This window comes from Caenibius sp. WL (assembly GCF_019803445.1).
Taxonomy (GTDB): Bacteria; Pseudomonadota; Alphaproteobacteria; order Sphingomonadales; family Sphingomonadaceae; genus Caenibius.
In genome coordinates, this window is record NZ_CP081844.1 from 3,041,744 (window position 1) to 3,154,852 (window position 113,109).

The 113,109-nt window shown below is 64.5% G+C and carries 109 protein-coding genes and 1 tRNA gene (2 of these 110 only partly in view); 44 read left to right on the forward strand and 66 right to left on the reverse strand.

The window, feature by feature from the left end:
• The 21 genes from K5X80_RS14630 to K5X80_RS14730 form a co-directional block, all read right to left on the reverse strand.
• Window positions 1-1,020, reverse strand: partial view of an AMP-binding protein gene (locus K5X80_RS14630; RefSeq protein WP_222558442.1) — the 5' portion only. Its footprint begins 522 nt before the window's first position; 1,020 of the gene's 1,542 nt are visible here — the first part of the coding sequence; its start codon is at window positions 1,018-1,020; its stop codon lies beyond the left edge, outside the window.
• A 2-nt stretch (window positions 1,021-1,022) separates the two neighbouring features.
• Window positions 1,023-2,225, reverse strand: coding sequence for an acetyl-CoA C-acyltransferase (locus K5X80_RS14635; RefSeq protein ID WP_222558443.1), 1,203 nt, complete (start codon window positions 2,223-2,225; stop codon window positions 1,023-1,025).
• A gap of 14 nt (window positions 2,226-2,239) precedes the next feature.
• Window positions 2,240-2,614, reverse strand: coding sequence for a nuclear transport factor 2 family protein (locus K5X80_RS14640; protein ID WP_222558444.1), 375 nt, complete (start codon window positions 2,612-2,614; stop codon window positions 2,240-2,242).
• A 160-nt stretch (window positions 2,615-2,774) separates the two neighbouring features.
• Entirely contained in the window at window positions 2,775-3,236 is a 462-nt protein-coding gene (locus K5X80_RS14645) for a MaoC family dehydratase (RefSeq protein ID WP_222558445.1), read from the reverse strand.
• A 3-nt stretch (window positions 3,237-3,239) separates the two neighbouring features.
• Complete coding sequence (locus K5X80_RS14650) at window positions 3,240-4,022, reverse strand: SDR family oxidoreductase (protein WP_222558446.1); 783 nt, start codon at window positions 4,020-4,022, stop codon at window positions 3,240-3,242.
• The gene (locus K5X80_RS14655; protein WP_222558447.1) at window positions 4,019-5,197 is read right to left on the reverse strand and encodes an acyl-CoA dehydrogenase family protein; all 1,179 of its coding nucleotides are present in this window, start codon (window positions 5,195-5,197) and stop codon (window positions 4,019-4,021) included. The genes K5X80_RS14650 and K5X80_RS14655 overlap by 4 nt, the downstream gene beginning before the upstream one ends.
• On the reverse strand, window positions 5,194-6,249 hold the full coding sequence (locus tag K5X80_RS14660; RefSeq protein ID WP_222558448.1) for an acyl-CoA dehydrogenase family protein: 1,056 nt from the start codon (window positions 6,247-6,249) through the stop codon (window positions 5,194-5,196). The genes K5X80_RS14655 and K5X80_RS14660 overlap by 4 nt, the downstream gene beginning before the upstream one ends.
• 3 nt (window positions 6,250-6,252) lie before the next feature.
• Window positions 6,253-7,158, reverse strand: coding sequence for an SDR family oxidoreductase (locus K5X80_RS14665; protein WP_222558449.1), 906 nt, complete (start codon window positions 7,156-7,158; stop codon window positions 6,253-6,255).
• A gap of 26 nt (window positions 7,159-7,184) precedes the next feature.
• On the reverse strand, window positions 7,185-7,625 hold the full coding sequence (locus K5X80_RS14670; RefSeq protein ID WP_222558450.1) for a nuclear transport factor 2 family protein: 441 nt from the start codon (window positions 7,623-7,625) through the stop codon (window positions 7,185-7,187).
• 104 nt (window positions 7,626-7,729) lie between these two features.
• Entirely contained in the window at window positions 7,730-8,881 is a 1,152-nt protein-coding gene (locus tag K5X80_RS14675; protein ID WP_222558451.1) for an acetyl-CoA C-acetyltransferase, read from the reverse strand.
• Entirely contained in the window at window positions 8,874-9,905 is a 1,032-nt protein-coding gene (locus tag K5X80_RS14680; protein WP_261390557.1) for an acyl-CoA dehydrogenase family protein, read from the reverse strand. Before K5X80_RS14680 ends, K5X80_RS14675 begins: the two co-directional genes overlap by 8 nt.
• A gap of 11 nt (window positions 9,906-9,916) precedes the next feature.
• A complete protein-coding gene (locus tag K5X80_RS14685) occupies window positions 9,917-11,074 on the reverse strand; it encodes an acyl-CoA dehydrogenase (RefSeq protein WP_222558452.1) in 1,158 nt (385 codons plus the stop codon).
• Complete coding sequence (locus K5X80_RS14690) at window positions 11,074-11,823, reverse strand: enoyl-CoA hydratase family protein (RefSeq protein WP_222558453.1); 750 nt, start codon at window positions 11,821-11,823, stop codon at window positions 11,074-11,076. Before K5X80_RS14690 ends, K5X80_RS14685 begins: the two co-directional genes overlap by 1 nt.
• A 10-nt stretch (window positions 11,824-11,833) precedes the next feature.
• Window positions 11,834-12,904 (reverse strand): NAD(P)H-dependent flavin oxidoreductase, encoded by a 1,071-nt coding sequence (locus K5X80_RS14695; RefSeq protein WP_222558454.1) that lies wholly within the window; start codon window positions 12,902-12,904, stop codon window positions 11,834-11,836.
• The gene (locus tag K5X80_RS14700; protein WP_261390558.1) at window positions 12,904-13,818 is read right to left on the reverse strand and encodes an enoyl-CoA hydratase; all 915 of its coding nucleotides are present in this window, start codon (window positions 13,816-13,818) and stop codon (window positions 12,904-12,906) included. Before K5X80_RS14700 ends, K5X80_RS14695 begins: the two co-directional genes overlap by 1 nt.
• 67 nt (window positions 13,819-13,885) lie before the next feature.
• The gene (locus K5X80_RS14705; protein ID WP_222558455.1) at window positions 13,886-15,067 is read right to left on the reverse strand and encodes a lipid-transfer protein; all 1,182 of its coding nucleotides are present in this window, start codon (window positions 15,065-15,067) and stop codon (window positions 13,886-13,888) included.
• A complete protein-coding gene (locus tag K5X80_RS14710) occupies window positions 15,064-15,495 on the reverse strand; it encodes a Zn-ribbon domain-containing OB-fold protein (protein WP_222558456.1) in 432 nt (143 codons plus the stop codon). The genes K5X80_RS14705 and K5X80_RS14710 overlap by 4 nt, the downstream gene beginning before the upstream one ends.
• Entirely contained in the window at window positions 15,492-16,283 is a 792-nt protein-coding gene (locus K5X80_RS14715; protein WP_222558457.1) for a CoA-transferase subunit beta, read from the reverse strand. Before K5X80_RS14715 ends, K5X80_RS14710 begins: the two co-directional genes overlap by 4 nt.
• A complete protein-coding gene (locus K5X80_RS14720; RefSeq protein WP_261390559.1) occupies window positions 16,283-17,161 on the reverse strand; it encodes a CoA transferase subunit A in 879 nt (292 codons plus the stop codon). Before K5X80_RS14720 ends, K5X80_RS14715 begins: the two co-directional genes overlap by 1 nt.
• A 43-nt stretch (window positions 17,162-17,204) precedes the next feature.
• Window positions 17,205-18,125, reverse strand: a complete 921-nt coding sequence (locus K5X80_RS14725) for a VOC family protein (RefSeq protein ID WP_222558458.1) — start codon at window positions 18,123-18,125, stop codon at window positions 17,205-17,207.
• A 4-nt stretch (window positions 18,126-18,129) separates the two neighbouring features.
• Window positions 18,130-18,939: an SDR family oxidoreductase gene (locus tag K5X80_RS14730; protein WP_222558459.1), complete on the reverse strand. Its 810-nt coding sequence runs from the start codon at window positions 18,937-18,939 to the stop codon at window positions 18,130-18,132.
• Between the two features lie 141 nt (window positions 18,940-19,080).
• Between K5X80_RS14730 and K5X80_RS14735 the strand changes: the two genes are divergently transcribed.
• The 8 genes from K5X80_RS14735 (at window position 19,081) to K5X80_RS14770 (ending at window position 26,418) form a co-directional block, all read left to right on the forward strand.
• Window positions 19,081-20,292: an acyl-CoA dehydrogenase family protein gene (locus K5X80_RS14735; RefSeq protein WP_222558460.1), complete on the forward strand. Its 1,212-nt coding sequence runs from the start codon at window positions 19,081-19,083 to the stop codon at window positions 20,290-20,292.
• 11 nt (window positions 20,293-20,303) lie between these two features.
• Complete coding sequence (locus tag K5X80_RS14740; protein ID WP_222558461.1) at window positions 20,304-21,119, forward strand: alpha/beta fold hydrolase; 816 nt, start codon at window positions 20,304-20,306, stop codon at window positions 21,117-21,119.
• Entirely contained in the window at window positions 21,116-21,919 is an 804-nt protein-coding gene (locus tag K5X80_RS14745) for a fumarylacetoacetate hydrolase family protein (RefSeq protein WP_222558462.1), read from the forward strand. Before K5X80_RS14740 ends, K5X80_RS14745 begins: the two co-directional genes overlap by 4 nt.
• Window positions 21,920-21,994: 75 nt before the next feature.
• Window positions 21,995-22,405 carry a nuclear transport factor 2 family protein gene (locus K5X80_RS14750; RefSeq protein WP_222558463.1) on the forward strand — a complete coding sequence of 137 codons (411 nt, stop codon included), beginning with the start codon at window positions 21,995-21,997 and terminating at the stop codon, window positions 22,403-22,405.
• A 66-nt stretch (window positions 22,406-22,471) separates the two neighbouring features.
• A complete protein-coding gene (locus K5X80_RS14755; protein WP_222558464.1) occupies window positions 22,472-23,929 on the forward strand; it encodes an FAD-dependent oxidoreductase in 1,458 nt (485 codons plus the stop codon).
• A 44-nt stretch (window positions 23,930-23,973) separates the two neighbouring features.
• Window positions 23,974-24,747, forward strand: coding sequence for an SDR family oxidoreductase (locus tag K5X80_RS14760; RefSeq protein ID WP_222558465.1), 774 nt, complete (start codon window positions 23,974-23,976; stop codon window positions 24,745-24,747).
• 12 nt (window positions 24,748-24,759) lie between these two features.
• Entirely contained in the window at window positions 24,760-25,287 is a 528-nt protein-coding gene (locus K5X80_RS14765) for an SRPBCC domain-containing protein (protein ID WP_222558466.1), read from the forward strand.
• Between the two features lie 162 nt (window positions 25,288-25,449).
• On the forward strand, window positions 25,450-26,418 hold the full coding sequence (locus K5X80_RS14770) for an aldo/keto reductase (RefSeq protein WP_222558467.1): 969 nt from the start codon (window positions 25,450-25,452) through the stop codon (window positions 26,416-26,418).
• Between the two features lie 265 nt (window positions 26,419-26,683).
• Here the strand turns inward: K5X80_RS14770 and K5X80_RS14775 are convergent, their stop codons facing one another.
• The gene (locus K5X80_RS14775; RefSeq protein ID WP_222558468.1) at window positions 26,684-27,154 is read right to left on the reverse strand and encodes a helix-turn-helix domain-containing protein; all 471 of its coding nucleotides are present in this window, start codon (window positions 27,152-27,154) and stop codon (window positions 26,684-26,686) included.
• Window positions 27,155-27,532: 378 nt separating this feature from the next.
• Complete coding sequence (locus tag K5X80_RS14780) at window positions 27,533-28,345, reverse strand: sugar phosphate isomerase/epimerase family protein (protein ID WP_222558469.1); 813 nt, start codon at window positions 28,343-28,345, stop codon at window positions 27,533-27,535.
• A 104-nt stretch (window positions 28,346-28,449) separates the two neighbouring features.
• On the opposite strand from K5X80_RS14780, the gene K5X80_RS14785 reads away from it, so the two are divergent.
• Together K5X80_RS14785 and K5X80_RS14790 are read left to right on the forward strand one after the other, a co-directional pair.
• On the forward strand, window positions 28,450-29,190 hold the full coding sequence (locus K5X80_RS14785; protein WP_261390560.1) for a gamma carbonic anhydrase family protein: 741 nt from the start codon (window positions 28,450-28,452) through the stop codon (window positions 29,188-29,190).
• A 186-nt stretch (window positions 29,191-29,376) separates the two neighbouring features.
• A complete protein-coding gene (locus tag K5X80_RS14790) occupies window positions 29,377-30,051 on the forward strand; it encodes a hypothetical protein (protein ID WP_222558470.1) in 675 nt (224 codons plus the stop codon).
• Between the two features lie 106 nt (window positions 30,052-30,157).
• On the opposite strand, the gene K5X80_RS14795 is transcribed toward K5X80_RS14790, so the two are convergent.
• Window positions 30,158-32,500 carry a TonB-dependent receptor gene (locus tag K5X80_RS14795; RefSeq protein WP_222558471.1) on the reverse strand — a complete coding sequence of 781 codons (2,343 nt, stop codon included), beginning with the start codon at window positions 32,498-32,500 and terminating at the stop codon, window positions 30,158-30,160.
• A 380-nt stretch (window positions 32,501-32,880) separates the two neighbouring features.
• Between K5X80_RS14795 and K5X80_RS14800 the strand changes: the two genes are divergently transcribed.
• A complete protein-coding gene (locus tag K5X80_RS14800) occupies window positions 32,881-33,696 on the forward strand; it encodes an acid phosphatase (protein WP_222558472.1) in 816 nt (271 codons plus the stop codon).
• 48 nt (window positions 33,697-33,744) lie between these two features.
• Here the strand turns inward: K5X80_RS14800 and K5X80_RS14805 are convergent, their stop codons facing one another.
• The 7 genes from K5X80_RS14805 to K5X80_RS14835 all read right to left on the reverse strand — a co-directional run bounded on the left by K5X80_RS14805 (window position 33,745) and on the right by K5X80_RS14835 (window position 41,794).
• The gene (locus tag K5X80_RS14805; protein ID WP_222558473.1) at window positions 33,745-34,713 is read right to left on the reverse strand and encodes an alpha/beta fold hydrolase; all 969 of its coding nucleotides are present in this window, start codon (window positions 34,711-34,713) and stop codon (window positions 33,745-33,747) included.
• A 103-nt stretch (window positions 34,714-34,816) separates the two neighbouring features.
• The gene (locus K5X80_RS14810; RefSeq protein ID WP_222558474.1) at window positions 34,817-35,278 is read right to left on the reverse strand and encodes a MaoC/PaaZ C-terminal domain-containing protein; all 462 of its coding nucleotides are present in this window, start codon (window positions 35,276-35,278) and stop codon (window positions 34,817-34,819) included.
• The gene (locus K5X80_RS14815) at window positions 35,275-35,778 is read right to left on the reverse strand and encodes an FAS1-like dehydratase domain-containing protein (RefSeq protein WP_222558475.1); all 504 of its coding nucleotides are present in this window, start codon (window positions 35,776-35,778) and stop codon (window positions 35,275-35,277) included. The genes K5X80_RS14810 and K5X80_RS14815 overlap by 4 nt, the downstream gene beginning before the upstream one ends.
• Window positions 35,779-35,803: 25 nt before the next feature.
• Entirely contained in the window at window positions 35,804-36,991 is a 1,188-nt protein-coding gene (locus K5X80_RS14820; protein ID WP_222558476.1) for an acyl-CoA dehydrogenase family protein, read from the reverse strand.
• A gap of 8 nt (window positions 36,992-36,999) precedes the next feature.
• Window positions 37,000-40,455: an indolepyruvate ferredoxin oxidoreductase family protein gene (locus K5X80_RS14825; protein ID WP_222558477.1), complete on the reverse strand. Its 3,456-nt coding sequence runs from the start codon at window positions 40,453-40,455 to the stop codon at window positions 37,000-37,002.
• Window positions 40,452-40,859: a VOC family protein gene (locus tag K5X80_RS14830; protein ID WP_222558478.1), complete on the reverse strand. Its 408-nt coding sequence runs from the start codon at window positions 40,857-40,859 to the stop codon at window positions 40,452-40,454. The genes K5X80_RS14825 and K5X80_RS14830 overlap by 4 nt, the downstream gene beginning before the upstream one ends.
• On the reverse strand, window positions 40,859-41,794 hold the full coding sequence (locus K5X80_RS14835; protein WP_222558479.1) for a VOC family protein: 936 nt from the start codon (window positions 41,792-41,794) through the stop codon (window positions 40,859-40,861). Before K5X80_RS14835 ends, K5X80_RS14830 begins: the two co-directional genes overlap by 1 nt.
• Window positions 41,795-41,967: 173 nt before the next feature.
• Between K5X80_RS14835 and K5X80_RS14840 the strand changes: the two genes are divergently transcribed.
• From K5X80_RS14840 to K5X80_RS14885, 10 genes are read left to right on the forward strand one after another with little or no spacing between them, the layout of a single operon-like run.
• Window positions 41,968-43,098: an acyl-CoA dehydrogenase family protein gene (locus K5X80_RS14840; RefSeq protein ID WP_222558480.1), complete on the forward strand. Its 1,131-nt coding sequence runs from the start codon at window positions 41,968-41,970 to the stop codon at window positions 43,096-43,098.
• Window positions 43,095-44,000 carry an SDR family NAD(P)-dependent oxidoreductase gene (locus K5X80_RS14845; protein WP_222558481.1) on the forward strand — a complete coding sequence of 302 codons (906 nt, stop codon included), beginning with the start codon at window positions 43,095-43,097 and terminating at the stop codon, window positions 43,998-44,000. Before K5X80_RS14840 ends, K5X80_RS14845 begins: the two co-directional genes overlap by 4 nt.
• Window positions 44,001-44,002: 2 nt before the next feature.
• The gene (locus tag K5X80_RS14850; protein WP_222558482.1) at window positions 44,003-45,394 is read left to right on the forward strand and encodes an OB-fold domain-containing protein; all 1,392 of its coding nucleotides are present in this window, start codon (window positions 44,003-44,005) and stop codon (window positions 45,392-45,394) included.
• Window positions 45,391-46,536, forward strand: a complete 1,146-nt coding sequence (locus K5X80_RS14855) for an acetyl-CoA acetyltransferase (protein ID WP_222558483.1) — start codon at window positions 45,391-45,393, stop codon at window positions 46,534-46,536. Before K5X80_RS14850 ends, K5X80_RS14855 begins: the two co-directional genes overlap by 4 nt.
• Window positions 46,533-47,339 carry an enoyl-CoA hydratase/isomerase family protein gene (locus K5X80_RS14860; protein WP_222558484.1) on the forward strand — a complete coding sequence of 269 codons (807 nt, stop codon included), beginning with the start codon at window positions 46,533-46,535 and terminating at the stop codon, window positions 47,337-47,339. Before K5X80_RS14855 ends, K5X80_RS14860 begins: the two co-directional genes overlap by 4 nt.
• Window positions 47,336-48,058 carry an enoyl-CoA hydratase/isomerase family protein gene (locus K5X80_RS14865; RefSeq protein WP_222558485.1) on the forward strand — a complete coding sequence of 241 codons (723 nt, stop codon included), beginning with the start codon at window positions 47,336-47,338 and terminating at the stop codon, window positions 48,056-48,058. The genes K5X80_RS14860 and K5X80_RS14865 overlap by 4 nt, the downstream gene beginning before the upstream one ends.
• Complete coding sequence (locus K5X80_RS14870; protein ID WP_222558486.1) at window positions 48,058-48,495, forward strand: hotdog family protein; 438 nt, start codon at window positions 48,058-48,060, stop codon at window positions 48,493-48,495. Before K5X80_RS14865 ends, K5X80_RS14870 begins: the two co-directional genes overlap by 1 nt.
• The gene (locus K5X80_RS14875) at window positions 48,492-49,646 is read left to right on the forward strand and encodes a thiolase C-terminal domain-containing protein (protein WP_222558487.1); all 1,155 of its coding nucleotides are present in this window, start codon (window positions 48,492-48,494) and stop codon (window positions 49,644-49,646) included. The genes K5X80_RS14870 and K5X80_RS14875 overlap by 4 nt, the downstream gene beginning before the upstream one ends.
• Window positions 49,643-50,071 (forward strand): Zn-ribbon domain-containing OB-fold protein, encoded by a 429-nt coding sequence (locus K5X80_RS14880; protein ID WP_222558488.1) that lies wholly within the window; start codon window positions 49,643-49,645, stop codon window positions 50,069-50,071. Before K5X80_RS14875 ends, K5X80_RS14880 begins: the two co-directional genes overlap by 4 nt.
• A 20-nt stretch (window positions 50,072-50,091) precedes the next feature.
• Window positions 50,092-51,282, forward strand: coding sequence for a cytochrome P450 (locus K5X80_RS14885; RefSeq protein WP_222558489.1), 1,191 nt, complete (start codon window positions 50,092-50,094; stop codon window positions 51,280-51,282).
• Here the strand turns inward: K5X80_RS14885 and K5X80_RS14890 are convergent.
• Window positions 51,263-51,883: a TetR/AcrR family transcriptional regulator gene (locus K5X80_RS14890; RefSeq protein ID WP_222558490.1), complete on the reverse strand. Its 621-nt coding sequence runs from the start codon at window positions 51,881-51,883 to the stop codon at window positions 51,263-51,265. The genes K5X80_RS14885 and K5X80_RS14890 overlap by 20 nt on opposite strands.
• A 273-nt stretch (window positions 51,884-52,156) precedes the next feature.
• Here K5X80_RS14890 and K5X80_RS14895 point away from each other — a divergent pair, with 273 nt between their 5' ends.
• Window positions 52,157-53,785 carry a choline dehydrogenase gene (locus K5X80_RS14895; protein ID WP_222558491.1) on the forward strand — a complete coding sequence of 543 codons (1,629 nt, stop codon included), beginning with the start codon at window positions 52,157-52,159 and terminating at the stop codon, window positions 53,783-53,785.
• 90 nt (window positions 53,786-53,875) lie between these two features.
• Here K5X80_RS14895 and K5X80_RS14900 read toward each other — a convergent pair whose 3' ends face one another.
• Complete coding sequence (locus K5X80_RS14900; protein ID WP_222558492.1) at window positions 53,876-55,567, reverse strand: FAD-dependent oxidoreductase; 1,692 nt, start codon at window positions 55,565-55,567, stop codon at window positions 53,876-53,878.
• Between the two features lie 5 nt (window positions 55,568-55,572).
• Complete coding sequence (locus K5X80_RS14905) at window positions 55,573-56,361, reverse strand: SDR family NAD(P)-dependent oxidoreductase (RefSeq protein WP_222558493.1); 789 nt, start codon at window positions 56,359-56,361, stop codon at window positions 55,573-55,575.
• A gap of 204 nt (window positions 56,362-56,565) precedes the next feature.
• On the opposite strand from K5X80_RS14905, the gene K5X80_RS14910 reads away from it, so the two are divergent.
• Genes K5X80_RS14910 through K5X80_RS14930 form a run of 5 tightly spaced genes read left to right on the forward strand, consistent with a single transcriptional unit; the run spans window position 56,566 to window position 60,186 of the window.
• Window positions 56,566-57,327 (forward strand): SDR family NAD(P)-dependent oxidoreductase, encoded by a 762-nt coding sequence (locus K5X80_RS14910; RefSeq protein WP_222558494.1) that lies wholly within the window; start codon window positions 56,566-56,568, stop codon window positions 57,325-57,327.
• 11 nt (window positions 57,328-57,338) lie between these two features.
• On the forward strand, window positions 57,339-58,049 hold the full coding sequence (locus K5X80_RS14915) for an EthD domain-containing protein (protein WP_222558495.1): 711 nt from the start codon (window positions 57,339-57,341) through the stop codon (window positions 58,047-58,049).
• 1 nt (window position 58,050) lies between these two features.
• Window positions 58,051-59,004: a helix-turn-helix transcriptional regulator gene (locus K5X80_RS14920; RefSeq protein ID WP_222558496.1), complete on the forward strand. Its 954-nt coding sequence runs from the start codon at window positions 58,051-58,053 to the stop codon at window positions 59,002-59,004.
• Window positions 58,997-59,869, forward strand: coding sequence for an SDR family NAD(P)-dependent oxidoreductase (locus tag K5X80_RS14925; protein WP_222558497.1), 873 nt, complete (start codon window positions 58,997-58,999; stop codon window positions 59,867-59,869). Before K5X80_RS14920 ends, K5X80_RS14925 begins: the two co-directional genes overlap by 8 nt.
• Window positions 59,870-59,901: 32 nt before the next feature.
• Window positions 59,902-60,186: a putative quinol monooxygenase gene (locus K5X80_RS14930; protein WP_222558498.1), complete on the forward strand. Its 285-nt coding sequence runs from the start codon at window positions 59,902-59,904 to the stop codon at window positions 60,184-60,186.
• 43 nt (window positions 60,187-60,229) lie between these two features.
• Here K5X80_RS14930 and K5X80_RS14935 read toward each other — a convergent pair whose 3' ends face one another.
• Entirely contained in the window at window positions 60,230-61,030 is an 801-nt protein-coding gene (locus K5X80_RS14935) for a sugar phosphate isomerase/epimerase family protein (RefSeq protein WP_222558499.1), read from the reverse strand.
• 308 nt (window positions 61,031-61,338) lie between these two features.
• On the opposite strand from K5X80_RS14935, the gene K5X80_RS14940 reads away from it, so the two are divergent.
• From K5X80_RS14940 to K5X80_RS14955, 4 genes are all read left to right on the forward strand, one after another.
• Window positions 61,339-63,081, forward strand: a complete 1,743-nt coding sequence (locus tag K5X80_RS14940) for an N-acyl-D-amino-acid deacylase family protein (protein WP_222558500.1) — start codon at window positions 61,339-61,341, stop codon at window positions 63,079-63,081.
• A gap of 6 nt (window positions 63,082-63,087) precedes the next feature.
• Window positions 63,088-63,960 (forward strand): Coq4 family protein, encoded by an 873-nt coding sequence (locus K5X80_RS14945; protein WP_222558501.1) that lies wholly within the window; start codon window positions 63,088-63,090, stop codon window positions 63,958-63,960.
• A gap of 250 nt (window positions 63,961-64,210) precedes the next feature.
• Window positions 64,211-64,678: an Lrp/AsnC family transcriptional regulator gene (locus K5X80_RS14950; RefSeq protein WP_222558502.1), complete on the forward strand. Its 468-nt coding sequence runs from the start codon at window positions 64,211-64,213 to the stop codon at window positions 64,676-64,678.
• An 8-nt stretch (window positions 64,679-64,686) separates the two neighbouring features.
• Window positions 64,687-65,175: an Lrp/AsnC family transcriptional regulator gene (locus K5X80_RS14955; RefSeq protein ID WP_222558503.1), complete on the forward strand. Its 489-nt coding sequence runs from the start codon at window positions 64,687-64,689 to the stop codon at window positions 65,173-65,175.
• Here the strand turns inward: K5X80_RS14955 and K5X80_RS14960 are convergent.
• Complete coding sequence (locus K5X80_RS14960; protein ID WP_222558504.1) at window positions 65,169-65,924, reverse strand: SDR family NAD(P)-dependent oxidoreductase; 756 nt, start codon at window positions 65,922-65,924, stop codon at window positions 65,169-65,171. The two genes, K5X80_RS14955 and K5X80_RS14960, sit on opposite strands and share 7 nt — an antisense overlap.
• An 83-nt stretch (window positions 65,925-66,007) precedes the next feature.
• Between K5X80_RS14960 and K5X80_RS14965 the strand changes: the two genes are divergently transcribed.
• The gene (locus tag K5X80_RS14965) at window positions 66,008-67,078 is read left to right on the forward strand and encodes an alkene reductase (protein ID WP_222558505.1); all 1,071 of its coding nucleotides are present in this window, start codon (window positions 66,008-66,010) and stop codon (window positions 67,076-67,078) included.
• A gap of 134 nt (window positions 67,079-67,212) precedes the next feature.
• On the opposite strand, the gene K5X80_RS14970 is transcribed toward K5X80_RS14965, so the two are convergent.
• The 4 genes from K5X80_RS14970 to K5X80_RS14985 form a co-directional block, all read right to left on the reverse strand.
• Window positions 67,213-68,301 carry a 3-ketosteroid-9-alpha-monooxygenase, oxygenase component gene (locus K5X80_RS14970; RefSeq protein ID WP_222558506.1) on the reverse strand — a complete coding sequence of 363 codons (1,089 nt, stop codon included), beginning with the start codon at window positions 68,299-68,301 and terminating at the stop codon, window positions 67,213-67,215.
• A 23-nt stretch (window positions 68,302-68,324) separates the two neighbouring features.
• Window positions 68,325-69,518: a flavin-dependent monooxygenase gene (locus K5X80_RS14975; protein ID WP_222558507.1), complete on the reverse strand. Its 1,194-nt coding sequence runs from the start codon at window positions 69,516-69,518 to the stop codon at window positions 68,325-68,327.
• Between the two features lie 20 nt (window positions 69,519-69,538).
• The gene (locus K5X80_RS14980) at window positions 69,539-70,465 is read right to left on the reverse strand and encodes a VOC family protein (protein ID WP_222558508.1); all 927 of its coding nucleotides are present in this window, start codon (window positions 70,463-70,465) and stop codon (window positions 69,539-69,541) included.
• 198 nt (window positions 70,466-70,663) lie between these two features.
• Entirely contained in the window at window positions 70,664-71,956 is a 1,293-nt protein-coding gene (locus K5X80_RS14985; protein ID WP_222558509.1) for a TetR/AcrR family transcriptional regulator, read from the reverse strand.
• Window positions 71,957-72,276: 320 nt separating this feature from the next.
• On the opposite strand from K5X80_RS14985, the gene K5X80_RS14990 reads away from it, so the two are divergent.
• On the forward strand, window positions 72,277-73,128 hold the full coding sequence (locus K5X80_RS14990) for a Coq4 family protein (protein WP_222558510.1): 852 nt from the start codon (window positions 72,277-72,279) through the stop codon (window positions 73,126-73,128).
• The gene (locus tag K5X80_RS14995) at window positions 73,128-74,879 is read left to right on the forward strand and encodes an N-acyl-D-amino-acid deacylase family protein (RefSeq protein ID WP_222558511.1); all 1,752 of its coding nucleotides are present in this window, start codon (window positions 73,128-73,130) and stop codon (window positions 74,877-74,879) included. The genes K5X80_RS14990 and K5X80_RS14995 overlap by 1 nt, the downstream gene beginning before the upstream one ends.
• A 57-nt stretch (window positions 74,880-74,936) precedes the next feature.
• Here the strand turns inward: K5X80_RS14995 and K5X80_RS15000 are convergent, their stop codons facing one another.
• A complete protein-coding gene (locus tag K5X80_RS15000) occupies window positions 74,937-75,455 on the reverse strand; it encodes a nuclear transport factor 2 family protein (RefSeq protein ID WP_222558512.1) in 519 nt (172 codons plus the stop codon).
• 135 nt (window positions 75,456-75,590) lie between these two features.
• Here K5X80_RS15000 and K5X80_RS15005 point away from each other — a divergent pair, with 135 nt between their 5' ends.
• Window positions 75,591-76,472 (forward strand): crotonase/enoyl-CoA hydratase family protein, encoded by an 882-nt coding sequence (locus K5X80_RS15005; protein ID WP_222558513.1) that lies wholly within the window; start codon window positions 75,591-75,593, stop codon window positions 76,470-76,472.
• Between the two features lie 34 nt (window positions 76,473-76,506).
• Here K5X80_RS15005 and K5X80_RS15010 read toward each other — a convergent pair whose 3' ends face one another.
• Both K5X80_RS15010 and queF read right to left on the reverse strand, forming a co-directional pair.
• Window positions 76,507-77,583, reverse strand: coding sequence for an AI-2E family transporter (locus K5X80_RS15010; RefSeq protein WP_222558514.1), 1,077 nt, complete (start codon window positions 77,581-77,583; stop codon window positions 76,507-76,509).
• A gap of 82 nt (window positions 77,584-77,665) precedes the next feature.
• Window positions 77,666-78,133: a preQ(1) synthase gene (gene queF / locus K5X80_RS15015; RefSeq protein ID WP_222558515.1), complete on the reverse strand. Its 468-nt coding sequence runs from the start codon at window positions 78,131-78,133 to the stop codon at window positions 77,666-77,668.
• Between the two features lie 109 nt (window positions 78,134-78,242).
• Here queF and K5X80_RS15020 point away from each other — a divergent pair, with 109 nt between their 5' ends.
• The 9 genes from K5X80_RS15020 (at window position 78,243) to K5X80_RS15060 (ending at window position 86,236) form a co-directional block, all read left to right on the forward strand.
• Window positions 78,243-79,550 carry a hypothetical protein gene (locus K5X80_RS15020; protein ID WP_222558516.1) on the forward strand — a complete coding sequence of 436 codons (1,308 nt, stop codon included), beginning with the start codon at window positions 78,243-78,245 and terminating at the stop codon, window positions 79,548-79,550.
• 118 nt (window positions 79,551-79,668) lie between these two features.
• Window positions 79,669-80,901: a cystathionine beta-lyase gene (metC, locus tag K5X80_RS15025; protein ID WP_222558517.1), complete on the forward strand. Its 1,233-nt coding sequence runs from the start codon at window positions 79,669-79,671 to the stop codon at window positions 80,899-80,901.
• The gene (locus K5X80_RS15030; RefSeq protein ID WP_222558518.1) at window positions 80,898-81,884 is read left to right on the forward strand and encodes a mechanosensitive ion channel family protein; all 987 of its coding nucleotides are present in this window, start codon (window positions 80,898-80,900) and stop codon (window positions 81,882-81,884) included. Before metC ends, K5X80_RS15030 begins: the two co-directional genes overlap by 4 nt.
• Before the next feature lie 90 nt (window positions 81,885-81,974).
• The gene (gene cobA, locus K5X80_RS15035; protein WP_222558519.1) at window positions 81,975-82,742 is read left to right on the forward strand and encodes a uroporphyrinogen-III C-methyltransferase; all 768 of its coding nucleotides are present in this window, start codon (window positions 81,975-81,977) and stop codon (window positions 82,740-82,742) included.
• A complete protein-coding gene (locus K5X80_RS15040) occupies window positions 82,739-83,038 on the forward strand; it encodes a DUF2849 domain-containing protein (RefSeq protein WP_222558520.1) in 300 nt (99 codons plus the stop codon). The genes cobA and K5X80_RS15040 overlap by 4 nt, the downstream gene beginning before the upstream one ends.
• Complete coding sequence (locus K5X80_RS15045; protein ID WP_222558521.1) at window positions 83,038-84,672, forward strand: nitrite/sulfite reductase; 1,635 nt, start codon at window positions 83,038-83,040, stop codon at window positions 84,670-84,672. Before K5X80_RS15040 ends, K5X80_RS15045 begins: the two co-directional genes overlap by 1 nt.
• Window positions 84,665-85,102: a DUF934 domain-containing protein gene (locus K5X80_RS15050; RefSeq protein WP_222558522.1), complete on the forward strand. Its 438-nt coding sequence runs from the start codon at window positions 84,665-84,667 to the stop codon at window positions 85,100-85,102. The genes K5X80_RS15045 and K5X80_RS15050 overlap by 8 nt, the downstream gene beginning before the upstream one ends.
• Window positions 85,095-85,898 (forward strand): phosphoadenylyl-sulfate reductase, encoded by an 804-nt coding sequence (locus tag K5X80_RS15055; RefSeq protein ID WP_222558523.1) that lies wholly within the window; start codon window positions 85,095-85,097, stop codon window positions 85,896-85,898. Before K5X80_RS15050 ends, K5X80_RS15055 begins: the two co-directional genes overlap by 8 nt.
• Window positions 85,899-85,990: 92 nt before the next feature.
• Window positions 85,991-86,236, forward strand: coding sequence for a twin-arginine translocase TatA/TatE family subunit (locus K5X80_RS15060; protein ID WP_222558524.1), 246 nt, complete (start codon window positions 85,991-85,993; stop codon window positions 86,234-86,236).
• A gap of 37 nt (window positions 86,237-86,273) precedes the next feature.
• On the opposite strand, the gene K5X80_RS15065 is transcribed toward K5X80_RS15060, so the two are convergent.
• From K5X80_RS15065 to K5X80_RS15175, 23 genes are all read right to left on the reverse strand, one after another.
• On the reverse strand, window positions 86,274-87,059 hold the full coding sequence (locus K5X80_RS15065; RefSeq protein WP_222558525.1) for a transglutaminase-like cysteine peptidase: 786 nt from the start codon (window positions 87,057-87,059) through the stop codon (window positions 86,274-86,276).
• A gap of 153 nt (window positions 87,060-87,212) precedes the next feature.
• Window positions 87,213-88,121 (reverse strand): NAD-dependent epimerase/dehydratase family protein, encoded by a 909-nt coding sequence (locus tag K5X80_RS15070; protein ID WP_222558526.1) that lies wholly within the window; start codon window positions 88,119-88,121, stop codon window positions 87,213-87,215.
• A complete protein-coding gene (gene proB / locus K5X80_RS15075) occupies window positions 88,118-89,248 on the reverse strand; it encodes a glutamate 5-kinase (RefSeq protein WP_222558527.1) in 1,131 nt (376 codons plus the stop codon). The genes K5X80_RS15070 and proB overlap by 4 nt, the downstream gene beginning before the upstream one ends.
• Before the next feature lie 59 nt (window positions 89,249-89,307).
• Window positions 89,308-90,366, reverse strand: coding sequence for a GTPase ObgE (gene obgE / locus K5X80_RS15080; protein WP_222558528.1), 1,059 nt, complete (start codon window positions 90,364-90,366; stop codon window positions 89,308-89,310).
• Between the two features lie 123 nt (window positions 90,367-90,489).
• Window positions 90,490-90,565: transfer RNA gene (locus K5X80_RS15085), tRNA-Ala, on the reverse strand.
• 131 nt (window positions 90,566-90,696) lie between these two features.
• On the reverse strand, window positions 90,697-91,263 hold the full coding sequence (locus K5X80_RS15090; RefSeq protein ID WP_222558529.1) for a hypothetical protein: 567 nt from the start codon (window positions 91,261-91,263) through the stop codon (window positions 90,697-90,699).
• Between the two features lie 318 nt (window positions 91,264-91,581).
• Window positions 91,582-92,331, reverse strand: coding sequence for a Bax inhibitor-1/YccA family protein (locus tag K5X80_RS15095; RefSeq protein ID WP_222558530.1), 750 nt, complete (start codon window positions 92,329-92,331; stop codon window positions 91,582-91,584).
• A gap of 135 nt (window positions 92,332-92,466) precedes the next feature.
• Window positions 92,467-93,291: a pyrroline-5-carboxylate reductase family protein gene (locus K5X80_RS15100; protein WP_222558531.1), complete on the reverse strand. Its 825-nt coding sequence runs from the start codon at window positions 93,289-93,291 to the stop codon at window positions 92,467-92,469.
• A 68-nt stretch (window positions 93,292-93,359) separates the two neighbouring features.
• The gene (locus tag K5X80_RS15105; RefSeq protein ID WP_222558532.1) at window positions 93,360-93,869 is read right to left on the reverse strand and encodes a type III secretion system chaperone family protein; all 510 of its coding nucleotides are present in this window, start codon (window positions 93,867-93,869) and stop codon (window positions 93,360-93,362) included.
• A gap of 139 nt (window positions 93,870-94,008) precedes the next feature.
• The gene (locus K5X80_RS15110) at window positions 94,009-96,135 is read right to left on the reverse strand and encodes a tetratricopeptide repeat protein (RefSeq protein ID WP_222558533.1); all 2,127 of its coding nucleotides are present in this window, start codon (window positions 96,133-96,135) and stop codon (window positions 94,009-94,011) included.
• A 188-nt stretch (window positions 96,136-96,323) separates the two neighbouring features.
• Entirely contained in the window at window positions 96,324-97,931 is a 1,608-nt protein-coding gene (ftsZ, locus tag K5X80_RS15115) for a cell division protein FtsZ (RefSeq protein ID WP_222558534.1), read from the reverse strand.
• A gap of 132 nt (window positions 97,932-98,063) precedes the next feature.
• Window positions 98,064-99,347: a cell division protein FtsA gene (gene ftsA, locus K5X80_RS15120; RefSeq protein WP_222558535.1), complete on the reverse strand. Its 1,284-nt coding sequence runs from the start codon at window positions 99,345-99,347 to the stop codon at window positions 98,064-98,066.
• A 2-nt stretch (window positions 99,348-99,349) separates the two neighbouring features.
• Window positions 99,350-100,261, reverse strand: a complete 912-nt coding sequence (locus tag K5X80_RS15125; protein WP_222558536.1) for a cell division protein FtsQ/DivIB — start codon at window positions 100,259-100,261, stop codon at window positions 99,350-99,352.
• 9 nt (window positions 100,262-100,270) lie between these two features.
• Window positions 100,271-101,305 (reverse strand): D-alanine--D-alanine ligase, encoded by a 1,035-nt coding sequence (locus K5X80_RS15130; RefSeq protein WP_283249183.1) that lies wholly within the window; start codon window positions 101,303-101,305, stop codon window positions 100,271-100,273.
• A complete protein-coding gene (murB, locus tag K5X80_RS15135) occupies window positions 101,275-102,174 on the reverse strand; it encodes a UDP-N-acetylmuramate dehydrogenase (RefSeq protein WP_502778664.1) in 900 nt (299 codons plus the stop codon). The genes K5X80_RS15130 and murB overlap by 31 nt, the downstream gene beginning before the upstream one ends.
• 38 nt (window positions 102,175-102,212) lie before the next feature.
• On the reverse strand, window positions 102,213-103,631 hold the full coding sequence (gene murC, locus K5X80_RS15140) for a UDP-N-acetylmuramate--L-alanine ligase (protein WP_222558538.1): 1,419 nt from the start codon (window positions 103,629-103,631) through the stop codon (window positions 102,213-102,215).
• A complete protein-coding gene (murG, locus tag K5X80_RS15145; RefSeq protein WP_222558539.1) occupies window positions 103,628-104,812 on the reverse strand; it encodes an undecaprenyldiphospho-muramoylpentapeptide beta-N-acetylglucosaminyltransferase in 1,185 nt (394 codons plus the stop codon). Before murG ends, murC begins: the two co-directional genes overlap by 4 nt.
• On the reverse strand, window positions 104,809-106,035 hold the full coding sequence (locus tag K5X80_RS15150) for an FtsW/RodA/SpoVE family cell cycle protein (protein WP_222558540.1): 1,227 nt from the start codon (window positions 106,033-106,035) through the stop codon (window positions 104,809-104,811). Before K5X80_RS15150 ends, murG begins: the two co-directional genes overlap by 4 nt.
• Window positions 106,032-107,393 carry a UDP-N-acetylmuramoyl-L-alanine--D-glutamate ligase gene (gene murD, locus K5X80_RS15155; protein WP_261390561.1) on the reverse strand — a complete coding sequence of 454 codons (1,362 nt, stop codon included), beginning with the start codon at window positions 107,391-107,393 and terminating at the stop codon, window positions 106,032-106,034. The genes K5X80_RS15150 and murD overlap by 4 nt, the downstream gene beginning before the upstream one ends.
• A complete protein-coding gene (gene mraY / locus K5X80_RS15160) occupies window positions 107,390-108,460 on the reverse strand; it encodes a phospho-N-acetylmuramoyl-pentapeptide-transferase (protein WP_222558542.1) in 1,071 nt (356 codons plus the stop codon). The genes murD and mraY overlap by 4 nt, the downstream gene beginning before the upstream one ends.
• Window positions 108,460-109,920, reverse strand: a complete 1,461-nt coding sequence (locus K5X80_RS15165; RefSeq protein ID WP_283249184.1) for a UDP-N-acetylmuramoyl-tripeptide--D-alanyl-D-alanine ligase — start codon at window positions 109,918-109,920, stop codon at window positions 108,460-108,462. The genes mraY and K5X80_RS15165 overlap by 1 nt, the downstream gene beginning before the upstream one ends.
• A complete protein-coding gene (locus K5X80_RS15170) occupies window positions 109,920-111,404 on the reverse strand; it encodes a UDP-N-acetylmuramoyl-L-alanyl-D-glutamate--2,6-diaminopimelate ligase (protein WP_222558544.1) in 1,485 nt (494 codons plus the stop codon). Before K5X80_RS15170 ends, K5X80_RS15165 begins: the two co-directional genes overlap by 1 nt.
• Window positions 111,401-113,109, reverse strand: partial view of a peptidoglycan D,D-transpeptidase FtsI family protein gene (locus tag K5X80_RS15175; RefSeq protein WP_222558545.1) — the 3' portion only. The gene runs 19 nt beyond the window's last position; the window shows 1,709 of its 1,728 coding nt (coding positions 20-1,728); its start codon lies off the right edge, out of view — the gene reads right to left on this strand; its stop codon occupies window positions 111,401-111,403. The genes K5X80_RS15170 and K5X80_RS15175 overlap by 4 nt, the downstream gene beginning before the upstream one ends.

A 113,109-nucleotide genomic window follows, 5' to 3' on the forward strand; every position in this document is an offset into this window, starting at 1 on the left:
GCAGCCCACCGTGTTGGCGATCAGTTCCGCCGGATCGCCCGGCATGCAACTGGTGATGACGGTGTATTCGCTCATCCCGTAAGCGGTGGTGAGGTCTTTCATGCCCAGTTCGTTACGGATGCGATCGATCAGCACCGCCGGAACCGAGGTGGAACCGCTGGTCCCCCCGCGCAGGGAAGAACTGTCGAACGGATGCTTTTCCCGCTCCGCCAGCAGCATCTGGAAAATCGTCGGCGGGCCGGGGAAGAAGGTGATCCGGTCCTGTTCGATATGGCGGATCACTTGGCTCACATCGAACTGCGCCATCGGATACATCACCGCGCCGGTGATGAGGCAGGCCACCCAGCCCACCTTGAAGCCGAAGCTGTGAAAGAACGGGTTGACGATCAGATACCGTTCGCCCCGCGAAAGGCCGGTGTTGGCCACCCACATCGCGATCTGCGGGATGACCCGGCCATAGGTCATCATCACCCCCTTGGGCAGCCCGGTGGTGCCGGAGGTGAAGATCATGTCGGACACGATATCGGGATGCAGCGCATCGAACGCCGCCGTCACGGCAGGATCGTCCGCCCCTTTCCCGCTGGCGACGAAGGCGGCAAAGCCGGTGTCGAGCAGGACGGTTTCGGCGAGATCGGGCAAATCCTCATCCGCCAGCAGCGCGCGATAATCCTGCCCGAGGAATTCTTCGACCGTGAACAGCAGGCGGGAACGGGTGCGGCGCAGGATATCGCCTGCCTCGTGCCCCTTGAACCGGGTGTTGAGCGGGATCAGTGTGGCCCCGCAGATCATCAGGCCGATAGCGGCCACCACCCATTCGCGGCTGTTGGGCGCCCAGATGGCGATGCGGTCCCCTTCACGGACCCCACGCAGCAAAAGGGCCGATGCCGCCGCGCGACATTGGCCCCATAGCTGGGTGAAACTCCAGGTTTCACCCTGTTCGACCAGCGCCGGGGCATCGCCCCAGCGCCGGGCAGCGAGCGCCGCCGCATGCGGAATGGTCTGCGGCAGCGCTTCCGCCATTGTCAGGCGACTTCGAACAGCCCCGCAGCGCCCATGCCGCCCGCGATGCACATCGAAGCAACGACATACTTCACGCCGCGGCGCTTGCCTTCGATCAGCGCGTGGCCGACAAGGCGGCTGCCGGTCATGCCGAACGGGTGGCCGATGGCGATACCGCCGCCGTTGACGTTCAGCTTTTCAGGATCGATGCCCAGCTTCTGCTGGCAGTACACGGCCTGCGAAGCGAAAGCTTCGTTGATTTCCCACAGGCCGATATCCTCGATCTTGAGACCGGCGCGTTCCAGCAGCTTCGGAATGGCGAAGACCGGGCCGATGCCCATTTCGTCCGCGCCGCAGCCGGCAACCTGGAACCCGCGATAGATGCCCAAAACCGGCAGGTTTTCCTTCTGCGCGGTGGCCAGATCCATCACGACCTGTGCCGAAGCGCCATCGGAAAGCTGGCTGGCGTTGCCTGCGGTGACGTTCTTGCCTTCCTGAATGACAAGGCCGTTCTTGAACACCGGCTTCAGTTCGGCCAGCTTTTCGTAAGTCGTGCCTGTACGGACGCCTTCGTCCTTGGTCAGCGTGACTTCTTCCTTGCCGGTTTCGTTGCCTTCCTTGTCGAACAGCGCCTTGGTGACGGTGATCGGCACGATCTCGTCATCGAACTTGCCTGCTTCCTGCGCGGCGGCGGCCCGCTGCTGGCTGAGCGCGGCAAAACGGTCCTGCGCTTCGCGGCTGATGTTGTAGCGATCGGCCACCACTTCGGCGGTTTCGATCATCACCATGTAGGCGTAGGGATCGTGTTCCTTCACGAATTCGGAGCGGTTGCGCCACTGCGGCGCATGCTTGTTGATCGTGAGCGAGACGTTTTCCGTGCCGCAGGCCAGCGCCACGTCGATTTCGTTGGCGATGATGCCGCGCGCCGCGAAAGCGATGGCGTTGAGGCCCGAGGAACACTTGCGGTCCATCGTGAAGCCGGCGGTCGTATCCGGCAGGACCGAACCATGCACGGCCAGGCGGCCGAGGTTGTAGCTCTGCGTGTTCCACTGGTTGGCACAGCCCATGTACACGTCATCGACGCGTGCCGGATCGATGCCCGCACGTTCGATCGCGGCGTTGACGACATGAGCAGCCATCAGCGGTGCCTCGGTGTCGTTGAACGCACCGCGATAGGCTTTGCCAACGGCGGTCCGGGCGGTGGATACGATAGCTGCTTCGCGCATATGCAATTCCCTGATTAAAAGCCGTGCATGTTGGTGGGGCCCCAATAGGCCCGCATTTCGATGACTTCGTTGGCATCGTTGAAGCGGAATGTGTCGATCACGTCGATCCGCTTGTCGCTACCTTCGTAATGGAGGTTAACCGAGAAGGGGAACACCGCATAGTCCTGCACCACGCGGACCGGCCCTTCCAGCTTGAGCTTCGCGCCGGTCTTCATCGATTCCGCATAGAACGCGCGGATCGCTTCACGGCCGACATGCTTGGGCGTGCCGATCGGATCTTCGACCGTGGCGTCTTCGGCATAGAGCGCGGCGACGCGGTCCGGGCTGCCGGCACCGAATGCGGCGACATATTCTTCCACTGCGGCGGCCATCTTGGCTGGATCGGGCATTGTCCTACTCCGTTGTATCGCGGTTGCGGCACCGCCGCTCGCGGATGGTGGTTCACTCTGCAAAAGCTCGTCCGCCGCCGTGGCGGGCGGATTGGCGAAAACGGCCGTCATCAAGCACGTGATGCCCGCAGCAGCCGTTTTCAAGCCCGTCATTATCCCTTTACTCGGGGAAATAGCGATTGATCGTATCGACGACGCAGGCCGGGCGGTCCTTGCCTTCGATTTCGATCGTCACGCGGATGACGGCCTGGATCGCGCCGCCCTTCACTTCTTCCACCGAAACGATTTCGCCGGTGCCGCGAATGCGCGAGCCGACAACCACCGGATTGAGGAAGCGGGTCTTGTCCATGCCGACGTTCACCCCAGCGGAAAAACCGCGCACGTCGATCATCTGCGGCATGAACATGTTGACCAGGCTCAGCGTCAGATAGCCGTGGGCGATCGTCGCGCCGAAGGGGCCGTCCTTGGCTTTCACCGGATCGACGTGGATCCACTGGTGATCGCCTGTGCAATCGGCGAAGGCATCGATCCGGTCCTGTTCGATAGTCAGCCATTCGCTGGGTTCCAGCGCCGTGCCTTCCTTGCCGACGAGATCGCGCGGGCTTTCGAAGATGATTGCCATGGATCAGGCCCTCTGGCTGGAAACAGAAACGATTTCGCCGGTCATGTACGAGGCGAGATCGCTGGCCAGGAACATCATCACGTTGGCGATTTCCCACACTTCGGCCGGGCGCTTGAACGCTTCGCGTTCCACCAGCTTGTCCAGCGTTTCCTGCGTCGTCACCTTGGCGAGGAACGGGTGCATCGCCAGCGAAGGCGACACCGCGTTGATGCGCACGCCGTATTCGGCGGCTTCGATGGCCGAGCAGCGGGTGAAGGCCATCACGCCAGCCTTAGCCGCGGCATAGTGCGCCTGGCCCTTCTGCGCGCGCCAGCCGAGCACCGAAGCGTTGTTGACCATCGCGCCCGACTTCGCCGCATACATCGTCGGCAGGAAAGCGCGGGTCATGCGGAACAGGCTGGTCAGCGTCACGTCAAGCACGCGGTGCCACTGGTCGTCGGTCATGTCGACGACATCGACTTCACCGCCGAGACCGGCGTTGTTGATCAGCACATCGACTTTGCCGAGCGCGGCCAGCGCGCCATCACGCAGGCCCTGCACGTTGTCTTCGTTGGTCACGTCGCACACGTAGGTCGCCGGGCGTTCGCATTTCAGCTCGTCGGCAATGCGATCCGCCGCTTCGCCCAGACGGCGTTCGTGGAAATCGCTGATCAGCACCTTGGCGCCTTCTTCGACGGCACGCTTGGCGGCGGCATAGCCAATGCCGGTGCCCGCCGCGGCGGTGATGACGACAGTCTTGCCTTTCAGCAGGTCGCGGGGTTCAGGATAAACGGGAATCAGGCTCATTTGTCACCTCTGGGTTCGCGGGGCAGGCCAAGGCCGCGTTCCGCGATGATATTGCGTTGAATCTGGTTGGTACCGCCGTAGATCGTGTCCGAACGGCCGAACAGGAACATGTTGGGCAGCGCGCTCCATTCGTATTCCTCGCCTTCTGCGATCTCGCCAGCCTGGCCGAGAACGTCCATGGCCAGTTCGCCAAGATCGCGGCGCCAGGTGGCCCACTGGATCTTGTAGGTCAGCGCCGCGCCATCGATCTGGGCGGTATCGGCATTCGACAGCATCCGCAGCGCGCCATAGCGCATCAGGCGCAGGCCGATTTCGGCCTTGGCGATGCGCTGGCGGACTATGGCATCCTTGGCCAGGCCGTTGGCCTTGGCTGCTTCGATGATGGCGTCCAGTTCGTTGCGGAAGCCCATCTGCTGCCCCAGCGTGGACACGCCGCGTTCGAACGCCAGCAGGCCCATCGCCACGCGCCAGCCATCGCCGGGCGTGCCGATCAGGCTGTCAGCCGGGCAACGGGCATCTTCGAAGAAGGTCTCGTTGAATTCGGCATCGCCGTTGATCTGCTTGATCGGGCGAACCTCGACCCCCGGCTGATGCATATCCATCATCAGGAAGGTCAGGCCCTTCGGCCCCTTGGAGCCTTCCTCGCTGCGGGCAACGACGAAAATCCAGTCTGAATAGTGCGCGAGGCTGGTCCAGACCTTCTGGCCGTTGACCACCCATTCATCGCCTTCCAGCCGCGCCTTGGTGCGGACATTGGCGAGGTCCGAACCCGCGTTGGGCTCGGAATAGCCTTGGCACCAGATTTGCGTGCCGTTGGCGATGCCGGGCAGGAACTTGGCTTTCTGCTCTTCCGTGCCGAACGCCAGGATCGTCGGCCCGGCCAGTTCCACGCCAATGTGGTTGGCGCGGTTCGGGCCGCCCGCACGGGCATATTCTTCCGCGAAGATCACCTGCTGCGCGATGGTGGCGTTGCGGCCACCCCATTCTTCCGGCCAGCCGATCACCGACCAGCGGTTTTCCGCCAGCCGCTGTTCCCAGTCCTTGCGCCGTTCGATCATGCTGTTCATCCCGGGCAGGCCCTTGATGTCAGCGAAATCGCCGTTCAACTGGCTTTGCAGCCAGTCGGCGCATTCGGCGCGGAATTCTTCTTCCGCCTGCGAAAAGCCCAGCTTCATGCCGCCTCTCCCATGATCAGAGCGGCAACCTGTTCGCGGTGCCAATCACCATTGCCATACATGCTCAGGATCGAGCGGGCGCGCTTGAAGAACAGATGGGTATCGTGTTCCCAGGTGAACCCGATCCCGCCGTGAAGCTGGATCATGTTGCCCGCGCACATGAAGTAGGTGTCGGCGCAGAAGCTCTTGGCCGAATGGAGCGCCAGTTGCGCCTCGTCCGAACCTTCGTCCACCGCGCAAGCCGCCCAATATACCGCCGAGCGCGCCTGTTCGATATCCACCATCATGTCCGCCAGGCGATGCTTGTACGCCTGATACGAACCGATCTGGCGGCCGAATTGTACGCGTTCCAGCGAATAGGCCACCGTGCGGTCGAGCGTTTCCTGCGCCCCGCCCAGAGCTTCGGCTGCAAGGCAAATCCACGCCCCGGCCTGCAGCGCATGGCGCGCCGCGGCGGCATCGGCCAGCGGTTCCGCCTCCACCCCTGCCAGCGAAACGGTGGCGAGCGGACGGGTCTGATCCATCGTGGTGTGGCTGATGGCCGAAACGCCCGGCATATCCTTGCGCACAATCCACGCGCCATCGTCTCCGATGAACACGAACAGATCGGCGGACGCACCATGCGGCACGAACTGCACATCGCCGGTCAGCGTGTTGCCCGCCACGGTGAGGCCGTGGATGCCCTGCGATGCGGCGATCGTTTCGCCGCTCACCAGCCTGGGCAGCCATTGCGCCTTCTGTTCCTCGCTCCCACCCGCCGCGATGGCGCGGGCGGCGGTGGCGAGACCGAGCAGCGGCAGAGCAGCGACTTGCGCGCCAGCCGCTTCGGCGACAATGGCGAATTCGACCATGCCGAGCCCTGCCCCGCCGAAATCTTCCGGCAGGCCGACACCGGCAAGGCCGAGTTCGGTGCAGAACGCCGTCCACAGTTCCCGGTCGATCCCGTCCGCTTCCATGGCGGCGCGGGTGCGTTCACTGGTGGCATTGTCCTTGAAGAAGGCTTGGACCGTCTCCGCGATCATCGCCTGTTCGTCGGTGAAGGCGAACTCCATGGCTCAGCCGGCCCCGTAAACGGGCTTGGCCGGTTCGCGCTGTTCGATCAGCTTGCGCACGATCGGATCGAGTTCGCCGGCTTCGAAGCGGGCGCCCTTGTCGAAATTCGGGCTGTCGGTCCAACCCTGCGACAGGAAGATATTGCCGCCTTTCAGCTCGAACACCTGGCCAGTCACGCCCTTGGACTGTTCCGACACCAGATAGGCCACCAGCGGAGCCATGTTTTCCGGTGCGAATTCGTCGAACGCGCCTTCAGCCACGTCCATGTCGAACGCGCCGGTATCGGTCATGCGGGTGCGGGCATTGGGGGCCAGCGCGTTGGCGGTGATGCCGAGGCGGGCCAGTTCAACCGCCTGAACCAGCGTCAGCGTGGCGATGCCGCCCTTGGCTGTCGCGTAAGCCGACTGGCCGACGGAGCCCTGCAGGCCCGCGCCGCTGGTGGTGTTGATGATGCGCGCATCGACCGGGTTGCCGGCCTTCGACTGGGCACGCCAGTATTCGGCGGCATGGCGGCTGGTGCAGAAATGGCCGCGCAGGTGCACGCGGATCACCGCATCCCATTCTTCCGGGGTGCAGGTGAAGAACATACGGTCACGCACGAAACCGGCATTGTTGACCACGGCATGCAGCGCGCCGAAATTGTCGAGCGCGGCTTCCACCATGCGCTTGCCCGCGTCCCAATCGGCCACGTCATCGGTGTTGGCCACCGCTTCGCCGCCCATGGCGCGGATTTCGTCCACGACCTGTTCGGCCGCGCCCTTGGTCAAACCTTCTTCGCCATGCGTGCCAACGCCAAGGTCGTTGACCACGACCTTGCAGCCTTCGGCAGCCAGACCCAGTGCATAGGCCTTGCCCAGACCGTTCCCGGCCCCGGTCACGATTGCCACGCGTCCTTCGCAAATACCCACTTCGTTACTCCTTCAAATCCAGCAGATCAGGCGGAAACCGGAATCAGCAGATGCTGACTGAGGTCCCCCGCGAGATCGAACAGGGAATAGTCCCGCTCGGAAAAGTGCCATTCGCCGTTTTCACGGACGAAGGCATCGTGATAACGGCCAGCGCAGATCACCTGTAACGGCAGATCGGGCGTGGCCTGCAAAACGGTGTAGTAGGACCGGCTCGTCGCCGTTCCCGCTTCCTCGTCCACTTCGACAATCGCATTCGTGATGACATGCTTCGTCCGCGGCGTGCCGCAAGGATAGATGCGGACATTGGCGCGCCACAGCGCCAGCATCGGCTCCGATCCTTCCAGCCATTTGCCGCCCGTCTTGGTCCGGGCTCTGGAAAACAGCGCAGCCACGCCTTCCAGATCGCCCGCGTCCATCAGTTCGGCGTAGCGGTACAGCAGGTTCTTGATTCTGGTTTCTGCGCCCATGATCACCCTCTCCCCAACCGGCCTGCCAGCATGGTTCGGAAAAGAACCGGCGCCGGCAGGGAAAACGTGCCTCAAACGGATGAGGCGCAGCAACGCAACGCCGTTTAGAGGCGTTCCACAATCGTGACGTTGGCCTGCCCGCCGCCTTCGCACATCGTCTGCAGACCGTAACGGCCGCCGGTACGCTCCAGCACGTTTAGCAGAGTCGTCATCAGGCGGGCGCCGGTCGCGCCGATCGGATGGCCGAGCGCGATCCCGCCGCCATAGAGATTCACTTTCTCGTGCGGCACGCCCAGTTCCTGCATCCATGCCAGCGGCACCGATGCGAACGCTTCGTTGCATTCGAACACGTCGATATCGTCAATCGACATGCCCGCCTTCTGCAACGCATACTTGGTCGCGGGGATCGGGCCGGTGAGCATCCAGATCGGATTGTCGGCGCGCACCGACATGTGATGGATGCGGGCGCGCGGCTTGAGGCCGTGATCCTTCACCGCCTGTTCGCTGGCAACCAGCAAGGCGGCCGCGCCGTCGCAGTTCTGGCTGGCGACACCGGCGGTGATGACACCGCCTTCGTTCACCGGGTTCAAGGCGGCAAGGCCTTCCAGCGTCGTCGTCGGGCGGATGGTTTCGTCGCGATCCAACCCTTCGAGCGGCGCGATTTCAGACGCGAACCAGCCGTTTTCCGTCGCCGCCTGCGCCCGCTGGTGCGAAGCGAGGCTGAAGCGCTCCATTTCCTCGCGGCTGATGTTCCACTTGTTGGCGATCATTTCGGCCGACTTGATCTGGTTCACATCTTCGGTGCCATAACGGGCATCCCAGCCCTTGGCGCCGATGAAGGGATTTTCGAACCCGAATTGGGTACCGACGATCATCGCCGAGGAGATCGGAATACGGTTCATCGCTTGGCTGCCGCCGGCAACGACCAGATCCTGCGTCCCGCTCATCACGCCCTGCGCGGCGAAATGCAGCGCCTGCTGCGAAGAACCGCACTGGCGGTCGATAGTCACGCCCGGGACATGTTCGGGCATACCAGCCACCAGCCACGCCGTACGGCCGATATCGCCGGACTGGCCGCCGATGGTGTCGCAGCAACCCCACACCACGTCTTCGACCGCATTGGGATCGATTCCCGTGCGTTCGACCAGCGCGCTGATCGGATGGGCGGCAAGATCGGCCGGATGCATATGGGCAAGGCTGCCCTTCTTGCGGCCGGTGGGAGCGCGGACGGCGTCGACAATATAGGCTTCAGGCATTTTCAGTCTCACGAGCAAAGGTCTGATCGGGGCCAATCGGCTGGGTGAACATGCGGGTCGCGATGCGGCCACGATGGAACTCTGGTGTACCCCAGTACTGCTTCAGCGCCAATGCGCGCTTGAGGAAGAGATGCACGTCCACTTCCCAGCTATAGCCCATGGCGCCATGCACCTGAATGGCCGCGCGGGCAGCCTTTTCCGCCGCTTCCAGCGCCACCAGCTTGGCATGGCTGACACGGGCGCGGGCCTGAATGTCCTGCCGGGCGATATCCGCCGCCGCGGCCAGAACCACGGGCCGGGCGAATTCGATCGCCACCTGCGCCGAGGCGAGGTGATGCTTCACCGCCTGATAGCTGCCGATGGGCTTGCCGAACTGCTGGCGTTCCTGCGCATAGGCGACCGCCAGATCGACCGAACGCTGCGCGAGACCGAGGCCCTGCGCGGCGCAGAACAGCGCCCCGCGATCCAGCGCCAGATCCCAGTCCGCCTTGCCCAGCTTCGTGGCATTGGCCTCATCCCATTCCACGCGGAACAGGCGGCGGAATGGATCGATGCTGTCCTCACGCGTCAGCGTGACCTGATCAGGCGTGGCGAGCCAGGCTTCGCCATCCTTGTGCAGGATGATCGCCCCGGCAAGATCGGCATCGAGCACGTAGAGATTGGCCGGATGCTGAATCGCAATCGTGGCCGACGGATCGGCCAGCACATCGCTGCCCGGCGCAAGCGCCGCCAGCAGCGGAGCCGCCACGCCCGCGCTTTCCGCCAGCGGTTCGGGCAGCACCACATAGCCCGCCTTTTCCGCGATCAGCGCGAAATCGAGTTCGGTCAGCCCCAGGCCGCCCGATTCCTCGGGCAGCAGCAACAGCGTGAAGCCGGTTTCGACAATCGCCTGCCAGCGTGCATCGTCGCGCGCTTCGCCGGTTTCCATCTGCTTGCGCCAGTGATCGGGCGTGCAGGTGTCCGCGAACAGGGTCTGCGCCGTTTCGGCGAACATCCGCTGTTCGTCATTGAGGGTAAAATCCACAGTGCCCCTCCTTACTTGCGCGGCAGGCCAAGCATACGCTCGGCGATGATGTTGCGCTGGATCTCGTTCGAACCGGCATAGATCGGCCCGGCGAGAGCGAAGATGTAATCGTCCATCCAGTCGTACGCATAAGCATCCGGCGCTTCCTGCGTCAATTCGGCCCTGGGGCCGAGGATCGCGAGCGCGGTTTCCGTGAGATGGATGTCCAGTTCCGACCAGAAAATCTTGTTCGTCGACGCTTCCGGCCCGATCTTGGCCCCCGCCATCAGGCGCGATGCCGTCTGGTAGATGTTCAGCGCATAGGCTTCCGCGTTCATGAACGCGCGCGTGACTTCGGATGCCAGCGCCGGATCGGCGGTTTCCTTGTTCGCTTCCCACAGTTCGGCCAGCTTGGCCGCCGCCACCTGATAGCGCGCGGGCGAACGGAGCATCAGCCCGCGTTCGAAGCCGGCGGTGGCCATGCAGATGTGCCAGCCCTGCCCTTCATCGCCGAGGCGATTGAACGCGGGAACGCGCACGTCTTCGAGGAAGATTTCGGCAAAGCCGACATGGCCGTTGATCTTCTTGATCGCGTTGACCGTCACCCCGGGGGCGTTGAGCGGGAAGAAGATCAGGCTCATGCCGTGGTGGCGTTCGGTGCCCGGTTCACGGAACAGGCCGAAAGCCCAGTCGGCAAAGACCGCGCGGCTCGACCAGATCTTGTGGCCGTTGAGCACGTATTCGTCACCCTCGCGCACGGCGGTGGCGCGCACCCCGGCAAGATCGCTGCCCGCCTGCGGTTCGGACCATGCCTGCGCCCAGATTTCCTCGCCCGAGGCCATCGGAGGGAGGAAGCGGGATTTCTGTTCATGCGTGCCGAATTCCATCAGCGTGGGGCCGAGCAGGAAAATGCCGTTCTGGTTGACGCGGCCCGGCGCACCGGCGCGGTAGTATTCCTCCTCGAAGATCAGCCACTGGATCAGGTCCACGCCGCGGCCGCCGTATTCCTTCGGCCAGGTCACCATGCCCCAGTCGCCCTGCTTCAAAGTCGCTTCCCACTTGCGGTGCGCTTCGAACCCTTCGCGAGTGGCGTCGTAATGTTCCAGCGGCTCTGCCGGAACATGCGCTTCGAGCCAGGCGCGCACTTCCGCGCGGAACGCCTGCTGTTCGGGAGTGTACGAGAGATCCATCAGAACGATGCCGCCTTGCCGGTTTCCACGAAAGCGTCACGCGCTTTCTGGCTGTCTTCGTGCATGTACATTTCGAGCGTGAAGCCCTGTTCCCAGCGATAGCCGCGATCCACGTCGCGCGCTTCGAGGCCGTTCAGCGCTTCCTTGGCGATGACCAGCGCCTTGCGCGACTTGGAGGCGATCACCTTGCAGAATTCGCGCGCTTCGGTTTCGAGATCGGCGCGCGGCACGACCTTTTCCACGGCGCCGAGGCGATAGGCTTCCTGCGCCGGGATGTTGCCGCCGGTGAAGAACGCCGCGCGCACCTTGTGCAGCGGCAGCATGCGCGACATGTGGCTGGCCCCGCCCATCGCGCCGCGATCGACTTCCGGCAGCGAGAAGTAGGCGTCGTCAGCGGCGATGATCGTGTCCGATCCGCCGCAGATGCCGATGCCGCCGCCGATCACGAACTTGTGCACGGCCACCACGACGGGGATTTCCGCTTCGTGGATCGCCTTGAACGTCAGGAAGTTGCCACGGTTCAGGATCGTGATCCGTTCCGGATGCGCCTGCATTTCCTTGATGTCCACACCGCCGCAGAACCCGCGCCCTTCGGCCCGGATGAGGATGCAGTTCACTTCGGGATTGCGCGCCGCTTCGTTGATGATGCCCGGGATCGACATCCAGGTGGCACTGTCGAACGCGTTGACCGGCGGCACGTCGAAGACGATCTCGGCGATACGGTCCTTGATGGTCGTGGTAATCGGCATATCAATCTCCTCAGGCGCCGGTGGCGCACAGTGCCTGCAAACGTTGTTCCGCTTCGGCCACGATCCGGTCGATCAGTTCCTGGCAGGTCGGAATTTCGGTGATGCGTCCGCCGACCACGCCGGTGGCCATGACGCCGTTTTCGATATCGCCATCGACCACGGCCTTCTGGATCAGCATCGGCATGGTCGCGGCCATCATCGCCTGCTTGAGCGGCATGGCGCCGTGCGAGGTCATGCCCCTGGCCGATTTCAATAGGTCGATCCACGAAGCGCCGGTCTGCTTTTTCATCGCCATGCTGGCTTCGATCGCCCGCGCCCACATGCCGAGCTTGCCCGACTTTTCGATCCGGTCCATCAGCTTCGAACGGACCATGCGCTGCGGGATACCGTCCAGCTTGGTGGTCAACACGATGCCATCGGTCGAGGCGCGCAGGTATTCGCCCTTGGTCACTTCGGGAACCGGGCTTTCCTGGGTCAGCAGGAAACGCGTGCCCATGGCAATGCCGACCGCGCCATAAGCCAGCGCCGCAGCGAGGCCGCGCCCATCGGCGAAACCGCCACTGGCGATCACCGGCACATCAACCGTATCGAGCACTTGCGGCAGCAGCACGGTGGTCGGCACCGAACCGGTATGCCCGCCGCCTTCGCCGCCCTGCACGCTGACCATGTCGACGCCCAGTTCGACCATCTTCTGCGCGTGCTTCACCGCACCCACGGTCGGGATGCAGAGGATGCCGGCATCGCGGAAACGGCCGATCATCTTTGCGTTGGGCCCGCGCCCGAAGCTGACCGCGCGCACCTGGTCCTTGTTCTCGATAATCAGGTCGACGATCTTATCCGCGCCCGGCTGGAACGAGTGGAAATTCACCCCGAACGGACGATCCGTGCCCCGGCGCACCTGCAGCAGCTTTTCGCGCGCTTCGTCCGGAGTCATCACCGCCGCGCCGAGGAAACCGAAAGCCCCGGCATTGGACGAGCCGATCACCAGGCTCGGTTCCGCCACCCAGCCCATCGCGGTCTGGATGATCGGCACGCGGCAGCCCAGCCGCTCGACCAGAATCGTGTTCAACGCATTGCTCATCATTCGGTATCCGTCTTGTCCGCAGCGGCCTTGTTCGCCGCCGCCATCGACTTCGCATCCATGCCGCCGAGGCTGTTCGACGACAGCAGGTCGCTCTGCGCATGCGCGAAGTGATGCATGTGGAAATGGGCGTCGGTGGCGCTGCGCTTCCCTCGCAGCTCCTCGACGTGATTAAGAGCCTGCTTGGTCAGCCAGTTGCCCAGACGCGGGCGGGCAGCCAGTTCCTCGCCCAGCTTCTGGACATCGGCCAGCAGGTTTTCACGCGTGGTCAAACGGTTGACCATGCCGAAGTTGTAGGCGCGTTCCGCCGGCAGGCGTTCGCCCAGAAGAATGAATTCCTTGGCGATGCGTGGCGGCAGTTCGAAACCGTGCGCGAAATATTCCACGCCGGGAATGCCCATGCGGTTCACCGGGTCCTGGAAGAAGGCATCGTCGGTGGCGACAATGATATCGCACACCCAGGCCAGCATCAGGCCACCCGCGACACAAGCGCCCTGCACCGCCGCGATTGTCGGCTTGGGCGCATCGCGCCAGCGGCGGCACATGGTGAGATAGACCTCATGCTCGCGCGTATAGAGGAATTCGACGCCCGGCTTGTTGGTATGATCGGGGAGCAGCCCCACCCGGTCCCAGCTCGCCGTGACATCACGGCCCGGCGTGCCGATATCGTGCCCGGCGGAAAAGTGCTTGCCTTCGCCGCGCAGCACGATGGCGCGCACGGCATCGTCGTCCACCGCCCGGCGGAACGCCGCATCCAGCGCATAAGTCATCTGACTGTTCTGCGCGTTGTTGTACTTCGGGCGATTGAGAATGATATGGGCAACCGGCCCGACCACTTCGTAGCGGACGGGCTCCTCGGTTTCATAGTGGATGTCGGCCTTGGGCGGTTCGACCAGGCGATCCAGTTCGTTCATGAAGTCCTCCCGACCGGGCGGATACCATCATCCGCACCGGCCACCCCTGTCGCGCATAAGCGCGCCATCACGCCTTTACAATCACCGATGATCCATGGCCGAACAGGCCCTGGTTCGCTGTGATACCGACCTTGGCGCCCTGCACCTGCCGATCGCCGGACTGGCCACGCAACTGCCATGTCAGTTCGCACACCTGCGCGATGGCCTGCGCGGGCACGGCTTCGCCGAAGCAGGCAAGGCCGCCCGAAGGGTTGATCGGCATGCGCCCGCCGATGCGGGTGGCGCCTTCGCGAACCAGCCCCGCCGCTTCGCCGCGCGGGCAGAGCTGCAGGTCTTCCATCCAGTCCATTTCAAGTGCGGTCGACAGGTCATAGACTTCGGCAACCGATACGTCTTCGGGGCCGATGCCTGCTTCTTCGTATGCCTTGCGCGGCAGGGCGGCGCGGAAGCTGTGCGCGTCCATCGCCACGGCGCTGTCGGTGGCAAGGTCGGGCATTTCGATCACGGCCGAAGCGAATGTCGGCGTCACGGTCGAAATCGCGGCGATGCGCGGGGCATTCGCCTTGCCGATCTTGCGCGCATAATCGAGGCTGCACACGATCAGCGCCGCGCCGCCATCGGACGTGGCGCAGATATCCATCAGGCGCAGCGGATCGGCGACCATTGCCGATGCCGCCACGTCTTCCATGGTGAACTTCTTGCGATAGCGCGCCTTGGGATTGGTGAAGCCGTGTTCGGCATTCTTGACTTTCACCCGCGCGAAATCTTCTTGCGTATCGCCGTACATTTCCATGCGGCGGCGCGCATAGAGCGCGAAATAGGTGGGGTTGGTGACACCCACACGGAAACGCACCCAATCCGGATCGTCCGGGCGTTCGCCCTTGGCCGGGGCAAGGAAGCCCTTGGGCGTGGTGTCCGCGCCGATCACCAGCGCGACTTCGGCCTGACCCGAGAGAATCTTGGCCCGGGCCGCGGCCAGCGCCTGCGAACCCGAGGCGCATGCGGCGTAGCTGGTGTTGACTTCGGCGCCCTGCCAGCCGAGCGCCTGTGCGAACGTCGCGCCCGCGACATAGCCGGGATAGCCGCACCGCATGGTTGCCGCGCCCGACACGAACTGCACGTCGCGCCACGAAATACCGGCGTCGGCCAGCGCTTCACGCGCCGCTTCGACACCATATTCCACGAATTTGCGGCCCCATTTGCCCCAGGGGTGCATACCCGCGCCGATGATTGCGATTTCCTGCGTCATGCCACGGGCTTCCACTTCCAGGTCAGCTTGCCTTCCGGTTCCACCGCATCGGGGATCGTTTCGAGCACCAGTTCCATTTCGAGGCCGGCCTTGAGCTGCTCGACGCCGACGCCCTCGACCACCTGGCCGAGGACGATCATCTTCTCTTTGGCGAGTTCGACAGCCGCAATCGCGTAAGGCTCGAACGGCTCTTTCGCGATATACGGCTCCGGCGGTTTGTAGCAGGCATTGGTAAAGGACCACAGCTTGCCCGTCCGCGAAAGCTCGACACTTTCGAACTGCGAACAATCACAGTCAGGATTGCGGCAGAACCCTTCCACGGACGGGAAGTAGAACGTGCCACATTTGACACAGCGCGAACCCAGCAAAGCCGGGCTCTCGCCAGTCGTGAAAAATCCCTCGAGTACGGGCTTCGCTGCTTGCGTCATGCAGTCCTCTTCGCCGGCGGGTTGTCCTTGATCACAGTCGCACGAATATTGTGCGGGTCAAGCTTGGCGATGATTTCGAGCGCTTCGGCAGTCGGCATCGGGGTTTCGGTAAGATCGCCCTTCTCCAGTTCGAAGCCGGTGGCTTCCTGCACTTCCTCGAAAGTCACGCCCGGATGGAGCGAGACGACGCGGATCGCATTGTCCTTGCCGCCGAAATCCATCACGCACAGATTGGTGACGATCACGCGCAGGTCGACGCCCGAATAGTTGCCGCCTGCCACGCGCTTCGCCGGGTTGTACCCCACGCCCGAGATCATATCGACTTCGCCCGGCACGAACACGCGGGCCGAATGCGCGGGGAAGAAGAACGAGTTCGTGTGATAGATGGTGTTGCCCGGGAAACCGCGCACACCCAGCATCTGCGTCTTGGGCTGCTGATACGTGCCGCCCATGTAGGACAGGTTGATCTGCCCGAAACGGTCGAGCTGGGTCGGCGTCACCATCGCATGGCGGCGGCCGGTCCACACCGCGCTGTCGAAGAAGCGCGAGAACGGCAGGTGCCCCGCACGCTTGCGATCGTCGTAATTGCGCGGGCCCAGCGGCACGGGCTGTTCGACCAGATAGGCTTCTCCATCGGTCATCATCAGTTCCGGGCTGTGAGTCAGCTTGGCCACGCTAGCCGCCAGACGCGGCACGGGGCCGACGCCGGTTGCCACCACTTCACCGTTGTTGCGGAAAGCTTCCGAGCACGCAAAGATGCACAGTTCAGTCAGAGATACTTCAGTCATCAGAATATCGGCAACGGAAGACCCGCCACCGCCTCCTTTCCACCAACGCTTTCCAGATAGGCTTCTTCGCTCGCACCCACGAAACGATCGGCCACGGCTGCCCAGTCGCCCGGTTCCTTCGCCGCAGCGGCGTAGGCCTTGAACGCCTTCATGTCCCAGCCATAGTGCGGGGGCATGGAACTGGGATGCGCGCCATAAGGCATATGCACCACACCATTGACGAAGCACCGCTCGAAGACATTCGCATGCGCTTCCGCTTCGTAGTGGTCTTCCATCTTGTCGACCAGTTCTTCGCACGAAACGAAAGTCTTGGCCGCCGCCTTGGCGAACCATTCGTCATAGTACGAGTCGGGGCCAAGCAGATGCACGTTGCCGCGCCAGTCGCTGCGGTTGGCATGAATCAGCGCCACATCCAGCTTGATAGCGGGCATCGCGATCAGGGTTTCGCCGTCTTCATAAGGCGACTGAACCGTCTTGAGCCCGCCCAGTTCGGCGAGATCGGTGCCGAGACCCACGCGGGTCGGCAGGAACGGCAGGCCGAACGCAGCGGCCTTGAGGCCCCACTGGAACATGCCTTCGTCGAGTTCGAGCACTTCGATCTGGCCTGCTTCGCGCGCCTTGCGGAACCAGGGTTCCAGCGGAATCGCATCGAGCGAGACGAACGCGAAGATCAGCTTCTTCACTTTCCCTGCCGCGCACAGCATGCCGACATCCGCGCCGCCATAGGCGACAACCGTGAGGTCCTTCACATCCGAACGGAGGAGTTCGCGCACCAGCCCCATGGGCTTGCGGCGCGGCCCCCAGCCGCCAATGCCGATGGTCATGCCATCCTTTATCTGCGCGACGACATCCGCCGCGCTCATCCGCTTGTCTAACATTCGCTTACCTTCTTCAGAAAATCAGCTTCGCAGCAACCGGGCGTCATGCCCCCTGTTGCTCTTCCAGAGCCTTTTGCCAGGCCCAAAGGTGCCCCCACTCACTCGGTTGGAGATGAGCGGTAGGCACCCACGACTCTGGGTCGATCACCAGAGGATCGCAGCCGATCTCCAAATCGAACCCGCCCGGCGTCTGCATGTAGAAGCCGAAGGTCTGGTCGTTGACGTGCCGTCCGAGCGTGGCGCTTTCCGGCACCTTGGCCGCGCGCATGCGGTCATGGCATTTGCCCACGTCGGCAATGGTCTTCATTTCGAGCATCAGATGGATGCAGCCCGAAGGCGGTTGCGGCATTTCGCCAATCGCGATCGAGTGGTGGCGGCCGTTGTCAGCGTGCATGAAAGCCATGCCCATACCCGGATCGGCCGGATCGTCGCTGAAATGGAACCGCGGGATATCGGTGTCGCGGAAGCCCACGACATTGCGATAGAAATCATGGGTTTCGTTGAAATTGGGCGCGGCGAACACCGCGTGACCCATTCCCATGTCGCCCGTCACGAACCCTTCGACACCCACCGGCGAAACGAACGCGACATCATCGCGCTTGTCGCCATGGAAGAATTCGAGGCCATTGCCCGCCGGATCGCTGGTGCGGAAGAACGCGGCAACGCCGCGCACCGCGGCTTCTTCGGCCGAACCGTCTTCCACCGGGCGGCCCGCCGCCGCGACAGCCGCTTTCAGCGATTCGAGCGAAGCGGCATCGGCCACTTCGTAGCCCGCGGCGATGAACTTCTCCTCCGCGCCCGGACGAATCCAGAACCGGAACGGGCGGCTGTCGACGCGATAGAACGCGCTACCGTCCGGCGCGCCTTCGCCGCGCATCGTCCCGACGACGTCGGCCATGAAATGATCCCAATCCGCCATCTTGGCGGATTCGACGATCACATATCCAAGTGCCTTCACTCCCATGATGTCAGGCTCCTTTCAGCAAATCCAAGAAATAGGGGCGTTCGCCGCCCCCGTCGACATTGAGGCGAGCCCCGCTCACCCAGCCGGCCATGTCCGAGCACAGCCAGAGAATGGCCCCGGCGACATCTTCGCCCATCCCCATGCGTTGCAGCGGGATCGACCTGGCGACCCCGGCCTGCGCGTCCTCGTCGCCATAGGTCGCTTCGGCGGTTTCGGTCGACATCAGGCCCAGGATGATGGCGTTGACCCGGATGTTGTCCGGCCCCCACTCCTGCGCCAGAGTCTGCGTCAGATTGAGCAGGCCCGCCTTGGCCGCGCCATAAGCGGCGGTCATCGGTGAAGGCCGGATGCCCGAAACGCTGGCGATGTTGACGATGCTGCCGGCCCCTGCCGCCTTCATCACCGGATAGGCCGCCTGCGACAGATACATCGCCGAACTGAGATTGAGCTTGATGATCGCGTCGAAGAAGCGCGGACTGGCCGTCGCGGCTTCGGCATGCGGCGAACCGCCCGCGTTGTTGATCAGGAAATCCAGCCGTCCATGCTTGGCGACGACCGCATCGACAAACGCCTTGGCCTGATCCGGATCGCGAATGTCCGCGGCATGGAAAGCCACGCCATCGGGCAGATCGTCCGGTTCGTTACGCCCGCAGATTTCGACTTTGCATCCGGCCTGCGCCATGGTCGCGGCAATGATGCGCCCAAGGCCCCGAGTCCCGCCCGTGACGATGGCCACGCACCCAGTGAGATCAACAGCAAACTTGCCTGACAACGGCTTTTCTCCCACACTGTCACGCCGAACACCAATCGGCATGGGTTAAGCAGATTCGAAAACACTCATATCCAAAGCCAACATGCTTTTCAATTGACGATTTGCGTATCACATGGCACAAAAAATTACGAATGCTTCGCTGTAAGCCCGTTTGATTCGAGCTCTATGGGAGAGAACGCCAAGATGGCCACTGCCGCTCCGTCCACGACACCCGGATCCATCCCCACGCATGAAGAACTGGTGGCGCGCGCGCGCGCCATGGTTCCCGTGCTGAAAGAACGCGCCCGCAAATGCGTTGCGGAACGCGACGTTCCGGCCGAAACCATTGCCGAAATGCAGGAAGCCGGTTTCTTCCGCATTCTCCAGCCGAAGCGCTGGGGCGGCTATGAAATGAATCCCAACGCCTTCTACGATGTGCAGAAGACTCTGGCCGAAGGCTGCATGTCCACCGGCTGGATGTACGGCGTTGTCGGCTGCCACCCCTACGAACTGGCGCTGTTCCACAACGAAGCGCAGGAAGAGGTCTGGGGCGAGGACACCTCGACTCTCGCTTCGTCGAGCTACCAGCCCGTCGGCAAGGTCACGCGCGTCGAAGGCGGTTTCCGCCTTTCCGGCCGCTGGGGCTTCTCGACCGGCTCGATCCACTGCCAGTGGGTGATTCTCGGTGCGATGGTCCCGCCGGCCGAAGAAGGCGGCCCGCCGGATATGCGCGCGTTCCTGCTGCCGCGTAAGGATTACACTATCGATCGCGATGCCTGGCATGTGTTCGGCCTTCAGGGCACGGGCAGCCACGACGTGATCGTGGACGATGTGTTCGTTCCCGAATACCGCACGCACCGTTCGGTCGACGGGTTCCTCTGCACCAACCCCGGTCAGAAGGAAAACAACGGCCCGCTCTACACGCTGCCCTGGGCGCAGGTGTTCACCCGCTCGGTATCGACCGCGGCGTTCGGCGGCGCCCGCGCTGTCGTCAACGGTGCGATCAACATCATGCAAAGCCGCGTGTCGACCAACACCGGCAAGGCATCGAAGGCCGATCCGTTCCTCCACGAAGCGATTGCCCGCGCCCACGCGCAGATCACCGAAATGGAAAACACGCTGCGGCTGACGTTCGATGAACTGATGGGCTATGCCGAACGCGGCGAAACCATCCCGATGGAGAAGCGGACACTCTTCGCCTACAATTCGTCGTCGGTCGTGCGCCGTCTGGCCGATCTGGCGGATGACATGGTCAAGCTGCTCGGCGGCCGGGCGATCTACATGTCCAGCGAAGTGATCCAGCCCTGGCTCGATCTCCACGCCGGCCGTGCGCACGTCGCCAACGATCCGAACAACCGCACTGCCGATGTGATCGGCGGTATCCTGGGTGAACCGCCGAGCTTCACCTTCCTCTGAGGAAAGACCCCATGGCCGATCTCAAGGAGGCAACCTATGCCGTTGCCGGTGGATACGATATCCATCTGAAAGAGGCCGGCTCCGGCCCTGCCGTGGTGTTCATCCACGGCAGCGGCCCGGGGGCATCGGGCTCTTCCAATTTCCGGCGCAACATCGACGCGTTCGTGGATGCCGGTTTCCGCGTCATCCTGCCCGATCTCATCGGTTATGGCGCATCGTCGAAGCCCGAAGGCATCGATTACACGCTCGAACTGTTCACCGACACGCTCTACGATGCCCTGCGCCAGCACGGTATTGAGAAGGCGTCGCTGGTGGGCAATTCGCTGGGCGGCGCCATCGCCATCCAGATGACACTCGACCATCCTGAATTCAGCCATAAGCTGATCATGATGGCGCCCGGCGCGGTGGCGGAACAGGCAAGCTATTTCACGCTGCCAGGCATCGCCAAGATGCGCTCCGGTTTCGGCGGCCCCGATTTCAATATCGAGGAACAGCGCCGCCTGATTTCCAACCTGATGCATCCCGATTCCGCGCATCTGATTTCCGATGAGCTGGTAGCCGAACGCTTCGCCGTGGCCAGCACCCAGCCCAAGGACGTGCTGGTGCGGATGAAAACGCCCAATCTCGGGCCACGTCTGGGCGAGATCAGCCATCCGATCTTCGTGTTCTGGGGCCTGAACGACGAGTTCTGCCCGGAAGAGCACAGCCGTCTGTTCCTCGATGCCTGCCCCGATGTCCGCGCGATCACCTTCGCGCGCTGCGGCCACTGGGTCCAGGTCGAACGGGCAAACGAATTCAACCACTATTCGATTGATTTCCTGTCATGAGCAAAGCCGAATTGTATGGCCGCGAATTGTACGAAGCGCTGCGCGGCCGGCGCTCCCTTACCCCGCTGATCGAACGCGACAGCGATCTCACCGTTGATGATGCCTATGCGATCAGCCTCGATTTCCTCGCCCGCCGGGTGAAGGATGGCGAAAAGGTTGTCGGCAAGAAGATCGGTGTCACCTCCAAGGCGGTGCAGGACATGCTGGGCGTGCATCAGCCCGACTTCGGCTTCCTGACCGACTGGATGTTCGTCGAAGGCGATATCGATGTTGATGCCAAGGCGCTGATCGCGCCGCGCGCGGAAGCGGAAATCGCCTTCATCCTGAAGGATAGCCTGAACGGCCCCGGCGTGACCGCCGCCGATGTCATGGCCGCGACCGAAAGCATCGCGCCCTGCTTCGAAATCGTCGACAGCCGCATCAACGACTGGAAGATCAGCATCGTCGATACGGTGTCCGACAACGCTTCGTGCGGGGTCTATGTGATCGGCGACGCGCGGCTCGATCCGCGCGAATTCGATCTGCCGGGCCTGCATGTCGCCGTCACCAAGAACGGCGAACCGCTGTCCGAAGGCTATGGCAACGCGGTTCAGGGCGATCCGGCGCAGGCGGTGGCCTGGCTGGCCAACACGCTCGGCGCCTATGGCGTGACGCTGGATGCAGGCGACGTGATCCTGTCGGGTTCGCTTGTCCCTCTCGCCCCGGCGGTGAAGGGCGATACGTTCGAAATGATCCTGAGCGACAAGAACCCGGCCGAAGGCGGGCGGGCGCTCGGCAACTGCGTCGCCCGCTTCGTCTGATAGAAAGCGCTGACACAAGGGGGGCCAGCCGAATACGGCAGCCCCCTCATCTCTTGACCCGGGGAGGACGCCGACATGAGCGTCGAACAGAATATTGCCGCTGTCGAAGCTTTCATTGCCGCGATGAATGCGGGTGATGTTCCCGCTATCGTCGATGCCTATGCGCCCGATGGCAGTGTCACCACCATGGGCAACACCCTGATTTCGGGCACGTTCGACAAGGCTGCGATCACGATGGCCGCGGGCCGGATTTTCGAAGCCTTCCCCAGCGGCATCCGTTTCACCGTCCACGCGATCACCGCGCAGGACGATCGCGTGGCAGTCGAAGCGTCCTCCCAGGGGATGCACGTATCGGGCCGCGAATACCGCAATCAGTACCACTTTCTGGCCCGCCTGCGCGACGGCAAGATCGTCTCGTGGAAGGAATACTGCGACACCGAGGCGATCACCGAAGTGTTGTGCGGCGGCCAGCGTCCCGCCGCCTGAAAACGGGCCGATACAAAACACAACCGGCATGCCCATCGGATCGCGAGGGCATTGAATGAGGATCACATGACCGAGATTTCCCTGCACAAGCCCTACCCCGCGGCCGAAGTCGCCCAATGGGACTTTGAAACCGATGTCGCCGTGGTCGGCTTCGGCGCCGCGGGTGCCTGCGCGGCCATCGAAGCCGCCAACGCGGGCGCCAGGGTCATGCTGTTCGAACGCAATTCGGGCAGCGGCGGCGCCTCGGCGCTGTCGGGCGGGGAAATCTACATCGGCGGCAACGGCGGGACGGATGCCCAGCGCGCGGCCGGTTTCGAAGATTCGACCGAAGATTTCGCGGCTTATCTCAAGGCGGCTGGCGGACCGTGCGCGGACCATACCAAATGCGATCTCTACGCCCGCGAAGCGCTGAACCACTATGAATGGCTGAAAGCGCAGGGCGTGCCCTATCGCGGCAATTACCTGCCGGGCAAGCTGATCGAACCGACCGACGATTCCACGCTCATCTGGTCGGGCAGCGAACAGGCCGAGCCGTTCCGCTCGCTTGCCAAACCTGCCCCGCGCGGCCACGTGATCCAGCATATGGGCTGGGGCGGCGGCCGTCCGCTGGTCGACATCCTCGAAGCCAGCGCCCGCAATCTGGGCGTGGAAGTGGTGGTCGATGCCCGCGCCGTCGCCCTGATCCGCGACGGCGAACGTATTTGCGGCGTGGTGATGCGGATCGACAACCAGAACCGCTTCATCAAGGCGAACAAGGGCGTCGTCCTCGCCACCGGCGGCTTCGTGATGAACGAAGAGATGCGCCGCCGCTATTGCCCCGATACGTTCAAGATCAACAGCCCGATCGGCGACAAGGACGACGGTTCGGGCATCGAACTGGGCGTCAGCGCGGGCGGCGATGCGATCCATATGGAACAGTTCTTCACCACGTGCCCGTGGACGATGCCGGAACCGCAGGCTTATGGCGTGTTCGTCAACGAAGCCGGACAGCGCTTCATCAACGAGGATTGCTACCACGGCCGTGTCAGCCGCTATGCGTTCGACCAGTTGGGCCGCCGGGTGTTCCTGCTGCTCGACATCGCCCACTTCGATCAGCCGCTCGAACTCGCGGGGATCACTATCGCCGGAACGGGCGAGACCTGGGAGGAAGTCGAGCGTGAACTCGAAATGGCCGAAGGTACGCTCAGCCGGACGATGGAATTCTACAACCGGCACGCCGCCGAAGGGAAAGATCCGCTGTTCAACAAGCAGCCGCCGATCCTGACGCCGCTGGATAAGGGGCCGTTCGTCGCGCTGGAGTTGAATTTCGAACATTCCTACTTCAGCTTCTTCACGCTCGGCGGATTGCGCACGTCCACTGACGGGGAAGTGCTGGATCGCAGCGGGGCGCCCGTCCCCGGCCTTTATGCCGCGGGCCGCTGCACATCGGGCCTGCCCGCGTGGGGCCACGGCTACAGCTCGGGCATGAGCCTGGCCGACTGCACTTTCTTCGGCCGCCAGGCGGGCCGCAAAGCCGCCGCGTGAACGCGGCCACGACAACGAAACAGAACGAGAGAGGAATCGACGCAATGATACTCAAGGACAAGGTGGTTATCGTCACCGGTGCGGGCCCGGGCATGGGCCAGGCGCTGTGCCGCGGGGCCGCGCAGGAAGGGGCGAAAGTCGTCGTTTCCGCGCGTTCGGTCGATGCGATCAATGCCGTGCGGGACGATATCCTCGCCCAGGGCGGGGAAGCGATCGCGGTGCCTTGCGACGTGTCCGACATGGGCCAGTGCCGCAATCTCGCCCAGCAGGCGCTCGCCAAGTGGGGCCGGATCGATGGCCTCGTCAATTCCGCCTACTTCCACCCGGACTGGACCCCGCTTCATCAGGCCGACATGGACCAGATGGTGCGGGTGATGGATGTCAACGCGCTGGGCGGCCTGCGCATGGCGCAGTGCGTGCTCCCGACGATGATCGAACAGAAATCCGGCTCGATCGTCAACGTTTCCACGCTTGCCACGCGCAAATGCAATCCGGGCGAAGGCGGTTATGCCATGGCCAAGGCGGCGCTCAACCAGATGACCCGGCAGCTCGCCGGCGAACTGACGGGCACCGGCATCCGCATCAACACCGCGCTGATGGGCTGGATGGATGGTGTGCCGCTGGATGGCTTCTTCGCTTCGCTGGGCAAGGAAGAAGGCGCAGCGTTCAAGAAACAGCGCGCTTCGGAAATCCCCATCGGCCACATCCCGCGCGATGCCGATTGCGCCAAGGCGGTCTATTTCCTGCTGTCCGACTATGCCAGCGAAGTCACCGGCGCTTCGCTCGATGTCAACGGCGGCGACTGGATGGCCCCTTAAGGAGACGATGTGATGGAAATGCTCGACTGGATGAAGCAGGCCAAGACATTGGCCGAAGATCCCGTGAACGGGTTCGATCCCGATGCGGTGACCGAAAGCGTCACCGTGGATATCGATGCCCCCGCCCGGATCGTGTGGGACATCCTGTGCGACATGCCGCGCTACAACGAATGGAATCCGTTCTGCGTCAAGGCGGTCTCCGAACTCAAGATGGGTGCGGCGGTCGATATGCGGCTGATGAACTATGCCGCCCCCGGATCGATCGTGCCCAATTGCGAATATATCTGCGCGCTCGACAAGGAACGGATGATTTCGTGGGAAATGGTCCATACGGATGCATGGCCCTATCCCGCCCGCCGCGATCAGGTGATCACGCCCACCGGGCCCAATTCCTGCCGCTACTATTCGACCGACGCCTTCCTCGGCAACAACGGCATCCATGTCTATCGCTTTGCCGGGCCATGGGTGAAGCGCGCGTTCGATGACAGCGCCTATGCGCTCAAGGCCCGCGCCGAAGCCTTCTTCGCCGCTGAAAACTGAGCGGACACGATAACCGGGACGGACGAAGATAGCGCGTTGCGCCATCTTCGTCCGCCTTGCTCTTCCTTGCCGGACCATCCTCGTGAAGGCTGCCCCGCAACCGGGCCCGCCGCGATGAATCGCGCCGCGCCGGGCGCACACGGAATTCCAGGAGACAGACACATGCTTACGAAAGTGACGCTGAACGAGACCGATCTGTCGGTCAGCCAGCTCTGCTACGGCACCAATATGCTGGGCTGGATGATCGATCAGGAAAAATCCAACGCCATTCTCGACCGCTTCGCGGAACTGGGCGGCAATTTCATCGACACCGCCCGTTCCTATGGCGACTGGGCGCCCGATGCCCCGAAGGGAGCCAGCGAACGCGCCGTGGGCGGCTGGCTCAAGACCCGCAGCCGCGATGGCCTGGTCATCGCCACCAAGGGCGGTTTCATGGATCTGCGCGCAGGCGACTGGCGCAACCGCGTCACGCCCGAGGACATCACGCAGGATCTGGGGGAAAGCCTCGATCACCTCGGCATCGACACGATCGACCTCTACTGGCTGCACGCCGACAACCCGGACGCCCCGGTGCAGCCGATCATCGATACGTTGCTCGGCCATCAGGAGGCGGGCCGCATCCGCTATTTCGGCGCATCCAACTGGTCGGCGGCGCGAATCGCTGAAGCCAATGCCTATGCCCAGTCGCTCGGCAAACAGGGCTTCGTCGCGTCGGAAACCTTCTGGGGCCTGGCCAAGCCGGACGCGGAAGCCGCCGCGCAGCAAGGCTATGTCCACTACTACGAAGGCGAGTACGAAGACCTGCACGCCGCGGGCCTGCCGATCATCGCCTATTCCGCGCAAAGCGGCGGCTACTTCACCAAGCTGGCCAAAGGCGCCGATGCGGTCCCCGACAATCTGAAAGCCCGCTACAACAATCCCGCGAATGCGGAACGGGCGAAGGCTGTGCAGGCGCTGGCGGAGAAGCACGGTGTTTCGATCAACGAAGTGGTGCTGTCCTATCTGCTGTCGCAGCCGAACCAGACCATTCCGATTTTCGGCGCCAGCAGCCCCGAACAGATCAGCGACAGCGCGAAAGCCGCCACGCTCAAACTGACGGCGGAAGAACTGGCCCAGTTGCGCGTGGGCTGATCCGCACCGCAACAATCCGGGGGGCCATCCGCAAGGATTGGCCCCCTTTTTTTGAGTGGTTGTACAGGCATACCTTCCTCCTTCGGCACCCCCGTCCGCTCATCCTGAGCTTGTCGAAGGATGCGCGCGAACGGCAGCCCCTTCAGCCACACCCTAGCGCGCGTCCTTCGACAAGCTCAGGATGAGCGGGGGTGGGTTTTGGCCTTCTCATCTCCCCACCTCACAGGTTGACGCAGAACGGCCCGAAAGTGCGCGGGCCGCCCGCTCACCACCGCAGCGCCGTGTCATACCCGCGCAAAGCCCGGTCATAGTGCGAGAGCAACCGCAACAGCGCGGTATCGCTGGGCTGGCGGCTGACCGCGGCAAAGCGCCCGCGATACATTCTCACCCGTACCGGCCCGGCAAAAGCGAGCGCGGGCAGATCATCGGGTGTGACTTTCCGCGCCGGTATCCTGATACCGGCCCGCCCGGCCAGCGCGGCATCCCATGCGGCGGCGAACCCTGCGGCATCGGCCCGGCGGCGCAGGCGATAGGCGCTTTCGCGCGAACGCCCCACCCGCGCGGCGGCTTCGGAAACAGAACCGGTCTGCGCCAGCCAGCCGATAAACCGCCCCTGCCGCACAGCATCCCACCCATCGCGCCGGGGGCGCACCGGCACGGGCACGAACGCGGGCAGGCGGCGGTAAGCGGGCCAGAGCTTCGGGGAACGGGCGAATGGGTTTCTGCGCTGTGCCATCCGGCAGGTTAGGGCAGATTTCGGGCGTGTAGGAAAGTGTTTTGCCGGGGGGATACTGCCGTTCCCGTTATTCCCATGCTGCCGTGCGTGGGGCCAGCCACAACCTCGTCATTCCCGCGCAGGCGGGAATCCAGCCGCAACCGTAGAACTGGATTCCCGCCTGCGCGGGAATGACTAAAGGGGTTTTCAGGCCAGCCTGCATGGCAAGCCAACCAGAAATACGGGGGCGAAGCCAATGCCCCCAAGTCCCCCATCCGTTCGTCCTGAGCCTGTCGAAGGACGCGCGCCACGATAGCGGCTATGCCACCAGCGCATTTAGGCCAATGGCAGAGCGCGGCCTTCGACAGGCTCAGGCTGAACGGGGTGGAGTGTTCGCCGTCACCCCGCCGCCAGCGCCTGCCGCACGCCATCAACCGCGCGATGGACCCGTTCAGCCACCGGCACGCCCACTTCGAGATCGGCATTGCGCGGGATTTCCACGCTGATCGGGCACCCTTCGGGCAGGGCCCGGGCGAAACCGGCCAGATCGAACACCCCTTCCCCCGGCAGCAGCCGTGCGGAAGAAGCTTCGAAATCGATCCGGTCTTCGGGGCAATCGGCCGCGCCATCGGCAATCTGGCCGTAGAGAATATATTCGGCGGGCGCTGCTGCTAGTTCCGCCACCGAACCGCCCGACCGCATCAGATGCAGCAGATCGACATTGACGCCGACCCGGCCGGGGCGGTTGATCCGCGCAACGAGGTCCAGCGCATCGGCCAGCGAGGGGACCTGCGATGGGGGATAGAATTCCACACCTACCCGCAGTTCGTAACTCGCCGCGAGATCGCAGAACGCCCCGAACTTGTCGAGCCGCCGCGCCGGGTCCCGGTCATAGATCAGCGCATTGAGCAATTGCGCATCAAGCTCCGCCGCGCATTCCAGCGCGGTCCGGAAACCGTCGATCTCCGTCCGCCCCCCCAGCGTGAAGGGATAGGCGAGATCGAGCGTGATCCCCAGTTCCTTCAGCCGTGCGCCCAGCGCCCTGCGCGCTACCCGATCGGTGTAGATGTCGAACTGCGGCAAATGCGGCAGCACCTCCATCGGCTGCATGAACAGGCAGATGCCGCGGCACCCGGCGGCGTGCGCGGCCTCGGCCAGCTGGATCGGCGTGGTATCGACGGCGGTGATATGATCGAGCGAAAGGGGCTGCATGGCCCTGCCCTAACCCAATCGGGGCAGGCTGGCCATAAGCACCGGCGCGAATCTCGCTCCGCCGCTCTGCGCTCCATCGCCAGAACGCTTGCCATCGCCAGACGATGGAGGCATCGCCGTTCGCAACCGGCAGCGGGGATGCGCTGCCCCGGCGCGGATTCGTCCGCCCGTTCCGGCATCACTTTCGGGAGCTTTCGCCCATGCCCTGCTACGCTTTCCACGGCATCACCCCGGTCGTCGATCCGACCAGCTACGTCCATCCGCTCGCCTCGCTGATCGGCGATGTGATCGTCGGGCCGGGCTGCTTCATCGCCCCCGGCGCATCGCTGCGCGGCGATTTCGGTCGCATCATCGTGGAGGGTGACAGCAGCGTGCAGGATTCGACCACGATCCACGCCTCCTCCATCCGCGACACCATCGTCCATCGCGGCGCGACACTGGCCCACGGCTGCATCATCCATGGGGCGGAGATCGGGGAAAACGCGCTGATCGGCATGAATGCCGTGGTGCTGGACAACGCCGTTGTCGGCGCGGAATGCTTGGTCGCGGCGCTGTCGCTGGTCAAATCGGATGTCGTCATTCCGCCGCGCAGCCTGGTGGTGGGCAACCCGGCCAAGATCGTCCGCACGTTCGAACCGCATCAGGTCACCTGGAAGAACGACGGCAAAGGCGAATACCAGCGGCTCGCCCGCGAAGCGCTTGCCGAAATGGTCGCGGTCGAACCGCTCGCGGCGATGGAGCCCGACCGCGCGCGCGTGCGCGGCCATGCGATTGCCGTGCGCCTGAGCGGCGATATGGCGCGTGAGCGCGAACGCCGCGCGGCCGAGGGAGACGGGGCGGAATAGCGCCGCGCCAATAAGGAACCCAAAGCGCCAAACGGAGCAATAGCGGAACAAAGCGCCCTGCTGCTGCCGCCCCGGCTTTGCGGGCGCGTGGCGGGGCTGTTATCTCCCGGAAACGTTTCCCCGCATGGCGGGCAAGACGAACGACAGCGCGCGAACAAGGATCGCGAGAGAGGGAGATCGATCGATATGGCAACCGCCGCCAAGGGCGCCCACGCCTGCACCATGGGGCATCTGGCCCTGCACTACGGCACCGCCGAAGAAGGGCCGAAAGCCGCCAAACTGCTGAAACTTCTCGGCATGGTGGAAACGCAGGTCCTGCCCCTGCCCGGCGGCAATTTCTATCGCTTCGTGGTCGACAATGCGCATTTCGCGCGGGGTGACGGGATCATCTACCTTTCCGCCCTGCCCGAACCGCAACGCAAGCTGATCGAAACGATCCACGAAGCGCTCGGCGTCGGCACCGAGAGCGAGCATGAAGCCGTCAAAGGCATGCGCGCGATGATGGACAACGATTTCGAAGCGAGCTTCCATTTCGGCTTCCTGCTGGAAAGCCTGGAAGACCTCGAACGCATCGTGCTCGATCTGCAGGACAAGGCGGAAAACGACCCCGATCTCAAGGGCCGTCTCAAATTCGGCTTCAACCGGGCCATGGCGGGCAATCCGGAAATCGATGCCCGGCTCGATGCCTCCCCCGTCTATGGCGATGTCACCCGCTATGCCTATGGCAGCCACGGCGTGCAGGCGTTCATCGAAACCGATCTGCTCAAGGCCGGCCAGTTGGGCGACAGCATGGTGATCGAACTGGACTATGTCTTTCCCGGCCACGACCAGCATATCCTGTCGGTCGTCGAACTGGGGTAAGCTTTCCCTTCACCGCATGCAAAAGGCCCGGCTGCCATTCCGCAGCCGGGCCTTTTTTGTGGGTTGAACGATGGCGGAATGTTTCCATTCCGCCATCGTCCGTATCTTAGAACTTGATCCCGGCGGTGATCCCGTACGTACGCGGATCGGGGAAGTAGCCGACGGTCAGGCCGTTGAAACCGGCGCCGAAGTCGATGAAGTTCGTGGCATTGTTTTCCTTGGTCAGGTTGCGCACCCAGAGCGAAACCTCACCCTTCACGTCGCCCGCCAGCGGGATTTCGCCAACGGCAGCGCGCAGGTTGACAATCGTGCGGCCCTTCGAACGCGTGTTGTGCGCGTCCTGCTGCCCGTCAAATTCCGGCACCAGCGCATAGGGGAAGGTGTAGTACTTGGAGACGTAGTTCAGATCGCCATTAAGCGTGAACTTGCCCCAATCGCCTTCGGCCACCCGCAGATCGGCACCGATCGAAGCGGTGTACTTCGGCGTGTGCGGGAACGCGCGGTTGTCCGAAACGTCCGGGCCGCCTGCGGTTTCGATGTAGTTCTTGTACTTCGCATCGAGGTACGCGAACGAGGCGTTGATCGTCAGCGCATCGACCGGACGCAGAACCGTTTCGACTTCGATCCCGCGGATACGCGCCTTGGCCGCGTTGCGAACGATCGACGAGGCCGCATCCTTGGCGGTGAACACGGACAGCTGAATGTCCTTGTGCTCATCCCAGAACGCCGCGAGGTTGAGGATCACCTTGCCACCAGCCAGACGGGTCTTCAGGCCGATTTCATAGCTATCGACCTTTTCAGGACGATAGGGATTGCACAGTTCGAAAGCACCAGTAGGGCAATCGGCAGTCGGTGCACGGAAATCGCTGGTTTCACCATTGAAGCCGCCCGACTTGAAGCCGCGTGCGAAGCGCGCATAGGCGTTCACGTTGCGGTCGAACTCGTACGACAGCGTGGCTGCGGGGCTGAAGTTGCTGTACTTGGCATCCGGCACATCGCCGTAGCCGATATCAACCACCGTGGTCAGCGGCTTGCCATCGGTCGTGCCGGCAGCGAAGAAGCGGCGGATGTCCTTCTTTTCTTCGGTGTAGCGCGCGCCGAGCGTCAGCTTGAGCGGATCGGTGATCCGGATGTCAGCCTGCGCGTAAAGCGCCCATGCCTTGGTGTGCGAACCGTAGTCCGACTGATAAACAGCCGCACCGCCCACCTTGGGGTCCACCACCGGGCCATAGGCGCCGAAGAAGCGCTGCGTGCCGAGCGTTTCCGCCTTTTCCTTGTAGTAGAACGCGCCGACCACGAAGTTCACGCGGTCATCCCACACGGTGCCGGTGGCCTGCAGTTCCTGGCTGAACGAGTGGAAATCCGTATCGCGGCCGGTGTAGGCAACATCATACTGCGTGCCATCGAGATCGATGCGGTCGTTCCACTTGAGATCGCGATAGGCAGTGATCGACTTCAGCGTGATATCGCCCAGTTCGAGCGCAGCCGTCAGCGAGTGGCCGTAGGAACGCGAACGTTCGTACAGACGGTCCTTGTTGAGGTGCGTGCTCGACTTGCGGTCGCGCTGTGCATAATCCGACAGCGGGATACCCGGGAAATCGCCACCGGCAACCAGCTGGCCGTAGTCCGGGCGCTGATCGAATTTCGAATAGTCGAACGAATAATCGAACGTCAGGGTGTCGGTGGGTTCGAAGCGGACCTGAACCATCCCGGTCTTGCTGTCGAGGTCGGCCATGCGGCCTTCCAGCGGCGAGGACATGAGCGGCGCGCCCGGGGTGCCATAAAGCGGATCGTTCGACAGCTTGATGAAGCCATCACGCTTGGAAATCTGGCCCGAAAGCTTGACCGACAGCGGGCCCATGGCCGGCAGGTCGAGCACGGCCTTGCCGCGCCATGCATCGAAATTGCCGTAGCTGATTTCGGCCGAACCGCCCAGTTCGCCCGAGGGCTTCTTGGTGACGAGGTTCACCGCACCGGCCAGAGCGTTACGGCCGTAGAGCGTGCCCTGCGGGCCGCGCAGCACTTCGACGCGTTCCAGATCGGCGACGTCGAAGATCGAGCCCTGCGCCTTGGCGATGTACACGCCGTCGAGATACAGGCCGACAGCCGGTTCCCAGGTGATCGCGGGATTGATGGTGACCGAGCCACGGATCGAAATCTGCGAGATCGTCTTGTTCGACGGGGCGCGTTCGATCTTCACGTTTGGCGCGATCGCGCCGAGGCTGTCGATCGAGGTGATGCCGCGCGATTCGAGGAACTGGCCCGACACGGCCGAAATGGCGATCGGCACGTTCTGGATGTTTTCCGCACGCTTCTGCGCGGTCACGATAATTTCGCCGATTCCGGCATCCGCGGGTGCGGCGGCTTCGTCCTGCGCGAATGCCACACCGGGCATTGCAGCAAAGAGACACGACCCGCAAAGCGCGGTCGAGACGAGAAGCTTTTTCATTTAGACCCTCCTATGCACGGCGTTTGGGGAGAAAGTGCCCGCGCATGAGGCTGGGCCGATGCATACTCAGGCCCCTTTTTGCAAGGGTGCGGGCCCTGTCGGAGAGGGGCGCAGCACCAATTGGTTATATAGCGTTGCTAATTGGCAACATGCCGATCGCATCAATGGGCGGCGTGCAGCGCCCCCGGCAGCCCATCCTCCACAGGTGCGAGGCCATCACCCCCGCGTGGCCACGCCGCACAGGGCCGCGACCGCGGAACTGTGCGTTGCCTGATCTAAAGGACATGACTACAGCCACTTGGCAGAGACCGATGCACTCCCCCGAGCGGAAGCGGGTGCCTGAAATCGACAAGATCAACCAGAGCAAGAGGACAAATGGGATGAGAACAGCATGGATTGCGGGCGCGCTGGCGCTGGCCGGGGCGGGCGCGGCTATCGGCGCGGGGACGGCGGTCGTTGCCGAACAACCTCTGCCGGCGCTGGACAAGCTGCGTATCACCCCGGGCTATCTGGAAACCGCGCAACTGCCTGACAGTCTGATTTTCATCCCGCCGCCGCCGACAGAAGGCAGCCCCAGCCTGGCCCGCGATCACGAGGCATCGCAGCGCGGCCTCGCCCTGCGCGGCACCGCCCGCTGGGATCTGGCCACCACCGATGCGGACCTGTTCACGCCCAAGGACACCGATGCGCTGTCCTGCGCGGCGGGCTTCGCCATCGGGCCGGACACCGCCCCCGCCATCAACCGCGTGCTGCGCCGGGCGACGATGGATTTCGCCATGTCGACCGGGGCCGTGAAAAAGAAGCACCAGCGTGCCCGCCCGTTCATGGAAAACGGCCAGCCCACCTGCACGCCGGCGCATGAATCCTTCCTGCGCAAGGATGGCTCCTATCCCTCGGGACATAGCGCGGTCGGCTATGGCTGGAGCCTTGTCCTCGCCGAACTGCTCCCCGATCGGGTGGCGCAGGTGATCGCGCGCGGGCGGGCCTTCGGCGACAGCCGCCGCGTCTGCAACGTCCACTGGCAGAGCGATATCGAAGAAGGCCGCATTGCCGCCAGCGCGGCCTTTGCCCGGCTGCAATCCGTCCCCGCGTTCCAGGAAGACCTGAAAGCCGCCCGCGCGGAAATCGCCGCCGGCAATCTGCCCGCGCCCAAACGCGACTGCGCCAAGGAAGCCGAAGCGCTGGCCATGCAATAAGGCCACCAGCGGCCTGCAACCGGCAGGGCATCGCGCCCTGCCGGATCGTTATGCGAAATCGGCCAGAAATTCGCGCATCAGCCGGGTCACGTCGTCCGATTTTTCAAGCTGGATCAGATGCCCCGCCTGGGGCAGCATTTCGACCCGCCGCACATCGGCATGGTGGTGGTGAATTTCCGCCAGCGGATTTTCACCGTGCCAGGCTTCGAGATCGACGTCCTGTTCGCTGCCGATGAAATAGAAGGGCGCCTGTGTCTTGCTCCCCCGCCACGGCGCGCGCTGATGCCAGCGGATATCCATCGCGCGATACCAGTTGAGCCCACCGGTGAAGCCCGACTTTTCATAATCGGCAACGATCTCGTCCATTTCCGCCTCGGTCAGCCAGGCCCAGGGGAACCGTGGCGCTTCGGGCAGGGCGTCGAGATAGGTCGTGCCCGGCGGATGCCGCCACACGTCGAGATAATGGTAATCGCCCGACAGGGCATGGAACACACGCGTGAGGAACGCGCGCGGCGCGGCGGCCAGATCGGCATCGGCCACGCCCGGTTCGCGGAAGTAATCGATATGGACGAAATGCTCTTTCGCCCATTCCGCCGCTTCCTCCAGCGGAGTCACATCGGGACGATCCGGATAATGCGGGTTTTCGAGCGCGATGATGCCCCGCACCTTTTCCGGATGGAGATGCGCCAGATCGAAAATCGCGAAGACACCGAAATCGAGCCCCGCGAAAACCGCCTGTTCCTCCCCCAGATGCTCCACCAGCGCGGCGAGATCGCCCGCCGTCTGCACGCAATCGTAAGCTTCCTTTTCGGGCGGGGCCTCGGTCTGGCCCATGCCGCGCATGTCCGGCACGACCACGCGCCAGCCCGCTTCGGCCAGCGGGCCGATCTGCCGGTGCCAGCTATACCAGGTGTGGGGGAAGCCGTGGCACAGGATGAGCAACGGGCCCTGCCCCTGCTCCACATAGTGCATGGCGATACCGTTGATAGTGGCGGTGTGGTGTTGTGGTCCTCTCATGGGCACGGACGCTACCAGACACGCAAGGCAAGCTCAAACGCCGGCGCACACTTCCGGCCGGATGGCAAAATCGGCCCTGCCGGCAAAGACCTGCCCGCCGAGATCATGCCGGATCGAGAGCGGGCGGATGCCACGCATCGGCAGGAATGGCCGCGCAATCGCCCCCGGCGGCATCGGGCCGCGCCAGCAATAGCGCCATGGCCGACAGCCGTTCGTCCGCCGAACGGCATTCCAGATCGAGCCAGATCCACAGCGCACCGGGCGGGCCGGTCTCCTGCCGCAGAACGCTGCCCGAATAGGCGATTGCCGCGCCCGGGCAGACCGGGCGGCGCATTTTCAGCCGCCACCGCGCGATCCGCGCGCCCGGCCCCGCCCACGCCATCGCATAGGCATGGAACCAGCCGGTCTGCGTCGGCGCGTTCATAATGATGTCGGGCAGCTTCATGCCTTGCGCATGGGCGATATCGTGATGCTGGGGCTGCCAGTCGCGGCTGGCGGCCGCGCCCATCGTGATATCCCGCGCGGACACGATGCGGCGGAGTGGAGGCAGGGCACCGCCGCTCATGCCGCGCTCTCCGCGCCATATCCGAAAAAGCGCAAAGTCTCCGCGCCGAACAGGGTGTCATCCCCGGCGCAGCGGTATTCCACCCGGATGGTCCAATAGCGCCCGTCCCCCAGGCGCGTGGTGCACGGCTCGCCAAGGTCCACCAGAATCTGTTCGCTGCGCACTCTCACGCCGGGCCGGATCGGGGCAGCCGCTTCGCTTTCCATCTCCGCCACGATGGCGCGCGGCAGGCCGAGCCTGTCCTTGACGAGGAAATGCAGCGCCAGCCCGCTCGTGCCCACATCGCCACCGGGATGCCACATCACCGGGCGGTTCCACGCCGAAAGCAGCGCGGGCGGCGCGAACACCACAGCCGGATCGTCCGCCCAATAGGCGGGCGTGCCATCCTGCACCGCGGCGGCGAACAGGCGGATCGCGCCTGCCTCCACCGCGCCGTCGCTCACTTGCGCAAACTGCGGCCGGCCGATCAGTGCGGCCAGATCGTCCGGTATGCCGGTCATCCCCGGCGGCCTCCGCCCGCCCGGATCATTTCAGCGGCAGGCCCAGCCCGCGCCGGGCGATGATGTTCTTCTGCACTTCGGACGTGCCGCCGCCGATCGTGTCGAGCGGGGTGGTCTGGTAGAAATGTTCCCACACCCCGTTGTCCACCGCGTAATCGGCCCCTTTGCGCAAGAGCCCGGCGGGGCCGAGATGATCGAGCACGAAATCGGTGATCACCTGCCCCAGCCGCGTGGCGAAAACCTTGTACATCGCCGCTTCCACCGCCGGCACTTGCCCCCGCGACGCAGCATCGACCACGCGCCGTTGCAGCATCTTGGCGGTTTCCACGTCCGCGCCCAGCCGCCCGACCTGCCGCCGCACGCCGATATCGTCGGCCAGCGGCGCACCGCCCCGATCCGTCGTGCGCAGCGCTTCCAGCGCGCGCTCGAACTTCTGGAGCAGCGGGTTGATCGTGTAGAAGGTGAAGCGTTCGAAATCGAGCGCTTCGCAGACATAAGTCCAGCCCTTGTTCAATTCACCGACCAAGGTTTCCGGGCCGATGCGAACATTGTCGAAGAACACTTCGTTGGTGTGGTGGTGGCCCATCGTCACGATCGGGCGCACTGTCAGCCCCGGATGATCCATGCGGATCAGGAACACGCTGATGCCCTTGTGCTTGGGCGCATCGGGATCGGTGCGCGCGGCGACCCAGTACCATTCCGCGAAGTTGGCCGAGGTGGTCCAGACTTTCTGTCCGTTGAGCACCCAGCCATCCCCGTCCCGTTCCGCCTTCAGCTTCAGGCTGGCCAGATCGGAGCCGGAACCGGGTTCCGAATAGCCGAGCGCGAATTCCACTTCTGCATCGAGGATCAACGGCAGGAAGCGCTGCTTCATCTCTTCCGAACCGTGGCGGATGATCGTCTTGCCGATGCACCCCACGCCCTTGCCGATCAGCGGCGCACCGCGCAGGGCCAGTTCCTCGTTCAACAGGTATTCGAAAATGCCGGGAACGTCCTGCCCGCCATATTCCTTCGGCCATGACATGCCGAGATAGCCCTGGGCCGCCATGCGTTTGCAGAACGCCCGCCGTTCCGGGCTGTTGGCCAGTTGCGAATGGGCATCGCGATCCGGCGCCATGAATTCCGCCGCATCGGGATGCCGCGCCTGTTCATCCAGGAAAGCCCGCACGCCAGCGGCGAATTGCTGTTCTTCGGCGGTAAGCTTGAAATCCATGATGCGTCCTATGCCGTCTCGAGTTCGGCCACAGCGTCGGCCACGTCCTTGCGGACCTGCTCCAGCTTGGTTTCCTTGACCACGCCGTAGCCTTTCACCCCTTCGTAGGCGGCGGCGATAGCGGCCAGTTGCGGGAGATTGTCCGGTGTGGCCCGGGCCAGCAACCGCTCCACCAGCGCTTCGTATTCGCCGCCCAGCGCGCGTTCCATCCGGCGGTGGGCGCTGCGCCCGAACAGGTCGAACGCGGTTCCGCGCAGCCCCTTCATCCGCGCCAGCGCGCGATAGAGATGCAGCACCCACGGGCCGAATTCGCGCTTCCTCTCCCGCCCATCGGGCCCACGCCGCGAAATCAGCGGCGGGGCGAGGTTGAAGCGCAGCTTCACATCGCCTTCGAACGTTTCCGCCAGCCGCCGTTGCAGGGAACCGTCGCTGAACAGGCGGGCGACTTCGTATTCGTCCTTGTAATAGAGCGCTTTGGCATATCCTCGCGCCACCGCCGGGGTCAGCCGATCCGCCGTGCCGGTCAGCCCGCGCTCCGCCTCGGCAACGCGGGCTACAAGCGCGCGATAGCGCTCTGCCAGCGGCGCGCCATCGAAGGCGGCCAGCAGCCCGGCCCAATCGTCCACCACTCGCGCGGGCGTGCGCCGTTCGGCCGGCTGATCGCCATCTGCAATCCACCGCGCGGGTGTATCGGCATCGGTGGCGGCAATCCGGCCAAGCTGGAACGCGGTGAGGTTCAACGTCACCGCCGCACCGTTCAGTCGGATCGCGGTTTGCAATGCGTCCAGTGACAGCGGGATCAGCGCCTTCTGCCAGGCATAGCCGACCATCAGCATGTTCGCGCCGATGGCATCGCCCAGTTGCGACACGGCAATCGCCGTCGCATCGATCCCGGACAATGCGTTTTCGCCCGCCTTGGCGGCGATCACATCGGCCAGTTTGTCCGCGCTGAAATCGAGATCGGGATTGGTGGCGAAGGCCGATGTCGGCGCGACGAAGCGGTTGAACACCACCTGCGTGCGGCCCCGCGCCATCTTGGAGAGGCTTTCCGCCGAGGCGGCCACCACCAGATCGCATCCCAGCACCACATCGGCGCGCCCTTCCGGGATGCGCGGCACATGGCCGGTGGATTCCCCGCGCGTCAGCCGCACATGGCTGGTCACCGGACCGTTGCGCTGGGCGAGGCCGGAGAGGTCGAGCACTGTCACCCCCAGCCCGTCGATATGCGCCGCCATGCCGAGGATCGCCCCGACCGTGACCACGCCGTTGCCACCGATCCCGGCCACCACCGTGCTGTGCGTGCCGGTGATTTCAGGCAGGTGCGGCAGAGGCAGGTCCACCCCATCGATGATCGCGTCCAGCTTGCCCGGCTGCGCCTTGCGCGGCGTGCCGCCTTCGACAGTGACGAAGCTGGGGCACAGCCCTTTGACGCAGCTGAAATCCTTGTTGCAGACCGACTGGTTGATCCGCCGCTTGCGCCCGAAGGGGGTTTCTTCCGGTTCGATCGCCACGCAGTTCGACTGGATGCCGCAATCGCCGCAGCCTTCGCAGACATCGGCATGGATGAACATGCGCTTGTCGACATCGGGCACTTTGCCGCGCTTGCGCAGACGGCGGCGCTCGGTGGCGCAGGCCTGATCGTAGATGATCGCGGTGACGCCCTGCACCTCGCGCAGCGCCTGCTGCACCTGATCCAGCGCATCGCGATGGTGGAAGGTCACGCCCGGCGGGAAATCCCTGGGATCGTGGCGCGTGGGATCGTCCGCCACCACCGCGATCTTCTTCACCCCTTCGGCATGGAGCTGCCCCGCGACATGCGGCGCGGAGACGCTGCCATCGAAGGATTCGCCTTCGATGGGCTGGCCGCCGGTCATCGCAATCGCGCCGTTGAGCAGGATCTTGTAGGTGATGTTGACGCCCGCCGTGACGCAGGCGCGGATCGCCAGAAGGCCGGAATGGAAATAGGTGCCATCGCCCAGATTCTGGAAGATGTGATCCATTTCCATGAACGGCGCCTGCCCGATCCACGCCGCCCCTTCCCCGCCCATGTGATAGAGCGTGATCGTGTGCCGGTCGGGCAGCCAGGTGGCGAGACCATGGCAACCGATCCCGCCCATCGCCACCGAACCATCGGGCACGCGGGTGGAGGTGTTGTGCGGACACCCGGCGCAGAAGCTCGGCATCCGCACCAGACCGGCGGCGGCGGCGGTCACTTCGGGGGCCGCCGCGTCCGGTTCGTTGGTGGCGAGCAGGCGCTGGAGGTCTTCGCCCGGATTGTGCGCCAGCAGGCGGTTGCGCAGCGCCTGCATCACGCTGGCCGGGGCCAGTTCGCCCACTTGCGACAGCAGCGGCGCGCCGGACAGATCGCGCTTGCCGGTCAGCGCCGGGCGGCGGTCTGCGGGCAGATTGTACAGGATATGGGCAAGCTGTTCCTCTATGACCGGGCGTTTCTCCTCGATCACCAGCAATTCGTCGCAACTCTCAGCGAAAGCCCTGATCCCTTCGGGCTCCAGCGGCCAGCTCATCCCGACCTTGTAGAGCGCGATCCCCGCCGCTTCGGCCCGCGCAGAGTCGAGCCCCAGCCCATCGAGCGCTTCCAGCGTGTCGAGCGTCGCCTTGCCGGTGGTGACGATGCCCAGCCGCCGCGGGCCACGCCCGCCCAGCACCTGCCGGTCGATCCCGTTGGCGCGAGCGAAAGCTTTCACCGCTTCCAGCCGGTGGTCCATCTGTTTGGCTTCGGCCACGATCGGCATCACGCCAAGCTGGATATTCAGCCCGCCGGGGGGCAGCGCATAGTCTTCCGGCATACGGAACCGCAGCCGTTCCGGCGCAACATCGACGCGGGAGGAAGATTCGATCGTGTCGGTGATGCATTTGAACCCGACCCACGCCCCCGAATAGCGCGACATGGCGAACCCGGCGAGGCCGAGGTCGAGATAATCCTGCACATGTGCGGGATTGAACACCGGCATGCCGAAATGGATCAGCGCATGATCGCTCTGATGCGCGACGGTGGAAGAACGCGCGGCGTGATCGTCGCCGCACAGCACCAGCACCCCGCCGTTCTTTGCCGCACCGGCAAAGCTGCCATGCTTGAGCGGATCGCCCGAACGGTCCACCCCCGGCCCCTTGCCGTACCACATGGCGAAAACGCCATCGTATTTCGCCTTGCCGATCAGCCCGGTCTGCTGCGTGCCCCAGACGGCGGTGGCGGCCAGATCCTCGTTCACGCCCGGCTGGAAATGAATGGCGTGCTGATCGAGGAATTCGCGCGCCTGCCACAGGGCGAGATCGTAAATCCCCAGCGGCGAACCGCGATAGCCCGAAATGAAACCCGCCGTGTTCAGCCCCGCTTCCCGATCCCGCATGGCCTGCATGATCGGCAGGCGCACCAGCGCCTGATTGCCGGTGAGATACACATGGCCGCTGGCGGCGCGGTATTTGTCGTCGAGGCTGACGGTCATGCCGCAACCGTTTCCATCAGTTCGACAGTGACACCCTGCCCATCCTGGATTTGCGCGGCGCGCACGCCCGGGCGCACATCGCGCGGCGGCACCGGAATGGGAAAGCCCGCAGCGCGCGCCGCATCGACCACGGCATCGAGATTGGTGACTGCCAGCGTCAGATAGCGCAGGCCGGTTTCAGCATCGAACGCGCCGCTATCCGCCTTGCGCGCCACCTGCGCATCAGGAATGCACAGCCGCAGGATCGCATCGCCGACTGTCAGCCGCACAATCGTCATCCCCGGAAAGCTGACTTCGCCCTCGACCGGGAAGCCGAGCAGCCCGTTCCAGAACGCCAGGGCCCCATCGCGATCGTTGGTGACGATCCCGACATCGATATGCGGCTGTGCCAGTTGCGCGGCCATTATGCTCTCCGTCCTGTTTCTTCGATGCTTTCGGCGGTGAGGCCCCGGTGCCCCCAGATGTCGCCCGGCCCGCGATATTTCGGCGTCCAGTCCGGCCCGACCTGAATCGCGCCCCAGCCGATTTCGACTTCCACGCCCGAAGGCGATTCGACGTAGAACGACACGATCCGGTCGTTCGAATGGCGGCCGAGAGAAGCAGTGATCCTGCACCCCGCCGTGATCACCCGGTCATAGGCCTGCCCTACCATGTCGAGATCGCTCGCCTCGAACATGATATGATGCACGCCGTTGATTGGTGCGACTTTCATCAGCCCCACCGTGTGATGGCGCGAATTGATGTGGAAGAAATTGACCGTCTGCTCCGGCCCGACATGGTAATAATCGGTCAGCCGGAAGCCGAGCACGCGGGTGTAGAAATCGCAATTCGCCTCGTAATCCGCCGCGAACAGATTGATGTGCCCCATGCCCAGCGCGCCCGTGAGGAATTCGATCCCGCGCGTATTGCGGTAATCGTTCGTCACCAGCGGGCCATAAAACAGTTCGATCGCGTTGCCTGCCGGGTCCTGCGTGAAGCCGATGCCGGTTACCGCGCGGGCGGTGCATTCCTCGCCGCGCCCACGCCGCGCGGGGAAACCAGCCGCTTCCAGTTCCGCCAAGGCTGCATCCAGTTCGAACGGCCCGCGTAGTTCCAGCCCCATGTAGCGCAGCCCCGGCGCCCCCGCGGCGGGATGGATACCCAGCCGCCACGACCAGTCATCGATTCGAAAGAAAGCCGAGCCATCGGCCGAGCGGCCATCATCCCCCGCACCGGAAACATAGGCTTCCGCACCCGGTGCGCGGCCAAGGTCCAGCCCCAGAATATCGCGCCCGAAGGCGATCCACGCCTCCACATCGGGCACATTGAGGCCGACATACCCCAGACCGAGAATTTGCATCACCCTCTCCATTCGTTATTTTTAGATACTATTAGTACCGTTATTTTCTGTCAATATGCGCTCACCAGCGGGGCCGATGCAATGGTAAGGCTGGACAAGGCAGAAAATTATCAGTACCGGTAGTTTCGTATAAGGAAGCCGGATGGGCATCCGGGGGCGGGAGACGCGAGAGAATGGATCTGAGTCTGTCCGGGGAACAGGAGGCGCTGCAACGCTCCATCCGTTCCCTGTGTGAAGATCGGTTCAGCACTGCGGCCATGCGGGCCTGCGAGGACGATCCCACCGCCGCATCGGCTATTTATGAAAACCTCTATACGCTCGGCCTCGGCGGCATCCTGATCCGTGAGGAGGATGGCGGGCTGGGCCTGGGCATGACCGAAATGGTCGTGGCACAGGCCGAACTCGGCCGGGCGCTGGTGCCGCTGCTGTTCACCGAAAGCACCGTGCTCGCCGCCACTCTGCTGGCTGATAGCACGGACGAAACGGCGCGCGGCGTTCTGGCCGCGCTCGCCACCGGGGAAAAGCGCGCGACCTGCGCCTGGCAGGAAAGCAGGCGTGCGCCTTTGGAAGGGCCGCAGGCCACACGGCTGACCACGGCCGGCGGCGCGGCGCGCCTCTCCGGCGAAAAAAGCTTCGTGCCCGAAGTGCGGCTTTCCGACTGCCTTCTCGTTCATGCCAGCGATGACGCGAGCAGCCCTGCCCTGTGCCTTGTCGAACGCGGGGCGGCGGGCATCGCCATTTCCGATCAGCCCAACATGGCCGACCTCGCCATGGCCGACCTGCGCTTCACCGACACGCCGGTGCTGGCCGTCACCGCGCAGGGCGATGCGGCGATGGCCGCGTGGGACCGGGCCCAGACCGCAATGAAAATCGCTATCGCCGCGCAGGCTGTCGGCGGGGCGGAAAAGGCGCTCACCATGGCGCGCGACTATGCCGCCACGCGCCAGCAATTCGGCCAGCCCATCGGCGCGTTCCAATCCATCGCGCACTATCTCGCCGATGCGGCGGTCAATGTCGAAGGGGCGCGGATGCTGGTCTATCGCGCGGCTTCCGCCGCCGACGATGGCGATCCCGCCGGCACCTGGGCGGACATGGCCAAAATGAAAGCCTGCCAAGTCTATCGCGACGTTTCCGCGCTTTCCATCCAGATTCACGGCGGCATCGGCTTCACGCTGGAAGCCGATCCCCAACTCTACTTCCGAAGGGCAAAGCATTTGCAACTGATGTACGGCGATCCGCTCAATCTCCAGGAACGGGCCGGCCATGCGCTGATCGCGGGCACGCACAAGGTGCTGGAGGCATGAGCGCCGCCCAGCCCCTGCTCGACGGGCGCCCGGCCATCGTCACCGGCGCGGCGGGCGGGATCGGCCGGGGGCATGTCCTCCACCTCGCCGCCGCCGGCGCACCGGTCGTCATCAACGATATCAACGGCGCAGCGGCCGAAGCGCTGGCCAGGGACGTTATCGCGGCCGGGGGGCAGGCGCTGGTTTCCACCCACGATATCGGCACGCGCGAAGGAGCCGAAACGCTGGTGCAAGCCTGCTGCGAAGCGTTCGGTAGCGTGCGCATTCTCGTCAACAACGCGGGCAACCTGCGCGACAAGACTCTGCTCAAGATGACGGACGACGATCTCGACGCGGTGCTGACCGTCCATGTCAAAGGCACCTTCTGGTGCACGCAGGCCGCCGCGCGGGCGATGGCCGATCAGGGCGCGGGCGGCGCGGTGATCAACACCACATCAGGCGGCCATTTCGGCAGCTTCGGCCAGACCGCCTATTCCGCCGCCAAAGGCGCCATCGCTTCGATGACATACACCTGGGCACTGGAACTGGCGCGCTATGGCATCCGCGTGAACGCCATCGGCCCGCTGGGCACCACGGCCATGTCGAAGACGTATCGCGATGCCGACGGCAAGCCGGGGCAGGATTTCGATCCCACGCTGAATGGCCCCGCGGTGGTCTATCTGTGCAGCGACGAGGCGGCCAACGTTTCGGGCCAGATTTTCGGCACCGGGGGCGAACGTCTTTCCCACATGGTGCAGCCGCATTACGGCAAAACGCTGATCCAGCCGGGCGGGTGGGATGTGGAGAGCATCCGCCGCCATTTCCAAGCGCAGATGCCCGGCCAGTTCGGTGCGTTCGGCATTCTCGGCAAGCCTTATCCCTTCCACGGCGGGGTCTATCCCCCCACCCCCACGGAGGATTGACGATGGCCGGGATCGTCGACTGGGGCGTGCATATCCCCGCGCATCGCCTGCCCCGCGCCCTGCTGGCCGGACGCAAGGCGGACAGCGGGCCGGAACGGGCGCTGGCCTGGGCGGACGAAGACAGCGTGACCATGGCAGTGGATGCCGCTCGGCTCTGCCTGAAAGACCGCGCGCGGGACACGATCGATCTGCTGCTTTTCGCCACCACCACCTATGCCTTCGCGGAGAAGCAGGGGGCGGCGCTGATCGCTGCCGTGCTCGGCCTGCCGCAGACCGTGCGCACCGCCGATATCGGCCATTCGCTGCGCGGCGGGGCGCAGGCGCTGCTGCTGGCCCACGATGCGGTCAAGGCAGGGCGCGCCCGGCAGGCACTGGTGCTGATCGCCGATTGCCGCATGGGCGCGCCGGGATCGGAACTGGAACGCAGCGGCGGCGACGCAGCGGTGGCGTTCCTGATCGGGCACGATGGGGTCGTGGCCGAACTTGCGGGCAGCGCGGCACATTCGGAAGAACTGCTCGATGTCTGGCGGCGCGGTGCCGACCGCTTCATCCATCAGTGGGAAGACCGCTTCACCACGCAATACGGCTTTCTCGATCCCAGCGCCGCCGCCGCTGCCAAGCTGCCCACGGCGGCGGACGGCGCGCACCGCATCTGGGCGACCAGCGCCCCCAACAAGCGCGCCTTGGGCAGTCTCGCCAAAGCGATCGGCGCAGCGCCCACCGCCATGGTGCCCGCCCTGTTTGACACGGTCGGCTATTGCGGCACGGCGCAGGCCCCGCTCCTGCTCGCCGCCGCGCTCGACACGGCGAAAGCGGGGCAGGAACTCGCCCTGCTTGCCCATGGCGATGGGGCGGAAGCATTGCTTTACACCGTGGTCGCTGCGCGCCCCGGCCATGCGGTGGCCGATGCCGTGGCGCAGCGTATCCCCGTCCCCTCACCCGCCGCCTATCGCCGGGCGCGCGGGCTCGACGCGGCCGAATATCCGCCGGTCGACGATCAGGGCATTTCCGCCACGATCCATTTCCGCGAACGGGCGGAGGATTTGCGCCTGCAAGGCCAGCGGTGCGCCTGCGGCGAACCGCAGTTTCCCAAACAACGCGTCTGCATCCGTTGCGGGGCGAAAGACCGGTTCACGCCGGAAGATTTCGCCGAACGGGGCGGAACGCTCGTCACCTATACGCTCGATTCCTTCTTCCCCTCCCCCACTCCGCCCACGGCGGTGGGCGTAGTGGAGGTGGCGGATGGCCCGCGCATCTACATGCAGGTGGCCGATCTGCCCAAGGAAGGCCCCACGCTGGGCATGCCGCTGCGCTTCGCCTTCCGCCGCATTCACGATGCGGGCCAGCGCCCGAACTATTTCTGGAAAGCCCTGCCCGAAAGGAATGTGCCATGAGCCTGAGGGATAGGGCCGCGATTGTCGGCGTGGGCTGCACCCATTTTATGGAGAACTGGACCAGCAGCGCCGAAGACATGATCGTCGATGCGGTGTTCGAAGCCTATGCCGATGCCGGGATCGAAGACCCCAACCGCCAGATCGATGCGGTGTTCTGCGGCTCGCTCTATTCCGCGATGGGGCCGGTCGATGTGTCGGAAGCGCTGAAGCTCTACAAACCGCTGACGTCGGTTTACAATTACTGCGCCACCGGCACCGAAGTGGTCCGCGCCGCGGTGATGGCGATTGCCGCCGGGGCTTACGATACGGTGCTGGCCGTGGGCTACGACAAGCCCAAGGATCGCGGCGTCTCCGGCCCGCCGGTTGCATTTCGCGGCGTGCGCGATCTGCCCGCCACACCCGCCGGATGGTTCGCGCTGGCCGCCGCACCCTATTTCGCGAAATTCGGTGCCGGGCGTGAAGAATTGGCACAAATCGCAGTGAAAAATCACCATAACGGCACTCTCGCCCCCAAATCCTTCCTCAAGAAGGAAATCACGGTGGAAGATGTGCTGAATGCGCGGATGATTGCCTGGCCTTTCGGGCTCTACGATTGCGCCGCGCAGACCGATGGCGCGGCAGCGGTGATCGTCACCCGCGCCGATCTGGCGCGCAACCACCCGAAGCAGCCGGTGCTGGTCAAGGCGATCACTTCGCACTGTGCCCCCCACCCGCACACCGACCCGGACCATGATTTCCTGCGTTGGAAAGCCACCGAAAACGCCGCGCAGGACGCCTATCGCATGGCCGGGATCGACGATCCCTTCCGTCAGATCGATGTGGCGCAACTGCATGACTGCTTCACGCTGACGGAACTGCTGTCTTACGAGGATCTCGGCTTCATTCCCAAAGGGGCGGCGAAGGAGCACATCGCCAGCGGCACGTTCACGCTGGCGGGCGAACTGCCGGTCAACACCGATGGCGGCCTGAAAAGCTTCGGCCACCCCACCGGGGCCAGCGGCGCGCGCATGATCGTGGAGAACACGCTGCAACTGCGCGGCGAAGCCGGGGCACGGCAGGTGCAAGGGGCGAAACTGGCCTTGAGCCACAACATCGGCGGCTATCCCACGGGCTGCGCCGTCAGCATTCTGGGGGTGGAATGAGCGGGCCATACGAAACGCTGGATATCCGCATTGCCGATCATATCGCAGTGCTGACCCTGTCGCGCGAGGCGCGCCACAACGCGATTTCCAGCCGAATGAATAGGGAACTGCCGCGGGCCTGGCGGCAGCTCGAAGCCGATCCCGCCGTGCGCGTGATCGTGGTGACGGGCGCGGGCGGCAAGGCATTCTGCACCGGGGCCGATCTCGCCGATCTGCCCAAAACGGAAGACCCCGCATTCGCGCGGCAGCTTGCCTCCATCGGCTGGACCGGGCGGCAGAACGGCGTGACCAAGCCGGTGATCGCCGCGATCAACGGCCTGGCCGTGGGCGCGGGCCTGCATTTCGCGGCGGATTCCGATATCGTCCTCGCCGCCGATCATGCGCAGTTCGTGGATAGCCATGTGGCGGTCGGCCTGATCGCCGCGCTGGAACCCATCGGCCTTGCCCGGCGCATGCCGCTGGGCGCGGTGATGAAACTGGCGCTGACCGGCGGGGACGAGCGCCTTTCCGCGCAGGAAGCATGGCGGCTGGGCATGGTGGACGAGATCATGCCGCTGGACGCGCTGATGCCGCGCGCGATGGAACTGGCCGCCAGCATCGCCCGCCATTCCCCCACCGCCGTCGCCCGCACCCGCGCGGCGATCTGGGCGTCCAAGGAATTGCCGCTGAGCGCAGCGCTGGAGGAAGGCTGGCGCCATATCCTGGCGCAGAACGATCATCCCGATCTGGCCGAAGGCGTGGCCGCGTTCGTCGAAAAGCGCGCGCCCCAATGGCGCGACCGCGATCCGGGGGACGTGGCGTGAGCTACGGCACGCTGGCCATCGCCCGGCGTGGCGCGGTCGCGGTGATCGCGCTGACCAGTGCCGACGGGATGAACTGCTACACCCCGGAAATGGGCGAAGACCTCGTGGCGGCCCTGCGCGCGGCGGCGGCGGACGAGGATGTGGCCGCCATCGTCCTCACCGGCAGCGGGCGGGCGTTCTGCGCGGGGGCGCATCGCGATGTGTTGACCGGCGCGCTCGGCCCATCCGGCCTGCGCATTGGGCAGGAGGCATTCATCGCCAGCTTCGCCCCCGAATTCGCCGCCATTCCCAAGCTGACCATCGCCGCGTTCAATGGTTCCGCCGCCGGGATCGGCGTGACGATGAGCCTGTTGTGCGATCTGCGGCTGGCCGTGCCAGGCGCGCGGTTGCGGCTCAATTTCGCGGAACTGGGGATCATGCCCGGGCTGGGTTCGACCCGCACGCTGGCCCGCCTTGTCGGGCCGGCGCGGGCCAAGACACTGCTGCTGTGCAGCCAGACGCTGACCAGCGAAGAAGCCGCCGCCATCGGGCTGGTCGACGAAGTGCTTCCGGCCGATGCCTTGCAGGATCGTGCGCTGGCGCTGGGGAAAGCCGCCGCCAGCGCCAGCCGCGCGCTGGCCGCTGAAATCAAGGCCGCCGTCGATGCCTCCGGCGAAGGCGATCTCGCCACTGCCCTGCGCCGCGAAGCCGATGCGGCGCAACGGCTGCGAGGGGCGTGATGGCGCGGCAGGCAATCCGTTTCGACGATTACGACGGCTTCGCCCGGATCGAAGCCCGGGGCTTCACCGCGTGGGGGCCGGAGGTGCCTCTGGAGCGGGAAACCGTTGCCGCTTTCCTTGCCGTGACCGGCGCACCCGGCGATGGCGCGCAGATTCCCGGCGTCATGCTACAGGCCATGCTGCCCCGGCTCGTGCCCGGGCACGATTGGGAAGTGACCGGGCATAGCGGGGCGATCAATCTTGGCAGCCCGACGATCCGCTTCCCCATGCCCGCGCAGGCCGGGGCACGATTGCGCGGGCGCAGCCGCCTGTCCGCCGCCACGCGCCATGCCCGGGGCACTGTCGTCGCCATGGAATTCGAAGTGATCGAACACGGGGCGGCAGAGCCCTGCCTGCGGTCGATCATCGAACTGCTCTATCTCGGACAACCGGCATGACCATCGCGGGCAAAGTCGCCATCGCGGGTATCGGCCAGACGCCGTTCGGCCGGGGGCTGGAGCCATCGGAGCGCGAACTCGCCTGCATCGCCATCGACGCGGCGCTGAAGGATGCCGGGGTCGATGCGGGCGAAATCGACGCCCTGTGCAGCTACACCATGGAAGCGACGCCCGATTTCGAAATCGTGCGCAATTGCGGGTTCGGCCCGCTGCACTATTTTTCGCAAGTGCCCCATGGCGGCGGCGCGGGCCCGGCGGCCATCGGCCATGCGGCCATGGCGCTCGCCACCGGGCAGGCGAAAGCCGCTGTCGTCTGGCGCGCGCGCAAACGCTCCGCCGCCGCCAGCCGGGTCTGGGCGCAATCGGCCGCCGTGCTGGAAGACCACTGGAAATGGTCGCGCCCCTCGGGCCTGCTGCGCCCGGTGGATGAAGTGGCGGTGATGGCGCGCCGCTATGCCCACGAATATGGCGATATCGCCCCGGCGCTGGCCGAAATCGCCATGGCGCTACGCGCTTATGCCTGCGCCAATCCGGCGGCGATGATGCATGGCAAACCGATGGATGAAGCGGCCTATTACGCTGCGCGCATGGTGGCCGATCCGTTGCGCCTGTTCGACAATTGCCTCGAAACCGATGGCGCGGTGGCGCTGGTCCTGCTGCCGGTGGAACGGGCACGAGATGCCCGGCAGAAACCCGTGGTGATCGAAGCATTCGCGCAGGGGATGATTCCCGGCCATCAGTCGATGGCCGATTTCCACCGCGCCGATGCGCTGACCGGTTGCGGCCATGTCGCGGCACAGCAGCTCTGGCGCATGACCGGTTTCACCCCCGCCGATGTCGATGTGGCGCAGATTTACGATGCGTTTTCGCCGCTGATCCTGTTTTCGCTGGAAGCCTATGGCTTCGTGCCGAAAGGCGAAGCGGCGCGCTTCATCTGCGATGGGGCCCTGCGCCCCGATGGCGCGCTGCCGACCAACACGGCGGGCGGCGGCCTGTCGGAAGCCTATCTCCACGGGCTCAATCTCGTAACTGAGGCGGTGCGGCAAATTCGCGGCACCGCCACCACCCAGATTGCCAGTGCCCGGCTCGCGCTTGTCACCGGGTGCGACGCCACGCCCAACGGCGCCCTGCTGCTGCGGAGCGACGGATGATCCCCGGCATTCCCCTCCCCTCGCGCGATGGCCCGTTCGAAGCGGGTTTCTGGGCCGCGCTCGACCGGGGCGAAATGGCGCATCAGCAGTGCGCAGCGTGCTCCGCCTGGCATTTTCCCCCGCGCTGGCGCTGCGCCTGTGGAGGCACGCTGGCTTACCGGCCCGTTTCCGGCCGGGCGCGGCTGTGGTCATGGACGGTGGTTCATCCCCCCGTCCTGCCCGCTTTCGCCCCGTTCGCCCCTTATCCGGTGGCAATTGCCGAACTGGCGGAAGCCCCCGGCCTGCGCATGGTGGGGCCACTGGTGGAGCAACCGGGCGACCCGCTCAACCATGTCGATCCGGCGCGGTTGCGCATCGGCATGCCGCTCACGGCCTGCGTGATCGCCCTGGCCGATGGCGTGCGCTGGCCCGCCTGGAAAATCTGAATTCTACCGGAGACGATGCTGTGGCAGTGGATTACGATCCCTTTTCGACCGAAGCGATGCGCGACCCGCACCCGATCTACAAGGATCTGCGTGCCGAAGGGTGCCCGCATTTCGTCGAAGCGCGGCGTGCCTGGGCCCTGACCCTGTACGATGATCTCAAGAAAGCGAGCCTGCGCAACGCCTGGCTCGATTTCTCCGCCGGGCAGACCCCGGCGCAACTGATGCTGGGCGAGCCGGTGCCGCACACGTTCATGACGATGAACCTGCCCTACAACCGCAAATGGCGCGGGCTGCTGGAACCGTTCTACGGCGCGGGTGCGATCCAGAAGGAAATCCCCCGCCTCAAGGCCGCCATCGCCAGAGAACTGGAGCCTCTGCGCGGGCAGGACAGCTTCGATGTCTATCACGATTTCGCCAATCAGGTGATGTGCATTAACGCCGGATACAATCTCGGCCTGCCGCGCGATCAGGCCATCGCAGCGCGCAATCTGATCGACCGGATGATCCTCAACCGTGTCCCGGGTCAGGTCGGTTCCTCCACGCCCGACAGCCAGCAGGCGGCGGGCGAGCTGATGCACCTGCTGATGGGCCACGTCGCCCATATGCGCGCCGATCCCTCGGCGGGCGGCCCCCAGGGCAGAGTGCTGCGCGACGCCGAAGTGGATGGCCAGCGCCTGTCGGATCAGGACCTGTTGTTCTATCTTTTCAGCCTGCTGGTCGTCGGGTCGGAAACCACGCCGATGGCGGTGGCGGGCACGATGTACTATCTCGCCCGCCATCCCGAACAGAAGGCGATGGTGCTGGCCGATCATGACCGGCTGGCCGATGCCTTTCGCGAAACGCTGCGTTACGATCAGCCGACCAACATGCTCGCCCGCCGCGCGGCGACCGATTTCGAACTGAACGGCGCGGAAATCAGGGCGGGCGACAATCTGCTGTTCATTTACGCTTCCGCCAATCGCGATGCGAACCGCTTTGCCGATCCCGATAGCTTCGACATCACCCGCGCGAACGAGGGCGATCTCAGCTTCGGCATCGGTGCGCATTTCTGCCTTGGCGCGGCGCTGGCCGTGGTTGCGGGCGACCTGATGCTGCGTGCGATCTTCGAACTGATCGAGGATTACGACGTGATCGAGCAGAAATGCGAGCGCGCCTTCGGCGAGCATCTCAACGGCTTTGTCCGAATGATGATCAGACCGCGCTGGAAGTAGCGCCGCAGACCTGTTTCAGCCCCGCCACGATAATCTTGGCCATCAGGCGGAAATCGTCGATTTCGAGATTGTCCGGATCGAAGAACGAGCGTTGTACCATCGGCCCGACGATCAACTCATGAGCGATGGAAGGGGGCGTGCCGGCGGGCAGTTCGCCCCGGTCGATCGCGCGCTGGATCATGGCGATGCCCGATGCGCGGCGGCGATCCACCGTTTCGTGCAGGCGCGCGGCCAATGCCTCGTTGTGCATGGCCTCGCTCACCAGCGCGGGCAGCACGCTGGGCAACGAAGTGGTGCGAAGAAACTCGTAATACTGGGTGATATAGGCGAGAATCTCGCTCTCCAGATCGCCGGTTTCCGGAACTTTGACGAGAGGCAGCAGATCGAAGGCCGCAATCGCCAGTTCCTCCTTCGTGGCCCAGCGGCGGTAGATCGTGGCCTTGCTCACTTTCGCGCGGGCGACCACCGCATCCACTGTCAGCCCCGAAAACCCCACATCGCCGAGCAGAGCCAGCGTCTCGACCAGAATGGTCTGTTCGCGGCTGGCGTCGCGCGGTCTTCCGGGTGAACGGCGCACGGCAATTTTCTTTTCCGTTGCCACTCTTATCCTCCCCAATGGACCCACACGAAACCGACAGTACTGTTGCAGCGATAGGCGGCTCCGGGCGGCTGTTCAACCCGCCGCAGGCCGTTTTCGCATACAGCCCGCCCAGTCTTCGCCACCCCGGGGCATTTCGAAAGCCAGCAGACCCTTTTCAGCCATACAGAACATATCACGCCAGTAAGCGGTTTATTGCAGGCAGAGGGGTTGCGCATGGCGGCAACTTGCGGAAGCACCGGGGAGAGTGAGAAGCGGGGATGCGAAAAGCGGATCATGACGACAACCGAATTTGACTATGTGATCGTCGGCGCGGGGGTGGCCGGATGCGTTCTTGCCAACCGGCTGTCGGCCGATCCGGGCCATCGCGTGCTCCTGCTCGAAGCGGGCGGCAAGGACAACAGCCCCCTGATCGCGGCCCCGGGCGGCCTCTTGCCGATCATGATGTCGGGCAGCCATGCATGGCGCTATATGTCCGCACCGCAGAAGCATCTTAACGACCGGGTGCTCTATCTGCCGCGCGGCAAAGTGCTCGGCGGCGGTTCCTCGATCAACGGCATGACGTATGACCGGGGCATGCACAGCGATTATGACCGCTGGGCGCAGGCGGGCAATCCGGGCTGGTCCTTCGCCGAAGTGCTGCCCTATTTCCGCAAGCTGGAAACCTATCGCCCGCACGACGATGTCTGGCATGGGCAGGACGGCCCCATCCAGGTAACGCGGGCGGATCAAAGCCACCCCTTTGCCGAAGCGTTCATCGCGGCCGGGCAGCAAGCCGGTTATTCCTACAACCCCGATCTCAACGGCGTGTCGCGCGAAGGGTTTGGGGCGGTCGATCTGACGGTGGGCAACGGCAAGCGCTCCAGCGCGTCGTCCGCTTATCTTCGCCCGGTCATGAACCGCCCCAATCTGACGGTGGTGACAGGCGCGCAGACCCGCAAGATCCTGTTCGAAGGCCGACACGCCACCGGCATCGCCTATCGCCATCAGGGGGAAGATCGCGTGGCCCATGCCGCGCGCGAAGTGATCCTCAGCGCTGGCGCGATCAATTCGCCGCAACTGCTGATGCTTTCCGGTGTCGGTCCGGCGGCGCATCTGGCCGAACACGGCATCGCGCTGATCCACGATCTGCCCGGCGTGGGGCAGAATCTGCAGGATCATCTCGCCGTGCATGTGAAATACAGGGCGACCAAGCCGCTTTCGATGCTGCGCTATATCAATCCGTTGCGCGGTGCGGTGGCGATGGCGCAATATCTGCTGCTGAAACGCGGGCCGCTGACGCAAACAGGGATGTCGGTGGCCTGCTTCGTCAAGTCCGATCCCGCACTCGACGAGCCCGATATCAAGATGCTGCTGGTCATGGCGCTGATGAGCCACAACGGCCAGAAAATGGTGCCGATCCACGGGTTTTACGCACACACCAATGTCGCCCGGCCCGAAGCGCGCGGCAGCGTCACGCTTGCCAGCGCCGATCCGGACATGCAGCCGGTCATCGATCAGAACTATCTCGCCACCGAAAACGACCGGCGGGTGGCCCGTGCCGCCGTGCGCGCCGCGCGGGCCATTTTCGAACAGCCCGCGTTCGACGCCTTCCGGGGCGAAGAACTGGCCCCCGGCCCCCATGTGCAGAGCGATGAGGACATCGACGCCTATATCCGCGCCAAGGCGGAAGCCGATTATCACTCCATCGGCACCGCCCGGATGGGCAACGACCCGATGGCCGTGGTCGATCCGCAGTTGCGCGTCCACGGCATCGCCGGGCTGCGGGTGGTCGATGCCTCGATCATGCCGCATTTGCCCGGCGCCAACACCGGCATTCCCGTGGCGATGATCGCGGAAAAGGCCGCCGATATGATCTTGGGCAATCCCCCCCTGCCCGCCGCGGAAATTCCCGCACAAGGCTGATCGCGCGGAAGATACCAAAAAGCCCCACCTTCTTTCGAAGGCGGGGCTTTTCAATGGGCCGGACCGGGACCCTTGCCCCGGCGCCTGCCTTTATTCGTTGCCGCCCGTCATATCGCGCGCGGCGATATAGCCGAACGTCATCGCCGGGCCGATAGTCACGCCGGCGCCGGGATAGCTTTCGCCCATCGACGATGCGGCGTTGTTGCCCACGGCATAGAGGCCCTTGATCGGCTTCCCCGCATCGTCGATCACCTGCGCCTTGGCATTGGTCATCAGGCCCCCGTTGGTCCCGATATCGCCGGGGTAGATCGGCATCGCATAGAACGGCGCTTCGGTCAGCGGGCGCAGGCACGGGTTGGGAGTGTTGCGCGGATCGCCGTACATCTTGTCGTACGCGGCCTGGCCGCGATGGAAGGCCGGGTCTTCCCCCTTCGCCGCATGTTCGTTGAATTCGGCGATCGTCCGGGAAAGCGCGGCCGGATCGACCCCCATCTGCGCGGCCAGTTCCTCGATCGTCCCGGCCTTCTTGAGAATCTGCTTCACCGCGCCGTTCTGCGCCCAGTCGGGAATCAGCGGATAGAGCGGCCCCATCGGGAACTGATGGCGATAACGATAATCGAACACCATCCAGCTCGGGCTGGCATCGCCATGTTCAAGCTGGCGCTGGGCCATCAGTTGCCCGGTCACATGATAGGATGCGGCTTCGTTCAGATACCGCTCCCCCTTCTGGTTGACCATGATGCAGCCGGGCAGGGCCCGCTCGATCGTGCACAGACGGCCGCGATCCTCACCCGGAACGTAGAACACCGGGGCGGCCCAGGCCGACTGCATGTTCATCGTTCCCGCGCCCACCGCTTCGCCCGCGCGAATGGAATCGCCGGTGTTGCTGGTGACGCCGCCGGAAATCTGCGCCGTGGGATAGAGCGGAGAATTGGCGTCGCGCATCTGCTGGTTCTTGTCGAACCCGCCAGCGGCCAGCACTACCCCCTTGCGCACGCCGATCCGCATCGGCTTGCCCTTATGGGTGATGACCGCGCCCACCACCCGGTCGCCTTCACGCACCAGTTCGGTAAGCGGGCTTTCCAGCCACAGCGGCACATTGCGTTCGTTGAGCGCAAGCCGCAGGCCACCTGTGAGCGCATTGCCCAGCGTGAGACGGCGATCCTTGCGCGAAGTGAAGCGGAACGGCCAATCCAGCCAGTACTTGGCCATGTTGATCGTCAGATGGGTGAACCAGCCCTTGGTACGGTAAAGCAGCTCGGTGGTTTCCGCGAAGGTCCAGTTGAGCCATCCGAACAGGCTCGCCGCGGGGGACGGGAAACGCTGCGTGCGCAGATCGGCGCCAAGCTGCTTGCCATCGAATTCGAGCGGCAGGTGCGTGCGGAAACCGGTGACCGAGCCACCGGGATTTTCCGCATGATAATCGGGATAAGGCGCCGCGATATAGCGGATCTGGGTATTGTCCGTCACCCAGCGCAGCATCGGCGCGGCGTTGTTCACATAGGCGCGGATGTTTTCGTCCGGAACGTTGTCTTTCGACAGGCCCCGCACGTAAGTGAAAGCGTCGTCGAGATTGTCCTCGAACCCCGATGCTCTGGCCTGATCGCTGCCCGGAATCCAGATTCCGCCGCCGGAGGTGGCGGACGTGCCGCCCCACAGTTTGTCCTTCTCGACGATCAGCACATCGGCCTTGTTCTTTGCCGCGACCAGCGCGCTGAGCAGACCGCCCGCACCCGAGCCGACGACGAGGACATCGACCTCTTTATCCCAATTCTGGCTCATATCGTTTATTCCGCGGTGAAAAATTGAGGAGCCTTGCGCTCGACGATGGCCTGATTCCGATTGGAGAATGTCGGTTCCAGCGCTTCGGGCTGCGGGAAGATCCAGTATTCGCCGCGTTCCACCGCATCGAGCACCAGCGGCGCGAATTCATCGCCGGTCATGCCGTGCTGTTCGAGCATGCTCGTCATCGTGGTGTGGAAACCTTCCGCCTGTTCGGGCGGCGCTTCGCGGAAAATGCCTGACTTGACCGGCCCCGGCGCCAGCAGCGAGACACCGATCTTCGATCCCAGGATCTGCAATTCGCCCGCAAGGCTTTCGGTCAGCGCCACAGTGGCGAACTTGGTGGCCGAATAGGGGGCCATCAACGGTGAAGGAAGGAACCCGCCGACAGACGCCGTGTTGATGATCCGCGCCGGACGGTCGGCGGCCAGCAGCCGGGGCACGAAAGCGCGCAGCCCATTGAGGATGCCTTCGACGTTGACCGCCCAGGCCTGTTGCCACTTTTCCGCCGGGATTTCCCAGCTGTTGCCCGTCGCCAGAACCCCGGCGTTGTTGAACAGTAGGTCCACCTGCCCATGGGCCTTGTATGCCTTTTCCGCCAGCGCTTCGCAGGCGGCCAGATCGGTCACATCGGTCTGCACCGCATAGGCGGCATTGCCGATTCCGCGCGCCACCTCCTGCAGGGCCGCTTCATCGCGATCCGCCAGCACCACCTGCATCCCACGGCGTGCGGCTTCGCGCGCCAGCCCGGCGCCAATCCCGCCGGCTGCGCCGGTAATTACGGCAACGGTCATCGTAAATCTCTCCTTCAAGGGGATGTAAACGGCAAGGTTTCGCCGCCGTCAATGACGCGTGAACGATCACCCCCCGCAGCCCGTGGTAACACAGGCATCTTCCCACCGAATTGGTAACGCAACTGTGGACACGCTTGCCAATAAGTCAACACCATGCGTAGAATGCCGGGCAATAATCTACGAATTAACCCAAGGTGAGGATGCATGACCGATCTTAGCGGCAAAGTAGCACTTATCACCGGCGCGGGTCAGGGCGTGGGGCAGGGAATCGCCTTCGCGCTCGCCGGTGCCGGCGCCAGCGTCGTCCTGGCCGGGCGGACACTGGAAAAGGTCCAGAAATCGGCCGATGACATCATCAAGCGCGGCGGCAAGGCAATGGCCCTGGCCTGCAACGTCAAAGCGGCTGACGATCTCGCCCAGGCGGTCGATGCCACGGTGAAGGAATTCGGCGGGCTCGATATCCTCGTCAACAACGCGCAGGAAGTGCCGCTCGGCACGCTCGACAAAGTCACCGACGCGGCGTTTACCGCAGGCTTCGAATCGGGCCCGCTCGCCACGATGCGCCTGATGAAGCTGGCCCATCCGCACATGAAGGCACGCGGCGGCGGCACGATCTTCAATTTCGCTTCTTCCGCCGGCATCCGCTGGGATATGAGCGGTTACGGCGCGTATGGCGCGGTCAAGCAGGCGATCCGCAGCCTGACGCGCGCGGCCGCGGCCGAATGGGGCCCGGACAACATCCGCGTGCTGACGATTGCCCCGCATGCGGAATCGCCCGGCCTCAAAGGCTGGTTCGAAGCCAATCCCGAAGAAGCCGCCGCGTTCTTCCGCACCATTCCGCTGGGTCGCATCGGCAGGCTGGAAGAAGACATCGGCCGGGCCATCGTCGCCCTGTGCGGCACCGATCTGAGTTATCTCACCGGCGCCACCATCCCGCTCGACGGCGGTCAGGCAAACTTCGACTGAGGCGCAACCACATGGAAAAAGTCATTTACGCCCTTTGGAAAGCCGAAGGCGAAAACCGCGAAAGCTTCAACGCACGCTTGCTGGAAAGCCTGCCCGAAGCGCTTAAGAAAACGGGCGCGACCAAAGTCCGCATCAACGTGCGCGATGCCACGGTCGATCCGGCCGCGCCGCTGATCCAGCAATGGCAGCAGCCGATGCAGGATGCGGTGGTGCAGTTGTGGCTGCCTTCGGCCAATGCGATGTTCCGCGGCGATACCGATGCCGTGGTGGCAGCGCATTGCGACCGCTTCGCCGCGTGGCTGGTCGCCGAATCCGCCATCATCCCCAACACCGAACACCCGCCTGTCAAGCGGGGGGAACGGACCTGGGGCTGGTCGCAGGCAAGCTTCATTTCCTTCCGCAAGGACATGCGCTGGGAGGATTGCATCCGGCACTGGCATAGCCACCATGCCCGCGTGGCCATCGATACCCAGTCGAATTTCGAATATATCCAGAACCTGATCGTCCGCCCTCTGACGGAAAACGCGCCGACCTATGGCGCTTTCGTCGAGGAATGCTTCCCGCTGGAAGCGATGACGGACACTTACGTGTTCTTCGACGCGGTGGGCGACGAAGCCAAGTATCAGGCGAATCTCAAGGCGATGATGGATAGCTGCGGCGGCTTTATCGACGCCACGCAGATCGACATCGTACCCACCAGCCAATTCGACTTCGCGGAATGAGGTGGAACGGTCCCCGCCCCACCCGCTGACGTTTACCCCCACGGTCCTCAACCAGTTCGACGTCGGCCCCGGCCGTCTCGAACTGGTTGAGTGGCTGTGGCCGGATATGTTCGAATTTACGCGAACGGAATCCGAGCTGATGCTGGAAATGTCGATCCCGCCGCTGGCGGCCGACGCTTCCGCCTGTTTCCCGGACATTGCGCCGGAAAAATACTGCTTCATGGGCACGCTGTTCGTCCGCTATCCCGGCATTGCCGTAAGCGGCCGGTCCGAAGGCGGGCGGATCCGGGTGATCCGCTGCGTTTTCGAAGAAGGCACGGCGCACAAGATTCTGCGCCACAAGCCGCATCCCCCGCTCGATTTCCTGCAATCGCTGCTCAATGTCCGTAGCGATGCCCTGCGCACGCTGATGCGCCTCGCCCATCGTGAACTGATAAACCCGGTCGACCGTTCGCCCGAAGCGATCGAGGCGCTGATGCGGGTGATCGTGGTGGAGATGGAACGCCTGTTCGAACGCCAGCGCGACAGCCAGTCGAGCGGCCGTCTGGCCGCCTGGCAATACCGCCGTATCCGGGAACGGCTGATGGAAGGCGGCGGACAGCCTGCGGTGGCCGATCTGGCCCGCCTTTGCGGGATCAGCAGCCGCCACCTGCACCGCCAGTTCCTTGCTCTCACCGGCAAGACGATCTCCAAATATATCGAGAATTTCTGGGTCGAACAGGCGAAGGAACTGTTGCTGGCGCGGCATATTTCCATCAAGGAAATCGCCCAGCGCTGCGGCTTTTCGCATGCCAACAGCTTTTCGCGGGCTTTCCGCAGAGTGAGCGGGCTGTCGCCGCAGAAATTCAGGCAACGCGCCGGCGATGGCGCGGACATATTCCAGCAGCCGCACGAGGGCGCCACGCCCGATTCCGGCGGCTTCAAGCGAGAGGACGCGGAGACAGTATATGACTGACAGAAAAGTGGCGCTGGTTACCGGGGCGAGCCGCGGCGCGGGCGCGGGCATTGCCCGCGGCTTCGGCGAACTGGGCTACACCGTCTATGTCACCGGCCGCACCGTGGCCCCGGGGGACGCCAAGGGGTGGGATGGATCAGTCCTGCCCGGCACCGTCGCGGAAACCGCCGCCAGGATCACCGAACTGGGCGGCCAGGGCATTCCCGTGCTGTGCGACCATGCCGACGATGCCCAGGTCGCCCGGCTGTTCGAACAGATCGAGGCAGAACAGGGCCGTCTCGATATCCTCGTCAACAACGCGACCTATATCCATCACCAGCTCATCACCAAGATGCCGTTCTGGGAGAAGGAACTGGATGCGCAGAAGATTCTCGATGTCGGCCTGCGCTCGGCCTATGTCGCCAGCTGGCATGCGGCGAAGATCATGGTTCCGCAGGGCAGCGGGCTGATCGGCATGGTCTCCTCCTTCGGCGCGACCTGTTACATGCACGGCCCCGCCTATGGGGCGCAGAAAGCCGGGCTGGACAAGCTGGCGCACGATATGTGGCACGATCTGCGCGACACCGGCGTTGCTGCCGTCTCGATCTGGCTCGGCCCGCAAATGACCGAGCGGGCGAAGATTTCGGCCGAAGTCGAACCCGAACAGTACAAGGAACTGATCGCCACGGCGGAAAATCCCGAATTCACGGCCCATATCCTCGACGCTATCGACAAGGCCCCCAATCGCGACGAACTTTCGGGCCAGACGCTTGTCGGCGCGGAAATCGCCAAGGCGCTGGGTGTCACCGATCGCGGGGTGGAGCGTCCGTCCTATCGCGAAATGCTGGGCACCCCGCGCGAGCGCAATTTCGCCGCGATCTACTGACCCCTGCCTGCCCCGTTACCGAGGAGAGAATGATGGCCATCAAAGTTGTCTATGACATGACCGCCACCGCCGGAAAGGGCGATGAATTCGCACAGGCGCTGGCCGATCTCGCCGCTGTCGTCAGCCCGCTGGCAGGCTGCGACGGCATCGACATCCTGCGCAAGCAGGACAATGCGGACCAGTTCCTGTTCGTGGAAAGCTGGCAGTCCGGCGAAGCCTATGCCGAAGCCAGCAAGCTGGTGCCGCAAACGGCGTTTGCTCCGCTCAAGCCCCTGTTCGCCGCGCCGCCCGCGCGGTCGGTTTACGACGCGCAATGACCGGCGGCGGGCCGGCTTCGCCCCCGGCCCGTTTCCTATAGCGCTAGTTTTCCTGCCCGGTCGCCCGCGCCATCACCGCGCGCATCGCCTCCACGGCAATGCGCCCGCGCGCCAGTGCGGTGGTGCCCGCCGGGGCCGCGAAAGGCGCTTCCACGGCGATCCGGGCATGGCCGGGTAGAAGGGGAATCAGTTCCTCCAGCCGGAATTCCCCCTGCCCCGGGGGCAGGCGTTCCCGCGTCGCTTCCACCGCCAGATCGGCAGGGGCGGCAAGCGGCCCGTCGCTGACCTGCACATGGGCGATCCGTTCAGGCGGCAGCGCGGCAATATCCGCCCAGGTCCCACCGGTACGGATGACGTGCAGCGTATCGATCGTAAGCCCGACATCATCCCCGCATGCCTCCGCCAGAGCCAGCGCATCGGCCGCAGTCCGCACGGGAGAGAGCGAAAACGCCTCGATGACCATGCGCGTGCCGGCATTGCGGGCCATTTCGGCCAGACGCGCCATGGAATCCACCCGGCGGCCGGCATCCGCATCCATCGACAGAGCGTTGATTTCTCCGTCCAGTTCGACCGCCAGGGCAATCGTGCGTTCCAGCATCGGCCAGTCCGGGCTGGCATCGAGCAGGAACGGCTCCACAATCCCGATGGAAAGGCCATGCGCCCGCAATGCGGCCATAACATCGCGCCGGGCGGCCTGATCGGTGACCAGATCGAGATAGGGCCCGATCGGCAGCGGCCGCGCGAACAGGCTCACACTGGAACAGGCGAGCTGGCCCGCGACCTCGATCATTTCGAGAGCGGGCAGATCGCAGAGCGAAAGGTGATCGAAGCACAATCCTGTCATCCCGCAAGGTTCCAACGATCCGGCGGCGGCGTCAACCGTTCTCGTGCCGCTTGCAGCGCCTGAGAGAAGCAAGCGATTCGTGGGGACATGCAGCCTGTGCCGCCGCCATGCAGCCCGGTGCTGCAAGACCGCTCCCGCACCCCGGGCCCGCCATCCGAAAGGACCATGAAATGATCTCAGTGGGATCATAATACGATACGAATCCCATTTCGCGATTTTGCCGTTTGCACCATGCGGGGTTACTCTGGGAGTGCACAGGCATGAAGCGCGCAAGGCGCTCTGCCCGTCTTCAATCGGGAGAGATTCGAATGAACGGCATGTTGATCAAGAACGGTACCGTCGTGGACGGCACCGGCGCCCCGGCATTCCGGGCGGATGTCCGCATCCGCGACGGTGTCATCACCGAAGTCGGCGAAAGTCTGGAAGCAGGCGGCGAACGCGTTTTCGATGCGAATGGCTGCTATGTCACCCCCGGCTTCATCGAAAGCCATACCCATTACGACGCCAGCATGTGGTGGCAGCCCGATCTCGATCCGCTGCCCAGCTACGGCGCGACGACGATGATCCTCGGCAACTGCGGCTTCACCATGGCCCCCCTGCACCCGAGCCAGGAAGCCCGTGAAGAAGTCATGGGCATTTTCTCCTTCTTCGAAGACATTCCGCTGGAACCGTTCAAGCAGCATGTGAGCTGGGACTGGAACACCTGGTCGGAATATCGCGCCTCGTTCGAGAAGCGCCTGCAGGTGCCGCTGAACTATGCCAGCTTCGTCGGCCATATTCCGCTGCGCCTTGCCGCGATGGGCATGGATGCGTGGAACCGCGCCGCGACGCCCGAAGAAATCGCCAAGATGGCCGAACTGCTTGACGATGCGCTGGCCGCGGGCGCTCTCGGCCTGTCGGACAACCTGCACGATCATGACGGCGACAACCGCCCGGTCCCGACCCTGCTGGCCGACGATGCGGAATTCACCGCCCTGTTCGACGTGATGGATCGCTATCCGCACACTTGCTATCAGGTGATCGTCGACACGTTCATGCGCAAGACCGGCCCGGACAGCCTCAAGCGGCTCGAAAAGCTGCTCAAGGGCCGCAAGATCCGCGTGCAGATCGCAGGCGCGATCCCTTCGCTCGAATTCCAGAAGGATATCCTTCCCGCGATGCAGGCCAGCACGCAGTCCATGCGCGATGCGGGCATCGACGTGTGGCCGGGCTATGCCCACGTTTCGCCCACCAACGTGCTGGGCATCGTCAAGTCGCTGATCTACGCGCAGTCGAACGATTACGTCTGGCACGAAGTCGTGCTGGCCGAAGATCATGACGAAAAGCGCCGCCTGCTGGCCGATCCCGAATGGCGCGCCCGCGCCCGCGACAGCTGGGACAATCAGGCATGGCCGCATTCGCCGCTGCAAAATCCGCAGGATCTCTATCTGATCGACAGCGAAAACGGCACCGGCCCGATCAACATCACGCTGAAGGACTACGCCGAAAGCCGTGGCCTGCACCGCAGCGATGCGATGGCCGAATGGATTCTCGCCAACGGCACGCTTTCCACAGTCCACATGGCGCCGTTCCCCAAGGATGAGGAACTGACCATCGACCTGATGAACGACCCCAGGACCGTGGGCAACATTTCCGATGCCGGCGCGCACTTGCAGATGCTGTGCGGCGGGGGCGAAAACGCTCTCCTGCTCACCCAGTACGTCCGCGAGGAAAAGAAGCTCTCGCTCGAACAGGCCGTCCATGTGATGACCGGCAAGCTCGCCACGCACTTCTTCCTCAACGATCGCGGGGTGATCGCACCGGGCAAGCGCGCGGATATCTGCGTGTTCAATCTGGACGAGATCGAACGCCGCCAGATGATCAAGGCCTGGGACATGCCCGATGGCAAGGGCGGCACGAGCTGGCGCTTCACCCGCGAAGCCATGCCCGCCCGCCTCACGCTGGTGAACGGCGTGCCCACTTTTGAAAATGGCGCTTACACCGGCAACAAGCCGGGCAAGTTCCTTTCCCCTGCCAACGACAGCGCCGCTCTTGCGGTTGCAGCGGAGTAATTGACCATGGCTACTGAAGCACAAGTGGGCGAAGGCGAACGCGCCTATTTCAACGGCGCGATCCGCAAGATCGAAACCGACAGCTCGGTTCTCATCAGTTCGTCGAAGTATCTCAACAATCCTGAACTGCGCGCGCTGATCGCGCAGGAAATGCTCCGCCGCAACGGGGCCGACCTGCCGAACACCGCCTATATCCCCGAAGTGGTCCAGATTCTCCAGAATCTGGAGGACATGCCGCGGATCATGCAGCTTTTCGAAGAAGAAAAGGCTCGCCTGCCGGAATTCCGCGCATGGCTGGAAAATCGCAATCTGGCCAATTTCACTATCGAACAGGTGAAGGATTGCAAGCCCGGCACGCTGGGTGAAATGCTGCACAAGTTCATGGTCGAAAGCGGCTACGAACTCGATATCTTCTATCGCGAAGTGCAGGTGGTGAACGATTTCACTTTCTACCTGCGCCAGACCGCGCTGACCCACGATATCGAACACATGATCACCGGCTTCGGCCCGAACCATGGCGGCGAAGTCGCTCTGCTCAACGCCAATCTGCATGCGCGCGTGCGCTATTTCCACCCGGAACTGGCCGCGTTCTTCAACCGCGTGCAGATCTATCTCAAAGCCAAGACGATCATGAAGGACGGGCTTCACTACCCCGAAGCCATGGCGCTCAATCTCGAAGCGGAATATCACGGCGCCGTGCAGGGCCGTAACTGGAAATACCCGCTGATGGTCGTCGACTGGCGCAAGTACGTCGATTGGCAGGTCGCAGACATCCGCAAGGAACTGAACATCACCCCGGTCATCGAAGAAGGCATCTGGGACGATACCAACAAGCTGGTTGACGAAGGCCATCCGCAATATCTGGAAGCGGCCGAATAACGGAATAGAACCGCACGAACGCGGCTTCAACTGGGGCGGGCCTTGGGCTCGCCCCTTCTTCTGTCCTCCTGCCACACAAAAACAGCCCGCCAGGGCATGGCGCCCGGCAACAACTTTTGTTGACGAATTGGGGGATATCGCGCTTTTTTCGCTGTTCGCGAATGCGGGCTGCCCGTAGTCTGCCAGCCAGCACGGCGCGCTTTTGCCGTATCGGCCCTGGGCCTATCGATTTTCTGCCATGCGGAGGGGCATGACACAGACATTCAACTTCGACGCGACCGACCGGGCCATCGTGGAACTGCTGCGCCAGAACGGGCGCACCACCAACCAGCAGATCGCCGAAAATCTGGGATTGACCGCCACCACCGTGTCATCGCGGATCAAGCGCATGGAAGACGCCAACCAGTTGCGCGTGGTGGCCGTGTCCGATTTCGCGGCGCACGGGTTCAATTTCCTGATGGAAGTGGCCATCGAAGTCGACGGCCGCCCCGCTTCGGAAGTGGGGGAAGAACTGGCCCGCTTTCCCGAGGTGTTCGCCGTGCATCTCGTCACCGGCCGCTACGATCTCGACATGCTGGTGGCGCTGAAGGATTTTGACGACCTGTCGCACCTGCTGCTGGACAAGTTCTCGAAAATCCGGGGCATCCGTTCCATGACGCCGGCCATCGTTGTCGATATCATCAAATATCAGTTCGATATCGCCCCGATCGAGGAATGACGCGGGCCATGGCCGGAACCCAACAGCTCGACGATCTGGACCGCCAACTGGTCGCCATGCTCAGCCGCGATGCGCGCGTTTCCAACCGCAGGATCGCGGCCGAACTGGGCGTGACCGAAGGCACCGTGCGCGGCCGGATCAAACGCCTTCAGCAGGATGGGCTGATCACCTTCACCGCGATCACCGGGCTGGAAATGGCGGCGAAATCGCGGCTTGCCTTCATCAGCATCGATGCCAACGTCAACCATGTCCGCGCCATCGCCCGGCAGATCGCGGATATGCCGCTGATCAACGGGGTGATGATCACCATGGGCCAGTTCAATATCCTGGCCATCTGCCTGTTCGAAGATCTCGACAAGCTGGTGGATATCGCATCGGACACGATACTCGCCCTGCCCGGCGTGCATCACGTCGAAACCTCGATCGCGGTCAAGACTTACAAGTACAACACGCGGGTCGCCCGCATCGCGGCCGACCCGCAGGGTGTGGCTCAATAAACGGTGGTGCCACCGTCCACCGCGATCGGCTGACCGGTCACGAAACCGGCCGCATCGGAACACAACCACAGCACCGCGGCAGCGATTTCTTCCGGCCGTCCCATCCGGCCCATCGGCGTCATCTGTTCGATCTTCGCGCGGATTTCCGGGTTGGCGGCGGCCTGCGCCGTCATCGCGGTGTCGATCACGCCGGGGCACACCGCATTGACGCGAATACCCTGGTTGGCCCAGCGCAGCGCCCCATGCCGCGTCAGCCCGACAACGCCATGCTTCGACGCGGTGTAGGCAGGCTGCGCGCCGTTGCCAACCAGCCCGTTGATCGAAGCGGTGTTGACGATCGCCCCGCCGCCGCTCTGCAGCATCACTTCGGCTTCTTCGCGCATGCACAGCATCACGCCGGTGAGATTGATATCGATGCTGCGCGCCCAGGTGGCATCGTCATATTCGTTGGCGCCCACACTGTTGATGCCCGCGTTGTTGAAAGCGTAATCCAGCCGCCCGAACTTGGCCACGGCCGCGGCGACCATTGCCTTGACCTGCGCCGGATCGCTGACATCGCAATGCTGGAACACGGCCTTGCCGCCTTGCGCCGCGATCTGGGCCACGGTTTCCTCGCCCGCCGCGTCCTGCACATCGCAGACCAGCACCGCCGCGCCGGAATGGGCAAACGCCAACGCGGCCGCCCGGCCGATCCCACCACCCGCGCCGGTTACCAGGGCAACCTTGCCGTCCATTCCGTAATTGATCATGCGCGCTCCTTGCATTGCACCGGCCAGCTCTTAATCTGACCGGCAAATGGCGGTCAACGCCGCAATGGATCTTGGAAACACGCATGGACGATCTGATCTTTACGCCGACCCGGTTCGGCGCTCTGACTCTTGCCAACCGTATCGTGATGTCGCCGATGACCCGCAGCCGCGCGGGGGCGGGCGATGCACCGACGACGATGAACGCCGCCTATTACCGCCAGCGGGCCAGCGCCGGGCTGCTGGTGACCGAAGGCGTGTTCCCCTGCCCCGAAGGGAAAGGCTACTGGCGCACGCCCGGCATCCATTCGCAGCAGCAGATCGACGGATGGGCCCAAGTGGCGGAAGCCGTCCATGCCGAAGGCGGGCTGATCTCCATGCAACTGATGCATTGCGGCCGCGCCGTCGCCACCGCCAATCGCGGGTATGAGGCCGATGTGGTGGCGCCTTCGGCCCTGCCCTGCCCCGATCCGATTCCGGGGCCCGACGGCGTGCCCGTTCCCGCCGCCATGCCGCGTGCGCTGGCCGCCGACGAACTGCCGCTGGTGGCCGAACAGCACGCGCAGGCGGCCCGCAATGCCCGAGCCGCCGGGATCGACGCGGTGGAACTGCACTGTTCCAGCGGTTATCTCATCAACAGCTTCCTCAATCCCGCCAGCAACAAGCGGGAGGATGCGTTCGGCGGCAGCCCGGAAAACCGCGCCCGTTTCCCGATCATGGTGGTCAAGGCGATGGCCGAAGCGGTGGGCGCGGACCGGGTCGGCGTGCGCATTTCCCCCGGCAACCCCTACAACGGCATGGACCCCACCGATCCGGGCCCGGTGTTCGCGGCTCTGCTGGATGGGATCGACGATCTCGGCCTGGCCTATCTCCATGTGCTCGACACCTATCGCCCCGGTTTCGACACCATCGCATTCGTGCGCCGGCACTGGTCCGGCCCGGTGGCGATCAACAACATGCTGACGCTGGACAAGGCGCGGGCGCTGCTCGCCGGCGGACAGGTCGAAGGCGTATCCTTCGGGCGCGCGTTCATCGGCAATCCCGATCTTGTCGCCCGCTTCCGGGCCGGGGCCCCGCTTGCCGAGGCGCGGCAGGAACATTTCTACACCGGGGAGGAAGTGGGGTACACCGACTATCCCCCTTTCACCGCCGCCTGAACGCCGCCGCCCACGAAACGGCGGAGCCGGCGTAAAGCCAGCCCCGCCCCCTTTCCGGCCCCGCGTGACGAGACGGGCCGAGGCGGGCCAGCACTCCCGCCTCAAGGCCCAGGGGCCGGCCATTGCGCGCCTTGTCAGGCCACCGCCCGCACCGGCGGCGTATCGCCCGCTTTCGCGGTGATGTGCGTACCATTCACCCGTTTGTGGAATTCCGCTGCCCGTTCGCGCGGGTTGTAGAACTGCTTGTACCAGATGCGTTCCTTATGGAACGGGCCATCATCGGGAATCTGCAGGATATTGATCGCCGGCTCCTTGTACTTCCACAGTTCGAAATCCTGCGCGAAAGCGGCCAGCCCCGCTTCGTGATAGGCCCGTGCGATGGCCGCTTCTTCACGCGTCGGCTCGTGATTTTCAGCCGTTTTCGCCATCACCGCGAACCATACGCGCACTTCGCCATCTTCGACCGGCGTGTTGCAGATCATCATCAGCGAAGGATGCTTACCTTCCATGCGCGACAGCAGAATGCCCGGCCCGGTGTACCAGGTGTCGGTTTCCAGCAGCGCATCGCCATCCACCAACGTGCGGTGGCCCGAACCGAAGCGCTGGCGCATGATGTGTCCGGCGAATTCGTTCTCGAAATAGGCATGGCCCATGCTGCCGTGCACCGGCGTGAAATGGCCGAAATCGGTCATGTTATCGACGATTTCCTGCGGGTGGATGGGCAGTGTCCCCAGATGATCCACCTGCCAGCGGACCCAGCCCTGTTCGGTCTGGTCGTATTCGGCGAACGTGGGCAGATCGAAATCGGGAGCGCCGCCTTCCATGTCGTGCCACATCCAGATGCAGCCTGCCCGTTCGACCACCTTGTGCGATTTGATGCAGGCCGCCTTGGGAATGCCGCGAGTGGAATAAGGGATATCGTCGCACTGCCCCTCGGGCGTGAAGCGCCAGCCATGCGCCGGGCACCGGATCGAATCCCCTTCGATCCGCGTCCCGTCCTTCACCACGTAGGAGGTGGTGTTGCGGGCGATGTTGACTTTCATGTGCGGGCAATAGGCATCGAGCAGCACCACCCGCCCGCTCTTGCCGCGATAGAGCGCCATTTCCTTGCCGAAGAAGCGCACCGGTTGCGGTTCCTGCGTCACTTCATCGGCAATCGCGATCATGAACCACCCACGGGGAAATGCCAGTTCGCCCAAGCCATATTCAGCAGTCGTTGCCATAATACCTCTCCTTGAATGGCGGATCAGATGAAACTGTCGGTGTTGGGGCCGCCCAGCATCACGCCGCCGACATTGCGGCCCACGGTGTTGGGGTTGTTGGCCACATGCGTGCGCCCGGCATGGATATCGCAGAACGCCCGCGCGATCGGATTGCCGCGATAGATCGCTTCCGCGCCGCTCAGGAAGAACAGGCGGCTGATCAGCGCGCAGCAGCGGCTGGAAATCTGCGCCGACTGGAAGCGGAAGCGCAGCCGGGTTTCGAGATCGGCGGATTCGCCTGCCCGCGCATGGTCGTTCAGCACGCCGAAATTGCGGAACAGGATGGTCTTCATCTCATCGATCGCAGACTGGGTTTCGGCGATCAGTACCTGCACGTCGGGATCGCCGGCGGCGCTGGCGAAGCTGTTGTTGCTCCTGCGCCGCGCGCCCGTTTCGAGAAACACGTCGAGCGCGCCCTGCAACGCCCCAATGGATGAAGACGACACCGCGCGGACGAACACCTGCCCGAACGGCAGCTTGTAGAGCCGCGCGGGATTGGCCTTGGCGCCCGGGCTCGTCAGCGCGAACCCATCCTTGGAACGGTGTGTGCGATAGGCGGGGACGAACGCATCGGATACTGTCACGTCCTGGCTGCCCGTGCCGCCGAGACCGATCGTGTTCCAGATCGGCAGGACTTGGAAATCCGCCCGTGGGACGAGGAAAGTCAGGAAATCGGGTTGGCCGGTTTCCGGATCGGGCACCAGCCCGCCCAGAAACGCCCATTCGCAATGATCGATGCCGCTGGAAAAGCCCCAGCGCCCGCTGATCCGGTATCCGCCTTCGACCGGAGTCACCTCCGCGCGCGGCATATAGGAGGAGGAGATCAGCGTCGTCGGGTCTTCGCCCCAGACATCTTCCTGCGCCTGCGGGTCGAACAGCGCCAGTTGCCAGTTATGGACGGCCACCACACCGAGCACCCAGGCCGAGGACATGCAGCCTTCGGCAAGCTTCATCTGGACTTCGTAGAAAACCTCCGGGTCCATTTCGTAGCCGCCGTAGCGCCTGGGCTGGAGTATCTTGAAGAAATCGGCCGTCTGGAAATCGGCGATGGTCGCATCCGGCACCTTGTTTTCCGCTTCGCACTGATCGGCGCGGGCGCGCAAGGTGGGCACCAGCGCGGCGGCGCGGGCGACCAGATCGGCCGGACTGGGCGTATCAATCTTCGGGGCAAGGCTCATGAGCCGTCTCCTTTTTTCGTTCAGGCCGCGCTGGCCATGGGATGTTGCTGGTGTTCATCGGCGCCGAAGCCGATGCTGAAATCGTGGCCCCACAGGCTGACCGACGTGCTTTCGAACACGGTGTGGCGATCCCAATCGATCATCCGCCCGCCGAACCCGTATTCCAACGCAAAGCCGCCCGGCGTCGCCATATAGAAACTGGTCATGTGATCGTTGGTGTGCTTGCCCAGTGTCGCCATCATCCGGGTGCCGGCGGCGCGGGCGCGGTCCATCGCATGGCCGACTTCATCCATCGTCGGCACTTCGACCATCAGATGCACGCATCCCGCAGGCACTTCCCCTTCGAACAGGGCAAGCGAATGATGCCGGGCGTTGCCGCAATGCATGAATTCGATGCGCTGCTCCGGCCCTTCCACGCCTTGCGGGCGATGGATCATGAAATCGGCCATGCCGAAACCCAGCACATCGATCATGAAGGCCCGCGTTTCCGCGAAGTTCGGCGCGGGCAACACGACATGGCCGTAGCCCATGTCCCCGGTCACGAAACCGGGCACGCCCGCAGGCGACACGAAGCGATCGAAATGCGAAGTATAGCCCAGCACCAGTTCGTGCCGGTTGCCCGATGGATCGAGGAACCACACCATATCGACCGCATGGCGCAGAGCGCGCTCCTCAGCCGTCGCCGGGTGGCAAGCCACACCTTTCCGCTTCAGTTCGGCCAGCCCGGCGGCAAATTGCGCCTCGGTCCGGATTTCCCAGCCGCTGGCGAAGTACCGGTCCTGCCTATCGTGCCGGATAAACAGTCGCCCCGCCCGTTCGTCCATACGGAGCGCGAGACCGCCCGGCACGGGGTGTGCGGAAAAGCCGGCCACATCCTCACCGAAGCGTTCCCACGCGGCGAGATCGGTGGCGCTGATGACGCTATAAGCCAGTGCCGCAATTTCCATGACGCAACCTTCCTTGCGAAACCATGGAAGGCATCATGACCTGCGGGCGGCAACGTGAAATTGACTTACATCAAACCGATCCAGAGATCGCGAAAATCTGCGCCATCAATCAACGAATACGCGATACCATATCAACAAAAGTCATGATATTGCGTACAATACTATCTCATTTTCTACGCAAACATTCTCTCACCGGCTCTACAGCGCAGCTGTAAATCCGCGTAGGAAGATCGCGGCCGCGCGCCGGGCTGCGCCAGCCATTTCGGAGGGGCCAAGCGCTTTGCCTGCCGCGACCACCCGCGTGCCCTTGAAAGCCAGCACCAGCGCCTGGCGCGCGTACCATGGCCGGTCGTGCACCCGCACTTTGCCCGCTGTTTCGAGACTGTCGAGCCATGCCGTCAACGGTGCGAGCCATGGATTGCGCAGGATCGCATAGACATCGCGCGCCAGTTCGGGATCGCGCCGCATTTCGGCGATGACAGTGCGATGCAACAGGATCGAATCGGCACCGCCGAGCACCTGCAGGCTGGCCTGAAGGAAGCGGGCCAGGGCTTCCTCCGCCACTTCCCCCGCTGGCAGCGGCGGCGGCACGGCATCGGTCAACCGACGTGCCATTGCCCGCATGGCCGCGCCGAACAGCCCCGCCTTGTTGCCGAAATGGCGATAGAGCGTGCCGCGCCCGACGGCAGCCTCCGCCCCGATCAAGTCGAGACTGGCCCCCTGATAGCCGTTTTCGAGAAAATGGGTGGCTGCCACGTCGAGCAGCTTCGCGATATGCGCAGGTGGCGCATCCCCGGCAGGCGGGGCGGCGGGCACGGGGAACCGCTGAGCCCCCATATCGTCCATGGCAAGGATGCCATGTCCGAACAACTTGGCCACCCGCCGCGCGGCAACATCGCGCTGCGCCGGGGGCGGGCTGGGAAAGCCCATCAGCAAAGCCGGGCTTTCGGACGACAGCGATCCGAACAGAACCGCAAAATCAAGCGGCACATGAGCGCTCTCGCCATGCGCCTCGGCGATTGCCTGCAACAAGGCACGGATCGGCTCCAGCCTGTTCGACTGCACATCGTGCATGCTTTCCGCGAAATCGGGCATCAGCCGCGCGATGCTGATCGTGATCCATGCCGCGCTGAGGAAACCGCCATCGACCGCTGCATCGAGAATGGCGCGGGAAAAGAACGCCAGCCCATCGTCCGCCGCGCGGGCATCCACCGGCTGTGCGTTCACCCGCGCGGTGAATTCGGTGCCCAGTTCCTCGGCAGCGGCACGGAACAGCGCCTCCTTGTCCGGGAAATAGCGATAGATCGTTTCCTTGCTGACGCCCGAGGCACGCGCGATCGCATCGATGCTCACCGCGTCGAAACCGCCCGCGACGAATTCGGCCCGGGCCACGGCAAGCAAATGGCGCACGCGGGCCGATTGCGGCCCCGATTGCGATGGGGCCTGCGCAGCGCGGGATTCAGGATCTTCCAAAGCGATGGTCGCCTCCATCACACGGGCTATAGCAGACCCGCACCCGGTTGCAGCCTGCCCACACCGCTCCATCAACAGGCTATCCATAGCCAAGCATGGCGCGAATGTCTTGACAAAAATCGAACGGTGGGATACCGTTCGATTACAGAACCGATAAAGTCAGGCGCCAAATGGGCGCGATAGCCAGGCCGAACCCCGATATCGCAAGTGGGAAACGGCGGCGTTATCGCATATCCTTGCCACACGGCTGACCGCATCGTTCAACCGGCGCCCCGCACACAGGCTTTCGGGCCAAACCGGGCAGCACCGCGATGGCGCAAGTTTCGGGAGAGTATTCGATGGCCGATGACGTACCTTACCTGTTTCGCGGCGTGATGCCGGTGGAGACACCCAGCAGCGTGCTGGTGTCATCCTCCAAATATCTCAACAATCCGCGCCTGCGCGAATGGCTGGCGATGATCCTCCTGCGCCGCAACGGGCCGGACATGCCCCCGCCAGCGGAAATGTACGAGTTCATGGGCATTCTCGACGAACTGCGCGATTACGACCGGATCGAACAGATGATCACGGACGAACGCAAAGTGAACCCGGAATTCGACGCGTGGTTTGCCGAAGGATTCCATTCCACCTACACCATCGAGGATTTCCGGCAGTACGATCCCGGCTCGCTCGGCGGCATTTTCTATACCTGGATCACCGAAGGCGATTACGAGATCCAGATCACCCCGTGGCAGGAGCCCAAGACGCAACTGGAATTCTACAATTTGCGTGCCGGGCAGACGCACGATTTCGAACACATCCTGACCGGCGGCGGCTTCAATTTCATGGGCGAACTCGTGCCCTACTGGTATCGCCTGACCAACATCTTCAAGCACATCAAGGACCCGGAACTAGCGGCCGAACTGTGCACGATCTACATTTTCGGATCGCTGCGCTACACCGTGCGCACCATCCTCCACTATCCTCAGGTCTGGATGACCGCGGTCAAATGCATCGAACAGGGGATGAAAGTCGGCCAAGCCAGCGATGCGCTGTTCATGAAGAAGCTCGAACCGGCTTTCCATCTGCCGCTGGAAGAAGCGCGCGCAGCGCTGGGCGTGCGGGAAGCAGTCTTCCTCGACACGCATAACGAAGGCATGTTCTGGGCAACGGACGGCAAGGAACAACTTCTGCGGGAGGCAGCCGAATAATGGCACGGTGCGATATTCTGATCCGCGGCGGCACGATAGTCGATGGCAGCGGCAACGAACCCTTCACCGGCGATCTCGCCATCACGGGAGACACTATCACCTGGATGGGCGACGCTTATCAGGGCGAAGCGGGTGAAGTGATCGATGCGGCGGGGCTGACGGTCACCCCCGGCTTCGTCGACATCCATACCCATTACGACGGGCAGGCGGCATGGTCCGACGAATTGTCCCCCTCCTCCTCTCATGGCGTGACGACAGTCGTCACCGGCAATTGCGGCGTCGGCTTCGCCCCCTGCCGCGCGGAAGATCATGAACGGCTGATCCGCGTGATGGAAGGCGTGGAAGACATTCCCGGCGTCGTCATGGCCGAAGGGCTGGACTGGGCGTGGGAAACCTTCCCCGAATATCTCGATGCGCTGGCCGCCCGCCCGCGCGATATCGATGTGGCCGCGCTGCTGCCGCACAGCCCCTTGCGCGTCTATGCCATGGGCGAACGCGGCGCCAACCGCGAACCGGCAACACCGGACGATATGGACCGGATGTACGATCTGACACGCGAAGCGCTGGATGCGGGCGCCATCGGCTTCGCCACCTCGCGCCTCCTGATCCATCGCACCAAGGCGGGGGAGAACATTCCCAGCTTCGCAGCGGACGATGCCGAACTCAAGGCCATCGCAGCGGCGATGCGGGACACCGGCAAAGGCGTGTTGCAGATGGTGCTCGATTCCCCGTTCCAGAGCTGGAACGATGAACTGGCCCACCTGATCGCGATCACCGAAAGCTGCGGCCGCCCGGCGACATTCACTCTCGGCACCTCGAACCATGGGGAGCCGGTGTTCCGCGATGCCCTGCGCATTGTTGAGGAAGCCAATGCGCGCGGCCTGTCCATCGCGCCGCAGATTCTGCCGCGCCCGGTGGGGATGATTGGCGGCTTCGACCTGTCGACGCATCCGTTCTGCCTCTGCCCCAGCTATATCGCGATTGCAGGGTTGCCGCTGGACGAACAACTGCCCCATCTGCGCGATCCGGAATTCCGCGCCACGCTGATTGCCGAGCAACCGCAGGAAAACCATTCGCTGGCGATGATGACGCGCAACTGGGACTGGATCTTCCCGTTTGCGGGCGAACCCAATTACGAACCCCCGGTGGAAACCAGCATGGGCGCGCAGGCCCGCGCGCAAGGCCGCACGCCGGAAGAAGTGGCCTACGATCTGCTCATGAATGGCGGCGATGGGCGCGGCATGCTCTACAACGCGCTGGGCAATTACTATCAAGGCAAGTTCGACGCGCTGTACGAACTGATGACGCATCCCGATACGGTGATGGGCCTCGGCGATGGCGGCGCGCATTATGCCGCGATCTGCGATGCCAGCTATCCCACTTTCCTGCTGACCTACTGGGTCCGCGATCGGGACGGCCCGCGCCTCACGCTGCCACACGCGGTCCGTGCCTTGACCTCGCGCCCGGCCGCGACGGTGGGCCTTGAAGATCGCGGGCTGCTGGCGCCGGGTTACAAGGCGGATGTCAACGTGATCGATCCGGCAGGCATGAAACTGCACCTGCCGGTGATCCGCCGCGACCTGCCCACCGGTGGGCGCAGGCTCGATCAGGCGGCGACCGGTTATGTCGCGACGATCTGTTCCGGCACGGTCATTCGCCGCGACGACCAGCCGACCGGCGCCCGGCCGGGCCGCGTGGTCCGTGGCAATCAGGCCGCGCCGCAGCCCAGCGCCGCGCTGGAACCCGCCTGAGCCCTACTCCCTTGCGGGGCGGTTTCGCGCCGTTCCGCAAGGGTGTGCGTGCAGCAATCAGGCCGGTTCGGGAACGCCGGCCGGGACTTCGCCGAAAGCCACGTATTTCGGGCTGCCATCCTCGCCCACCACTTCGGTGAACATCGATGTCACGGTGCTGCGCGTTTCGGCGATGTACCAGCGCCCATCCTGCTTGCGATAGACATCCTCGTACTCCACCGCCAGCCGGGTGACCGAACGCGTGGCGAGCAGGATCGTCCGGAAATTGAGCGACCACTTGCCGGTGGCCGTATCCGGGCCGGTCAGCGCGATTTCGCCGTTGCTGGCATGGTGGATGTCGTACACGCCTTCCTGGCAGGCCATTTCCTGATAGACCTTGAGAAATGCATCGCGATCCGTGAAAACAGGGAAATTCTGATATTCGATACGGATCGGGCCGGGGAGGAACGTGTCGCGCAGTTCATCCACTTTCTTGAGATCGCAGCATCGCAGATAGCGGGCCTTGAGCTGGCGGATCGCGTCGATATCCTCAAGCGCGGTCAGACGGGCGGCAAGGTCTTCAAGACTGGTGGACATCATATTCTCCCATTCGCCGGAATCCATCCGGAACAACCGATTTGCACATGAATATCGCGCAATCGGCTACGCATATCCAAGTTCACACTGCATGGCAGTTACCAAATACGCCACAACCGGGAAACAGGAAACGCGATGAGCCAGTATAACACGATCCGCTACGAAACCGATGACGGCCTGCTCCGGCTGACGCTCAACCGCCCGGACAATCTCAACGCCTTCACGGTGGAAATGGCCGATGAACTGGAAGACGCCTATCGCCGGGCCAATGGCGACGATGCCGTGCGGGCGATTGTCGTCACCGGGGAAGGCAAGGCGTTTTGCGCGGGCATGGACCTGTCGACCGGCGGCAATGTCTTCGGGCTCGACGAAAGCCAGGCCCCCACGCTGGCCGACTTGCGGGAAAGGCCGGTGCGCGAAGCGATCGAATGCGGCGTGCGCGATACCGGCGGGCGTGTGGCGCTGGCGATGTACGACTGCCTCAAGCCGATCGTCGGCGCGATCAACGGCGCGGCGGTGGGCATCGGCGCGACGATGACTCTGCCGATGGACTTCCGCCTTGCCTCCGACCGGGCACGGATCGGCTTCGTCTTCGGGCGGTTGGGGATCACCCCGGAAGCCTGCTCCACCTGGTTTCTGCCGCGCATCGTCGGCATGCAGCAGGCGCTCGAATGGCTTTACAAGGCCGATATCTTCGACGCGGCCGAAGCGTTGGACAAGGGGCTGGTCCGTTCGGTCCACGCACCGGAAGATCTGGTCGGTGCGGCCTGCGCTTTCGCCCGTTCGCTGGTGGCGGACCGTTCGCCCGTCAGCATCGGCTTGATCCGCCAGATGATGCTGCACAACCCCGCCCAGCCCCATCCGCGCGCCGCGCATGACGTGGAATCGCTGGCGATGTTCTATTCCAGCATCGGCGATGGGAAAGAAGGAGTGCAGGCCTTTCTGGAAAAGCGCGCATCCGCATTTTCAGGCAAGGCATCCGCCATGCCGCCGTTCTATCCGTGGCGCGAAGACTGAGCCTGATTGGCCGGACACACGGCGGCTAACCATCTCAAAGATAGTTGGAATGCCGCCGATGTTCGGCAACCATGCTCCACACCGCCATGAACAGCGCGGCGATCATCGGGCCGACAATGAAGCCGTTGAGGCCGAAAATGCTGAGCCCCGCCAAAGTGGCGATCAGCACCACGAAATCGGGCATCCGGGTGTCCTTGCCGACAAGGATCGGGCGCAGGAGATTGTCGATCATGCCGATCACGAATATCCCGCAGCCGACCAGTATCAATCCTTCGGCAATCGATCCGGTCACCAGCAGGTAGATCGCCACCGGCACCCAGACGGCCCCCGTACCGACCGCCGGAACCAGCGAGAAGAACCCCATCATGACGCCCCAGAGCAGCGCCCCTTCGATACCCAGCGCCCAGAAGATCGTGCCGCCCAGCGCACCCTGCACCACCGCGACCACCACCGTGCCTTTCATCGTCGCCCGTACGACGACGACGAAATGGCGCAGCAGAGTATCCCGTTCGCCGCTGCGCAGCGGGATCGCGGGGAGGATTTTGCGCCCCAGCGCATCGCCATCGCGCAGCAGGAAAAACGTGAGGTAGAGCATCACACCCAGCGAGGCGATGAACTTGAGCGCCCCCTGCCCGAGGTTGAGCGCCCGCGTGGCCAGCGCCTGCACGCCGCTGGCGATACCCCCACCGAACATGTCTCTGAGCGAATCGAGATCGCTGACATCGGCGGAAGCGATCGCCTGCCGCGCCCAGCCGGGAAGAGAGGCGACGAAACGCTCACCAATCTGGGCCAGATCGATCTGCCCGGATTCGAACATCGCGTAGATCGACAGCATTTCCTGCACCAGCGCCACGCCCAGCAGAATCGCCGGCACGATCACCAGTGCGATAATCAGCAGCAGCGTCAGCGCGGCGGCGAGATTCTTGCGCCCGCCCAGCAGGAATTCCATCCGCCGGTTGAGCGGTTCGAACAGGATGGCCGCGACCAGCGCCCAGAGAATCGCCCCGAAATAGGGGGCGATCAACAGGGCAAAACCGATGGTTACCAGCACGACGAGGACGAGAAAGCCCCCGTCTTCCACCTCAAACTTACGCGGATCGCCTTCGCTCATGCCGGATGCTTCGCATTAAAGCAGCAAAGAATCCATACATCTAATCAGATGCCTGCGGCAAACAGGTGCGAAAATGGTTCGGTCAGCCGCGTCCACGGTAATTGGCCACGCCCTGATCGGGCACCCACAGCCCTTCCGGCGCGGCGCCCGATTGCCAGAACACGTCGATCGGAATCCCCCCGCGCGGATACCAGTAACCGCCGATCCGCAGCCAGCGCGGCTGCATTTCCTCGAACAATCGCTGCCCGATGCCGACTGTCACATCTTCGTGGAATCCGTTGTGATTACGGAAACTTCCCAGGAACAGCTTGAGCGATTTCGATTCCACGATAGTCGCGCCCGGCGCATAATCGATCACCAGATGGGCGAAATCGGGCTGGCCCGTCACCGGGCAGAGCGAAGTGAATTCCGGCGCGGAAAAGCGGATGGTATAGAGCGCACCGGGCCGCGGATTGGGCACATAATCAAGCACCGCTTCCTCCGGCGAGGAAGGCAGGCTACTCTGTTGCCCCAGATGAAGGGGCATGTCGCGCGGTTCGTCGGTGTTCATGGGCCGCAAATGCCCTGATCGGAAGCAATGCACAAGGTGACGAATTGACGCACCGCATTCATCCGCTATTCAGCGCGCCCTGCGCTTGAGCGCACAAAGGTGGCAGGTCATGGTTTCTAAGGCGACACGCATTGTACTGGCGACAGCGGCTCTCGCAGCCGCATTGCCCGCGCACGCCCAAACCACGGGCGATAGCCTGGAAGGGTTTCGCCTGCCCCCCGCCGCACCGGACATCCAAGGCCCGACCACGCCCGACAACCCGATCATCCAACGTCAGGCGCCACAGCCGCAACCGCGGCCGCAGCCGCGGCCCACACCCAAAGTCGATATTCCCAAGCCTGCCGACACGGCGAAGCGCGAGCCCGCGCCCACCCCGCCCCCGGCGCGCACCGCCAAGCCTGCCCCCGCAACGTCCCCGTCAGGCCCGGCCAAGCCCGCCAGCCGCCCGGAACCGGGCACGCAAGCGGCACGCCCCGGCCCCGCATCGCCCACGCCCACGCCGCCCGCCGAGGCACCCGCCCCGGCTCCGGTGGAGGCAGCGCCTGTCACGCCGCCCGTCAGCTCCGCCGCGCCTGCGCCCACCGCAAGCACGCCCGCCCCGACGCAGACAACCGCCCCGCCCCCTCTGCCCGCCTCGCCCGAGACAAGCACCGCCGATTCAGGCACGGCATGGTGGCGCTATCTGGTGGCCGCTCTGCTCGTAGCGATGATGGGCATCGCGGGCGTGCTGTTCTGGCGCCAGCGCCGCAGCAAAGCCCAGTTCGAAGAGATCATGGCGATCGAACGGCCGCGCCTGCGCCCTGCACCGGCCGCGGCACCGGTCGAAAGCGGCGGCACCGGCGAGGTGGAGAGCCCACTGCCGGAAGCGGGCGAGATTTCCGCCACCGCCGACACGCTGGCGGAACCGGACATAGCGGACGGGCCGCTGCGTACGGCGCTTGAAACCCTGAATCTCAGCGTTTCGCTGGTCAACGCAACGCTGTCCTATCAGATCACGGTGACCAACGCTTCGGACCGGCCGGTGCACAATGTCGCCGTTTTCGGCGATCTGGTGTCCGCCCATGCCTCGCTCTCGATCGAGGAACAACTCGCCGGGCCGGGAAGGACGGGCGCGCCGCTGCACAGGGCCGCCGGCCTGCTGCCGGGCCAGAGCGCGTCTTTCAGCGGGCAGTTGCGCCTGCCGATCAGCGCCATCCGCCCGGTGCGCCGCGAACAGGCGGTGATGTTCATCCCTCTTGCCCGGATGCGGATCGAAGCCGAGGGGTTGGAAGCGGCGGTGGTGCAAACCTGCGTGGTGGGCCAGAAGCCTGCCGGGCCGGGCGCCGGTCTGCGCCCATTCCGGCTCGACACCGGCCCACGCGTCTATCCTGATATCGGGCTGCGCGCGCTCGACCTGCCCACACCGCAAGCTGCCTGAACTCCTGGGCTTCTTGCGGCTTCGGTGGAGCCGCATCTCTCTCGATTGTTTCTGGTTGCCGTGATTTCATGGCCAGCAGGTGTTCCACCTGCTGCGAAATCGCTCTAAGCCTGCGCAAGTGAAAAACGACGATCGAACAACGGACTCGGGAACCGGAACCCGCCTTGCGACTGCGGGGCGGCGGCCCGAATGGACCGGGACAGCGGGGCATCCCTCCAGCGTGGTCAATCCGCCGGTCTGGCGGGCCAGCACGCACCTCTATCCCGATGTCGCGGCGCTGAAGAGCGGGGCACAGGCTTCCGATGAAACCCGGTTCTATTACGGCAGGCGCGGCGCGCCGACGCAATGGGCACTGGCCGAAGCGCTGACCGAACTGGAACCGGGGGCCGCGGGCACGCTGCTCTATCCCAGCGGTGTCGCCGCCATCGCCGGGGCCCTGCTGGCGCTGGTCAAGCCCGGCGATCACCTGCTGATGGCCGACAATGTCTATGAACCCAGCCGCACGCTCGGCCGGGGGCTGCTCACCGGTTTCGGCATCGAAACCGAGTTTTTCGATCCGTTGGATTGCGAAAGCTTCGCCCGCCTGATCCGCCCCAACACCCGTGCCGTGCTGCTGGAAGCGCCCGGCAGCCTGACGATGGAAGTGCCGGATATTCCGGCATTCGCCGCCATAGCCCGGGAACGCGGCGTGATCAGCCTGATCGACAACACCTGGGCCAGCCCGCTGGGCTTCCCGGCGTTGGAGCGCGGATGCGATATCGCGATCATGTCGCTGACCAAGCATGTCGGCGGGCATTCGGACGTGATGATGGGCAGCGTGGCAGCCGGGGCCGCACTCTATCCCAAGCTGCGGCGAACCTATCTTCAGCTTGGCCACGTGGTTTCGCCCGACGATGCGGCACTTGCGCTGCGGGGCCTGCGTACATTGCAGGTCCGGCTCGAACGCTCCACCGCCAGCGCTTTGCAGATCGCCCGGTGGCTTGCCGGCCGCCCGGAAGTGGCGCAGGTGCTGTGCCCCATGCTGCCCGGCGCACAGGGGCATGAAACCTGGGCCCGCACGTTCACCGGCGGCTGCGGCCTGTTCAGCTTCCTGTTCCGCGATGGCGACGAGGCGGCGCGGGCGCGCTTTATCGATGCGCTGAGCCTGTTCGGTATCGGCTATAGCTGGGGCGGCTTCGAAAGCCTCGTCGTGCCGGTCGATCCTGCCGGCGCGCGCAGCGCGACCGCCTGGCCGCCACCGGGCGTTGCGCCCGCGGATCGCCTGGGTGTGCGGCTGTCGATCGGGCTGGAGGAACCGGCCGATCTGATCGCCGATCTCGATCGGGCCTTTGCCCGGATGGCCGGGCAATGAGCCAGACGGCGGGGAACCAGGTTTCGGGCGCGGAAGGCTTCACGGCAGCCGTTTCGTCGGAAAACATCACGATCGGCAAGGTGATCCGCACGCTCGACAGCTACAGCATCGATATCGGCAAATCCGACGTTTCGCTGTGGGACGGGATCGTGGTGATCTTCGTCATCATCAGCATGGCTCTGCTGGCCTATTTCACCAGCAAGCTGTCGCACTATCTGCTCAAACGCATTTCCGGGCTGGACGAAGCGCAGAAATTGCTGACCGACAAGCTGGCCAGCATTGCGGTGTGGACCATCGCCATTCTCGTCGGCATCGATTTCCTCGGCATCGATCTGACGGCGCTGGCGGTGTTCTCGGGCGCTTTCGGCCTCGCCATCGGTTTCGGCCTGCAAAAGACGCTGGGCAATCTCATCGCCGGGATCATCCTGCTGATGGACCGTTCGATCAAGCCGGGCGACGTGATCGCGGTCAGCGACATGAGCGGGCGGGAAAGCTTCGGCCAGATCCGCAAAATCGGCATCCGCGCGATTTCGGTGACCACGCGCGACATGAAGGAATACCTGATTCCGAACGAGAACCTGATGGTTAATCAGGTGGAAAACTGGTCCTACAGCACACGCAATGTCCGGGTGAAAGTGCCCGTCCCGGTGGCGTTCGGCACCGATCTCGACCTGGCCGAGAAGCTGATGATGCAGGCCACGCAAAGCGCCGCGCGGGTGCTGGAAATCCCCGAACCCAAAGTCCTGTTGATGGGATTTGGCGAACACCGGATCAATTTCGAAATCCGCTTCTGGATCGTCGACCCCGAAGAGGGGATCGGCGCGGTCTGTTCGGACGTGTTGAAAGGCGTCTGGCGCCTGTTCGGCGAACACGGCATCAGCATCCCTTATCCCCAGCGCGACATCCACATCAAGGATTCCGCCCAGATGGACGAACTGATCGCCGCCATCGCCCGGCGGCAGGGCGAAAAACCGGACAGCTAAAACGGGCCCGCGACCGGGGTAAAGATCAGCTAATCACCGGCAAAACCATTCTCGCTGGAACTCTTGCGCGGGAAAGGTCATCTGGCCGTCATGACACATAGCCCTGCCATTGGAACAGTGCATCTGGTCGGCGCCGGTCCCGGCGATCCCGACCTGCTGACTCTGCGCGCCGCGCGGCTGATCATGCACGCCAAACTGATCGTCCATGACGGGCTGATCGAACCCGCCGTTCTCGAACTGGCCGGTCCGGGCGCACGGATGATCTCCGTCGCCAAGCGCCGCGCGCATCACACCATGCCGCAGGAAGATATCAACGCACTGCTGGTGCGCGAAGCGCTGGCGGGCAACGATGTCGTGCGGCTGAAAGGCGGCGACCCGTTCGTTTTCGGCCGGGGCGGCGAAGAAGCCGAAGCCTGCCATGCCGCCGGGGTGCCGGTGAAGATCGTTCCCGGCATCAGCGCGGCAATGGGCGCCGCCGCATCGGCCGGGATTCCGCTGACGCACCGTGAAGACGCCAGCATCGTCACTTTCGTGGCCGGGCAATGCAAGGGCCTGACCGAGCAGGATTGGGCGGGCCTCGCCGGCAAGGGCCGCACGCTGGTGATCTACATGGGCGTGAAGACCGCGCCGCAGATCGCGGAAAAGCTGATGGCGGACGGGCTCGCCCCCGATGTGCCCGTCGCCGTGGTTGAAAACGCGGCGCGTTCGGATATGCGCGTGCTGCGTACCGCTCTGGCGGGGCTGCCCGATCTTGTGATTCGCGCGAAGGTCAAAAGCCCGGCCCTCATTATCATCGGCGATGTGACCGCGCGCGAAAATGCCGCGCTCGCCCGCGTCGCTCTGGAGGCAATGTCATGAAGATCCTGACCGGAAACGACCTCAAGACCGGGGCCGTCACCTGGTGGACCGGCCAAGACTGGTCGCTCCATGTGGAGGATGCGGCCGATGTCGGCGACGAAGCCGATGCCATCGCCGCCCGCGAGGAAGGCGCCCGCCGTGTCAACGCACCTTATGCGATCGACGCCGTGCGCGAAGAAACGGGCGGCGTTCGCCCCGCCCATATCAAGGACCGCATCCGCGCGCTCGGCCCGACCGTGCGCCCCGACCTAACTCTCAAGCCGGCTGATCCCGAAGTCGGCAACTGGGTGATCTGATGTATCGTTACGACCAATACGACCAGGCTATGGTCGATGCCCGCGTCGCGGAATTCCGCGACCAGACGCGCCGCCGCATCGAAGGCAAGCTGAGCGAGGATCAGTTCAAGCCGCTGCGTTTGCAGAACGGCCTCTACCTCCAGCTCCATGCCTACATGCTGCGCGTGGCCGTGCCCTATGGCACGCTCAATTCCGCACAGATGCATGTGCTGGCCGATATCGCAGACAAGTACGACCGCGGTTATGGCCACTTCACCACCCGCCAGAACATCCAGTACAACTGGATCAAGCTGGAAGACGCGCCCGACATCCTGGCCGATCTGGCCAAAGTCGAAATGCACGCCATCCAGACCAGCGGCAACTGCATCCGCAACATCAGTTCCGATCAGTTCGCAGGCGCCACGGCCGATGAAATCATCGATCCGCGCCCCTATGCGGAACTGCTGCGCCAATGGTCGAGCTTTCATCCGGAATTCCTCGCTTTGCCGCGCAAGTTCAAGATCGCGGTGATCGCCAGCGATACCGACCGCGCAGCCATGAAGCTGCACGATATCGGCATCCGTCTGGTGAAGAGCGATGCCGGCGAACTGGGCGCCGCGTTCTATGTCGGTGGCGGCATGGGCCGCACGCCGATGGTCGCGCCGCTGATCCGCGACTTTGTGCCGCTGGACCAGCTCATCACTTATTCCGAGGCCTGCCTGCGGGTTTACAACCGCTATGGCCGCCGCGACAACAAGTACAAGGCACGGATCAAGATCCTCGTCCATGAACTGGGCAAGGACGAATACGCCCGCCAGGTGGAGGAGGAATTCGCCCACCTGCTGACGCAGAACATCGAACCGCCGCTCGCGGAATTGGAGCGGATTGCCGCGCATTTCACCGATCCGGCTTTCGAAACCGGGCTGAGCGACGATCTCGATCTTTCCGATCCCGATTTCGCCCTGTGGGTGGAACGCAACTGCGCGGCGCACAAGCAGCCGGGCTATATCATCGCCAACATCAGCCTGAAGCCGGTTGGCGGCATTCCGGGCGATGCCTCGGCCGCACAGATCCACCTGATGGCCGATCTCGCCAAGGCATACAGCTTCGACGAACTGCGCGTGACGCATGCGCAGAACATCGTGCTGCCCCACGTGAAGAAGGCCGATCTCTACACCCTGTGGCAGAAGCTGGAAGCGGCGGACCTCGGCACGGCGAATATCGATACCATCGAGGATATCATCGCCTGCCCCGGCCTCGATTATTGCAGCCTCGCCAACGCGCGTTCGATCCCGGTGGCGCAGAAGATTTCCACGCGCTTCGCCGAAACCGGCAAGAGCGACACGCTGGGCGAACTGAAGCTGAAAATCAGCGGCTGCATCAACGCCTGCGGCCACCACCATGCGGGCCACATCGGCATCCTCGGGGTCGACCGCAAGGGCGTGGAGAACTACCAGCTCCTGCTCGGCGGCTGCGAGGGTGACGATACCTCGCTCGGCACGATCACCGGCCCGGGCTTCGATGAAAACGGCATTGTCGGCGCCGTCGAAAAGGCGACCGACGTCTATCTCGCCAACCGGCAGGACGGGGAACGCTTCCTCGACACCTATCGCCGGATCGGCATGGCACCCTTCAAGGAGGCGCTCTATGGTTGATGTGCTGCGCTTTCGCGATGACGAACCGGTGGGCGATCCCGCCGTCACCGTGGACGCCTTTTCCGAGCAGACCAACGCTTCGGCCGTCCGCGTCGAACCGGGCGACGATGCCCGCGATCTGATCCCGTTCCTCGAACAGCTTCGCCTGATCGAAGTCGATTTCCCCTCCTTCATGGACGGGCGCGGCTATTCGGCTGCCCGTATCCTGCGCGAAGCAGGCTACAAGGGCGAACTGCGCGCGGTGGGCGATGTGCTGATCGATCAGCTTTCGCATCTGCGCCGCTGCGGTTTCGATGCCTTTGCGCCTGAAAAGGGGCTCGATCCGGCCGATGTCGAGGCAACCTTCAACCGCTGGCCCGAAGTCTATCAAGCCGCTGCCGACGACCGGCAGCCGATCTGGGCCAAGCGCCACGGGATCACCAATGGCTGAAACCGCACGCCGCATCGACCGCATCGATACCGGAGCACGCTTCACCGCTGAAGACGCGGCCGCGCTCAACGCGCGTTTCGCTGGCGCTTCGCCGGAGGACGTGTTGCGCGCGGTGCTGGTCGATGGGGTGGCGGGCCGCGTCGCGCTAGTCTCCAGCTTCGGCGCCGAAAGCTCCGTACTGCTGCACATGGCGTCGCGTATCGATCCTGCGGTGGCGGTGCTGTTCCTCGAAACGGGCAAGCATTTCGAGGAAACGCTCGCCTATCGCGATCTTCTGGTGGCACGCCTCGGGCTGACCAATCTGATCAATCTCTATCCGGACCCGGTGGCTCTGGCCAACAAGGACGAAAGCGGGCTGCGCTGGTCCTACGATCCGGATGGCTGCTGCGAAATTCGCAAGGTTCTGCCGCTGGCCAAGGCGCTGACCGATTTCGATGCCTCACTCACGGGGCGCAAGGCGTTCCAGTCGGCCACGCGCGCCGATCTGCCGGTCTTCGAACTCGATACCTCCGATTCGGCCGGGCGGCTCAAGGTCAATCCGCTGATCAGCATGACCAAGGCCGATCTCGATGCCTATATGGTGGCGCATGATCTGCCCGCGCATCCGCTGGTCGCCCAGGGTTATCCGTCCATCGGCTGCTCCCCCTGCACCAGCAAGGTCGCACCGGGCGAAGATCCGCGTTCGGGCCGCTGGAAAGGGTGGGACAAGACCGAATGCGGCATTCACGTGCCGACCAGCTCGCCCATCCCCGGCATCGACGAAGAATTGCCCCCGGGATACGAACCGGTCTTCTGATCCGCGATCCGGCGGGAATCGCCGCTGCATCGCGCATAGCTTTCCCCGATCAACGGGCACTGCTATGATGGGCACACCAAAGGAGTGTTCAAATGGGTTCGATGTCGCTTACGCACTGGATCATCGTTGCGATCGTGGTGCTGATCTTGTTCGGCCGCGGCCGGATTTCGGAAACCATGGGCGAATTCGGCAAGGGCCTGCGCAGCTTCAAGGATGGCATGTCCGAAAAGGACGATGCCGATGCGGCCAAGCGCACCGCGCCGCAGATCGGCCAAACCGCCCCGGATGCGGACAAGGCCACGCCGCTCGCCGCCGACAAGGCCAACACCGAACGCTGATCGCTGGTCTATCCCGCCGGTCGGCGGGCGACGCCGCCTATTTCCGAAAGAATGCCGCGGGTTCGGCATAGGTGGCCTGCGGGCTTGCCTGTTGTGCCCCCGGCACGGCGCCTTGCGCCACTTGCTGGCCATAGATCCACGCAAACGGACCGCTGTAGCCAAGCATCGGCATGTAATCGGTCACAACCGTATCGGCCAGCACCCGATCGGTACGGTTGTCGAGGATGTACATGGCCTTGTCCCGGCGAACGGCCAGAACAGCATGCTCCCCCCTGTTATAAGCTTCGCGTACCACCACCAGGAACATATCGTCCGCCGGAATGCCCAGGCGTTCGAGCAGGGCCATTTTCGCGATGGCGAAATCCTCGCAATCGCCCACGCGGTTGCGCAGCGTTTCCGCCGCCGGCGCCCACCGGTCCCCTCCGCGATCCTCCACATAGCGCACGCTGCCGTTCACCCAGCGGTTGACCAGGCCCAGAACCGCGCCGCGCGGCGCCTGGCCCGCCTGCACCAGGAACGCCTGCCATGCGCCTTCCGCCCCATCGAGCGATGGCCCGGCCAACTGCTCCCAATCGGCGGCAAGCGGCTTCGTACGCACCGGCAAGGCCACTTTACCGAACAGGTCGGGTGCGGGCGGGCGCACGATGCAGTCGGCGGCGGGGGCATCCTCGGTGGTTTGCGGGTCGAGCGAGGCGAACAGCGGCCCGAGCGGAGAGCCCGGCCTACCGGATGGCTCGGCCGCCGCTGGGGCAGAGCAGCTCGTCTCCACCGCAGGCTTGTCCGCATGGGCAGGCGTGAACGAGAAAGCAGTGGATGCAAGCACACCCCCGGCAATCCCAGCGCGCAATAGCCTCATTGGCGAATACCCCCACCCTGTCGGCGCAATTCTACAAGAATTATGCCCACAAGCCGAGCGTACCGAGTCAGACCGTGGGGGATTTGCGCCGGAATGCCGCCCGAGGCCGCCGGATAGGCGTCAGAGCCAGCCCTGCTTGCGATACCAGTCAGCCGTGGCCCTGAGCCCGTCACGGGTGCGGATTTCCGGCTTCCAGCGGCGCTCAGGCACCGCATGGCCGGATGTCACCACCCAGTCGGGATGGACCATATAATTGACCCGGTCCGTGCTCAGTTTGACTTTGCCGGGCCGGACCCAGCCTTCGATGCGGGAAATCCAGTCCAGCGTACCGCGCGACATGTGCGGCACCCAGGGCTTGCGCCCCATTGCCGCGCCGATCGCTTCGGCCAGGTCCTTGTGACCCCAACCTTGCGGCTGCCCATCGTCCGGTTCGAACAGGCGATGAGTCACATCTTCGCCGCCATCGACCAATGCCAGCAGCAGCCGGGCCAGATCATCCACATGGATCACCGACGTGCGCCCCGGTGGCGGCATCGGGACCACCCCCCATTTGGCGCCGCGAAACAGTTCGAACATTTCCGTATCGCGCGGGCCATAGACCGCGGGCGGGCGGATGATCGTCCAGTCCAGCCCGCTGGCGGCAACAATCTTTTCCCCGCGCCGCTTCGACGCGCCATAGGCCGACAAGTGCGGTTCCCGCGCCGCGAGCGACGAGACATGAACGAACCGCGGCACACCCGCCGCCAGCGCCGCTTCGACCACCGCCAGCGTGCCTTCGACATTGGCGGCTTCGAATTCGGCTTCATCGGGCGCGTTGACCGCCCCGGCCACGTGGATCACCGCCTCCACGCCATCGACCAGCCGCATCAGCGACCGGCGATCGCCAAGATCGCCGCGAATCCAGTGCACGCCCCTGCGGTCCGGCTGGACACGCCGGGCCAGAGCCTGAACTGCCATCTTCTGCGCGGCCGCCGCATCCAGCACCGCCTGGCCCACAAAACCGGTCGCGCCGGTCAAAGCTATCGTCACAACAACACCAACTGATTGCGATGCACCACGGCGGACCGTGGGGCATAGCCGAGAATATCCGCATGTTCGGTGGAACTGTGCCCCAGCAGCCTGACACATTCCACCGCATCATATTCGACCAGCCCCTGCGCCAGCACGGTGCCCGCACTGTCGCGAATGGCCACCGGATCGCCCCGGTGGAAAGCACCTTCGACCGCCGTGATCCCCGCCGCCAACAGGCTCTTGCCCGCGCCCAGAGCGGCCACCGCACCCGCATCGATCGTCAGCGCACCTTTCATCCGCAAACGCCCGCCCAGCCATGCCTTGCGCGCGGCATCCCTGCGCCGGGGCAGGAACAGCGTCCCGATCCCCTGCCCCAATGCCCGGGCGATGGGCCGTTCATAAGTGCCGTTGAGGATCGCCAGCACGATCCCCGCCCGCTCCGCGATTTCGGCAGCCAACAATTTCGCCGTCATCCCGCCCGAACCGAGGCCGGAACCCGATCCGCCCGTGGCCATGGCGTGGATTTCCGCTGTCACCCCGCGCACTTCGGGCAGCATGCGCGCCCCTTCCGCACGCGGATCGCGATCGTAGAGCCCATCGATATCGGACAGCAGCAGCACCGCCTGCGCCTGCGCCGCCTGCGCCACGCGGGACGCCAGCCGATCGTTGTCGCCGAAGCGGATCTCCTGCGTGGCCACGCTGTCGTTCTCGTTGACCACCGGCACCGCGCCGGCCTTGATCAGGCGGCCCAGTGTCGCGCTGGCGTTGAGATAGCGGCGGCGATCCTCCAGATCTTCCAGCGTCAACAGCAATTGCGCCGCCACGATCCCCTTGGCCGCCAGGAGTTCGGACCAGAGTTCAGCCAGCAGGATCTGCCCCACCGCAGCCGCGGCCTGCGCATCGGCAAGATCGGCCCGGCCCCCTTTCGGCAGGCGCAGTTTCGCCGCCCCGAGCGCGATCGCCCCCGAACTGACCACGACCACTTCCTGCCCGCGCCCGCGCGCGGCGGCGATTTCATCCACCAGCCCTTCCAGCCACGCCCGGCGCGGTTCGCCTTTTTCGACGAGCAGTGCCGAGCCGACCTTGATCACAAGGCGGCGGCAAAGGGAGGCATCGGCCAGATCCGAAAGGCGCGAAATCGACATGATGCGGGGGCCCTAGTCAGTAGAGCGCGATTTGCAAAGCACGCGGCGGCAGAATGATGTCATAAAGGCGACCAGGGCGCGGCCGTTTCCTCATCCTCGATCTCGCCATCGGGGCGTTCGGTCGATGTCGCGGCGGGGAGATAAGACAGCACGGTATCCAGCAGCGGCTCGATCCCGGCGCCCGTGGCCCCCGAAATCGCGAAGACGGCATCAGCCCCGGCGTCCTTCAATTCTTCCGCGAACGCCGCAGCCAGTTCGGCATCGGCCAGATCGATCTTGTTGAGCACGATCAGGCGCGGCTTGTCATCCAGCCCCCCGCCATAGGCGGCCAGTTCGTCTTCCACGATCCGCATCGCTTCGGCCGGATCTTCCCCGGCGATGTCGATCAGATGGATCAACACCCGGCACCGTTCGATATGGCCGAGGAAACGGTCACCGATCCCCGCGCCATCGGCCGCGCCTTCGATCAGGCCCGGGATATCGGCCAGCACGAACTCGCGCCCCTTGTGCCGCACCACGCCAAGCTTGGGAACAAGCGTGGTGAAAGCATAATCGCCCACTTTGGCCTGAGCGTTGGAAACCTGATTGATGAACGTGGATTTGCCCGCGTTGGGCAGCCCGACCAGCCCGACATCGGCCAGCAGCTTGAGCCGCAGCCACACCCACATCTCCTGTCCCGGAATGCCGGGCTGATGCTGGCGCGGCGCGCGGTTGGTGCTGGTCTTGTAGCTGGCGTTGCCACGCCCGCCCATGCCGCCTTCGAGCAGGATGACCCGCTGCCCCACTTCGACCAGATCAGCCAGCACGGTTTCGCCGTCCTCATCGGAAATGACCTGAGTGCCGACCGGGACCTTGATCACCAGATCGGGCGCGCTGGCGCCTGTGCGGTCCTTGCCCATGCCATGGCCGCCACGCTGGGCCTTGAAATGCTGGGTATAGCGAAAATCGATCAGCGTGTTCAGCGCCGGCACCGCTTCGAACACGATATCGCCGCCCTTGCCGCCATTTCCGCCATCGGGACCGCCATATTCGATGTATTTCTCGCGCCGGAAACTGACCGCGCCCGGCCCGCCCGAGCCGGAACGGAGGTATATTTTGGCCTGGTCGAGAAAATGCATCGGATGTCCCGGATAATGGCATTGCATCGCGGCGACGAAACGGCAGCGCAACACGGACTGCGCCAACCACCCGCCGCGCGGCTGGATAACACGTCGCAAGAGGCTGGACAAAGAAAACGCCACTGGTGGAGCCGAGGGGGATCGAACCCCTGACCTCGTCATTGCGAACGACGCGCTCTCCCAGCTGAGCTACGGCCCCGTTCCAGTGTACTGACGCCAAGCCTGGTAACCCTAGGCTTGCGTGAGCGGGCCTCTTAGCGAAGCTCGCAAGGGCTTGGAAGAGCAAATTATCGGCTTCCGCGATAAATTCGCCCTTCCATACCCGAAGTCTTATTGCGGTGCCGGGGCCGCGGGAATGACCGGCGCGGTGTACGTGGCGTTGGTGTATTGCAACTGCGTGTAACCAAAGGCAGCGCCATATTGCGCGTCCCAGGCCGCGACATCCACGCGATACCGTTCGAACGCGCTATAGAATTCGTTGAACACCCCTTCGAGCTTGGCCATTCCGCTGTTGGCGAACGCATCGAGCGAGCCCGACGGCATCATGGTTTCCTGCTGGACGATCTGCGTCATCGCGTCGCAGAACTGCGGCAGCACCGGCGGCAGCGCCCAGTAGTTATAGACCTGCGTCGAATACGTATCACGCGCGCGGGCGAAGTCCTTGCCCTGCGACTGGCGCCATTCGTTTTCCACGGTGTTGTTGATCCGCGTCAGATCGCGCTTGTGCCCGGTCAGGAACGCCTTGTAGCCTTCCAGAATATTGGCGTGCTGCGGTTGCAGGCAATTCAGCGCAGCCACATTGTAGGCCGAACGGAAATTCCAGATGCGCTGTGCCTCGCTGACGTGGGAATTGACCGTCTGGCGCAGGCCATCGATCCCAACCGGCGGAATGAACATGTTGGCCGAAGCGCCCCCCGGCGGAACCGGCCGCGCAGGAGTTGCCACAGGCGGCGGGGGCGGCGGAGGCGGCGGCGGAGGTGTCGCGCAAGCCGCCAGAGCGGTCATGCCAACCGCAACGGCAAGGTTACGAGACTTGGTAAACGTAAAACTAATCATAACGGCGGAAGCCCCTCCATTTGCCGACACCACGCACAAATCCCTACCGCATGATGCCTTTCGCCAGAATGAAGCAGTCTACCGGCTGATAACCATAATGAAAATGCCCGGGACGCGAAATTCGCATCCCGGGCACGTTATTTCGACTCAAACTTGCGATCAGTCGCGCTGCCCAAGGAAAGAAAGCAGGAACTGGAACATGTTGATGAAGTCGAGATAGAGGCTCAGCGCGCCGAGCACGATGGCTTTGCCGATAAAATCGGTCCCGGCGACCTGATGATACATCATTTTCAGGCGCTGCGTGTCATACGCGGTCAGGCCAGCGAAAATCAGCACGCCGATGGCGCTGATGCCGAGCTGCAGCAACGTCGAACCGACGAAGATGTTGATGACCATCGCCACCAGCAGGCCGATCACGCCCATGATCAGGAACGTGCCCATGCCCGACAGGTCCTTCTTGGTGGTGTAGCCGACCAGGCTAAGCCCCGCGAAAGCCGCCGCCGTCGCGAAGAAAGTCATCGCGATCGAGGCCTTGGTGAAGACCAGGAAAATGGTCGAGAGCGAAAGGCCCATCACCGCCGCGAAAGCCCAGAACATCGCCTGCAGCGTAAACGTGCTGAAGCGGTTCGCCCCGAAGCTCATTGCGAAGACGAAGCCGAGGGGCGCCAGCATGATGACCCATGCCAGCGGATTGCCGCCGGTCATCAGTTGCGCGGCAAAGCCGCTCTGCGCGAACAGCAGCGCGACAATGCCCGACAGCAGAACGCCGGAAGACATGTAATTGTAGATCGAAAGCATGTAGCGGCGCAGGCCGAGATCGTACGTCGCGCTGCCGACAGCTTCCCCATTCAGGCTCGGAGACGCGCCGAAGCCCGGCTGCCTGGGCTGGGGATCGTTCCAATTTGCCATTGTGTCCAAAACTCCTTTGCCAGCCTCAGGGATGGGCCGGTCAACGGAGAATATCGCGTTTGCGCCCACGTTTTTCAAGGAAAACCGAGGGAACCCCCGCGAAAATTACAATTGTTACAATTGACCCTGAAGGCCTCAGTTGCCGGGGCTTCCGCCCTGCTCCGCCCGGGCCGCGGCGGCCATTTCCGCCCCGCGATCGCGCGCCGCCTTCAACGTGGCTTCGATCAGATCGGCAAAGAGGCCTTCGGCATCCATCACCTGCAAACCGGCCGCCGTCGTTCCGCCGGGGCTGGTCACCCGCCGGGCGAGTTCCCCTGGCGACACATCGGAGCTGGCAGCCAGAGCCGATGCCCCTTCCACCATCGCAATGGCGAGGCGCCCGGCTTCGGCGGATGGCATGCCCAACCGCTCGGCCCCGGCCGCCAGCGCATCGATGAAGCGATAGACGAATGCCGGGCCGGAGCCCGCCAGCGCCGTCACCAGATCGAACAGGCTCTCGTCGATCCACTCACTCGTGCCGAGCGGCGCCATGAAATCGGTGAGCGCGGCTTTTGCCGCATCGTCAGCCCCCACGGCGGCCAGCGCCACCGGAGATTTGCCCAAAGCAGCGGCGAGATTCGGCATCATCCGCACATGGGCGGCCGCGCGCGGAAACCGCGCGGCGAGACTGGCAAGTTCGACCCCGGCCATCATCGAAATGACCGTCACCCCTGCGCCGGCCAGCGGCTCCACCCCTTGCGCGACTTCGCCGAACACTTGCGGCTTCACCCCCAGCAGGATGGTGTCGAACCGGGCATCGGGCAGTTCGCGCAGCAAAGTCACGCCTTCCGGCGCTGCGGGCAGGACGGGATCGACAATAGTGAAACGGCCGGGCGGAACGCCGCCTGCCAGCCAACCGGCCAGCAGGGCCCCGCTCATGTTGCCGCAACCGACGAGGAGGATCGAATGGAAAGTAGTCATCACAGCATCGACTGATCCAGCGGCACCGCGCAGTCAAGCCCTGCCTGTGCAAGGCCGCCCGCTTGCGGTCAGGCTTCGCCTGCCGGATCGACCAGCGCGCTGTCGAGCGCGTCGGCGGGGCTCTTGTCTCCCCACAGGACGAACTGGAACGCGGGGTAGAACCGGTCGCATTCGCTGACCGCCGCTTCGACGATGGCCTGCGCCTGCCCCAGGCTGAGGAGTCCATCGTCCCCCAGCATCATGCCATGCCGGTAAAGGAGCACGCCGCCATTCGACCAGATATCGAAATGGCCGAGCCAGAGCTGTTCGTTCACCAGCGCCAGCAGTTCGAACATTTCCCGCCGCTTGGTCTGGGGCACGCGCACATCCGGCAGGCACAGCAATTGCAGCACCCGGTCTTCGGAACGCCAGATCCCACGCAGCTGATAATTGGCCCAGCTGCCCTGTATTTCGCCCGAAATCTCATCTTCGCCGACGAAATCGCACGGCCAGCCGCGCGCTTCGAACAGTTGCACGAGCATTTCAACGGGCGCCGCGTCCTCGTCCTCCCGGTCGAATGCTCGTCCGTCTGTCCTCATTGTCCGCACCTTGTTCTTCCGCCTTCCCTGCATCGATGCGCCGCGAGAGCCGCCAATCGCAATGGAATGGCATCATGGCGCTGGGCAAAACTCGATAAGCCTGTTCAAAAGCTGTGCACAAGCCACGCAGCATGGCGGCTCAGCGCGCCGGCAACGCTTTCACTTCCTCGCCTTCGCTGCTGGTGAAGACGAAAGAATCCAGCCCGTCCTTCTTGAGCTTGTTGACGAAAACGCGCGCTTCCGCGGCATTGGGGAAAGGCCCGGTCAGCAGGCGGTTGCTCTGGCCCCACACCGCCACGTGAGGTTTCTGACCCTTGAACAGGTCCGCATTGGCCCGGGTCATCCGCCGCCAGTCGAAGCCGAGCGCACCGACATCGCGCCCTGTCGCCACCTGGACCCATACACGGCTGGGCTGCGCGGGCGGCTTGGGCTTGGCGTCCTTCTTCGCATCCTTCTGGGCTTTGGCTGCGGTGGCGGATTTGGTGTCTTTCGCGCCTCTGGCTGGCGCTTCCCTCGCCGATGGTGTGGCGGTGGCAGGCGGCTTCGCTTCCACCGCCGTTTCCCGCGCGGCAGGCACTTCGTCACGGCGGGGGGTGATCCGGGTAATGTCCACCGCTCCCGGCGCGCGTTGCACGGCTGTCGGCAGCGCGAAATCGGCAAAGGCATCCGCCAGATTCACCGGCGCGGACGGAGCGACAGGCTGCGTGGGCGCGGGGGGCGATGCCGGAGCCGATGGCGCGGCATACCCTTGCGCCGGTTCCGCTCCACCGGCGGCGGGCGGATTTGCCGCGACAGCGGATGGCGGCGCGGCGGCAAGCGCCTGGGCCGTTCCCTCCTGCAAAGTGGGGCCGTAGGGTTGCGCCGCTGGCGCTGCGGTTGCCGCTGGGACCGGGGCCGACAGGGCCGTCGCGGCCGGCGCGGGTGTCGGAGCCGCCTGCTGTTGCAGCACCGCGCCATAGGCCGTGCGCGAGGCCGTGCTATCAGGCGCATTGCCGTAACTGGCGATGGCCGCGTCGCCCGCGCGCCCGCCCCCCGCAGCAGCGGCTTGGCTGGGCGCGGGATAGTCCGGGGCTACGCGGCTGACAGGCTGGGTTGCCTGTGAACTGGCCACGCCTGCCACTGGCGCCGCGCCGCTGGGGACAGGCTGCACAACCGGTTGCGACTGTGTCACGCTTTGCGCAGCAAACGCGGTGGCCTGCCCTTGCGACACGGCAGGCAATTCGCCTGTCGGCCTCGCGGCGGCCGTTGGCGGGGGCGCGTAAGCCGCTGCTGCCTGCTGGGGCGCAGCCGCCGCTTGCGCCGACACGGGCGGCAATTCCCGCGCGCGCCGTCCGTTTGCGGCTTGCGCCGGGGACACGGCGGCCACTTGCCGGGCGCGGCTGCTCGCACGGGTGGTCTTCGCCGGCTTTTCCGCATCCGCTTTCCGGCCGAAGGGTTCGCCCGCCGGAACCAGCGCGGATTGCGGCGCTGCTGCCGGAGCCACCACCGCCGCGACTTGCGCAGGGCGCCTGGTGGTGTTGCTGGCATACTTCGCAGCGCGCGGATCCTGCTTGCCGATCTGGGCCACGGCCGGGAATTGCCCGAAATTGGCGGCCGCTGCCTGCTGTGCCGGAGTCAGGCGCGGCATATATCGCAGATAGGGGGCGATCTTGGACGCCATCGCGCGCGGCATCACCTGATCGGCAATCTTTTGCGCTTCCTTGGCATCGCCGCTGATTGCCAGCACGAAAGCCCGGGCGCGATAGGCGGCAAGGTCCTGCTTCTGCAACAGCGGCAGCAGGGCCGCCTCTGCCCCGCCCCGGTCGCCGGAGATCGCCAGGCTGACGGCAAGGCGGCGGGTGACTTCCGGATTCGGGCCCAGCGCAAGCGCCTTGCGGTAAAATGTTTGGGCGGAGCCAGTGTCGCCCACCAGATCGTAGGCCAGGCCGCGATCGCCTGCGAGAACGGCTGGCGCCGCCCCCGCCCGCTCCGCCTCTTCGAACATGAGCAGGGCATCGTAAGGGTTTTCGCTGCGCACATAGGCCGCGCCCAACCCGGCCTGCGCCCGCGCATTGCCCGGATCGACGGCATCGGCCCGGCTGAAGAACCCGACCGCCGCATCGACATCGCCTATTTCCAGCGCGGCAAACCCCGCATCGACCAGCGCCGTGGCATCGCGGGAATTGGAGGCCAGCCGCTGCAAAGCCGAATTGAGCGCGCTTGTCCCCCGCGATGACGGCACGGGCTGGACAACTTCACGGGATACCATCGGGCCCGCTTGCGCCACGGCCTGTTGCCCAGAAGCAAAGCCTGCCGCTGCAATGAGCAGAGCGGACGCGCTGCGGCAGAGGCGCGCGCGGAGATATGTATCGAAATTGCGCAATCGAACCTTCGCTTCCGCCCGAACTCTCCCTTCAGGCTGCGGCCCTGCCTATCCGCGCCCGGATGAACCGGGCGCGAACAGACATGGGAAAGCTACTGGTTGTTCTGGCGGCCGAGGAAGCGCGGGATGTTGAGCGCCGAACCACCGGCATCGTCATCATCGTCCGCCCCGTTCCGTGCGTTGCGCGAAAGATTGGCCATCCGCTCGAACAGAGTGCTGCCACCGGCCTGTGCGGGCTTCGCAGCGGCAGGGGCCGCCGCCGGAGCCGGCGCTGCTGCTGGCGGGCTGGCCGGCCGATCGCCCTGCGCCAGACGATCGGCATTGTTCAGCAGCCCGTCATTCACCAGATTGCCAAGGCCATTGGCATGCGAATCGGCCGCCGGGGCCGAAGCGGGCGCTCCGGCAGGCTCATCCGCATCCAGTGCGAAAGTCAGTTCGAACGGCTCCGCATCGGATTCGGGAGCAGCCTGCGGCTGGGGCTGTTGCCCGTGATTGCCGAAGGCCGCCACACGCGGGGCTTCGTAAGGCTGGGCCACGGGATTTTCCGGGGCGGCGGCAACCGGAGCGGGCGCTTCGAACGAAGGCTGCGGCGCCGGAGCGGGCTGCGCTTCCGCCGCGGCCGGAGCAGCATCGGAGGCCAGTTCGGCATCGGCCGAAAGCGGCATGACCGGACGCTTGGGCGCACGGCCCGCGCCAAGGCTGAGCGGGCGCGACTCCACCCGTGCGGGCGAAGCTTCCTGATCGATACCGGTCGCGACCACCGACACGCGGACCTTGCCCGCCAGATCGGGATTGAACGCCGAACCCCAGATAATGTTAGCATCCGGATCGACGAGTTCGCGAATGTGATTGGCCGCTTCGTCGACTTCGAGCAGCTTCATGTCGTCGCCGCCGATGATCGAGATGATCACGCCCTTGGCGCCGGTCATCGACACACCGTCGAGCAGCGGGTTGGCGATGGCGCGTTCGGCGGCTTCCAGCGCACGATTTTCGCCTTCGCCTTCGCCGGTGCCCATCATCGCCTTGCCCATCTCGCTCATCACCGAACGCACGTCGGCGAAATCGAGATTGATGAGACCCGGCATCACCATCAGGTCGGTGATAGAGCGGACGCCCTGCTGGAGCACTTCGTCGGCCAGCTCGAACGCTTCCTTGAAAGTCGTTTCAGCCTTGGCGACGAGGAACAGGTTCTGGTTCGGAATGACGATCAGCGTATCGACATGCTTCTGCAATTCCTCGATCCCGGCGTCGGCCGAACGCATCCGGCGCGATCCTTCGAACAGGAACGGCTTCGTCACCACGCCCACCGTCAGCACGCCCTTGCGGCGCGCGACTTCCGCGATCACCGGCGCGGCGCCGGTGCCAGTGCCGCCGCCCATACCGGCGGCGATGAAACACATGTTCACGCCTTCGAGAGCGCGCTCAAGCTCCTCCACCGTTTCTTCGGCGGCCGCGCGGCCCACTTCGGGGCGCGAACCGGCACCGAGGCCCTGCGTGATATCCGGCCCCAACTGGATGCGCGTTTCCGCGATCGAATTGTTGAGCGCCTGCGCATCGGTGTTGGCAACAACGAAGTCCACGCCTTCGATCTGCGCCTGGATCATGTTGGCGATGGCGTTGCCGCCCGCGCCACCAACGCCGATCACGGTGATCCGGGGGCGGAGTTCATCGACAGACGGCGGGCCGATATTAATGCTCATAATGCTCCCTCCAAGGAGACGAAAACGTATGAATCCACTTGATCGTGCTTGTGCCACAAAGCGAATCGCACGTGCAAAGCGTAATTACCCTTTTCCACAAGCCACAGCGGTGCAGACGGCACAAACCACCGATCAGAAGTACTCCTTCAAGGCCCCGAACACCCGGTCGACGAGTCCGAAACCCGAATAGGACCGCGCCGGCTGGTGTTTTGGGCCCACCGAACGGATATCGACCGGCGCGGCGGCCGCGTAAAGGACGAGGCCCGCCAAAGTGGCGAATCCAGGGACGGAATGTGCTTCGGGCAAGCCGCGCAGTGCAGGTGGCCGGCCGATCCGCACCGGCTTGCCCAGCGCATTCTGCGCATAATCCGCAATCCCGGCCAGTTCCGCACCGCCGCCGGTCAGCACCACCTGGTGCCCGCGCGGCCCGGCGAAGCCCATATCCTTCAGCGCCTTGCCCACTTCCTTCATCAGAAGGTCCAACTGCCCGGTAATCACCGAAATCAGTTCGGCCCGGGGAATCCGGTTCTTGTCGTCGGCGTGGCGGGCCAGCGGGATATCCTCCGCCTCCCCCGGTCCGGCGACGGGAATCATCTCGCGATGATCGGCCGGGCTGGCGATGGCCGAGCCGGAAACGCATTTGAGCCGTTCGGCCTGGAAGCGGCGGATACCGAAAGCCGAAGCGATCGCATCGGTGATATCGCCCGATCCCAGCGGGATCGCGGTCATCCCCAGCAGCATTCCGCCCGCATAGACCGAGACATTGGTTACTTCGCCGCCGAATTCGACCAGTGCCACGCCGAGTTCGCGTTCTTCATGGCTGAGGCAGGCATAACCGGCGGAAACCGGCGATCCGACCACCCCTTCCACTTCGAGGTGGGCGTTCTGCACCGCTTCGGTGATATTCCGGATCGGCGCGCCATCGGCCATCATGACATGGATATCGACCCCCAGCCGTTCGGCGTGGAGCCCTTTGGGATTGGCGACACCGTGCGCCCCGTCCAGCGTATAATGGGCAGGCTGCGCGTGCAGCACCATCCGCCCATCGGGCTGGATCGCTTCGCGCCCGGCAGCCAGCAGCCGCTCGATATCGTCTTCCTCGATCCGGCGGCCGCCTATATCGATTTCCACTTCGGCGATACGGCTGGAAAGCCCCGCGCCGGAACAGCCGATCCACACGTTCGACACGCTGGTGTTGGCGATCCGTTCCGCCCGTTCGAGCGCATCGCGCACGGCATAAGTGGCGGCGGCCATATCGGTGACATAGCCGCGCTTGATCCCCTGCGCGGCACGGTGCCCCGAACCGAGCACGATCATTTCGCCGGTTTCCGAAAGCCCGGCGATCATCGCCGAAACCCGGAACGAGCCGATGTTGATCGCGCCGAAAACGCGGGTGATGCGCGGCGTCGCGGCCATGCTTACTTGCGCTCCTTGGCGTTCGCCGCCAGTTCCTGCGAACGGCCCGGAATCCGCATGTAGATCCGCTCGGGCGCCCGCATATCGAAAATCGCCACCTTGCCCCCCAGCAGGCGATTGACGCCATCCAGCCGGGCGAAGGAGATCAGCGCCGTGGCCGAAGGCTTTTCCCCCTGCGGCAGAGCCAGCACCTGCCCGGTCTTGAACGTCAGGTTCCAGCGCCGGTTGCCGATCCATTCGGCTTCGGTGACCTGCGGTTTGAGCGCCGGCGCGGCGTCCAGCAGGCGTGTCAGATCGGGCACCTGATAAGCCGCGCCCGGCCCGGATACGATCAGCCGCCCCTTGGCCGCCGCGACCGAAATCGGTTCCAGTTCGGCGCCGGTCCCATCGATCAGCACCAGCCTGTCGGACTTGCGCAGCACGGCATGGGGTTCGCGTTCGACGATGTCGACCACCAGCGTATCGGGCAACTGGCGCGAAACCCGCGCATCCTTGACCCAGCTCAGGCCCAGCAGATCGCTGCGCACGGCGGCCACATCGACCAGCGGCATGGCCCGGTCACGCTCGCCCAGAACACGCTCATAGACTTTGAGTTCGTTCATGTGTTCGACCCCGCGCACTTCGACGCGGCGCACTTCGAAACCGGCGTTGGCGGCAACGCCAGCCATCTGCGCCTGCGCCAGCGCGGGCACGCCCGCCAGACTGGCCACGATCCAGACCAGCCCTGCCAATGCGGCAAAAATCAGGATCAGGAACACGCGATGAAGCTGTTCCTCGGTGAACGGCAGCCAGCGCATCGCGGCGTCCAGAGCGGTGCCGGTCTGCGCTTTCGCCTTGTCGACCTTACGCGCGGTGCCGCGCGCCGCCGCCGATCGGCGTACGCCCTTGCCACCACGCTTGATCGTCTGGGCCATCGGTTCCCCCTACCCGTTCCTGCCGGACCGTTCCCCATCGGCCCCGTCTGCCTTGCCGCCTGTTCTGGCCAGAGCATCGGCAATGATCGCTTCGACCAGTTCGCCATAGGCCATTCCGCAATACTTTGCCTGCTCGGGCACGAGGCTGAGCGGAGTCATCCCCGGCTGCGTGTTCACTTCCAGCAGGAACAGCCCCTGTTCGCCTTGTTCGTCGTCCCAGCGGAAGTCCGAACGGCTGGTGCCCGCGCAGCCCAGCGCCTTGTGCGCCTGCACCGCGTAGCTCTTGCACAGGTCCGCAATGTGTTCGGGAATCTGCGCCGGGCAGACATGCTCGGTCATGCCGTCGGTATATTTGGCATCGAAATCGTAGAAGCCCGACTTGGGCACCAGTTCCGTCACCGTCAGCGCGCGCGGACCATCCGGCCCGGCAATCACCGCCACGGTCAGTTCGTGCCCCTTGATGTAGGGTTCGGCCAGCAGTTCCTCGAATTCCTGCCATGGGCCGCGCACGTCGCGGCTGATCGGATTGCCGTAATTGCTGTTCGCCGTGACGATAGCGACGCCGACCGAAGACCCTTCGTTGACCGGCTTCAGCACATAAGGCCGGGCCAGCGGATCGGCGGCGTGCAGTTCGTCCCGATGAACCACGCGTCCACCCGGCATCGGGATGCCATGCGGCACCAGCGCCTGTTTGGTCAGTTCCTTGTCGATCGCGATGACCGAAGTCGCCAGGCCCGAATGGGTATAGGGGATGCCCATCAGATCGAGCATGCCCTGCACTGTGCCGTCTTCCCCCGGCACGCCGTGCAGTGCGTTGAACACCACATCGGGCGCCGCTTCGGCCAGCCGCGCGGCAACCGAATGATCCATATCGATCCGCGTCACCTTATGGCCGCGTTCTTCCAACGCCTCGGCCACGCCTTCGCCGCTCATCAGCGAGACTGGCCGTTCGTTCGACCAACCGCCCATCAGCACGGCGATATGGAGTTTGGCCAAAGGGGGTCTGGAAGCCGTCACGGTCTGCCTACTCTCTGAATTTCCCATTCCAGGCTCACGCCCTGGGTTGCGTTCACCCGCTGGCGCACTTCTTCGCCCAGCGCTTCGATATCGGTACTGGTCGCAGTGCCGGTGTTGATGAGGAAATTGGTGTGTTTTTCGCTCACCTGCGCGCCGCCCACGGTAAGCCCGCGGCACCCCGCCGCATCGACCAGACGCCACGCCTTGTCACCCGGCGGGTTCTTGAACGTCGATCCGCCGGTCTTGGAGCGTAGCGGCTGGCTTTCCTCGCGCGCGGCGGCGATCCGATCCATCTCGGCCGCGATGGCATCGCGTTCACCCGGCTGCCCGCGAAACCGCGCGGCCACCACCACTGCCCCTTCGGGTAGTGCCGAATGACGATAGGTGTATTGCATATCCTTCGCCGGCAGAGTGATCAGCGCGCCATCGGCCAGCACGACATCGCAATCGACCAGGATATCCGCCACTTCGCGGCCATAAGCGCCGCCGTTCATCCGCACGAAGCCGCCTACCGTGCCCGGGATGCCGCGCAGGAATTCCAGCCCTGCGATACCCGCGTCGCGCGCGGTCGAGGCCACCAGAATACCGCTCGCCCCACCCCCGCATTCGAGCACGCAATCGCCCAGATCGTGCACTTGCGCGAACGCCTTGCCCAGGCGCACGACGATACCGGGCACGCCGCCATCGCGCACGATAAGATTGGACCCCAGCCCCAGCGCCATCAGCGGCATAGTACCGTTCACAAGGCCGAGAAATTCGGTGAGATCGGCCAGATCGGCCGGTTCGAACAGCCAGTCGGCCGCCCCGCCCGCCTTGAACCAGACAAGCGGCGCCAGCGGCGCGTTGGCCGTCAGCTTGCCGCGCACCATATCCGGCGCGATGCGGGGTGCGGCCATTGCGCCGCTGTCCATCAGCCAATCGTTCGGCTGCATGCTCATCCCCGGCGCTCTGCAATCGCGGGGGCGAGACCCGCCGCCCATTTGGTGATGTCGCCCGCCCCGAGGCAGACGACAAGATCACCCGGTTCCAGCAACGGGGCCAGCGCATCGGCCAGCGCATCCGGTCCGCCGATGCCCGCCGCGCTGCGATGCCCCTGTGCCTTGAGCCCTCCGATCAGAGCGCTGCTGTCGACCCCTTCGATCGGCTGTTCGCCCGCCGGATAGACCGGAGCGGCAAAGACCATATCGGCATCGTTGAAGCAGTTCTGGAATTCCTGCATCAGATCGCGCAGCCGGGTGAAACGATGCGGCTGCACCACCGCGATGACCCGGTTGCCCGCAGCTTCGCGCGCGGCGGACAACACCGCGCGGATTTCCACCGGATGATGGGCGTAATCGTCGATCACGGTGGCCACACCGGTATCGAGCGCTATTTCGCCCACGCGGGTGAAGCGGCGGCGCACCCCGCCGAATTTGGCGAAACCGCCGCGGATCACCTCGTCGGGGCAGCCCATTTCCACCGCGACAGCCACAGCCGCCAGCGCGTTCTGCACATTGTGCCGCCCCGGCATCGGCAGCTCGATCCCTTCGATCCGCCGCTCCGCCCCGTCGCGATCGCGGATCGACACGTCGAACCTGTTGCCGCCGACATGAGGAGTGACGTTTTCGCCGCGCACGTCCGCCTGCAGCGAGAAACCGTATGTCACCACACGCCGGTCGCGCACGCGACCGACCACGGCCTGCACTTCGGGGTGGTCGATGCACAGGATCGCCGCGCCATAGAACGGCACGTTCTCGATAAATTCGACAAAGGCCTTCTTGACCACTTCGAACGAACCATAGTGGTCGAGATGTTCGGGATCGATATTGGTCACCACCGCAATCGTTCCGTCCAGCCGCAGGAAACTGCCGTCGCTTTCGTCGGCTTCCACCACCATCCAGTCGCTTGCCCCCAGGCGCGCATTCGAACCGTAGCTTTCGATCACCCCGCCGTTGATGACGGTGGGATCGATGCCGCCCGCGTCGAGCAAAGTGGCGATCATGCTGGTGGTCGTGGTCTTGCCGTGCGTCCCGGCGACGGCAACGGTGTTTTTCAACCGCATCAGTTCGGCCAGCATTTCCGCACGCCGGACAACGGGAATGCGCTGCTCCAGCGCGGCGGCGACTTCGGGATTGTCGCGCTTCACCGCTGTCGAGGTGACGACGACCGCCACCCCTTCCACATTGCTGCGTTCATGACCGATGTGAACCACGATCCCCCGCGCGCGCAGCCGTTCGACCGAGGCGCTCACCGCGATATCGGAGCCTTGCACCTTGTAGCCGAGGTTATGCATCACCTCGGCGATCCCGGACATACCGATCCCGCCGATCCCGACGAAATGGATCGTTCCGATATCGGTGGCCACGCCCTTCATTGCATTTTGTCCCTTGCCAGCGCTTCGCGCCCGGAAGCCGCCGCTTCCCCGCCGCGCACGCGGATCACATCCATCAGCGGCGCACCGCCGAAACTTTCCACCAGATCCGCCAGATCGCGCACGGCATTGGGCCGGCCGCAATTCCACGCCGCATGGGCCGCGTTGGCCAGCGCCTGCGGATGCTGGGCCATGACCTGAATCTGCTTGGCCAGTTCCTTCGCGGTGAACCGGTCCTGCCGGATCGCGCGCGCACCGCCCGCTTTCACCATTTCACGCGTGTTGGCGGCCTGATGATCGTCGGTGGCGATCGGCAGCGGAACGAGGATCGCCGGCCGGCCCACCGCCGTCAGTTCGGCAATGGTCGAAGCGCCCGCACGGCCGATGAAGAGATGCGCATCGGCGAGGCGCGAGGCCATATCCTCGAAATACGTGCCCAGTTCAGCCGGGATATCGTGCCCGGCATAGCGTGCGCGGACCGCTTCAAGATCTTCCGCGCGGCATTGCTGAGTCACTTGCAGCCGTGTGCGCAAGGCGGGCGGCAGCATGGCCAGCCCATCGGGCACCACTTCGGACAGGACCCGCGCGCCCTGGCTGCCACCGGTGACGAGCACGCGCAGCAGGCCATCCTCGGTCAGGGGCGGGAATGGCCGGTCGCGCAGCGCCAGAACTTCGCCCCGCACCGGATTGCCGACGATATGCACCTTGTCCTGGTACTTGTCGGCCAGACGTTCCACTTCGGGATAAGCGGTGGCAACGGCATCCACCCGCCCGGCGAGCAGCCGGTTCACCCGCCCGAGCACGGCGTTCTGTTCATGAATGACACTGGGAATGCGCGCGGACGTGGCCGCCAGCAGGGCCGGCAATGCAGGATAGCCCCCGAAGCCGACCACGGCGCTGGGCTCGAAGCTTTCAAACAGGCGCAGCGCCATGCGCCGCCCTTCCATGATCGCCCGCGTGCCTTTGAGCCACGTCAGCGGGTTTTTGGTGATCCGGCCGGCAGGCAGGACATGAGCCGTCAACGTATCGGGTTTGCCCGGGATCGCGGCGCCGCGTTCATCGGTGATGAGAGCCACGTGGTGGCCGCGGGCCGTCAGCTCCTGCGCCAGAGCGAACGCCGGGATCAGATGCCCGCCGGTGCCCCCGGCCGCCAGCACGAAATGCCGCGTCACTCCGCCGCTCATGCCCCGTCTCCGTTGCTCAGCGCGTGGCGCCAGTCGAATTTTTCCCGGGTGAGAAACGGATTGCGCCGGGTGATCGCCAGCAGGAAGCCGACGGTGAGACACAGGGCGACAGTCGAGGAACCACCATAGCTGATAAGCGGCAAAGTCATGCCCTTCGAAGGAAACAGCTGCAGATTGACCAGAATATTGATGAAGGCTTGCCCGCCCATTTGCGCGGTAAGACCGGCGGCGGCAAGGATCGCGAACAGATCCTCCTCGTCCACCAGCCGGACCAGCACCCGGACGGTGAAAGCCAGATAGAGCAGAACCACCAGCGCGCAAGCCACGAGGCCGAATTCTTCCCCGATGACCGAGAAAATATAGTCGGTATGCGCTTCGGGCAGCGACATCTTGCGAATGCCCAGCCACATCCCGCTGCCCGTCCAGCCGCCGGCGAGCAGCGTCCGGCTGGCGAGATCGACCTGATCGTAGGCCGTGCCACCACCAAGGAAGGCATCGATACGATGGCGGGCGTTGTCATAGAGGAAATAGGTTGCGGTCAACGCCGCCACCCCCGCGCCGATCAGCCAGCCCACACGCTTGACCGGAATGCCCGACAACAGCACGAGCACGAACCACACACCGGCGAACAGGATCGTCGAACCGAAATCCGGCTGCAACATCAGCAGCGCGGCCACCAGCCCCATCAGCGCCGCGCTGATCGCGATCACCGGCAGTTTCGGATCGCGCACCCGCCACGACAAAATCCATGCCAGCCCGATCGCGAAAGCAGGCTTGAGAAATTCCGAAGGCTGAATCGTCAAACCGAGCTTGAGCCAGCGTTTCGCGCCGTTCACTTCGGACCCGACAAGCGGCACCAGAAACAGCAGGAACAGCATGATCCCGCCGAGAAGAATGCCCGCGCGACGGGCGGTTTCGCGCGGCAGCATCGATGCGCCGATCATCGCCAGCAATCCCAGGAACTGCCAGCGCAGATGCATCCAGAAAAAGTACAGATCGGGCAGCTTGACCGAAGAGGTGGACAGGCGATGCGCACTGGCAGGGGATGCCACCGCCACCGCCAGCGAACCGAACGTCATCAACAGAAGCACGATCAACAGCAGCACGCGATCGATCTCGCGCCACCAGATTCTCAACTCGGTGCGTCTGTCGCGGCGCATGCCGACCGGCTTGATCGCTCGGTCGCCCGGCCCCGGAATATAGGGGCGGCTCCCGAGGTTCATGGCACCTGTCGCCCGAACTCTGCGCAAGCATCCTCATCCAGCCCGGCGCCGGTGACGGCTGCGACAAACTGGCGGAAAGCATCGCCGCGCGCTTCATAGTCGCGAAACTGGTCGAAACTGGCGCAGGCGGGGGAAAACAGGACGACATCGCCGGGTCGTGCCATCTCAAACGCCCGCCGCACCGCTTCGCACAGCATTTCCGAACGCTCCACCGGCATGACCGGTTCGAGAATCGAAGCGAACAAAGGTCCGGCTTCGCCGATCGTATAGGCGCGCGCGACATTGCCGAAATGCGCCGCGCATTCGCCAAGGTCGCCGCTCTTGGGCAAGCCGCCGAGTATCCAGTGCACTCTGGGCGCGGGATCGGGCGGATACGCGGCCAGCGCGGGCGCGGTGGATGCCGGATTGGTGGCCTTGCTGTCGTTGACGAACAATATGCCGCCGATTTCGGCGATCCGTTCCATGCGGTGCGTGAGCCCGTTGAAACTGGCGAGCGCCGCGGACCATTGCTCACGCACGATTCCCACGGCTTCGGCCAGAGCCACGGCAATGGCCGCATTCTGGAGATTGTGCGGCCCCTGCAACGATGACCATCCGGGCTGCAGCGCGGCCAATGCCGCAAGATCGGCCTTGAGTGCACATCCCGCCGGGCGGCGGGCCCGTTCCGCTTCGTAGATCGCGCAAGTGGGTTCGTCGTCACAGCCGAAAACGGCGGTGTGGCCGGGCGACTGCATCGCGAACAGCCGCGCTTTCGAAGCCGCGTAGGCATCGAACCCGGCATAACGGTCGAGGTGATCGGGCGTGATATTGGTCAGCGCGGCGGCATCGCAATCGAGCGAATACGTGAGATCAATCTGATAGCTCGACAGTTCCAGCACATAGACGCCGCCATCAGCCAGCGGTGCCTGCCCCATGATCGGCAGACCGATATTGCCGCCCATCAGCACCGGCCGGCCCGCGCTTTCCACGATATGGCGCAGCAATGCCGTGGTCGTCGATTTGCCGTTGGTGCCGGTAATCCCGACGACCTTGTGCGCAGGCAAGGCTGGCCGGGCGAGCGCGAACAGTTCGATATCGCCGATGACCGGCACCCCGGCGGCAGCCGCCTTTTCCGCGATCGGATGCGTGTTGAGCGGCACGCCGGGCGATACCACCACCCCATCGAAGCCCGCCAGATCGATCATCAGCGGGTCCGCCAGTTCGGCCCGGCCTTCCAGCACGGCGCGCGGCTCTTCCTGACGGTCCCATGCGGTGACATGGGCGCCACTGGCGAGCAACGCCTCCACCGTCGCCATCCCCGACCTTGCAAGGCCGAGAACGGCATAGCGTTTGCCTGCAAAGATAGGGGAGGTGATCACCTGAGCTTCAACGTTGCCAGACCAGCCAGCGCCAGAACGATCGAAATGATCCAGAAGCGGATCACCACGGTCGATTCAGCCCAGCCGAGCTGTTCGAAATGATGGTGGATCGGGGCCATACGGAACACCCGTTTGCCCGTGCGCTTGAAGAAGAACACCTGAATGATGACTGAAGCAGCTTCCAGCACGAACAGGCCGCCGACAATAGCGAGAACGATTTCATGGTGCGATGCCACAGCAATCGCGCCCAGCGCCCCGCCCAGCGCCAGACTGCCGGTGTCCCCCATGAACACGGCTGCGGGCGGCGCGTTGAACCACAGGAAGGCAAGCCCCGCGCCCATCACGGCGGCGCAGAAAATCGCCAATTCCCCCGCGCCGGGAACATGCGGAATGCCGAGATAAGCCGAATAGTCGACCCGCCCGACGAGATAGCAGATCAGGGCGAATGTGCCCGCCGCGATCACCACCGGCATGGTCGCCAGACCATCCAGCCCATCCGTCAGATTTACCGCGTTGCCCGCGCCCACAATCACGAAAGCGGCGAAGACATAGTAGAACGGCCCCAGCGGGATCGAGAACCCGGAGATGAACGGCACGTAGAGATTGGTGTTGATCTGGCCGACGATGATCCATGCCGCAATCCCCGCGACGATGAATTCGGCCAGAAGGCGCACCCGGCCCGGCACACCCTTGTGATCCGATTTGCGGACCTTGTCATAATCGTCGAGAAAACCGATCAGCCCGAAGCCGACTGTCACCGCGATGCAGGCCCAGACGAACGGGCTGGTGAGATCCATCCACAGGGCCATGGCCAACAGCAGCGAAATCAGGATCATCAACCCGCCCATGGTGGGCGTGCCGCGCTTCGCCAGATGGGTTTTCGGTCCATCCTCGCGGATCGGCTGGCCCTTGCCCTGGCGGATTCGCAGCATGTTGATGAAGCGCGGGCCGATCACCAGGCCGATAATCAGGGCCGTGATGAGCGTGGCGCCCGCGCGAAAGGTCTGGTACCGCACAAGATTGGCCGGCCCTTCAAATTCAAGCCATTGCGCGATCAGATAGAGCATCAGCCCCCCTTGCCGGAGAAATGTGCGACGAGCCCGGCGAGCCCGACCGAATTGGATCCCTTGACGAGAACGGCATCCCCGCCTTCCAGCCCGAAAGCGGACAGGGCAGCGATGGCCTCGTCAGTATTGGCGCAATGGGCGAAGCGGATCGGCTTGCCAAGCGTGTTTCCCGCGGCTTTCCCCAGTTCCCGCGCGAGAGCGTCCATCTCCGGCCCCACCAGCACGGCGAACTCTGCCCCGGATGCGGCCAGTGGTTCGACAAGGGCGGCATGGAATGCCGGAGTGAAATCGCCCAGTTCCTTCATCGCGCCGAGAACGGCGATCCGCCTGCGGGCAGGCGTCGCCCCCAATTGCGCCAGCGTGGCCCGCATCGAGGCCGGATTGGCGTTGTAGCTCTCATCGATCAGCAACGCGGTGCCGCCATCGTCCAGCGCGATCTGATGGCGCGCGCCGCGCCCGGCAAGACCGGCCATTTCGGCAAGCGAAAGGCCCGCCGCGCCGAGATCGCCGCCCACCGCCCGCACGGTGGCCATGACCGCCAGGGAATTGGCGATCCAGTGATCGCCCCCGGCCGAAACGGTATAGCAGATTCGCGCGTCGCCCATATCGGCGGTCACCAGCGAGCCGCCGTTGCTGGCCGGGACGCTGTCCAGCAGGCGTACATCGGCATGAGCCGCCTTGCCGAAGGAAACGACGTTCGCCCCCAGTGCCACGGCGGCATCGCGCAACCGCTCGAAATAGGGGGTGTCCGCCGGTATCACTGCGGTACCGCCCGGCAGCAGCCCCTGAAAAATCTCTGCCTTGGCGTCGGCGATCGCTTCCTCGCTGCCAAGGTTTTCGATATGCGCCGGGGCGATCGTGGTGATAACCGCGACATGCGGCCGCACCTGGCGGGTCAGCGCGGCGATTTCACCCGCGTGGTTCATTCCCATTTCGAAAATGCCGAACCCGCAATGCATCGGCATCCGGGCCAGACTGAGCGGAACGCCGACATGGTTATTGTAGCTTTTGACCGAACGGTGCGCCCCGCCCCGGCTGGAGCGGTCGAGCGCGGCGAAAATCGCTTCCTTGACCCCGGTTTTCCCGACCGAGCCTGTCACGCCGACAATCCGGGCCCGCGTCCGCTCCCGCGCGGCATGGGCCAGCGCTTCGAGCGCCGCCATGGTGTCGGCAACCAGGACATGCGGTTGCGGGATCGGGCGATCGACCACCGCGGCAATGGCTCCCTTGGCGAAAGCCGCATCGAGGAAGCGATGTCCGTCGGTCGTCTCCCCCTTGAGAGCAAAGAACAGGTCGCCTTCGCGCACATCGCGGGAATCGATTTCAACGCCGGAACAGAGGAAGTCCTCGCTGGCGGTGCCGCCTGTCGCCGCCGCGATCGCTGCGGCATCCCACAGCCCCAGAGGGATCGCCTCGTCCTCGGTGTGAGGCCAGGCCAGCATAGCGGGGTGGGCATTCATCACTTTTCTCCCAGGGGAATGCCCGCGCATTCCCGCGCCACTTTCACATCGTCGAATGGCAGGACGCGGGCATTTTCCCCCCGCCCCACGATCTGCCCCTGTTCATGCCCCTTGCCTGCGACCAGCACGATATCGCCTTCGCCCGCTTCGGCCACGGCGGCGGCGATCGCCTCCCGCCGGTCGGCCACTTCGCGGGCGCCGACCGCCCCTTCCAGCACCATGGCGCGGATCGCGGCCGGATCTTCGCCGCGCGGATTGTCATCCGTCACGATCACGACATCCGAACCGGCCATCGCCGCCGCGCCCATCGGCGCGCGTTTGCCCTGATCCCGGTCGCCCCCGGCCCCGAACACGGTAATCAGCCGCCCCCGGGCATGCGGGCGCAGTGCGGCAATCGCGGCTTCCAGCGCATCGGGCGTGTGCGCATAGTCGATATAGACCGGCGCGCCGCTGGCCGTGATCGCCGCGCGTTCCAGCCGCCCGCGCACCGGCTGCAAGCGCGCCAGCGCATCGAAAGTGCGCCCGGCATCGCCGCCCGTCGCCAGCGCAAGCCCGGCGGACACCAGCGCATTGGCCACCTGGTAGGCACCGATCAGCGGCAGCATCACGACAATCCGCTGCCCATCATAGGACAGTTCGAGCCGCTGCCCCAGTTGTCCGGGCTCGCGGGCGAGCAGGCCGATCCCAGAGGCCCGCTCGCCCACGGTGAACACGCGCAACCCTCTTTTTCGCGCATGTTCACTTGCCTGTTCGGCCCAGCACGCCTCCGTTTCCGAAGGCATGCCCTGGGCGATGACAGCGGTTCCTCCCTCAACAACCACTTCGTCGAACAGGCGCATCTTGGCGGCGAAATACGCGTCCATCGTCCCATGATAATCGAGATGGTCGCGGCTTAGATTGGTGAAGGCCACGGCGGATACGCGCGGGCCTTCGTTGCGGAACTGGGCAAGGCCGTGGCTCGACGCCTCGTAGGCCACATGAGTCACACCTTCGCGGGACAGCCCGCTGAGATTGGCAAGAAACGTGACGATATCCGGTGTCGTCAGCCCGGTGGCGACGGAACCATCGGGCGTGGTCACCCCCAGCGTCCCGATGGAAGCCGCGCGATGGCCCGCCATGTGCCAGAGCTGGCGTGTCATCTCCACGGTGGAGGTCTTACCGTTCGTCCCCGTGACCGCCACGACATGGGCCGGAAACGGTGCGAAGAACGGGGCCGCCAGCGCGGCGAAAGCACGGCGCGGTTCAGCATCGGCGATATGGGCCGCGTTGCCCACCGCGGCTTCGGGCCGGGCAACAACGGCAATCGCCCCGGCCGCGATGGCCGCCGGGATGAAATCTTCCCCGTTGACCGTAGCCCCCTGAAAAGCGCCGAAAACCGTGCCGGGCGCAACCTTGCGATGATCGATGGCAAACCCGGTAACCACCGCATCGGCGTTGCACGAAACGCCATAGCCGCACGCGGTCGCCAGTTCGCCCAGCTTCATTCGCCGCCGCCCCTGTGCACCAGCGGCTTGAGATCGGTGAGATCGATATCGCGCGTGTCATCGGGCATGATGCCCAGCAGCGGCCCCACCCGCGGTACGACTTTGCCCACGATCGGCGCGGCGTTCCAAGCAGCCGTACGCTGATAGGAACTGGCGGCGGTGCCCTGCGGTTCGTCAAGCATCGCCACGATGACATAGCGCGGGCGATCCATCGGGAAGGCGGCTGCGAACGTGGAGATCAGCGAGTGGCGGCGGTATCCGCCCGCGCCCGGCTTTTCCGCCGAACCGGTCTTGCCGCCCAGGCGGAAGCCCGGCGCCTCGGCCTTGCGGCCGGTGCCGTCGGACACGATCATCCGCAGCATCTGGTTCATCCGCGCGCTGGTGGAAGCCTTGAACACCCGGCGGCCGCGCGGTGCATGCCCCGGTTCGATCTTATGCAGTGTCGTCGGGCGCCAGATTCCGCCGTTGACCATCGCCGCATAGGCGGAGGCGAGATGCAGCGGGGTGACGGCGATCCCGTGGCCATAGCTCACCGTCATCGTCCGCAGGCGCGGCCATTCGCCCTTCGGCCAGATCGGGAAGCCGCGCGCGGGCAATTCGATATAGGGGCGCTCGTTCATCCCGAGGTCCGCCATCGTCCGCTTGAGCTGCTTGCCGCCAAGCTGGTCGGCGATCTGCGCCGTCACGATATTGGACGAATGCATCAGCGCTTCGGGCACGTTGAGACTGGCGCCCAGCGGATGGCTGTCGCGGATGCGGAAGCCCCCGATGTGGATCGGCTGGGAGGATTGATACCGCTTGGCCAGATCGTTCACCACACCGGCATCCATGGCCGCCGCGATGCTGAGCGGCTTGAACGTCGAGCCGAGTTCATAGACCTGGTTGGTCACGCGGTTGAACATGTGCCCTGCGCCGGTGGCGTCGATCTTGTTGGGATCGAAAGACGGCAGTGACGCCAAGGCCAGAACTTCGCCCGTGTCGACATCCAGAATGATGCCCGCCGCGCCCACCGCGTTGGTGGCCAGCATGCCTTTTTTCAGTTCGTCTTCCAGCGCGCCCTGCACCCGCGTGTCGATCGACAGAATGGCGGGCTGGCCGCGGCGGGCGGGATCGCTCAACTGCTTGTCGAGCACTTCTTCCATACCGACTTTGCCGTGCCCATCCGCGCTGACATAGCCCAGCACGTGCGCCGCCATCGCCCCCTGGGGATAGAAGCGTTCGGTTTCCTGCGGAATTTCCAGCGCGATTTCGCCGATTCCCTGCACCCGATTGGCCTCTTCGGGCAGCAGGCGCCGGCGCAGATAGCCCGGACGGCCGCTGGCGAGGCGCCGGGTCAGCTGCTGGACATCCATATCGGGGAAAATGCGATGAAGCGCGCGCGCCACTTCGGCGGGCGTTTTCACCAGCGGTGCCCCACCGTCGTTCAGCGCTTCGGGGTTGTACCACAGCGCGTAAGCGGGAAACGCACGAGCCAGAGGAACGCCGTTGCGATCCCTGATCTCGCCGCGTGGCGGCAACAGCGCTTCGCTCAGCGAGCGGCTGGCCGGGGCATCCTGGAACAGGCCGAGGTAGCCGATCCGCAACAGGGCGGCGGCAGCGACGAGCACGAAGCCCAGCACCACCCACAAAACGCGCAGACGCGCGGTGAACAGCGAACGCTGCCGGACATTGACGAGCGCCACGCGGCCGGATGAAATCGCGGTGC

Coding starts and splice junctions, on each gene's coding strand:
- K5X80_RS14850 (WP_222558482.1), top strand. CDS start 44,003: ATGGCCGGGATCGTCGACTGGGGCGTGCATATCCCCGCGCATCGCCTG.
- K5X80_RS15095 (WP_222558530.1), bottom strand. CDS start 92,331: ATGGCAAATTGGAACGATCCCCAGCCCAGGCAGCCGGGCTTCGGCGCG.
- K5X80_RS15000 (WP_222558512.1), bottom strand. CDS start 75,455: ATGTCCACCAGTCTTGAAGACCTTGCCGCCCGTCTGACCGCGCTTGAG.
- K5X80_RS15130 (WP_283249183.1), bottom strand. CDS start 101,305: ATGGGAAATTCAGAGAGTAGGCAGACCGTGACGGCTTCCAGACCCCCT.
- K5X80_RS14930 (WP_222558498.1), top strand. CDS start 59,902: ATGGCCATCAAAGTTGTCTATGACATGACCGCCACCGCCGGAAAGGGC.
- K5X80_RS14815 (WP_222558475.1), bottom strand. CDS start 35,778: ATGACCGGCATACCGGACGATCTGGCCGCACTGATCGGCCGGCCGCAG.
- obgE (WP_222558528.1), bottom strand. CDS start 90,366: ATGCATTTTCTCGACCAGGCCAAAATATACCTCCGTTCCGGCTCGGGC.
- mraY (WP_222558542.1), bottom strand. CDS start 108,460: ATGCTCTATCTGATCGCGCAATGGCTTGAATTTGAAGGGCCGGCCAAT.
- K5X80_RS14805 (WP_222558473.1), bottom strand. CDS start 34,713: ATGAGAGGACCACAACACCACACCGCCACTATCAACGGTATCGCCATG.
- K5X80_RS15105 (WP_222558532.1), bottom strand. CDS start 93,869: ATGAGGACAGACGGACGAGCATTCGACCGGGAGGACGAGGACGCGGCG.
- murC (WP_222558538.1), bottom strand. CDS start 103,631: ATGAAGGGCGTGGCCACCGATATCGGAACGATCCATTTCGTCGGGATC.
- K5X80_RS14935 (WP_222558499.1), bottom strand. CDS start 61,030: ATGACAGGATTGTGCTTCGATCACCTTTCGCTCTGCGATCTGCCCGCT.
- K5X80_RS14870 (WP_222558486.1), top strand. CDS start 48,058: ATGGCGCGGCAGGCAATCCGTTTCGACGATTACGACGGCTTCGCCCGG.
- K5X80_RS14645 (WP_222558445.1), bottom strand. CDS start 3,236: ATGGCAATCATCTTCGAAAGCCCGCGCGATCTCGTCGGCAAGGAAGGC.
- K5X80_RS14830 (WP_222558478.1), bottom strand. CDS start 40,859: ATGGCCGCGCAACTGGCACAGCCGCATATCGATGTCGGGATCGTCACC.
- K5X80_RS14740 (WP_222558461.1), top strand. CDS start 20,304: ATGGCCGATCTCAAGGAGGCAACCTATGCCGTTGCCGGTGGATACGAT.
- K5X80_RS14845 (WP_222558481.1), top strand. CDS start 43,095: ATGAGCGCCGCCCAGCCCCTGCTCGACGGGCGCCCGGCCATCGTCACC.
- K5X80_RS14725 (WP_222558458.1), bottom strand. CDS start 18,125: ATGGGAGTGAAGGCACTTGGATATGTGATCGTCGAATCCGCCAAGATG.
- murB (WP_502778664.1), bottom strand. CDS start 102,174: ATGGCCGCACCCCGCATCGCGCCGGATATGGTGCGCGGCAAGCTGACG.
- K5X80_RS14670 (WP_222558450.1), bottom strand. CDS start 7,625: ATGGGCGCAGAAACCAGAATCAAGAACCTGCTGTACCGCTACGCCGAA.
- K5X80_RS14925 (WP_222558497.1), top strand. CDS start 58,997: ATGACTGACAGAAAAGTGGCGCTGGTTACCGGGGCGAGCCGCGGCGCG.
- K5X80_RS14855 (WP_222558483.1), top strand. CDS start 45,391: ATGAGCCTGAGGGATAGGGCCGCGATTGTCGGCGTGGGCTGCACCCAT.
- queF (WP_222558515.1), bottom strand. CDS start 78,133: ATGAACACCGACGAACCGCGCGACATGCCCCTTCATCTGGGGCAACAG.
- K5X80_RS14730 (WP_222558459.1), bottom strand. CDS start 18,939: ATGCCGATTGGTGTTCGGCGTGACAGTGTGGGAGAAAAGCCGTTGTCA.
- K5X80_RS14695 (WP_222558454.1), bottom strand. CDS start 12,904: ATGAGCAATGCGTTGAACACGATTCTGGTCGAGCGGCTGGGCTGCCGC.
- K5X80_RS15010 (WP_222558514.1), bottom strand. CDS start 77,583: ATGAGCGAAGGCGATCCGCGTAAGTTTGAGGTGGAAGACGGGGGCTTT.
- K5X80_RS14720 (WP_261390559.1), bottom strand. CDS start 17,161: ATGTTAGACAAGCGGATGAGCGCGGCGGATGTCGTCGCGCAGATAAAG.
- K5X80_RS14790 (WP_222558470.1), top strand. CDS start 29,377: ATGGCAACCGCCGCCAAGGGCGCCCACGCCTGCACCATGGGGCATCTG.
- proB (WP_222558527.1), bottom strand. CDS start 89,248: ATGTCGATTTCGCGCCTTTCGGATCTGGCCGATGCCTCCCTTTGCCGC.
- K5X80_RS14750 (WP_222558463.1), top strand. CDS start 21,995: ATGAGCGTCGAACAGAATATTGCCGCTGTCGAAGCTTTCATTGCCGCG.
- K5X80_RS15030 (WP_222558518.1), top strand. CDS start 80,898: ATGAGCCAGACGGCGGGGAACCAGGTTTCGGGCGCGGAAGGCTTCACG.
- K5X80_RS14875 (WP_222558487.1), top strand. CDS start 48,492: ATGACCATCGCGGGCAAAGTCGCCATCGCGGGTATCGGCCAGACGCCG.
- K5X80_RS14945 (WP_222558501.1), top strand. CDS start 63,088: ATGGCTACTGAAGCACAAGTGGGCGAAGGCGAACGCGCCTATTTCAAC.
- K5X80_RS14905 (WP_222558493.1), bottom strand. CDS start 56,361: ATGACCGTTGCCGTAATTACCGGCGCAGCCGGCGGGATTGGCGCCGGG.
- K5X80_RS14955 (WP_222558503.1), top strand. CDS start 64,687: ATGGCCGGAACCCAACAGCTCGACGATCTGGACCGCCAACTGGTCGCC.
- K5X80_RS14900 (WP_222558492.1), bottom strand. CDS start 55,567: ATGAGCCAGAATTGGGATAAAGAGGTCGATGTCCTCGTCGTCGGCTCG.
- K5X80_RS15055 (WP_222558523.1), top strand. CDS start 85,095: ATGGCTGAAACCGCACGCCGCATCGACCGCATCGATACCGGAGCACGC.
- K5X80_RS14705 (WP_222558455.1), bottom strand. CDS start 15,067: ATGACGCAGGAAATCGCAATCATCGGCGCGGGTATGCACCCCTGGGGC.
- K5X80_RS14990 (WP_222558510.1), top strand. CDS start 72,277: ATGGCCGATGACGTACCTTACCTGTTTCGCGGCGTGATGCCGGTGGAG.
- K5X80_RS15165 (WP_283249184.1), bottom strand. CDS start 109,920: ATGAATGCCCACCCCGCTATGCTGGCCTGGCCTCACACCGAGGACGAG.
- K5X80_RS14675 (WP_222558451.1), bottom strand. CDS start 8,881: ATGCCTGAAGCCTATATTGTCGACGCCGTCCGCGCTCCCACCGGCCGC.
- cobA (WP_222558519.1), top strand. CDS start 81,975: ATGACACATAGCCCTGCCATTGGAACAGTGCATCTGGTCGGCGCCGGT.
- K5X80_RS14980 (WP_222558508.1), bottom strand. CDS start 70,465: ATGGAAATTGCGGCACTGGCTTATAGCGTCATCAGCGCCACCGATCTC.
- K5X80_RS14860 (WP_222558484.1), top strand. CDS start 46,533: ATGAGCGGGCCATACGAAACGCTGGATATCCGCATTGCCGATCATATC.
- K5X80_RS15020 (WP_222558516.1), top strand. CDS start 78,243: ATGGTTTCTAAGGCGACACGCATTGTACTGGCGACAGCGGCTCTCGCA.
- K5X80_RS14755 (WP_222558464.1), top strand. CDS start 22,472: ATGACCGAGATTTCCCTGCACAAGCCCTACCCCGCGGCCGAAGTCGCC.
- K5X80_RS15100 (WP_222558531.1), bottom strand. CDS start 93,291: ATGACTACTTTCCATTCGATCCTCCTCGTCGGTTGCGGCAACATGAGC.
- K5X80_RS14715 (WP_222558457.1), bottom strand. CDS start 16,283: ATGACTGAAGTATCTCTGACTGAACTGTGCATCTTTGCGTGCTCGGAA.
- K5X80_RS15050 (WP_222558522.1), top strand. CDS start 84,665: ATGGTTGATGTGCTGCGCTTTCGCGATGACGAACCGGTGGGCGATCCC.
- K5X80_RS14880 (WP_222558488.1), top strand. CDS start 49,643: ATGATCCCCGGCATTCCCCTCCCCTCGCGCGATGGCCCGTTCGAAGCG.
- K5X80_RS14810 (WP_222558474.1), bottom strand. CDS start 35,278: ATGAGCGGCGGTGCCCTGCCTCCACTCCGCCGCATCGTGTCCGCGCGG.
- K5X80_RS14995 (WP_222558511.1), top strand. CDS start 73,128: ATGGCACGGTGCGATATTCTGATCCGCGGCGGCACGATAGTCGATGGC.
- K5X80_RS14745 (WP_222558462.1), top strand. CDS start 21,116: ATGAGCAAAGCCGAATTGTATGGCCGCGAATTGTACGAAGCGCTGCGC.
- K5X80_RS14765 (WP_222558466.1), top strand. CDS start 24,760: ATGGAAATGCTCGACTGGATGAAGCAGGCCAAGACATTGGCCGAAGAT.
- K5X80_RS14655 (WP_222558447.1), bottom strand. CDS start 5,197: ATGAAGCTGGGCTTTTCGCAGGCGGAAGAAGAATTCCGCGCCGAATGC.
- K5X80_RS14700 (WP_261390558.1), bottom strand. CDS start 13,818: ATGAACGAACTGGATCGCCTGGTCGAACCGCCCAAGGCCGACATCCAC.
- K5X80_RS14795 (WP_222558471.1), bottom strand. CDS start 32,500: ATGAAAAAGCTTCTCGTCTCGACCGCGCTTTGCGGGTCGTGTCTCTTT.
- K5X80_RS15060 (WP_222558524.1), top strand. CDS start 85,991: ATGGGTTCGATGTCGCTTACGCACTGGATCATCGTTGCGATCGTGGTG.
- K5X80_RS14915 (WP_222558495.1), top strand. CDS start 57,339: ATGGAAAAAGTCATTTACGCCCTTTGGAAAGCCGAAGGCGAAAACCGC.
- K5X80_RS15170 (WP_222558544.1), bottom strand. CDS start 111,404: ATGAAGCTGGGCGAACTGGCGACCGCGTGCGGCTATGGCGTTTCGTGC.
- K5X80_RS14770 (WP_222558467.1), top strand. CDS start 25,450: ATGCTTACGAAAGTGACGCTGAACGAGACCGATCTGTCGGTCAGCCAG.
- K5X80_RS14710 (WP_222558456.1), bottom strand. CDS start 15,495: ATGACGCAAGCAGCGAAGCCCGTACTCGAGGGATTTTTCACGACTGGC.
- K5X80_RS14760 (WP_222558465.1), top strand. CDS start 23,974: ATGATACTCAAGGACAAGGTGGTTATCGTCACCGGTGCGGGCCCGGGC.
- ftsA (WP_222558535.1), bottom strand. CDS start 99,347: ATGGCCGCGACGCCGCGCATCACCCGCGTTTTCGGCGCGATCAACATC.
- K5X80_RS14780 (WP_222558469.1), bottom strand. CDS start 28,345: ATGCAGCCCCTTTCGCTCGATCATATCACCGCCGTCGATACCACGCCG.
- K5X80_RS14940 (WP_222558500.1), top strand. CDS start 61,339: ATGAACGGCATGTTGATCAAGAACGGTACCGTCGTGGACGGCACCGGC.
- K5X80_RS14735 (WP_222558460.1), top strand. CDS start 19,081: ATGGCCACTGCCGCTCCGTCCACGACACCCGGATCCATCCCCACGCAT.
- K5X80_RS14975 (WP_222558507.1), bottom strand. CDS start 69,518: ATGAGCCTTGCCCCGAAGATTGATACGCCCAGTCCGGCCGATCTGGTC.
- K5X80_RS14785 (WP_261390560.1), top strand. CDS start 28,450: ATGGAGGCATCGCCGTTCGCAACCGGCAGCGGGGATGCGCTGCCCCGG.
- K5X80_RS14660 (WP_222558448.1), bottom strand. CDS start 6,249: ATGGAGTTCGCCTTCACCGACGAACAGGCGATGATCGCGGAGACGGTC.
- K5X80_RS14840 (WP_222558480.1), top strand. CDS start 41,968: ATGGATCTGAGTCTGTCCGGGGAACAGGAGGCGCTGCAACGCTCCATC.
- K5X80_RS14960 (WP_222558504.1), bottom strand. CDS start 65,924: ATGATCAATTACGGAATGGACGGCAAGGTTGCCCTGGTAACCGGCGCG.
- K5X80_RS14640 (WP_222558444.1), bottom strand. CDS start 2,614: ATGCCCGATCCAGCCAAGATGGCCGCCGCAGTGGAAGAATATGTCGCC.
- K5X80_RS14835 (WP_222558479.1), bottom strand. CDS start 41,794: ATGCAAATTCTCGGTCTGGGGTATGTCGGCCTCAATGTGCCCGATGTG.
- K5X80_RS15005 (WP_222558513.1), top strand. CDS start 75,591: ATGAGCCAGTATAACACGATCCGCTACGAAACCGATGACGGCCTGCTC.
- K5X80_RS14965 (WP_222558505.1), top strand. CDS start 66,008: ATGGACGATCTGATCTTTACGCCGACCCGGTTCGGCGCTCTGACTCTT.
- K5X80_RS14690 (WP_222558453.1), bottom strand. CDS start 11,823: ATGCCGATTACCACGACCATCAAGGACCGTATCGCCGAGATCGTCTTC.
- K5X80_RS15045 (WP_222558521.1), top strand. CDS start 83,038: ATGTATCGTTACGACCAATACGACCAGGCTATGGTCGATGCCCGCGTC.
- K5X80_RS15090 (WP_222558529.1), bottom strand. CDS start 91,263: ATGTTCATTCCGCCGGTTGGGATCGATGGCCTGCGCCAGACGGTCAAT.
- K5X80_RS15150 (WP_222558540.1), bottom strand. CDS start 106,035: ATGAACCTCGGGAGCCGCCCCTATATTCCGGGGCCGGGCGACCGAGCG.
- K5X80_RS14985 (WP_222558509.1), bottom strand. CDS start 71,956: ATGGAGGCGACCATCGCTTTGGAAGATCCTGAATCCCGCGCTGCGCAG.
- K5X80_RS14910 (WP_222558494.1), top strand. CDS start 56,566: ATGACCGATCTTAGCGGCAAAGTAGCACTTATCACCGGCGCGGGTCAG.
- K5X80_RS15040 (WP_222558520.1), top strand. CDS start 82,739: ATGAAGATCCTGACCGGAAACGACCTCAAGACCGGGGCCGTCACCTGG.
- K5X80_RS14800 (WP_222558472.1), top strand. CDS start 32,881: ATGAGAACAGCATGGATTGCGGGCGCGCTGGCGCTGGCCGGGGCGGGC.
- K5X80_RS14650 (WP_222558446.1), bottom strand. CDS start 4,022: ATGAGCCTGATTCCCGTTTATCCTGAACCCCGCGACCTGCTGAAAGGC.
- K5X80_RS14820 (WP_222558476.1), bottom strand. CDS start 36,991: ATGGATTTCAAGCTTACCGCCGAAGAACAGCAATTCGCCGCTGGCGTG.
- K5X80_RS14895 (WP_222558491.1), top strand. CDS start 52,157: ATGACGACAACCGAATTTGACTATGTGATCGTCGGCGCGGGGGTGGCC.
- ftsZ (WP_222558534.1), bottom strand. CDS start 97,931: ATGAGCATTAATATCGGCCCGCCGTCTGTCGATGAACTCCGCCCCCGG.
- K5X80_RS14685 (WP_222558452.1), bottom strand. CDS start 11,074: ATGGATCTCTCGTACACTCCCGAACAGCAGGCGTTCCGCGCGGAAGTG.
- K5X80_RS14950 (WP_222558502.1), top strand. CDS start 64,211: ATGACACAGACATTCAACTTCGACGCGACCGACCGGGCCATCGTGGAA.
- K5X80_RS14825 (WP_222558477.1), bottom strand. CDS start 40,455: ATGACCGTCAGCCTCGACGACAAATACCGCGCCGCCAGCGGCCATGTG.
- murG (WP_222558539.1), bottom strand. CDS start 104,812: ATGAGCGGCGGAGTGACGCGGCATTTCGTGCTGGCGGCCGGGGGCACC.
- K5X80_RS14970 (WP_222558506.1), bottom strand. CDS start 68,301: ATGGCAACGACTGCTGAATATGGCTTGGGCGAACTGGCATTTCCCCGT.
- K5X80_RS15125 (WP_222558536.1), bottom strand. CDS start 100,261: ATGGCCCAGACGATCAAGCGTGGTGGCAAGGGCGTACGCCGATCGGCG.
- K5X80_RS14635 (WP_222558443.1), bottom strand. CDS start 2,225: ATGCGCGAAGCAGCTATCGTATCCACCGCCCGGACCGCCGTTGGCAAA.
- K5X80_RS14775 (WP_222558468.1), bottom strand. CDS start 27,154: ATGGCACAGCGCAGAAACCCATTCGCCCGTTCCCCGAAGCTCTGGCCC.